Source organism: Bradyrhizobium sp. RDI18 (genome assembly GCF_043203335.1).
Classification (GTDB): domain Bacteria; phylum Pseudomonadota; class Alphaproteobacteria; order Rhizobiales; family Xanthobacteraceae; genus Bradyrhizobium; species Bradyrhizobium retamae.
In genome coordinates this window covers 1,364,881-1,480,223 of record NZ_JBICRN010000006.1, presented here as the reverse complement: position 1 = coordinate 1,480,223, position 115,343 = coordinate 1,364,881, and the positions used below count along the sequence as shown (strand labels likewise).

Below are 115,343 nucleotides of genomic sequence, written 5' to 3'. Positions count from 1 at the left end.
CCTGGCTTGCGAATGCTCGACGACAATTTTTACGGTGTGCCGCAAGCCGTGGCCGTGCCACTCGATCACCAGGACCGGCTTCAGCTGGTCAACGCGGCACTGAGCGAGATGCGCTTGAGCGGCTTTCTGACGGACTCCGTCGCCCGCAGCGGCATCGACGGGCTCACAGTTGCGCCGGCCGATACGCAGGAACAGTGACCGCGGGTGGCACGATGAGCTCGAGCTCTGCGGTCTGACGGTGCTACCGTGGGCCGCTCGCCTTCTGCATCAAGTGCCAACCCCGGAATAACCCCGACTACGTCAGGAACGAACGGATATAACCGGCGTCGAATGAAGCCAAAACTCTCGATTTTTCAGGACTATGCGGCGCGATAACTGGGTTCGGGACGCAGGGGTCGCAGGTTCGAATCCTGCCACTCCGACCAATTACTTATACCAACTATACTTGCCGTTCTTTTTTCAGGGCTTTTTCTGATTGCTGGCGGTTCCCGAGTCAACCGCCGATTCCCCTTCCAAAGCCGAACATAGATATGCGTTCCCGCGGCGCATGCCGTCCGGGGCTTGCCAGTCTCACCCTCGAAAAGGGAGGGTGCAGGGAATGCCGGGTGCCGGCTCGCACCCGCGGTCTCGTGTGCAATAAGCGCAAAGAGATGCGCACACGAGCATACAGGTACAGCCGGAGCATTCCGGCATTCCCTGCGCAATGGTTTTGACGGCTTATGAGTCGTTTGGAACATCTCGAAGGAGAGGTTGAATCAGATTGCGTACGATCGATGAATTTTTCAACGTCCGCCATATCGTCTCGATGGTCACGAACCCGGGATAGCTCATGTTCTTGCGCGAACAGGACCTCGCCGAATTGGTTGCCTGGCGCCGCGAACTGCATCGCAGGCCGGAATTGTCGGGGCAGGAGAAGGAGACGGCACAAACCGTACAAGCGTTTCTCAGAGCAGCCGGGGCTGACAAGGTTGTCACGGAATTGGGTGGGCACGGCGTGGCCGGGATCTATCACGGGAGTATGCCGGGCCCGACGATCATGCTTCGGGCCGAACTGGACGGACTGCCGATTCAAGAGACATCCGCGATTCCGCATCGGTCCGAGGTGCCGGGAAAAGCGCATCTCTGTGGCCATGACGGTCATATGACGATCCTCGCAGCCGTGGCGCGCGATCTCGGCCGAACGCGTCCGCGCTGCGGGCGGGCCGTGTTGCTGTTCCAACCCGCTGAAGAGGATGGATCGGGCGCAGCTTCCGTGCTTGCCGACGAAAAGTTTCAGCAGGTCCAGCCGGACTTCGTGTTTTCCTTGCACAATCTGCCGGGCCTTCCGCTGGGCGAAGTTGCCATCGCAGAAGGCTTGGTCAATTGCGCCTCGCGCGGCATGCAGATCGCATTGTTCGGCCGAACGGCGCACGCGTCGAATCCGGAACTCGGCGTTTCGCCGCAACGAGCCATGGTCCGGCTGCTGAACGAAATCCCTGCGCTGGGACAGGGCGGCGAGCTCACTAGCGAATTCTCGATGGTCACGATCACCCACGCGCGGCTGGGCGAGCCGGCGTTTGGCATCTCGCCGGGGCATGCCGAGCTCTGGTTGACGCTCAGAACGCTGACGGATGCAAAGATGGAAAACATCCACTTGCAGGCTGAGAGCCTGGTTCGGCGCGTTGCCGAAGACGAGCGGTTGAAGATGGAGATCGCCTATGGCGACGTATTCGCTCACTGCATGAACGCGCCGGAGGCCGTCATTCATCTGAAGAACGCGCTAGACGCTGAAGGCATCTCGCACTCCACGCGGGGCCTGCCGCTGCGCGGCTCTGAGGATTTCGGCCTGTTCAATCGGCAAGCGAAGTCTGCGATGTTTTTCCTGGGCGCAGGTGTTGATCATGCCGGCCTGCATGCGCCGGACTATGATTTTCCGGACGAGTTGATCGAAGTCGGCTCGCGGATCTTCATCCGCGCGTTGCGCAGTCTGTTGGGTTGATGTGGCGCAAATCAACTTTCAGATATCGCTGCACACAAAGCATCACAACTCGGCCGATCGCTTCATTCGCGTTCACTCACAAAATTAGAACGCTTAAAAACTTCATACGGTCTAGAACGATTCGAAAAGCGTGAGGTGTTGCCTCATCGCCACTAACGCAATCCGTTATGTGCACGCTTCGTTACCTTAGATGGCTTCTACTCGCCGTTTCCACCTCAGAAGTTAGAACGAGCCGGAACCTGCTTGTGGGCCTTTGGGGTGGAAGTATGACGCATCAAGTCGCTGCCAGAAATGTTTTGCGCGCGGTTTCGCTGGGAGCGGTGAGCTATCTTGCGCTCTCTCTGGATTTTGCCGGCGGCTCGAGCGCCTTCGCGCAGAATTTGCCGCCAGTCACCGTCGATGCTCCAAGCCAGCAACGCGCGCGCCCCGCCCCCGCACGGAGAACGCAAACATCAACGTCGCGCGTGCAGCGGCGCGTCGCCGCGCCAGCGCCTCGTCGGGTCGAGCCAGTTCCGTACGTGACGCCTTCGACTGGAGCTCTCGGCGCGCCGCCCGCGCCCTATGCTGGCGGACAGGTGGCGACTGGCGGGAGCCTCGGACTTCTCGGCAATCGCGGCGTGATGGATACGCCGTTCAACCAGACCAGTTACACGGCGGAGTTGATCGCGAATCAACAGGCTCGAACCATCCGTGACGTGCTTGCGAACGATCCTTCCGTGAGAGTGGTGCAGGCGGCGGGTGGCGGCGCCGACAGCCTGTTCATCCGCGGCTTCTATTACGACAGCGGCGATTTCGGGTTGAACGGCCTGTACGGAATCGCGCCATACTACTCCATCGGGGCAAATTTCATCGAGCGCGTCGAAGTATTGAAGGGCCCGAGCGCCGTGCTCAACGGCATGACCACTGGCGGTACCGGTGTTTCGAGCGGTGGTGCGGTCGGCGGCAGCATCAATCTCATCACCAAGCATGCTCTCGACGTCGACATCACGCGGCTGACGGGGACCTATGTTTCGAAATCGCAGTTCGGCGGGCATATGGACGTCAGCCGGCGCTACGGCGAGCGCAAGGAATGGGGCATTCGGCTGAACAGCACCTATTCAAACGGCAACACGCCCTGGAATCGTCAGACCGACGAATTTGGCAACGTTCACCTCGGTCTCGACTACCGCGGTGAGAACGCGCGCATGGAGGTTGATGTCGGCTACCAGGCCGACAATCTGAAGCCGCCCTTGCGTTTCTTTACAGTCGCTCCCACAACAACCATTATTCCTCCGCCGCCGAAAGCCGGACACAATTTCCAGGTTCCGTGGGCCTATTATGCGCCGACGGACTTCTTTTCGACTGTAAAAGGTGAGGTCGATGTCACCGACTCGCTAACCGCCTATGCGGCGTTTGGCTATCACGACAGCAATATCAACTATGCCTATCCTTCACCCAACATCTCCAATGCTGTGCCGGGTCGCCTATCGCCCGATCCAGCGATACCAGCGACGTTCCAATTGGGAGGCCTGTGGTCGCGACCGTTTGCCGGCAAGGAGACGTTCGAGACGCTCGCAGGTGAGGCGGGCCTTCGTGCAACGGTGGACACCGGCCCCATCAATCATGCGCTGAACGCCAACTACTCCATCAACGACCGAACCTATACGCAGCAGGTCCGGACGCGTTCGAATAATCCTGTCGCCGACATTATCTTCTGGAACCTCTACAACGAGCCGACCAATATTCCCAAGCCCAACTTCACGTTTCTGGCTGCCAATCAGATTACCGGTGTGAGGGTGTCGAGCATCGGCGTTACCGATACCATGTCGATGCTGAACGAGCGCGTCCAGTTCACGGTCGGCCTTCGTCGTCAGACGGCTGGAAGCGAGGTGTTAAACTTCTTTCCAACCCTCGCCAACCCGAGCCGGCCCTTTCAGGAAGAATCCGTGTGGAGCCCGGCCTATGCCATCTTGGTCAAGCCGGTCGAGAATATCTCGCTCTACGCAAATTATATCGAAGGGCTCCAGACACCGACTGTCGTCAGTGGCATCTATGCCAATCGCGGGACTGTGTTCCCGGTCGCGCAAACCCAACAGGCCGAGGCGGGCGTGAAGATCGACGCAGGCCGTATCACGACCACGCTGAGTGTGTTCGACATCAATCAGCCGAGCATCATCACGGTGGGCTCCGGTGTGACTGCGACCCAGGAACTCAACGGCAGACAGCGCAACCGCGGTGCGGAGATCAACGTATTCGGCGAAATCACGCCGGCGATTCGATTGCTTGGTGGCCTAGCCTTGATCGACGGCGTGCAGGAGCAGGCCCGAGACCCAAGCAACAACGGCAAAAAGGCGGTTGGCGTGCCAGCGCTCACCGCGAACATCGGAGTGGATTGGGACACGCCGTTCATGCGTGACCTGACCCTCACGGCAAGGGTCATTTATACCGGTCCGCAATATGTCAACGAGACCAACACCCTCACGCTGCCTGAGTGGACGCGGGTCGATATCGGAGCGCGATATACCTTTACGTCGCCCTGGAACGGAAAGCCGATTGTCGTACGCGCCAACATCGAGAACGTGTTCAACGAGGCCTATTGGGCGTCGGCCTACAGCGGCGTGATCACGCTTGCTGCCCCGCGCACTTATCTCTTGTCGACGACATTCAACTTCTAAACACTATGCCGTTCGCATCACCTGAAACGCCTGCTGCCGCGGCTCTCATCCGCGGCGGCATTTCTTTGATCTGATGGTGTCGCAAAACTGACTCATCGAAATTGATGACAATGCGATGAAAAATCGTCGGACGTTGGATGTGCGATTTCGAGAATCAAAAAGGTTCCCGCCTGGCGAGTTAGAATTGCAAGAAACTGCGCATCGCTTTGCCAATCAGTCACTTGTCATGCGCGCCGGCTCGCAAGCGCGGAGGTTGCATCGTGTCACGCTATCGCCAACTTGGAGCTATTAAAAACTTCGTCGTCGATATTGCTTTGACCATGATTTGCTTCTGACCTAGTCAACACGCCATTGCTTTCGTTTTCTGAAGAGGGACCGAACCATGATGGTGTTCGACAGAGACGACGTCACCTTCACCGTCGTTATCAATCACGAAGAGCAATACTCCATCTGGCCGACGTTCAAGGATATTCCGAACGGCTGGAAAGCAGTGGGCAAGACGGGCAGCAAGAAGGAATGCCTCGAACACATCGAGCAGGTGTGGACCGACACGCGCCCGCTAACGTTGCGCAAATTCATGGACGAGACGGCGCCGCAGAAGTCGGCTTAAGCCAACGGAGCCTTGTCTTCCGATGCGGCTTCTTTGTCTGCCTTACTCCGGCGGCAGCGCCATGTTCTATGCGCGGTGGCGCAGGCTTTTGCCGTCATGGATCGATGTCTACCCGGTGGAATGGCCCGGGCGCGGCGCGCGCATGGACGAGCCGCTGGCGACCGACCCCCACGCGCTTGCATGGCAGCTCGCTGCCGAACTTCGCACCCAGCTTGATGCGCCCTATGCGCTGTTTGGACAAAGCCTCGGCGCGCTGATTGCGTTCGAACTCGCGCATTTCCTGCGTGATCGTGGCGCGCCTGCTCCGGCCATTATCTTTGCCTCGGGCGCCGAGGCGCCGGCCGTTCGAGACGGCAGCAAATGGCGCCTGCCATTGAGCGACGAGGCGTTGCTGAAGGAACTCCGCGATCTGCAGGGCACGCCGGATGAGGCGTTGTCAAATGCGGAGCTGATGCGGTCCGCATTGCCGGTGCTCCGCGCCGATTTTTTGATGTGCGGCGCCTATGTCTATCGGCGGCGGCATCCGTTGTCGTGTCCCGTGCACGTCTTCGGCGGCGCCGACGACGAGACCAGCCACAGATCGTTGCAGGCCTGGCGGCAGGAAACGTCGGAGGAATTCACGCTCGACGTGCTGCCGGGCCATCACTTCTTCATTCACACGCAGCAAGCCGAACTGCTCGGCCTGATCGGATCGGCCCTGGCCCGACGGTCGGGGCGATCGATTGGTTCGCATCGGAGCGAGGATCATGAGCGTATTCTCCGTCCAGCCACTCATTGAAGGCAGAACGCTTCCGCTGTTGCTGAAGGCCGACAAGGCCGGGCAGCCGCTCGGCGCGGCGCTTCCCGTGCTGCGCGATACCATCGACCGGCATTTGACCGACTGCGGCGGCATCGTGTTTCGCGATTTCTCTCTCGACGGCCCTGACGCGTTCCGGGCGTTCGCGGCCGATTTCGGTCATCCGCTGCTCACCTACGAGTTTGGATCGACGCCGCGCTCGCAGGTCACCTCCGGCGTCTACACCTCCACGGAGTACCCGCCGCACCAGCACATCCCGCTGCACAACGAGCAAGCCTACACGCGCGATTGGCCGATGAAGATCTGGTTCTATTGCATGCAGCCGGCGCAGGAGGGCGGCGAAACGCCGATCGCCGACAGCCGCGCCATCTATCGCGACATGCCGCCGGCGATTCGGGAGCGTTTCGCCGAGAAGGGCGTGATGTATGTGCGGAACTACGGCAACGGGCTCGACGTCGACTGGCAGCAGGTGTTCGGCACGGAGTCCAAGGCGGATGTCGAGGCCTACTGCGCCGGGCACGACATTGAATGCGAATGGAAGGAAGACGGCGAGCTTCGCACGCGCCAGATCTGTCAGGGGACGGCACGGCATCCGGTGACGGGAGAGTGGGTCTGGTTCAACCAGGCCCATTTGTTTCACGTCTCCAATCTCGAGCCGGAAGTTCGCGAGAGTCTGCTCGACGTGGTCGGCGACGAGACTGAACTGCCGCGTAACGTCTTCTACGGCGACGGTTCGCCGATCGACGACGAGACGCTCGCCACCGTCCGCAACGTTCTCGAAACGCACAAGATCAGCTTTCCCTGGCAGGCCGGCGATGTGGTGATGCTCGACAACATGCTCACCGCGCATGCGCGCGCGCCGTTCAAGGGGCCGCGCAAGGTGATCGTCGCGATGGCGGAAGCGCATCGGCAGGGCTGATCGGCATTTCGGGCGGCGAGAATAGTCGTCGCGCGCGGACTGGATTCGAGAAGATGTACAGAGATAACCTCGTCGAACGACTACGGTGCCACGCCGCGTTACGCTCCGATCGGATCGCGTTGCGCTTCCTGGAGGGAGACAGCGTCGCCGAAGAGCTGACGTTTGCCGATCTCGACGCCCGGATTCGATCCGTCGCAGCCCGGCTGCAGCAGTTGGGCGGCGCAGGCGAGCGCGCGGTGATCCTGCTGCCCAGCGGCCTCGACTATGCCGTGGCGTTCTATGCGTGCCTGTATTCCGGTGTGATCGCCGTCCCGGCCTATCCGCCGGAGGGCGGCGCCGAACGCTATGCGGGGCGTCTCAACGGCATTCTGCGCGATGCGACGCCTCGCTTCATCCTGACGGAAGCCGCGCTGCTTTGCGGGGTGGAAGCGGCACTTCCCGAGCTGGCGAACGTAGAGATGATCGCGGTAGATGCGATACCGGCGGCGTTTGCTGCGGAGTGGCGCGAGACGAGGCCGGAGGCAGATGCGATTGCCTTCCTGCAGTACACGTCCGGATCGACCTCGCAGCCGAAAGGCGTTTGCGTCTCGCACGCTAACCTGACGGCCAACGAGAAGGCCATCGAGGCCGTGGCCCGAGGGGCGCTCGACGACGTCTTCGTGAGCTGGCTGCCGCTCTATCACGACATGGGACTGATCGGCGGGCTGTTGAATCCGCTGTTTACCGGCTTTACCGCCGTCCTGATGTCGCCGCGCAATTTTCTCGAGCGGCCGCGACGCTGGCTTGAGGCCATCGATCGTCACGGCGGCACGATCAGTGGTGGACCCGACTTTGCCTTCGCGCTGTGTGCCGACCGCATTTCCGACGAAACGATCGACCGGCTCGACCTCAGCCGCTGGAAGTTTGCATTCTCCGGCTCGGAGTTTGTTCGCAGCAGTACGCTCCGCAGATTCGGGAAACGATTCGAGCCGGCCGGGTTCGCTCGACGAGCGTTGAACGCCTGCTACGGCCTAGCCGAGGCGACGCTGCTGGTGACGGCAGGTGACCTCTCGATCAATACTGTGAGCTATACCCTCGATACGGCGGCGCTTGCGGCGGGCCGCGTCGCAACAGCCGACGAGGGCACCGATCTCGTGGCGTGCGGCCGGACGGTCGCGGACCACGTCACGCGCATCATGCGCATCGATGGATCGATGGCGGCACCGGCCGATGAAATCGGCGAGATCTGGGTCGCCGGCCCGAGTGTCGCGCTCGGATACTGGAACAATCCCGAAGCCACGCAAAAGGCCTTCGTCGAGCGCGATGGCATGCGCTGGCTGCGTACCGGAGATCTCGGTTTCGTCAAGGACGGCACGCTGATCGTGACGGGCCGGCTCAAGGACCTGCTGATCGTTCGCGGCCAGAATGTATATCCGACTGACGTCGAGCAGGCGGTCGAGGCCGAGGTCGAATCCGTCCGTAGCGGACGGGTTGCCGTGTTTGCGGTCGAGATCGATGGACGGGAAAGCATTGGCGTTGCGGCAGAGTTCAGCCGTACCGTTCTCAAGCGCGAGCGTCCCGAGGCGCTTGCGCAAGCGATCGGCGAGGCCGTGCTGCGGCAGGCACAGGAATATCCGGCCGTCATCGTCCTGTTGAACCCGCAAGCGATGCCGCTGACGACGAGCGGAAAACTGCAGCGCTCCGCCTGCGCCGCCGGCTGGGCCAACAACACGCTCGACAGCTTCATGGTGTTCGAGCGAGGGCGACGCCGCGATGGCACGACGCTGACGGCGCCCGTAACCGACACCGAGCGCGTGCTGGCATCGATCTGGTGCGAGGCGCTGGGCGTTCAGGCGGTACACCGCGAGGACGATTTCTTCGTGCTGGGCGGAAACTCGATCGCGGCGGGCCAGATCGCCGCGGCGCTTCGCGAACGCTTCGGCGTCGAGTTGGAATTGCGCAGCTTTTTCGACGCGCCGAGGCTTGCAGCATTCGCCGATCATATCGACGCCCAGTTGCGCGAGGGCGCGAAGAGGGCGCTTCCCCCGATCCAGCGGGCAGCACCGGCCGACCGCGTATCCTTGTCCCATGCACAGGAACGGCTGTGGTTTCTCTGGAATCTGGACCCCAGTGGTACGGCCTATACGGTCGCGAGCACGATCCGGCTCAAGGGAAAGCTCGACCATACCGCCCTGTCGCAGGCGATTGCGGAGATCGTTCAGCGTCACGAGGTGCTGCGCACCACATTCGTCGCAACGGATGGTCGCGCAAGGCAGGTTATTCACGACGCCCTCGGCGTCGATATCAGGCACCAGGATCTCCGTGGGCTTTCCGCCGAGCATGCGGCGGAAGCCAGACGGTCCGAACTCGGAAAACCGTTCGACCTTGTCAATGGGCCGCAATTGCGGGCGCTGTTGCTTCAGTTCGCAGATGATGCGCACGAATTGCTGCTGCTTGCTCATCACATCGTCGTCGATGGATGGTCGCTCGACGTGATGCTCGAAGAGCTGGCAGGACTCTACCGCAACGGCACCGGGCAGGACGCAGGCCGGCCGCCGGTGCCGATGATGCAGTATGCGGATTTCGCGGTCTGGCAACGAAACTGGCTCGCTTGTGGCGACGGAGACCGGCAGCTCGCCTATTGGCGCGCAAAGCTGGGTGACGCGCACCCCGTGCTGGCGCTGCCCCATGACCGGCCGCGTCTGGCAACGCAAAGTCATGCCGGCGATACGATCGGCCTTGCCATCGACGGCGCGCTGGCCGCCCGCTTGCGGGAGATCGCCGCAAAATATCGCGTAAGCGTCTTCATGCTGCTGCTCGCGGCATATCAGGCGCTGCTGTATCGCTATACGGGGCAGGGCGATTTGCGCGTCGGCGTGCCGGTCGCGGGACGCCGTCACGCGCAAATCGAGCGGCTGATTGGCTGTTTCGTCAACACGCTGGTGCTGCGCGCCGAGATTGCCGATGGCGCAACCTTCGCGAACCTGCTCCGAGAGGTCAAGGACGCGGTGATCGAAGCGCTGTCCTATCAGGATCTGCCGTTCGAAATGCTGGTCGACGGGCTGCGCCCTGAACGAAGCGGTGGGCACAATCCGCTGTTCCAGGCCAAGTTCAACTACATGACGGCGCCGCGCGGGTTCGACGGCGTCGAGGGGCTCACCGCCGAGATCGACATCATGGACCTCGCGGGTTCGCATTTCGATCTCGCGCTCGACATCGTCGATGGCGCCGGCGGCATGAAGGCGACGTTCAACTACGCCACCGATCTGTTCGATTCCCCCACGATTGCGCGACTGGCCGCACAATTCGGTTCATTGCTGCGCCAGATCGCGGAAGATGCGGAGCGGCGGATATCGGACTTCGTCATCGACGATGCGAACCGGCAGGTCGTGTCGAGCGAGGCAGCCGCGTTTGGATTTACCGATGTGGTCAATCTTCATCGCGCGTCCACGATCGATCGCCGGGCCGCGGTTGCCGTCCGGTGCGGCAGCGAAACGCTGACGTTCGCCGAGCTGGAGCGGAAATCGAACCGCATCGCTCACATGCTTGCCAGCAAGGGCGTGACGCGCGAGGTGCCGGTTGCGCTGTGGATCGAGCGCTCGCCTGCCTTTGTCGTTGCGCTGCTTGGTGTGCTGAAAGCGGGCGGCGCCTATGTGCCGCTCGATCCGGAATGGCCGCTGGAGCGCATCAGGCGCATCCTGAAGGACGCAGGCATCGATATCGTGCTGGCAGCCGCCGAGAAGCTGGCGGAAGCGCGTGCACTCGATTGCCTCGTGCTCGATGCCGAAGCGGCGCGCGGGGATACATCGAGCGTACCGCTCGACAATGTGATCCATCCGGCGCAGACCGCTTACGTCATCTATACCTCCGGATCGACCGGGACGCCGAAGGGCGTTGCCGTCTCGCACGGTGCGTTGGCCAATTACGTGCAGGCCCTGCTGCAACGTCTGCAGCCGCAGCACTTGGCGAGCATGGCGATGGTCTCGACGGTAGCGGCGGATCTCGGCCACACCGTCCTGTTCGGTGCGCTCGCCTCCGGCGCGACGCTGCATTTGTTGCCGCCTGAAGTTGTGTTCGATGCGGATGCGTTCGCGAAAGCCATGCGGGACGGCGACGTCGGCATACTCAAGATCGTGCCCAGCCATCTGCGAGGGCTGTTAAAGGCTTCGCGCTCGGCTGATCTCCTGCCGAGCGATGCGCTGATCCTGGGTGGGGAAGCCACTGATCCCGCGCTGTCGAACGAGATCCGGCAGTTGCGGCCGCAATGCCGAATTCTGAATCACTACGGGCCGACGGAAACGACAGTTGGCGCGGTCACGCATGAATGTGACTCTGCAGGCGAGACGGGTTCGGTTCCCATTGGCTTGCCGCTTGCCAATCTGCGCGCGCACGTTCTGGATGATGCGCTCAACGAGGTTCCGATCGGCGTAGCCGGCGAACTCTATGTTGGAGGCGCCGGCGTCGCGCGGGGCTATCGTGGCGAGGCCGGCTTGACCGCCGAGCGCTTCATTCCGGACCCGTTTGGATCGGCCGGGGAGCGGTTGTATCGCACCGGCGATCGCGTTCGCTGCGATCGGGCAGGCCGGCTGATATTCCTCGGCCGTGGCGATGAACAGATCAAGCTGCGCGGCTATCGCATCGAGCTTGGTGAAGTCGGGCGCGCGATCAAGGCGCTGCAGGGGATCGATGACGCGGTGGTTGTCGCACGCGCCATCGGCGATAGCGCCGAACGCCAGGAGCTCGTTGCTTACTGTGTGCCCGCCATAGGCGCCACACCGAAGCCGGATGTGATGAAGCAGCAATTGGCGGCGGCGGTGCCGGATTACATGGTGCCGTCGCACATCATTGTTCTGCAGCGGCTGCCGCTCACGCCAAACGGCAAGGTCAACCGCAAGGCGCTGCCGGAGCCGGTGGGAGATGTGGTGGCCGCGAACTATTCCGCGCCGCTGGGAGACACGGAGGAACAGATTGCCGCGGTGTGGCGTGAGGTGCTCGGTCGCGAACGTGTCGGCCGCACCGACAATTTTTTCGAGCTTGGCGGCGATTCCATTCTCAGCCTGCAGATCATCGCACGTCTGCGCAAGCGCGGCATTTGCCTGACGCCGAAGCAGGTCTTCGGCCAGCAGACCGTGGCCGGATTGGCAGCCGTTGCCGCCGTCGCGGCAGCACCTGTGGCAAGGAAGGAGAGTTCGACCGCAAAGGTTTCGACCGATGCGGCAACCGGCATGCGTCATTTGCTGCCAATTCAGGCACGTTTTCTCAGCGAAGACATCGGCAACCGGGATCACTGGAATCAGGCCGTGTTGCTGGTCCCGCAATCGCGGATGGACTGGGAGGCCCTGCGGCGTGCGCTGGCGACGATCGTCGATCATCACGATGCGTTGCGCCTGCGGTTCGCGCAGGCGGACGGCGCATGGCGCGCGGCGCAGGGTACGCCGCCATCGCCGTCGGAGTTGCTGTGGATCCATACCGATGTCGAAGACGCGACACAGCTCACCGCGCTTGCATCGGCCGCGCAGGGAAGCCTGTCGCTGTCCTCGGGTCGTTTGCTGCGTGCGGTGGCGATGGACCTTGCGGACGGCAGCCAGCGGCTGCTGATCGCGATCCATCATCTGGTTGTCGACGGCGTATCCTGGCGGGTCCTGCTCGAAGACCTCGCTTCAGCTTATGACCAGTTGAAGAGAGGCGCCGCCGTGATGCTGCCGTCGAAGAGCGAGTCCTATGCGTCCTGGGGCGAGCGGTTGCATTCGTATGCAGTGACCAGGGACCTTGCTGACGAACTGCCGTTCTGGCTCGATTGTGCGGCGGGTCCAAGCCTGCCGTGCGACGATGACCATGGCGGCGTCGATCGCGTCGGTGACGGCGAAGAGGTGTCGCTGGTGTTCGATACCGAAGTGACGTCGAGCCTGCTGCAGGATGCGCCGTCGGCCTATCGGACGCAGGTCAACGACCTCATGCTTGCGAGCCTGGCGCGTGCCGTGTCGCGCTGGAGCCAGCGCGACGATGTGACGGTCGAGATCGAGGGGCACGGCCGCGAAGACATTTTTCCCGGCGCGGATGTTTCCCGGACGGTCGGCTGGTTCACGACGGCCTTCCCGGTGCGGCTGCACGGCGGGTCGAACGACCACGCCTCCCTGATCAAGACGGTGAAGGAGAAGCTTCGCGCGATTCCGAACCGTGGGCTTGGCTACGGCGTGTTGCGCTATCTCGGCTCGGAGGATCAGCGCAACGCGCTGGCGCAACTGGTGGAGCCGCAGATCGTCTTCAACTATCTCGGCCGTTTCGACAGCAGCGTGGGCGCTTCCTCGCTGTTCGGATTCGCGCCCGAGAGCGCGGGTGCGTCGCGCAGCTCCGCTGCTCCCTTGCGGGGATGGCTCAACATCACCGGACTGGTGCGTGAGGGACGTCTGCATCTGTCGTTCGGATACGGACGCAAGCGCTATCGGCGAGAGACGGTCGAGCGGCTGGCGAAACTTTGCGAAATGGCACTGCGGGAGCTGGTGGCGCATTGCTGCAGCGGAGCATCTGGTCTCACGCCTTCGGACGTCGCCTTGTCCGGGCTCGACCAGGCCGATCTCGATCGGTTGGCGACTTTCGATCTCCGCAGCATCGAGGACATTTATCCGCTTTCGCCGATGCAGCAGGGCATGCTGTTCCACGCGGTCCGCGATGGCGACAAGGATGCTTATGTCAACCAGGTCGGGCTCGAGCTGTTCGGCTTCGAGGCCGACAAGCTTCGAGTCGCGTGGCAAGCGGTGTGTGACCGGCACGCCGCCTTGCGGACCGGCTTTGTCTGGCAGCACGTGTCAGGCGCGGCCCAGCAGGTTGTGCGCCGTCATGTGACAGTGCCGTTCGTCGAAGAGGATTGGCGCAACCGGAGGGCAGCGCTGGAACGCAATGGCGGACGCGCTGAACTGGATGCCGCGCTGGCGGAAGCATCGCGGCGGGAGCGCGAGAGCGGCTTTGACGTCTCTCAGCCGCCGCTGCAGCGGGTGCGGTTGATCCGGCTCGACGACAAGCGCCACTGGCTGATCTGGACCCACCACCACATCTTTGTCGACGGCTGGAGCTCGGCGCGGCTGGTTGCGGAGGTGTTTCGGCATGTGAGCGGCGGCGCGTTGCCGGCCGTGCAGGGCAGCTATCGCGACTACATCGCATGGCTGCAAAGTCGCGATCACGCAGGCGCCGAAAAAGTCTGGCGCGACGCTTTGGCAGGGCTCGAAGCGCCGACTTTGCTGGCGAATGCGCCGGCTACGAACAAGGCATCGGAGGCGGAAGGACACGCCAGCATTGCGCTTTCGGTGAATCCGGAGTTGACCGAACGGCTGAAGGCATCTGCGAAACGCGAGCGCGTGACGCTCAATACGCTCGTTCAGGCTGCGTGGGCGCAGTTGTTGCGGCGTCATTCGGGGCAGGCCGCGGTCTGTTTCGGGGTGACCGTGTCGGGCCGTCCGGCAGACCTGCCGGGCTCCGAGGAGATGGTGGGCCTCTTCATCAATACGTTGCCGATTGTCGATGCGCCGAGTCCGCAAGCGCTGGTAGGTGAGTGGCTGCGTCAGTTGCAGGAGCAGAACCTGGCGCTGCGCGAGCATGGCTGGACGCCGCTCTACGAAATCCAGCGCCTCGCCGGCCAGGCCGGGCAGGCGTTGTTCGACAGCATTCTGGTGTTCGAAAACTATCCGATCGATGAGGCGCTGCGGCGAACGGGGGAGAGCGGCCCGCGCCTGGGACGGGTGCAACATGTGACGCCGACAAATTATGCGCTGGCGGTTGCCGTGTTCGCCGGAAGCGAGCGGCTCGATCTCGAGTTCAACTACGACCGCGCCCGCTTTGATGAGGTTGCCGTCCGGCGCCTGCGGGACATGCTGCATGGATTGCTGGAGCGGATCGCCGTCAGTGCGGAGCGACCGATCGGCGATCTCGGATTATCCGCCGGTGATGAGGCCCGGCAAATTCTGGAATGGAGCGGCGCCGGCCGTTCGGCGGCAGGTGCTTCATATGTCGGCGTCGTTGCGCATATCGAGGCGCAAGCCGCGCGGGCGCCTTCTGCACTTGCGATTGTGTGGGGCGACCAGCGCCTAAGCTATGGCGAGTTGAATGCCCGGGCCAACCAGCTTGCGCGGCGGCTTCGCCTTTGGAACGCTGCTCCGGATCGCCTGACCGGCATCGCCTTGACGCGCAGCCCTGAAATGATGGTCGCGCTGCTGGCCGTCCTGAAAGCAGGCGGCGCCTATCTTCCGCTCGATCCGGATTATCCGGCCGAGCGGCTCGCCTACATGCTGCGCGACAGCGCGGCGACACTGGTATTGACGCAAAGCGCGCTGCTCGAACCTTTCGCGCCGGTGCTGCGCGAAACCGGCGTCGAGGCCTGGTGCATCGACGAGCCGCAGCGGCCCGTCGGCGAAGATACAGCCAATCTGAATGTCGGGATTCATCCGGATAGTCTGGCCTACGTGATTTACACGTCGGGTTCGACCGGCACGCCGAAGGGCGTGGCGGTAACGCATGGGCCGTTGGCGATGCATTGCGAAGCGATCGGCCGGCTGTACCGCATGACTTCCCGCGACCGGGAATTCCAGTCGGCTTCGATCAATTTCGACATCGCCCACGAGCGCTGGCTGGTGCCGCTGATGACAGGTGGCTCGCTCGTGCTGCCGTCCAGGCCAGGTCTATTGATCGACGACCTCGTCGATGAGATTGCGAGAAGCTCGGTAACGTCGATCTTTCTGCCGCCGGCCTATGCGGACCAATTGAGCGCAGCGTTGCGGCAGAGCGGGCGCCGGCTTGCGATCAGGGCCTGCATTGTCGGCGGCGAAGCCTGGTCGGATACCGGAATCAAAGCGCTCCGCCAGACCGCCGATGTCGACCTTCTGGTCAATGCTTACGGCCCGACCGAGACGGTGATCGCGCCGACAGCGTGGCTCGTCGACGACGCCGCGTTGACGCCGGGCCTGCCGGCCCCGATCGGACGGCCCGTTGGCATCAGGTCCGCCTACATTCTCGACGCCGATCTCAACATCGTGCCCGTTGGCGTTACCGGCGAGCTGTTCATCGGCGGTGTTGGGTTGGCGCGAGGCTATCTGAACCGGGGCGCGCTGACGGCGGAACGGTTTGTCCCGGATCCGTTCGGCGGTAGCGGCGCGCGCCTCTACCGTACCGGCGACCTTGCGCGGTGGCGGGCAGACGGCGTGATCGACTATGTCGGCCGCGCGGACCAGCAAGTGAAGATCCGCGGCTTCCGTATCGAACTGGGAGAGATCGAGGCGCGCCTGCTCGAGCAGCGCGGCGTGCGCGCCGTCGCCGCGGTGACGCAAGAGAGCAGGACCGGCCGTCAGGTGATCGCCTATGCGAGCGGCGAGCCGACCCTTGACGGCCGCGCCTTGCGTGATGCGCTGTCGGCCATTCTACCCGACTACATGGTGCCATCGGCGATCATGGTGCTCGAGCAATTGCCGCTGACCCCCAATGGCAAGACCGACCGTCGCGCATTGCCGTCGCCGCACGAGGATGGCCAGGCACGCCGCGGCTATGAGGCGCCCGAGGACGAAATCGAGATCGCGCTGGCGAAGATCTGGGCCGAACTGCTCGGCGTCGAGCAGATCGGACGCAACGATCACTTCTTCGAGCTCGGGGGACACTCATTGCTGGCGGTGCGGGTGCTTAGCCGGGTGTCGCAGGAGATCGGCGTGTCGATCCCGGTTTCGGATCTGTTCGTTCATCCCGACCTCGCGTCATTCGCGCGCGTCGTGTCGATCAGGCTGATCGAGCAGGAGTTCGATGCAGATGAACTGCAGGATCTGATCGCGGCGGGGCAGTGAACATGGCTGAACCATCAAAGCCAGGTTTGCCAAAGCCGAGTTTGCGTGATCTGGATTCCGCGCAGGTGAAAAAACTCCTGTCGTTGGCGAGAGAGCGCGGCCGAAATTCCAGCAAGAATGGAATCTCCTCGATTCCGGCGGTGCCGCGCGGCGGGCCGCTGGAATTGTCCTTTGCCCAGCAGCGGCTTTGGTTGCTGGCGCAGGTCGATGGCGCCAACGCCAACTATCACATTCGCGGCGCTTTGCGCCTCGCGGGTGATCTCGACGTCGATGCATGGCGTCGCAGCCTGGATCAGTTGTTTGCGCGTCACGAAGCGCTGCGCAGTGTCTTCCGCGTGGTTGAAGGAGAGCCTTGCGTTGAATTGCTGCCGGCCGATGCGTGCCTGCCGGTGCTCGAACATGATTTGCGGCAACACCTGGATGCCGAGCAAGAACTCGCGCGGTTGTGCCGCGAGGAGGCCGATACGCCGTTCGATCTCGCCGCGGGACCTTTGATCCGCGGACGCCTGATCCGGACAGCGGAGAAGAGGTATCTGTTCCTGCTCACCCAGCATCACATCATATCCGACGGCTGGTCGATGGGCGTGCTCGTACGTGAGCTTGGCGCGCTTTACCACGCCTTCACGGCGGGCCAGCACGATCCGTTGCCGCCGCTGGCAATTCAGTATCCGGACTACGCTGCCTGGCAACGGCAGTGGCTGGCGGGCGAGCGGTTGCAGCGGCAGGTCGACTATTGGCGGCAGGCGCTCGCGGGCGCTCCCGCGGTGCTCGAACTGCCGACAGATCGGCCCCGCCCGCCGGTCAGGTCTCTCGCCGGCGCGTCGTTGCCGATCGAGATCGACGCCGCTTTTGCGCATCGTATCAGGCTATTCAGCCAGTCGCACCGCGTGACGGCATTCATGACGGTGCTGGCGGCCTGGGCGGCGGTGTTGTCAAAACTTTCCGGGCAGACCGATCTTGTGATCGGCACGCCGACGGCAAATCGCAACAGGCGCGAAATCGAGGGCCTGGTCGGCTTCTTCGTCAACATGCTGGCGCTCCGCGTGGATTTATCGGGAGAGCCTGATGTGGCGGAGCTGCTCAGCCGCGTGCGCGCTGCGGCGCTCGAAGCTCAGGATCATCAGGATCTGCCGTTCGAGCAACTCGTCGAGATCATTCAGCCGCCGCGGCGGCTACAGCATACGCCGGTCTTTCAGGTCGTGTTCGCCTGGCAGAACAACGAGGCGGCAAGCGTTGAGCTACCAGGCCTCAAGGCCGAGATAGCCGATATTCCGCTGCAGCAGGTCAAGTTCGATCTCGAGCTCAATCTGAGCGAGGCGGACGGCCGCATCGTCGGCGCCTTGAACTATGCAACGGCACTGTTCGACGAAGCAACGATCAGGCGTCACCGGAACTATCTGCTGGCCTTGCTGCGCGCCATGGTCGCCGACGCGGATCAAATTGTCGACCGGATCGATATTGTCGGCCAAGAGGAACGCAAGCTCGTTCTGGATACATGGAACGAGACGGCTGCGCCGTTCCCGTCGGAGCGCTGCATCCACGAACTGTTCGCAGAGCAAGTCCGAACCGCGCCCGAGGCCACGGCGGTGGTTCACGAGGACGTTCGCCTGAGCTATGGCGAACTTGATGCGAAGGCCAATCAGCTCGCGCGGCACTTGATCGCTTTGGGCGTCGGCCCGGATCGACCGGTCGCGATCTGCCTGGAGCGCGGTATCGCCATGATCGTCAGCCTGCTGGCCGTGCTGAAGGCGGGCGGCGTTTATCTGCCGCTGGATCCGGCCTATCCGGCGGAGCGGCTGCGGCAGATCGTCGAGGACGCAAGCCCGGGATTGTTGATCGTTGACGATGCCGGACGCGCGATCTTCGCGGATGCGGCGTGCAAGGTTGTCGATCTGGAGGCGAGCGCAGCCACCGTCGCCAATCTGGCAGCATCGGATCCACGCGACCTTGTCACGGGACTTACATCGCGGCATCTCGCCTACATCATCTACACGTCCGGCTCCACCGGGCGGCCAAAGGGGGTGATGGTCGAGCATCGCGGCCTGGTAAATCTGGCGCTGGCCCAACGAGCGCTCTTTGACGTTTCCCCACGCAGCCGCGTCGTGCAGTTTGCTTCGTTCAGCTTCGACGCCAGCACTTGGGAAATTGTCATGGCGCTGTGCTCGGGGGCCGAGCTGTTTCTCGTCGGCCCGCGACACCGCAATACGTCGGAACTGCTCGATTTTCTCTTGGACAACGCCATTACGCACGCGACCTTGCCGCCGGCCATGCTGCAGGGGCGGGATGATCTCGACAGGCTGGCGTCGCTGCGGGTGCTCGTCCTCGCCGGCGAATTGCCCAAGGCGGAATTGATCAAGGATCTGCCGCCTAGCGTTGCCGTCTTCAATGGCTACGGACCGACGGAAACGACGGTCTGCGCTACCAGTTGGCTTCGGCCGGCGGGCTTTGATGGCGACATCGTCCCGATCGGTCGTCCGCTTCCCAACACACGGACCTATCTGCTTGATTGCTTCGGTGCGCCCGTTCCGCTCGGGGCGACCGGCGAAATCTATATCGGCGGGGCAGGGGTCGCTCGCGGCTATCTCAATCGCGCCGACCTGACGGCGGAGCGCTTTGTGCGCGATCCCTTCAGTAGCGATACTGGCGCGCGAATGTATCGCAGCGGCGATCTCGGCCGTTACCTGCCGGATGGCAACATCGCGTTCCTCGGCCGCAACGATCATCAGGTAAAAATCCGCGGCTTCCGCATTGAATTGGGCGAGATCGAGTTTCGCCTTAATGAGCACACCGGCGTGACCGATGCGGTGGTGCTGGCGTTGCGGGATCACAGCGGTGACGCGCGGCTGGTCGCCTATGTGGCCGCGAAGGACGACGGCGTGAAGCTCGATGCCGGTGAATTTGCGGCTGCGATGCGCAATCATCTCCGTGAGCGCTTGCCGGACTACATGGTGCCGTCGGCGTTCGTACGCCTGGATAGACTGCCGCTGACACCGAACGGCAAGGTCGATCGCAAGGCGCTGCCCGCGCCGGAGGATGATGCCTTTGCAAGGCGCAGTTTCGAGGCGCCGCAGGGCGGGATCGAGGAGATCGTCGCAAAGATCTGGACCGAGCTGCTCGGCATCGATCGGATCGGACGCAACGATCACTTCTTTGAACTAGGCGGCCATTCGCTGCTCGCGGTCCGCATGCTGGAACGCTTGCAGCGGCATTCGCTCCGCGCCGATGTGCGCACGCTGTTCGCCAATCCGGTGCTCGCCGATTTCGCCGCCAGCCTCAATGGCGGCGTCGGCGCGGCTGTTCCGGCCAATCTGATCACGCCGCAGACGACGGTAATTACGCCTGAGCTGCTGCCGTTGATCGCGTTGACGCAATCCGACATCGATAGCATCGTGGCCAAGGCTCCCGGGGGCGTTGCCAACATCCAGGACATCTACGGGCTATCGCCGCTTCAGGATGGCATCCTGTTTCACCATCTGCTGTCGGCACAGGGCGACCCATATCTGCTGGTCGGCCAGATGGCGTTCGCAAGCCGCGACCTGCTCGACCGCTATCTCGCCGCCGTTCAGCAGGTCATCGACCGGCACGATATTCTCCGCACCTCCATCGCATGGGAGGGGCTATCCGCTCCGGCGCAGGTGGTCTGGCGAAACGCTTCCGTGGTTGTTAGCGAGCTCGTTCTGGATGGCGAAGGTCCCGTTCATGAGCAGCTTGCGCGGCGTTTCGACCCGCGCCGCCATCGGATCGACCTTGGCCACGCGCCGCTGCTGCGGTTTGCAATCGCGCGCGATCCGGGCAAGGAGCGCTGGCTGCTTTTGGTGTTGCTGCATCATATGATCGGCGATCACTCCACGCTGGAAGTGATGCACGACGAAGTGCAGCAAATATTGTCCGGACGTGGTCATGAGCTTCCGGCTCCCTATCCATTCCGGAATCTGGTGGCGCAGTCGCGCGGATCGGCAGCTATTGCGGAGCACGAGCGCTTCTTCCGAAGCATGCTGTCCGATATCGATGAGCCGACCACGCCGTTTGGGCTGGATCGCGTGCATGGCGATGGTGGCGGCGTGGCGGAAGCGCGGCGAACGCTTCCGGAGCAGCTCAATGCACGGCTCCGCGCTCTGGCACGGCGGCTGGGGGTGAGCCTTGCCAGCCTCTGCCATCTCGCATGGGGTCAGGTAGTGGCGCGAAGCAGCGGGCATGAGCACGTCGTGTTCGGCACGGTTCTGTTCGGCCGCATGCATGCGGGCGCCGGTGGCGGTCGCACCATGGGATTGTTCATCAATACATTGCCGCTGCGGCTTGATCTCGATGACAGCGCGGTTGAGGACAGTGTTCGTCATGCCCACGCCCGGCTGGCCGAATTGATGGCGCATGAACATGCCTCGCTGGCGCTCGCGCAGCGATGCAGCGGTGTCGCCGCGCCCGCACCCCTGTTCAGTTCGATCTTGAACTACCGTCACAATGCGATGCCGGCGGCTTCGTCCATGGGGCGGGGCGGCGCAAGCCTGCACGGCGTCGAGTGGCTCGGCGGCGAAGAGCGTACGAACTATCCCTTGATGATGGCGGTCGAGGATTATGGTCAGGCGCTCGGCTTGACCGCTCAAGTCGTCCATCCGCTCTCGGCCGATCGCATCTGCGCCCTGATGCAGCAGGCGCTCGATCAATTGGCGGAGGTGTTGGAGCGCGCGCCTCGCTCTCCGGTGCGGCAACTGGATGTTCTGCCTGACGAAGAGCGCCAGCTTTTGCTGGAGACGTGGAATCGGACGCAGGCGCAATATCCACGGGACCGTTCATTCGTCGCGCAATTCGAGGCGCAGGTCGATCAATCTCCGGACACGATCGCGCTAGTGTTTGGCGATGAGGCATTGAGCTATGCCGCGTTGAACGTGCGCGCCAATCGGCTGGCGCGGCGATTGCGCGATCGCGGCGTCGGAACCGACGTGGTGGTGGGACTGGCGCTCGACCGTGGTGTCGAGATGATGGTCGCGCTGTTGGCGGTATTGAAGGCGGGCGGGGCTTATCTGCCGCTCGATCCGGATTACCCGGCGGAACGGCTGGCGCACATGCTGCGCGACAGCGGCGCGGCGCTGGTGCTGACGCAGCGGATGCTGTTGGAACAGTTTGCGCCCGTGCTGAAGGAAACCGGCGCCGAGGCTTGGCTGCTCGATGGGAATGACAGCGGCGAGGGCGATGACGGCGGCAATCTTGATGTCGTCGTCCATCCCGAAAGCCTCGCCTATGTGATCTACACTTCCGGCTCGACCGGCCTGCCCAAGGGCGTGATGGTCCGCCATGACGCGGTGACGAACTTTTTGGCGACCATGGCGGAGCAGCCGGGCATGACGGCCCAGGACCGCGTGCTCGGCCTGACCTCGCTGTCGTTCGACATTGCGGTGCTCGAGCTGTGGCTGCCGCTCACGCGCGGGGCATGCGTGGTGCTGGCCGATCGCGCGGCCGCGCATGATCCCTCGCGGCTCAAGTCGATAGTGGCGAAGCACGGCGTCACCATGATCCAGGCGACGCCGTCGACCTGGCGGATGCTGCTCGATCACGACGGCCCATTTCTGCCCCCAAGCTGCCGCGTGCTGTGCGGCGGCGAGGCCTTGCCGCCGGACCTTGCGCGGCGGCTGGTGGTGCAGGCCGGCGAAGTCTGGAACCTGTACGGCCCGACCGAGACCACGGTGTGGTCGGCCCGCCACCGCCTCGATGCCACGGACGACCGTCCAGTGTTGGGCGGCCCGATCGGCAACACCACGCTGCATATCCTCGACAACGACCTCAATCTCGCGCCGGTCGGCGTTGCGGGCGAGCTCTATATCGGCGGCGCAGGACTTGCGCGCGGCTACTGGCGACGCGGCGCGCTGACCGCGGAGCGGCTTCATCCCCGATCCGTTTGGTACTCCCGGCGCGCGGCTGTACCGCACGGGCGACGTGGCGCGGTGGCGGTCCGACGGGGTGATCGAATATATCGGCCGCGCCGACCACCAGGTGAAGATCCGCGGCTTTCGGATCGAGCTTGGCGAGATCGAGGCGCGGCTGCTCGAACAGGCTGGCGTGCGCTCGGCAGTCGTGGTGGCACGCGAGCTTGGCGCTGCCCGTCAGCTCGTCGGCTATGTCAGCGGCGAAACGTCGCTGGACGGGATAGCTCTCAAGACCGCGCTGTCGTCGCTGCTGCCGGACTACATGGTGCCGCCGCGGATCGTGGTGCTGGACCGGCTGCCGCTGACGCCGAACGGCAAGATCGACCACAAGGCGCTGCCGGCGCCGGACCAGCTTGCAGCCTTGGCCGAGCATGTGGCACCGCGCACGTCGGTGGAAGCGGCGCTCGGCGCGATCTGGGCCGATCTGCTCAAACAGCCTGACGTCGGCGTCACCGACAACTTCTTTGAGCTCGGCGGGGACTCTCTCACCGCCGTCCAGCTCGTCAGCCGCATCAAGCGCGATCTCGGCCATGACCTGCCGCTGAACCGCCTGTTTGAAATGACGACCATCGAGACGATGGCCGCTGCTCTTGCCCCGGAGATTCAGGTCGACAAGCGCAGCGACGACATCGCCGCGATGCTCGACATGTTGAAGGAAGTCGAACTTTCCGATGAATGAGATCGCCACCACGCAGAAGCAGCAGCTTCGTGACATCTCACGACGCTTGATGCGCCTTGATGCCAGCAAGCAACTTACGTTCCTGACGCAGCTCGCGGCGAAGGGCGTCAATCTCGCCATGCTGCCGATTGCGCGCCAGGAGAAAACGCGGGCACCGCTTTCCTTTGCGCAATCGCGCCTCTGGTTCTTGTGGCGGATGGATCCGGACAGCGCCGCCTACAACATCTCGGCGACGGTACGGGTGCGAGGGCAGCTTCAACGGCACGCCCTGCAGCAGGCCTTCGATGCGCTGGTCGCCCGTCACAGCGCGCTTCGTACGGTGTTCCGGCAGCAGGGCAAGGAAGCCGAGCAGGTCGTGCTCGACCCGCAACCGTTCACGTTGCGGCATGTAGCGCTCGATGGCGATGACCGCGAGCAGCAGGCATATCTGCTGGCGCGGCAGGAAGGATCGCTGCCGTTCGATCTCGAAGCCGGCCCGCTCATGCGCGCCGCGTTGCTGAGGCTGCAAGAAGACGACCATCTCCTTGTCGTCAGCCTGCATCACATCGTGGCCGACGGCTGGTCGATGGGCGTGCTGGTCGATGAGTTCTGGCGCTTGTACGCGGCATTCGCGAGCGGCGAGGCGCCGGCTTTGCCGGAGCCCGATATTGAATATGCCGACTATGCTTGTTGGCAGCGACTCTGGATGAGCGCTGTCGATGGCGAGCGCCAGGTCAACTACTGGACGGCGCGCTTAAAGGATCCGGCGGTGCTGCAGCTTCCAATCGATCGGGCGCGGCCGGCGGTTCCTGATCTCGCCGGCGCCGCGCTCCGCATGGCGCTCGATCCGGCGCTCGCCGAGGGCTTGCGCGCGCTGGCGCGCCGGCATCAGACCACGCTGTTCGTCGTCCTGCTGGCGAGCTTCAAACTGCTGCTCTATCGCTACACCGGCCAGTCCGACATCAGCGTCGGCGTGCCGGTCGCCAATCGCCACCGCGACGAGACGCACGGTGTGATCGGGCTGTTCGTCAACACCCAGGTGCTCCGCACGCAGCTCGATGGTCGCGCGACGATCACGGACTTCATCGCATCCGTTCATTCGGCCACGATCGAAGCCCAGGAGAACCAGGACCTTCCGTTCGAGCGATTGCTGGAAATCCTGCAGCCCAAGCGCAGCCTGAGCCAGAATCCGCTCTTTCAGGTTCTCTATAATCATCAGCGCCGGCGCGTGTCGGGCAATCCGCCCGACCGGACCGGCCTGCAGATCGAGAAGCTCGACGCCGAAGTCGATACGGTGAAGTTCGACCTGGCGCTCGATAGCGAAGAGGGACCGGCAGGGGAGATCCGCGCGATCTTTGCCTATGCGACCGCGCTGTTCGAGCCGGCGACGATCGAACGCCTGGCGTCGCATTGGATCACGATCCTGAACACGATGGTTGAGGACGGCACGCAGTCGGTTGCCGGCATGGCACTGCTTTCCCCGCAGGAATTGGCCACGCTGCGCGAGTGGAACGGCGCGGGAGCCGGGATGGACGCGCCGTTTACGCCGGTGCACCAAACGGTCGCGCGGCTGGCCGCGGATACGCCTGACGCGCCGGCGCTCATCTTTGGCGACGACGTGATCTCTTATGCCGAACTTGACCGTCGCGCCAATCGGCTGGCACATCGTCTGATCCGTTTGGGCGTCAGTCCTGCCGATCTGGTCGGCATCTCGGCCCGGCGGTCGCCATCGCTCGTTGCAGCCCTGCTGGCCATCTTGAAAACCGGCGCGGCCTATCTGCCACTCGATCCCGAGCATCCGGCAAAACGACAGGTCGTAACCATATGCGACGCCGGCGTGCGTTTCGTGCTGGTTGATTTGGAAGGCTCCGCACTCACTGCGCTTCCGTCAGGGATCGCGGCTGTCCCGCTCGACGCAAGCGATCTCGACCGGGAGCCGGAGAGCGATCCCGGCATTGCCGTCGAAGCGACAAGCCTTGCCTATGTGATCTACACCTCCGGCTCCACCGGCATCCCGAAGGGAGTCGCAGTGGAGCATGGACCCTTTGCAATGCATTGCGAGGTGACCGCCGGACTCTATGACATGGACCGGCACTCGCGCGAACTGCACTTCCTGTCCTTTACGTTCGACGGCGCCCATGAGCGGCTCTGGACGGCGTTGACCTGCGGCGCGGCGCTCGTGATGCGCGACGAGAACCTCTGGTCGGCCGAACAGACGCTCGACGTTCTGCGCAAGCAGCGCGTCACCAACGCCGGCTTTCCGCCGGCCTATTTGCAGCAGCTCGCCGACTTTGCGGCGTGGCGCGGCGATCCGCCGCCGGTCGGGCTTTACTCGTTCGGCGGCGAGGCGATGCCGAAGGCAGGCTTCGACAAGGTCAAGCGCGCGCTTCGGCCGCGGACGTTGATCAACGGTTACGGCCCGACCGAAACCGTCGTGACGCCGCTGGTCTGGAAGGTCGATGCCAGCGAGGAGATCGAGGGCAACTATGCGCCCATCGGCCGTCCCGTGGGACGCCGCTCGGCTTATATTCTGGATGGGGACCTGAACATCGTGCCGGTTGGCGTAACCGGCGAATTGTTCATTGGCGGCGAGGGACTGGCGCGCGGCTATTGGCGCCGCGCCGGACTGACGGCCGAGAGATTCATTGCCGATCCCTTTGGTGCGCCCGGCGCGCGGCTTTATCGCACCGGCGACCTGGCGCGATGGCGCGCCGATGGCGTGATTGAGTATGTCGGGCGCTCCGATCACCAGGTGAAAATCCGCGGCTTCCGGATCGAGCTCGGCGAGATCGAGGCGTGGCTGATGCGCCAGCCGGGCGTGCGATCGGCGGTGGTCGTTGCGCGCGAAGCTGGCGTAACCAGCCAACTGGTCGGCTATGTCGCCGGCGAGGGCGCGTTCGACGAAGCGGCAATGCGCGCGGCTCTTTCGGATGAACTGCCCGATTACATGGTACCGGCCCGTATCGTGAAGCTTAAGCGGCTGCCGCTCACCGCGCACGGCAAGGTGGACCGCGAAGCCCTGCCGGCGCCCGATGTGCAAGCTACTGCGGCCGGACGTGTCGCGCCGCGCACCGCGACCGAGGCGAGGCTTGCCGCGATCTGGGCCGAGTTGCTTGGCCAGCCACTCATTGGCGTTGACGACAATTTCTTCGAACTCGGCGGCGATTCCATCATCTCGCTGCAACTGGTCGGTCGCGCCCGGCAGGCGGGCCTCGTGATCGAACCGCGTGACGTTTTCCGGCACCAGACCTTGCAGGAGCTCTCGCGGGCCGCGCGCATCGAACGGACCGATGAAGCTGTCGCTCCCGAGGAAGAGCTAGAGGGTAACGAACATCCGCTGTTGCCGATCCAGGCGCGGTTCTTCAGCGAGGATGCCGGGGAGCGTCATCACTGGAATCAGGCCGTCCTGTTGATGCCGAAGGCGCGGCTGGATTGGGCGAGCGTTGAGCGCGCGGTCGCCGCCGTCGTCGCGCATCACGACGCTTTGCGTCTAGGTTTCGCGGAGATCGACGGTGTCTGGCGCGCAACCTATGGCGCCGCGCCGGCAGTGTCGGAGTTGTTGTGGATCCGGAGCGGCATCCGCGATGCAGCCGAGGTGACGGCCGTCGCTTCTGCCGCCCAGGCCAGCCTGTCGCTGGCAGGACCGCTGCTGCGCGTGGTCGGCATGGATCTCGCCGACGGCAGCCAGCGGCTTCTCATCGTGGTGCACCATCTCGTCATCGACGGCGTGTCATGGCGCGTGCTGTTCGAAGACTTTGCTGCGGCTTACGGGCAGGTTCAGCAAGGTGTAGCGTCGATCGCGCTGGCGAGGAGCCAATCCTATGCATCCTGGGGCGCGCGGTTGCAGGCATATAGCGGCACCGAAGAGCTGTCTGCCGAGTTGCCCTATTGGCTCGAACGAGGCTCGCGCGCCGATCTGCCCTGCGACGACGATCATGATGGTGTCGACCGGGTTGCCGAGGGCGAGGAAATCCTGCTGGCATTCGATGCCGGGCTGACGACGCGGCTGCTCAAGGAAGCGCCGCCTGCCTACCGGACTCAGGTCAACGATCTGCTGCTGGCGGCACTGGCGCGGGCGGTATCGCGCTGGAGTGGAGTTGAGGACGTTGTCGTCGAGCTCGAAGGGCACGGGCGCGAGGACATCTTCTCTGGGGTGGATATTTCCCGCACGGTCGGTTGGTTCACGACCGCTTTCCCGGTGCGCTTGCCGGGCGGCTCCGGCGATGATGCGTCCCTGATCAAATCCGTTAAAGAGGAGCTTCGGGCGATTCCCGCCCGCGGGTTAGGCTTCGGCGTATTGCGCCATCTCGGCACCGAGGCGCAGCGCCATGCGCTCGCCGCGCTGCCCGAGCCGCGCATCGTTTTCAACTATCTCGGCCAGTTCGATTCCAGCGTAGGTGAGGGCACGCCGTTCCGGCTTGCGCCTGAGAGCGCCGGGCCCTCGCGCAGCGACAGCGCGCCGCTTGGCCGCTGGCTGAGCATCAACGGCCAGGTGCGCGAGGGCCAGCTACGGCTGTCGTTCAGCTACGGCCGAAGGCGTTACCGGCGAGCCACGATCGAACGCCTCGCAGAGCATTATGCCGCGGCGCTGAGAGAACTCGTCGACCATTGCACAAGCGGCGCGCGCGGCATCACGCCATCGGACTTCGCATTGTCGAATTTGAGCCAAGCCGATCTCGATCTCCTGGGCGCGACGATCGATTGCCGCGACATCGAAGACATCTATCCGCTGTCGCCGATGCAGCAGGGCATGCTTTTCCATGCGCTGCGCGACGGAGAAAGCGGCAATTACGTCAACCAGGTCGGTCTCGAAGTGCGAGGCCTCGATGCCGGCCGGTTGCGCGCAGCCTGGCACGAGGTGGGCGCGCGTCATGCTGTGCTGCGGACCGGCTTTGCCTGGCGCGAACTGTCAGGCGCGGCACAGCAAGTGGTATATCGCCATGTGACGCTGCCATTCGTGGAAGAAGACTGGCGCAAGCAGGCCGCAGCCATGGACCGCGGCGAACTCGAGGCGGCGCTGGCGAAGGCGTCGCAGGCCGAGCGCGCTAGGGGATTCGACCTGTCGCAGGCGCCGTTGCAGCGCGTGCGGCTGATCCGGCTTGACGAAAGCTGCCACTGGCTGATCTGGACGCATCATCATATCCTGCTGGACGGCTGGAGTTCGGCGCGGCTGATGGCCGAGATACTGCAACACGAACGCGGCCATCGTTTACCTGCCGTGCAGGGCCGCTACCGCGACTACATCGCCTGGCTGCAACGGCAGGACCGCGACGCGTCCGGGACGTTCTGGCGCACGGCATTGGCGGAACTGGATGAACCGGGTTTCCTGGCGGATACGCTGGGGGGACCTGCGGCCACCCGCGCGTCCGGACATGGTTCGCTCGACCTGTTTCTCACTGCCGATCTGACTGCAAAGCTGCAAGCATTTACAAAGCGCGAGCGCGTTACGCTGAACACCCTGTTGCAGGGCGCATGGGCGCAATTGTTGCGCCGTCACACCGGACGGCGCGTGGTCTGCTTCGGCGCGACCGTATCGGGCAGGCCGCCAGAGATCGGCGGGTCCGAGGACATGGTGGGCCTGTTCATCAACACCCTGCCGGTTGTGGATCGGGCAAACCCGCAAACTGATGTTGGTGCATGGCTGCGGGATCTGCAGGAACGCAACATCGATTTGCGCGATCACGGCTGGATGCCGCTCTACGAGATCCAGCGCCTCGCCGGACGATCGGGCCGGCCGTTGTTCGATAATATCCTGGTGTTCGAGAACTATCCGATCGATCAGGCGTTGCGCAGCGAGAACGAAAGCGGTCGCCGCTTCGCTCGGGTCGAGCAGGTCTCGATTACCAACTATGCGCTCACGGTAGCGGTATTCGCCAAGACCGACGGCATCAATCTCGGCTTCCGCTACGACCGCGCCCGGTTCGATGAAGACCAGATCAGATATCTGCAGCTCACGCTGTCGCGGCTCCTTGCCGAGATCGTCGCCGATGCCTCTAGACCGCTGGGTGAGCTCAGCGGGCTCGATGTCGATGAGACGCGGAAGGTGCTCGGCTGGAGCGGTGGCTTTGCCAAGGCGCCGAATGCTGGCAATGGTATCGTCGCTCAGATCGAGGCTCGTGCGGCTGCTTCACCATCCGCGATTGCGTTGGTATTTGGCGACCAGCAGGTCAGCTATGAGGAGCTGAACGCTCGCGCCAATCGTCTGGCGCGACGGTTGCAGGCCCACGGCATCGGCCGCGACCGGTTGGTCGGGCTCGCACTGGAGCGCAGCGTCGAGCTGATCGTCGGTGTTCTCGCCGTGCTGAAAGCCGGCGGAGCCTATCTGCCGCTCGATCCCGATTATCCGCCGGGCCGTCTTCTGCACATGCTGCGCGATAGCAGCACAGCGCTGGTGCTGACACAAGGCCGGTTACAGGAACGCCTTGCGCCTGTGATCGCGGAAGCTGCCGTCGAGGCCTGGCCCATCGATGAAGAGACTAGGGCACCGACCGGAGAGCCGGTCCGCAATCTCGACGTGGCGCTCCACGCCGACAGCCTGGCCTATGTGATGTACACGTCGGGATCGACGGGCAAGCCCAAGGGCGTGGCGTGCACGCATGGCGCGCTCGCCGCGCGGCTTGGCTGGATGCAAGCGGAATATCGCCTCGATGCCGGCGAGACCTTCCTGCAGAAGACGCCGTTCAGCTTCGACGTCTCGGTCTGGGAGATCCTGTGGCCGCTCGCGACCGGCGCACGGCTTGCGATCGCAGCGCCGGGCGCACATCGGGAGCCGCGGCTGCTGGTGGATGCCATCATCGCCCACGACGTGACGACGTTGCATTTCGTGCCCCAGATGCTCGAGCACTTTGTTGCCGAGCCCGAAGCGAAACGCTGCGTCACCCTCAAACGCCTGTTTGCCGGCGGCGAAGCCTTGTCGTCAGAGTTGAAGGCGCGTGTGCTCGCAGCCTTCCCCGACGTGCGTTTCGACAATCGCTACGGTCCGACCGAAGCCTTGATCAATGCCACGTTCTGGAACTGTCGTGACGATGGCGCGGCGCGGGTGCCGATCGGGCGGCCGATCCCGGTACGGTCATTCGGATCCTCGATACCGACCTGAACATGGTCCCGGCCGGCGTGACGAGTGAATTGTTCATTGGTGGAGCAGGGCTGGCGCGCGGCTACTGGCGACGTCAGGCGCTGACGGCGGAACGCTTCCTTCCCGATCCCTTCGGCGGCCCTGGCGCGCGGCTATATCGAACGGGTGACTTGGCGCGGTGGCGCGCCGACGGTGCGATCGAATATGTCGGGCGGTCCGATCACCAGATCAAGATCCGCGGATTCCGCATCGAGCTTGGAGAGATCGAGGCACGGCTGCTCGAGCAGCCCGGTGTCCGCGCTGCGGTCGTGGTGGCGCGCGAGGCTGGACTAGGCCGCCAGCTCATCGGATACGTCAGTGGCGCGAGTGAACTGGAGGAACAAGTCCTGCGGACGGCGCTGTCGGCCGTTCTGCCTGATTACATGGTGCCGTCGCGGATCGCAGTGCTGGAGCGGCTGCCGTTGGCACCCAACGGCAAGATCGATCGCCAGGCGCTTCCGGCGCCCGACGCTGCGTCCACAGGAGCACAGTACGAGGCGCCGCGCACGCCGGCCGAACTGGCGCTCGCGGCGATCTGGGCCGAACTGCTCGGCCGTCCTGCTGTCGGCCTTGCCGACAATTTCTTCGAGCTCGGCGGCGATTCGATCATCTCGCTGCAGATGGTGAGCCGGGCCCGCCGCGCCGGTTACCTGATCGAGCCGCGCGATGTGTTTCAGCATCAGACGCTCGAAGCGCTGGCGCTGGCCGCACGTGCCGAGCAGGGCAGCGAAGCGCTCGCCGATCAGGGGCAGGTCACCGGCCCGCACGCATTGCTGCCGATCCAGGCGCGGTTCTTTGCGGAGGACGCAGGAAAGCGCGATCACTGGAACCAGGCGGTGCTGTTGCGGCCGAGGGATCGTCTCGATTGGGAAATGATGCGGCGGGCGATAGCGGCCGTGGTCGATCATCACGACGCGCTGCGGCTTCGCTTCGAGAAAGCCGAAGGAAGGTGGCGCGCGGAGCATGGCGCCGCACCCGCCGCCGGCGATTTGCTTTGGATACGAAGCGCGGTTGACGGCGAAGCCGTGACGGCGTTGGCATCCTCAGCGCAGGCGAGCCTTTCGATGTCGAGGGGACGGCTGCTGCGGGCGGTCGGCATCGACGTCGCCGATGGCACCCAGCGTTTACTGATCGTGATCCATCATCTGGTGGTCGACGGCGTGTCGTGGCGGATTCTGCTGGAAGACGTCGCCGCCGCCTATGCACAGCTAGTGAACGGTGACGCCGCGGTTGCGCTTCCGCCGAAGAGCCACGCCTATGCCGTGTGGGGCAAGCGGCTGCAAGATTATGCAGGGTCGCCCGAACTGGCGACTGAATTGTCCTATTGGATCGATCGCCGTGCGGATGCGGATATTCCCTGCGATGACGACCATGGCGGCACCGACTATGTCGCCGATGCCGATGAAGTCTTGCTCACGTTCGAGCCGGAATTGACGCAGCGCCTGCTGACGGATGCGCCGTCCGCCTATCGTACGCAGATCAACGATCTTCTTCTCGCCGGCCTTGCACGCGCTGTCTGGCAATGGAGCGGACAGGACGATGTACTGGTCGAGCTGGAAGGCCACGGCCGCGAGGACCTGTTCGGCGATCTCGATATCTCGCGCACCGTCGGCTGGTTCACCACCGCCTTTCCCGTGCGGCTGGCTGGTGGGTCACAGGACCCCTCGTCACTCATCAAGACCGTGAAGGAGGAACTTCGCGGCATTCCCGGCCGGGGACTCGGTTATGGCGTATTGCGCTATCTCGGCTCCGAAGACCAGCGCGCGGCGCTGTCTGACGTTGGCGAGCCGAAGCTTGTCTTCAACTATCTCGGCCAGATCGACAGCGGCGTCGACGACGCGGCATTGTTCGCCATGGCATCGGAAAGCGCGGGTCCCTCGCGTGACGCATCGAGCCCGTTGCGGCGCTGGCTCAGCGTGAACGGCACCGTGCGCGAAGGCCAGTTGCGGCTCTCGTTCGGCTTCGGCCGCAAGCGCTATCGGCGGGAAACAGTCGAGCGATTAGCTGGGCTGTACGAAGCGGCGCTGCGCGAGTTGGTCGATCACTGCACCAGCGGCGCCTGCGGCGTGACGCCGTCGGATGTGGCATTGTCCGGCCTTGGCCAGGCCGATCTCGACAGGCTGGAGTTGGACTGGCGAGAGATCGAGGATATCTATCCGTTGTCGCCGATGCAGCAGGGCATGCTGTTCCATGCCATGCACGACGGCGAGAGTGGGCTTTACGTCAACCAGGTTGCTGCGGAAGTGCGCGGCCTCGATGGCGGAAAGCTCCATCGCGCCTGGCAGGCGGTCAGCGATCGCCATGCGGTGCTGAGAACGGGCTTCGTCTGGCGCGATCTTTCCGGCTCGCCGCAACAGATCGTCTATCGTCGTGCTGAAGTGCCGTTCGTCGAGGAAGACTGGCGCACGCGGGCCGGGGCTTCCGAGCCGTCCCAGTTGGAGGCAGCGCTGGGCGAAGTTTCGCTGCGCGAACGGGTCGAAGGGTTCGACCTGTCGAAGCCGCCCCTGCAGCGGGTGCGGCTGATCCGGCTCGGAGAAGATCGTCATTGGCTGATCTGGACGCACCATCACATTCTTCTCGACGGATGGAGCTCGGCGCGGTTGATCGCCGAGGTGATGCAGCACAATGGCGACGGCCGGTTGCCTGCATTGCAGCGCCGCTATCGCGACTACATCGGTTGGCTGCAGAGCCGGGACAGCGATGCATCGGCGGCGTTCTGGCGCAGCGCCATAGCCAAGCTGGAAGAGCCGAGCTTCCTGGCAGGCGGTTCGACCGAACATGCAGATGCGGAGGCGCCCGGTCACGGCACGCTCGCGCTGGAGCTGGATGTTGCCGTGACTGAACGCCTGCAGCAATTTGCTGCACGCGAGCGTGTGACGCTGAACACGCTGGTGCAGGCGGCTTGGGCGCAACTGCTACGGCAATATACCGGGCAGGGAACGGTTTGCTTCGGCGTCACCGTATCAGGCAGGCCGCCGGAACTGGCCGGCGCCGAGGATATGGTGGGCCTGTTCATCAACACCTTGCCTGTTATCGACGACGTCGGTCCGCAGCAGAAAGTCGGCGCATGGCTGCGTCACTTACAGGATCGCAATCTGACCTTGCGCGAATACGGCTGGACGCCGCTCTACGAGATCCAGCGCCTGGCGGGACGTCCCGGGCGGCCGCTGTTCGACAGCATCCTGGTGTTTGAGAATTATCCGGTCGACCACGCGCTGATGGGGAAAGATGGACAGATCCGTGTCGGCGAGACCAGGATCGTCGAGACCAGCAACTATCCGCTGTTCGCCAGTGTCGGCCTCGATGACCGGTTGCGGCTGGTCTTCAACTATCAGCGCAGGCATTTTGATGAGGCGCAGATCGCCCGGCTGCAGCGCGCCTTTGTGCGGCTGATGGAAGCGTTGAGCGTCGATGCCGATCGGCCTGTCGGGATGATCGCAGCCAGCGATCCCGCTGATGATGCGCTGCTCTCCAGGGCGAACGATACGCGCTGCGATGCGCCGCGCCGGGGAATTGTCGAGCAGTTCGAGGCGCAGGTCGGTCATTCTCCTGACGCTGTTGCACTGGTGTTTGGCGACGAGAAGCTGAGCTACGCCGCGTTGAATGCGCGGGCCAATCGGCTGGCGCGGCGGCTGCGCGATAGCGGCGTCGGAACCGACGTGGTGGTGGGACTGGCGCTGGAGCGCGGCGTCGAGATGATGGTCGCGCTGCTCGCGGTACTGAAGGCGGGCGGGGCCTATCTGCCGCTCGATCCGGATTATCCGGCGGAGCGGCTGGCGCACATGCTGCTGCGCGACAGCGGCGCGGCGCTGGTGCTGACGCAATGGATGCTGCTGGAGCAGTTTGCTCCGGTGCTGGAGGAGACTGGCGCCGAGGCTTGGCTGCTCGATGGGAATGACAGCGGCGAGGGCGGTGACGGCGGCAATCTTGATGTCGTCGGCCATCCCGAAAGCCTGGCCTACGTGATCTACACTTCCGGCTCGACCGGCCTGCCCAAGGGCGTGATGGTCCGCCATGATGCGGTGACGAACTTTTTGGCGACCATGGCGGAGCAGCCGGGCCTTACGCGCGAGGATCGCGTGCTCGGCCTGACCTCGCTGTCGTTCGACATCGCGGTGCTGGAACTGTGGCTGCCGCTCACGCTCGGGGCATGCGTAGTGCTGGCCGATCGCGCCGCCGCGCATGATCCGTCGCACCTCAAGGCGATGGTGGTGAAGCACGGCGTCACCATGATCCAGGCGACGCCCTCGACCTGGCGGATGCTGCTCGATCATGATGGCCCGTCGCTACCCGCAAGTTGCCGCGTGCTGTGCGGCGGCGAGGCGCTGGCGCCTGATTTGGCGCGGCGGCTGGTGGCGCAGACCGGCGAGGTCTGGAACGTGTACGGCCCGACCGAGACCACGGTGTGGTCGGCCCGGCACCGCCTGGATGCGGAAGACGATCGTCCGCTTCTGGGCGGCCCGATCGGCAATACCACGCTGCATATTCTCGACAACGACCTCAATCTCGCGCCGGTAGGCGTTGCGGGCGAGCTCTATATCGGCGGTGCGGGACTCGCGCGCGGCTACTGGCGGCGCGGTGGGTTGACGGCGGAACGCTTCATCCCCGATCCGTTCGGCCCGCCCGGCGCGCGGCTCTACCGCACCGGCGACGTAGCGCGATGGCGCGCTGACGGGGTGATCGAATATATCGGCCGCGCCGACCACCAGGTGAAGATCCGCGGTTTTCGGATCGAGCTCGGCGAGATCGAGGCGCGGCTCTTGGCGCAGGCTGGCGTGCGCTCGGCAGTCGTGGTGGCGCGCGAGCTTGGCGCTGCCCGCCAACTCGTCGGCTATGTCAGCGGCGCGGCGTCGCTGGACGGGACAGCTCTCAAGACCGCGCTGTTGTCGCTGCTGCCGGACTACATGGTGCCGGCACGGATCGTGGTGCTGGACCGGCTGCCGCTGACACCGAACGGCAAGATCGACCGCAAGGCGCTGCCCGCCCCGGACCAGCTTGCGACAGCAACCGAGCGCGTCGCACCGCGAACGCCGGCCGAAGTGATGCTCGCCGCGATCTGGGCCGATCTGCTGCGCCAGCCCAATATCGGTGTCATCGACAATTTCTTTGAGCTCGGCGGCGACTCGATCATCTCGCTGCAGATGGTGAGCCGCGCGCGCCGCGAAGGCGTATCGATCGAGCCGCGCGATGTCTTCCGGCACCAGACGATCGAAGCATTGGCCGCGTTGTCCCGCGACGTCAGCCCGAACAATGACACTCCGGCATCGGCGCGCGGCTCACTTTCGGGTTTGACCAGCGAACAGCTCGATCGGCTCGATCTCGACTGGAGCCGCATCGAGGACATCTACCCGCTGTCGCCGATGCAGCAGGGCATGCTGTTCCACAGCCTGCGCGATGCCGGCAGCGGCGTTTACGTCAACCAAGTCAGCGTTGAAATCCGCGGACTTGATGCGGAGCGCTTCGGGAGAGCATGGCGCGAGGTGACCGCACGCCATCAGATGCTTCGGACCGGATTCCTATGGCGCGAGCTTGCCGGGTCTCCGTTGCAAGCCGTCTATCGTGACGCCGTCGCGCCGTTCGAACAGGAGGACTGGCGCGGGCAAACCATCAATGAGGACCGGATTGCGGCGGCGCTTGCCGGCGAACGCGCCGCCGAGTTCGATTTATCGATGCCGCCGCTGCAGCGCGTGCGGCTGCTGCGCCTCGAGGACGATCTCTATCGACTGATCTGGACCTATCATCACATCCTGATGGACGGATGGAGTTCGGCAAGGTTCGTCGGGGAAGTGCTGGAATGCTATTATGGCGGCGCGCCCGCGGCGAACCCGACGCGTTACCGCGACTATATCGCCTGGCTGCTGGCGCAGGACGCCAAGGCTGCCGAACGTTTCTGGCGCGAACAGCTCAAGAGCTTCGAAGAGCCGACGCAACTGGCGGACGCTTTCGGTGCTCGCCGCCATGATGCGTCCGGCCACGAGCGCTGCTACACGCGGCTCGGAGAGACGGCGACCGCCGAGCTGAAGGCATTCGCGCGCCGTGAGCGGATCACGCTCAATACCATCGTTCAGGGCATCTGGGCCCTGCTGCTGCAGCGCTATACCGGCCAGCAGACGGTGACGTTCGGCGTTACGGTTGCCGGCCGCCCGGCTAGCCTCGACGGATCACAGCAGATGCTCGGGTTGTTCATCAACACGCTGCCCGTGATCGAAACGCCGCCGTCCGCGAGCACAGTCGGAGAATGGTTGCGTATGCTCCAGGATCGCAATTCGGCGATCCGGGATTACGAGCATACGCCGCTCTACGACATTCAGAGCTGGGCCGGCCGCGCCGGTCAGGCGATGTTCGACAGCATCATCGTGTTCGAAAACTATCCGATCGAACGCAGCATGCACCGGGGTGACGGCTCGCTGCAGTTCGGCGGCCTCAGGAATGTCGACGTGACGAACTATCCGATGGACCTGTCGGTACTCGTTGAGGACACGCTTCAGGTCGAATACACCTATATGCCGAGCCATTTCACCGCGGCACAGGCGGGGCAGATCAAGGCGCAGTTCGAGCGTCTGCTTGAAGTGCTGACGCGGCACGCGTCGGCGTTGCTCGGCAGTATCGATCCGGTCACGGCGATCGACGACGCTTTCGCCGAAAACTGCAATCGCCATGCGACGTCAGCGGTCGCATTGCCGCTGGTTCACGAGTCGATCAGCATCCACGCGCGGCGTCATCCGGAACGGACGGCGCTTACCATCGGCGGCAAAACGCTCTCGTTCGGTGCGCTCGACGCCAGGGCCAATCGTCTTGCCCATCACCTGATCGGCCGCGGGCTGAAGCCTGAGCAGCGCGTCGGCGTCGTGGTCGAGCGAACCGAAGCCACGATGGTCGCGCTGCTGGCCGTCCTGAAGGCGGGCGGGGCCTACGTTCCAATCGATCCGGAGATTCCGGCCGAGCGGCGCGCCTTTGTCATGCGCGATGCCGGGATCTCATTCTTGCTAACCGGACAACTCGATGTCCGGGAAAGCATCGAGGGTGTCGAGAGGGTCTCCCTTGCGATGTTCGATTTCGATGCCGGGCCGGAGCATGCGCCGCAACCGGAGCTGCACCCCGAGAACCTCGCTTATCTGATCTACACGTCCGGCTCGACAGGAACGCCAAAGGGCGTGGCCGTCGCCCATGGGCCGCTCGCGATGCACTGTCATGTCACGGGCAGCATCTACGAGATCGACGAGAGCTCGTGCGAGCTGCACTTCCTGTCGCTGGCCTTCGATGGCGCCCATGAACGCTGGCTGACGGTCTTGTCGCATGGCGCGCGTCTCTTGATGCGGGATGCCGATTTGTGGACGCCGGAGCAGACGGTCGAGAACCTGCACGCGCACCGTGTCAGCCATATCGGATTGCCGCCGGCCTATCTGCAGCAGGTCGCGGAGGCGGTCGAGCAGGTGGGCAATCCGCCACCGGTCAAGCTCTACTCGTTCGGTGGCGAGGCGATGCCCAAGGCTGGCTTCGACAAGGTCAGGCGCGTTCTGAAGCCGCGCATCCTGATCAACGGTTACGGTCCGACCGAAACCGTCGTCTCGCCGCTGGTCTGGAAGGTCGATGGCGCATCCGAATGCGAGACACCTTATGCGCCGATCGGTCTTCCGGTTGGTGACCGTCGCGCCTACATTCTCGATAGTTCGCTCAATATCATTGCCGCCGGTGTCGCCGGCGAGCTCTATCTAGGCGGTTTCGGGCTGGCGCGCGGTTATCACGGCAAGGCCGGCATGACCGCCGAGCGTTTCGTGCCCGATCCATTCGCTGCGGCGCCGGGGGCGCGGCTATACCGGACCGGCGACCTCGCGCGCTGGCGCGAGGACGGTACCGTCGAGTATCTCGGCCGCAGCGACGACCAGGTCAAGGTCAACGGCTTCCGGATCGAGCTTGGAGAGATCCAGACCTCCCTGCTTCGTCACGAGGAGATCGAACAGGCCGCCGTAGTGGCGCTAGCGGGCGCAGCCGGAAACCAACTCATTGCCTATGTCGCGCCGAAGGCGGCAAGGAATGCAGCGGGAGATGCTGCCGAGGATCTGGTCGACGGATTGACCTCCTTCCTGAAGCAGACCTTGCCTGTTTATATGGTGCCGGCGCGGATCATGGTGCTTGAGCGGCTGCCGGTGTTGTCGAGCGGCAAGATTGACCGGCGTGCGCTGCCGGCCCCCGACTCGGCCGGGCGACGCTTCGTGGCTCCGCAAGGGCCGGCCGAAACCGCGATGGCGCGGCTGTGGGCCGACATCCTCAAGCTGCCGCAGGTCGGCGTCACCGATAATTTCTTCGAGCTCGGCGGCAATTCGATTCTCAGCCTCAAGGTCGTGGCCCGGCTGCGGCAGGACAAGACGTTTGGCATCGAGATCAAGTTGCGCGATCTCCTGCAGAAGCCCACGATTCGCGCGCTGCTCGCGGATAACGCTTCCTCCGTGCCCGCCGCTGCGCCGCCGCCGACAGCGCTGCTGCCGCTGAATGCCGCGGTTCGTGGCGTGCATCCGGTGTTTTGCGTGCATGGCGGCTTCGGCACCGTCTTCGATTATGGGCCGCTGGCGCGCCGCCTCGAAGGACGCCGCCAAGTCATTGGGCTGCAGTCCAGGATGCTGGTCGACAGTTCGTGGAGCGACCGGTCGCTCGAAGCGATGGCGGCGGACTATGCGAGCGAAATCAGGCAGGTTCAGCCAGACGGTCCCTACAGTTTGATCGGCTGGTCGCTCGGAGGCCTACTCGTCACGCTTGTTGCCGCCGAGCTCGAACGGTGCGGTGAACGCGTCGATTGTCTCCTGATGGTCGACAGCTTTGTGCTGCGGCAGCACGGCGGATCGGAGCAGCAGGAAACGGCCGCCCACTGGATCGATGATCTCGCGGGATTGCTGTCGGCCGTTCTTCCGCACGCCGCAGCCGTTCGTATCAGCTCGCATGTGGAGGAAGCGAAGGCCGCAGGCATACCGGAGACATCCGAGAGCGTCCGGCGTCTGGTCGCACAGATATTGTGGGAGGGAGCATCGGCGGACGACACGCTGCTTGGTGTCGACGACCTTTCCGGCGCCTTCGCAGTCGGCCGGCACCTCAAGTCCCTGACGCAGACTGCCGCGCCGCCGCGCCGTCTTGCGGCCAGGCCATTGTGCTGGTGGACGTCGGGCCGCCTGACGCAGCGCGATCGGCTGGAGACGCAACTGCCTGATGCCATTGACCGCGGCGTCATCGGAGACAATCACTTCACGATCCTGAGGGATGCCGGCTTGCTCCATGAGATCTGCAGGCTTCTCGTGCCGGAGACGGCATCGGCTGCTTCGCAGGACACGGTGCCGGAACCGGCGGAATGAACATTGGCATGAGCCTTGATCCCGATATCGCCGCACTGCTCGAGATGGTGCAGGCTGGCACCGAAAGCGGATCGCGCATTCCGTTTCCGCAATTGACGGCCGTACAGGCACGCGCTGATTTCGATGCATCCTCGCCGTTGCTCGATGTCGATCCGCCGGCGCTCGCGTATGAGCGTCAACTCTTGCTGCCGACGCGCGATGGCGCCACGATCGACGCGCGACTCTACGCCAAGGAGGAGCCGAGCCGTCGCAATCCGGCGCCGGTCCTTCTTTATATGCACGGCGGCGGCTTTGTCGTCGGAAGCCTGGACTCACATCAGCCATTGTGCCGCGGTCTCGCCGAAGACAGCGGCGCGGCTGTGCTGTCGGTCGGCTATCGGCTTGCGCCGGAGCACAAGTTTCCGACCGCGTTCGAGGATGCGGTCGATGCGCTGGCCTGGATCGGCCGCGAGGGACCGGCTGCGGGGTTGGATGCCGATCGCGTCGCCGTTGGCGGCGATAGCGCTGGCGGAACGCTTGCCGCGGCGCTCGCCATCGAAGCAAGGGCGAACCGAAACCTGCCGCAGCCTGTCCTCCAGGTGCTCGCCTATCCAGGTCTGAGCTCCCGGCAAACGTCTAATTCCTACGAACGATACGGTTCCGGTTATCTCCTGGAGCGCAGCACCGTCGACTGGTTCTTCCGGAAGTATCTCCGCGACGATTCAGACCGTGACGACTGGCGGTTTGCGCCGCTGGCAGCGGAAGATCTCTCGAGGCTGCCCGCGGCGCTCATCGTGCTTGCCGAATACGATCCCCTGGTGGACGAAGGGCGCGACTACGCGGCAAGACTCCGCGCCGCCGGCGTTCCCGTCGACCTGCAGATCTATCCGGGCATGATCCACGAGTTCCTGCGCATGGGCAATGTCGTGGCCGATGCCCTGCAGGCACGGGCGGCGATCGGGCAGGCGCTGGCCGACGCGTTTCGCGCCGCAGGCGAAAGGCAGCGGCCGGGCATGGAAAGACAGAGCACATGAAGGTATGGCATATGAAGCTATGTCACAACTCCCGTCTCTCGCAGCCTCGCCGCAAGCCGTTCCCGAGCCGCACCCCATGAGCAAGAATTCACTCTCCGACTACAAGCTGTCTCGCCGCGCGCTTCTCACAGCGGGCGCGGGCCTCGGCGGCGGGGTGGTTGCAGGTGGCTGGCCGATGGCGCTTGCTCAAGCCGCCGCACCGCAAGGAGGCCCCCGCATCGCCGCGCTCGGCTGGGCCTGCGCGCAGACTATACTGGCGCTCGGCGTCGTGCCGCTGGTTGTGCCGGAGATCGAGCGTTACAGCCGGCTCGTCGTCGAGCCGGCTGTCCCGTCAAGCGTTCAGGAAATCGGCCTGCGTTCGGAGCCAAATCTCGAACTGCTGCAGAGTTTTGCGCCTGATATTATCATCATCGATCCCAGTATCACTGCCGCAATACCCCGGCTCAAGCTGATTGCCCCGGTCGAGGTCTTCACGATTTTCAAGCCCGGCCGGCATCCGCTTGAAACAGCGCGCAGTTCGACGATGGAGCTGGCGCAGCGTCTCGGCGTGCAGGCCGCATGCGAGGCCTATCTGGCGCGCTTCGATGCCGCCATGATCCATTACCGCGATCAGCTTCGCGGTCGCAGCGACAAGCCGCTGTACCTCGTCAGCGAAATCGCGCGCAACCGTGCGCTCGTGTTCGGGCCGAACAGCCTTTACCAGGAAGTCCTCAGTCAATTCGGCTTGAAGAATGCCTGGACCGGCCAGAGCGGTCCGTGGGGGCATACCAGCGTTGGCCTTGAAGTGCTCGCTGCGGTTCCGGATGCGCGGCTGGTTCTGATGAGTTCGCGGGTTGCCGATATTGAAGCCTTGCTCAACGCAAGCCCGGTGCTGCGGACCTTGCAGTTCCTCCGCTCGGGGCGGCTGACGGTGCTGGGAAATCAATTCTTCTATGGCGGCGTGCCGGCGGCCGAACGCTTCGCACGCCTTCTCGCCGAACGTTTGCCGCAGGAAAACAATGAGCAAGGTTGACGCGCTGCCCGCCCGGTCCGGGATCGAGATGCATCCTGCGATACTGATCGGCTTATTATTTGCGGCGGCGGCTGCGCTGACCTTTCGGCATCTGTCGGGATATCTGCCTGTTAACGCGTGGTTGCCGGTGCTGTGGCGTCCCGAAATCGACGATCCGCAGCAGATGCTCGTGCATTATACCGTCTTTCCGCGAATTGCGGTGGCGCTATTGGCCGGCGCAGCATTGGGCCTTGCCGGAGCCGTCTGTCAGCAGGTGCTGCGCAATCCGCTGGCCGAACCGACCACGCTCGGTGTCTCGAACGGCGCCTATCTCGCGCTGGCCATGACGACCTTGTGGGCGCCGTCGCTGCTTGCTTTGGGCCGCGAATGGATTGCGCTGGTCGGCGGGTTCGCTGCGTTCCTGTGCGTGTTCGGCCTCACCTGGAAACGTGCGCTATCGCCGGTCGTGCTGGTGCTGGCCGGGTTGATCGTGGGCTACTACTGCGCCGTGACGACCCAGGCCCTGGTGTTGCTCAACCATGACTACCTGATCGGCCTGTTCATCTGGGGCGCGGGCTATCTTAATCAGCAGGACTGGAGCAATGCGGCGTTCCTGGCGCCGCGGTTTCTGATTTCGTTCGCGCTGATCGCGGCGATGGTCCGCCCGCTGACTTTGCTCGGCTTCGACGACGAGACCGCGCGCAATCTCGGCCTCGGATTGACAGGCGCGCGGGTCTGCGCGCTTGGCATTGCGATCGCTCTCAGCGCTTCGGTGGTCAGCGTCGTCGGCGTGTTGGGCTTTGTCGGTCTGACCGGGCCTGCTCTCGCCATCCTTGCAGGCGCGCGGCGTTTCCGCGATCGGCTGATTTGGGCGCCGCTCTGCGGCGCCGGCTTGCTGTGGCTGGCAGACGAGCTTGTGCTGCTGATTCCGCCGGGCTATCGCGAGATGCCAGCCGGCGCAGCCACGGCATTGATCGGCGCGCCCATGTTGCTGGTGCTGTTGCCGCGGCTACGGTCCGCAGCTCCAGTCGGAAACCTCACACCATCTGTTCCGCCACGTCTTGATCATCCCTGGCGGGTGATCCTGTTTGGTCTGGCCTTGCTGTTGTTCGTTGTCTGGATCGCGCTCGCAGTCGGGGTCGGCGCCGAAGGCTGGAGCTGGAGTGGTCTCGCCGGCATCCAGGAATTCCTGCCGTGGCGCTGGCCGCGCGTGGTGTCGGCGTTGGCCGCGGGGGCCACGCTGGCGGTGGCGGGCACGCTGCTGCAGCGCATGACCGGAAATCCAATGGCGGCTCCGGAGGTGATGGGGATCAGCTACGGCGCCGCGATGGGTGTGATCGTTCTTCTCTATCTCCTTCCTCCCACACCCGCGTGGCGCAGATTGCAGGCGGCGGGATCGGGGCCTTCATCGTGCTCGGGCTGGTTCTGCTGTTCAGTCGGCGGTCCGAATTCAGTCCGGAGCGTGTGCTGCTGGCTGGTGTCGCCATGAGCGCGGCATTCGGCGCGATCATCGCCATGGCCTTGGCGACCGGCGATCCGCGCATCGGCATGCTGCTGTCGTTGCTGACCGGATCGCTCTATCAGATCAGTCCGGCCGAGGCCTCGGTGCTTGCCGCCGCGGCGCTCCTTCTGCTGATCATGGTGCCGATGCTGTCACGCTGGCTCGACATTCTCCCGCTCGGCTCGGCGGCCTCGCGTTCGGTCGGCGTATCGATGGCGAGAAGCCGCATCATCATCATGCTGCTGACCGCACTATTGACGGCGACCGCGACGCTGATGGTCGGGCTATTGAGCCTGGTCGGTTTCATTGCGCCGCATATGGCGCGAATGATGGGGCGCAGCGCGCGCTTCATCAGACGGCGCTGGCCGCGCTGATTGGAGCCATCCTGATGGTATCAGCCGATTGGGCCGGGCGAATGGTGATATTTCCGTTCCAGATGCCGGCCGGCATTTTCGCGATGATGCTCGCCGGGCCCTATCTTCTCTGGCTGTTGCGCCCGCAGCGCGGATGAGACGGTGAAGCGCCGAATGATTACGAACTCACCGTGCGAAGCTGATGAGATGGCTGTGATCCGGAGACGGCATCACCGCCATCGGAATGCCGTAGATGGTTTCGAGTTCGGCAGGCGTCATGATCTTGTCCGGCGCGCCGCGCGAAATCAGCTTGCCCGAATGCAGGGCGATGATCTCGTTGCAGAAGCGTGCTGCCATGTTGACGTCATGGAGCACGACGACCACGCCGAGATTGCGCTCCCGCGCGAGCCGTTTCACCAGCGACAGCACTTCGATCTGATGGGCAATGTCGAGCGCCGAAGTCGGCTCGTCGAGCAGCAGGCATTCGGCATCCTGCGCAACCAGCATGGCGATCCAGACCCGCTGGCGCTCGCCGCCTGACAATGTATCGACCAGCCGGTCCGCAAACGGCTCGATGTGTGTCAGCGCCATGGCTTCCGCCACCTTGTCGCGGTCGGTGTCGCCGAACCGGCCCAGCGCGCCATGCCAGGGATAGCGCCCGAGCGCGACCAACTCCTTCACCAGCATGCCGGCGGCTGGCGGCGTCTGCTGCGGCAGATAGGCGACCTTGCGGGCGTACTCCCGATCGCTCCATTCGCGTAAAGCGCGGCCTTCGAACCGGATCGTGCCGGATGAGCTTGGCTGCTGCCTCGCCAGCAACTTCAGCAAGGTCGATTTGCCGGAGCCGTTGTGCCCGATCAGGCCGACGACGCTGCGCGCGGGAAGCGACAGGGTGAGCGGTTCGAGCAGCGCGCGCCCCGCCACAGCGAACTCCACCTGGTCCAGTTCGAACAAGGGCGCGGCCGCATCGGGCGCGGCTTGCGCGATTTCGGTTGGCCGAACTACATGCATGAGAAAGTGCCTGCGCGGGGAATGCGGTACGAGGTGAATGTCGTCCCGTCGGCCTGCGGATGCGGGGACATCATGGCTGCCGCAGGCTCCAATACGCGACCGCAAGATGCTGCTCGCGGGCGAGCTTCCGCTCGTCGCGCAGATGGTTTCGCAGCGCCTTCAGCGCCTGCGCTTCGCACGCGACCCATGCAAAGACCTCGCGATGATCCGGCCATCGCACGGCCTTGACGGCATCGACCAATAGTTGCGTCGTCCCGGCCGGACGGTCGTCGCGATGTAGCCATTCGATCGATACGCCGGCTGGCGCGATCAACGGAACCTGCTCAAGCCGGTCGGCGACTTCGATGAAGACTTCACCGGTTGCCGTCGCCGGCAGCATCTCAAGAATTCGCGCAATGGCGGGAAGGGCGGTCTCGTCGCCCGCCAGCAGCAACCAGCGCGCCGGACGAATGCCTCGTCCGAGCGGACCGGCCATGCCGCAAATGGCGCCGGTTTGCGCATTGAGAGCAAAGGCCGACCCCGGTCCGGTGTGATCGTGGACGACGAAATCGATGTCGATCTCGCAAGCCTGCAGATCGATGCGGCGGATCGTGTAGTAGCGGGTGACGGGTCTGCGCTCCGGTTCTGGCCACAGGATGCGCCCATCGGGGGCGGGCCACGGCCATTCCGGCTTGGCGAGGCCTTCCGGCGGAAAATACAGGCGGACGTGCAGGTCATCGTCGTTCACGAAGCGGGCGATGTCGTCGCCGGTGAAGGTCAGCCGGCGCATGCGGGGTGTCAGGTCGATCGCTGCCTTCAGCCGCACCTCGCGGAAATTGGCCAGCGTGCCGCCGTTGGATTCATGGCCGGACCAGACGATGATCGGCGGCTCATCGCCGGCGAACTCGATGACGTGGGAAGCGACGACCGAGCGCAGCATTTCCAGATTGCCCTTGTCATTGGCCTCGACGCGGATCTTGAGCGCCTCGGCCTCGACGGCGAGCGAACTGGTTCCAAACGGCAGCTTTGCCACCATCAGGCCGCCCTGGTCCTCGAAGGCGATATCATGCTCGGCAAGATGATCGATCATTCGGGCAGCAAGGCCGGCGGCATCAGCAATCGGGATGCGGGTTTCGGAAACAAGCGATTCCAAAGTCATCTCTCCAGTCGGGCCTGCCCGATGCTGGCCTGCGCACGCTTCGATTTTCGGATATCGCAGCCCGACACCGGATCCATGTCCCTAGTGGATCCATGTCGCTAGTTGATCCATGTCCTACTCGCTCGCCGGCTGCGACGCAAAGGCTCTACTACTCGCATTTTATTAAACGCGTTGCCGATCACAAATTAGAATCAATCGAAAGAGGCTGAAAAATAAGCTCTGGAAGAGCGATGCTGCCATCATCTATTCGCATCACTCCCGCAAGGCTATTCGTACTACGACGGGCCGTGTAGGTTCGCTTCAGCTCTACTCCAGCGCGGCACTCATGATGAATCCACGAAGCGGCCTGACGGCGCAGATTCTGCATCTCCTGCGGCCCTACTGGTCGATCGTGCTGGGCGGCACTGTTCTCGGCGTTGTCGGTGGCGCCAGCGTTGCGGGACTGCTCGCGGTCGTCAATCGCGGACTTTACGCGTCGCAAGACGACGTCGCAACGCTGCTGTTCGCGTTTGCGGGCCTGTGTCTCTTGATCCTGATCGGCTCGATCGGCGCCGATATCAGCGCCAACTATGTTGGACAGCGGATCATCGCCGAGCTGCGTAAGTCGCTCGCCGCGAAAATTCTGGTGGCCCCGATCGACCAGCTCGAAATCTACCGGACGCATCGATTGATTCCGGTCCTTACCCATGACGTCGACACCATCAGCGATTTCGCGTTCTTCTTCTCCTCCTTCTTCGTGTCCGTCGTCATCACGCTCGGCTGCATGGTCTACCTTGCGGTACTGTCGTGGCCGCTGTTTCTGATCACGGGGCTGGTCATCGTTGTCGGCTCGCTCGCGCATGCCTATGCGCGAACGCGCGGCGTTCAAGGCTTCAACGTCGCCCGCGATTCCGAAGACCAGTTGCAGAAGCACTACCGCGCGATCGCCGAGGGCGCGAAGGAGCTGCGGCTGAACCGCGCCCGCCGTCAGCGCGTCTATGTCGACCAGCTTCAGCGCACCGTCGACCGGATCAGCGCCGTGCAGATCAAATCGATTAACCTCTTCGTGACCGCGCGGGCGTTGGGCACGATGTTGTTCTTCGTCGTGATCGGCGTCGCGCTGACGTTGCGTCCGTTCCTCTGGTCTGACAGCCCGGCCGCCGTCTCCAGCGGCTTCGTCCTGGTGCTGCTCTATATGCGGGGGCCCATCGATCAAGTGATCGGCATCCTGCCGGCATTGGGTCGCGCGCAGGTGGCGATGAAGCGAATCGCCGAGCTTTCGGAGCAGTTCGCGACGCCCGAGCAGGGCTTGCTGGCCGCGCCCTCGGCCGCGCCGGATGGATCAGGCAGGATCGAATCGATCGAGCTCCGTGACGTATCGTACGGCTTCCGCGCGGTGCCCGGCAGCAACCCCTTCGTGCTCGGACCGATTGACCTGCACGTCCGGCAGGGCGACATCGTTTTCATTGTCGGTGAAAACGGAAGCGGAAAAACCACGCTGATCAAGTTGCTGCTGGGTCTCTACGCGCCACAGAGCGGTACGCTGCTTCGCGACGGTCTGCCCGTCGTGACGGAAACGCGGGATGATTACCGGCAGCTCTTCACGACGATCTTTTCCGACTACTACCTGTTCGAAGATCTTCTGCAGGGAGCGGGAATGGTGCCTGACGTCGCGGAGCGCTATCTGAAGCGGTTGGAGGTCGCGCATAAGGTCTCGGTCGAGAACGGCGTATTTACGACGACAGACCTGTCGACCGGTCAACGCAAGCGGCTGGCCCTGATGAATGCCTGGCTCGAGGAGAGGCCGGTACTCGTGTTCGACGAGTGGGCCGCGGATCAGGACCCTGCCTTTCGGCATATCTTCTACACGGAACTACTGCCGGACCTGAAGCGCATGGGCAAGACGATCATCGTGATCTCACATGATGACCGTTATTTCGGCGTGGCTGATCATCTGGTGCGACTGCGGCACGGCAAGATTGTCGCGGGCGATACGAAAACCCATGACATCATCAAGTCGTCATCGGTTCCAACCAATGCATCTCTTTAGAGCTATTTTATTCTTCCGGAAAATTTGCGTCGAAGTTCAAACTCTTTCGAGATGCGCGCTGAGGAACGCGTGCGATGTCTTTGGCGACGCCGTTTTGTCAGATTTGTAAGAAATCTAAACTGCGTGTGCCTGCATTTCTTGTCATCCTATACGCGAGTGCTTTACATCGCAGGCGCGCGTCAAGATCGCGTGCTGTTTCAAGCAACCACGTTTGCGATGCGAGGGCCGGATGAACAAAGCTTCGAGCTCCGCGACAGGGCCTCGCGCATTCCCGATTGGGCCGGATTTTTCCATGACCGTCGTTCAGGACGGCAGTGGAGATCTCCGCATCGCCGTAGGCATCGCGACGGTGATGCGCCTGCGTCTCGATGAACGGCTCGATCACCTGAAAATATTGACCACTCCCGACGATCCGCAACTGGCGATCTCGGCGGTTTCGGCGGCGGCTGAAGCCATTTTTGGATGGCGGCCGAGTCTCGGCCAGCTTGTGCTGGAGTTAGCCAGCGTGGAGCTTGCGCGCGAACTGATGAACCACGGTCTCGCTCTCATGGCGGGGGCGGACCTCGTGCTGCTTCCCGAACTGATCATGCAGCGGCGGGACAATTGGCTGGTCAATGCCGGACGGCCGCCATTGCCGCAACTCCACGTCATGACGGACGGCAAGCGCCATCCGCGACGCTCGCCGAAGCCGGTGGGGAAGGTCTATGCCCGCTTCATACCCTGGCTCGCCGAAGTGATCTCCTTCCGCGTCGCCAACGTGGACGGTGACCTGCATCTGCTGCACCGCTGGATGAACGATCCCCGCGTCGACGCGTTCTGGAACGAAGCGGGCGATCTCGAAAAGCATCGGCGTTATCTCTCCGGCATCCTGGCCGATCCGCACATGCTGCCCCTCATCGGCTGCTTCGACGACGAGCCGTTTGGCTATTTCGAGCTCTACTGGGCCAAGGAGAATCGTATCGCGCCGTTCTACGATGCCGACGATTACGATCGCGGCTGGCATGTCGTCGTCGGCGAGGACGCCTATCGCGGGCGCCGCTATATCAGCGCCTGGCTGCCGTCGCTGATGCACTACATGTTCCTGGACGACTGTCGAACACAACGGATCGTCGGCGAGCCGGCGGCGGCGCATGCGCAGCAACTCCGCAATCTGGAAGTCTCGGGATTCGCAAAGGTCAAGAACTTCGATTTTCCGCACAAGCGGGCCACGCTGGTGATGCTGTTGCGCGAACGCTTCTTTGGTGACCGGCTGTGGCTGCCGGCAGCTACCAGCCCGGCGATCACGTCCTAACGCCCGAACGGAGCGCAGCTCATGTCTCACCAGTTTGCGATCGAGCACGACGTTATCGGCGTCGGATTCGGGCCGTCCAATCTTGCGCTTGCGATCGCATTGGATGAATCCGCCAGAAGATCACGTCTGAAATGCGCCGCTCTGTTCGTGGAGAAGCAGCCGCAATTCACCTGGCACGGCGGCATGCTGCTTCCAGGCAGCGACATGCAGATCTCGTTTCTCAAGGACCTCGTTTCGTTGCGTGATCCGACCAGTCCGTTCACCTTCGTGAACTATCTGCACAAGCGCGGCCGTTTGCAGGATTTCATCAACTGCCGAACGTTCTATCCGAGCCGGATTGAATTCAACGACTATCTGCGGTGGGTAGCAGCGCAGTTCAAGTCTCAGGCGGCCTACGGCGAGACCATCGTCGCCATCGAGCCGGTGACGGTCGGCCAGTCGGTGACGTCCTTGCGCGTTCGTTCGCGGACACTCGCCGGCGGGGAAACGGTGCGGCTTGCAAGGAACCTGGTGGTCGCGGTGGGAGGGCGACCGTATATCCCGCAAGTATTTGCAGAGATCGCCGATGATCCGAGATTATTGCATTCCAGCCGCTATCTCGACACGGTGGAGGACATCGGCCTCGGTGGAAAGGCCGCGCGCGTGGCCGTGGTCGGAGGAGGGCAGAGCGCGACCGAGGTAACGGTCGACCTTCGCGGGCGATTTCCGGACGCGAGCATTGATCTGATCTTTCGCGGCCATGCCTTGAAGCCGTCCGACAGCAGCCCGTTCGTCAACGAGATTTTCAATCCTGGTTACACCGATTTCATCTATGCGCAGCCCGCCGAGCGGCGAGACGCGATCGTTCGCAACTTCCGGAACACGAACTATGCGGTGGTCGATGCCGACCTCCTGGACCAGTTGTATCGATTGCTCTACCAGCAGCGCGTCAGCGGCACGACAGGGATCGCGTTGCACCCGCGTAGCGAAATAACGAGTATAGATGCCGCACCTGAAGGCATCGAGATCGGCACGGTTGACAAGTTCGGCGGTGCAAAGCGCCGATCCACTTACGATGCCGTTATTCTGGCGACGGGCTATGACAGGGAGACGCCGCACGCGTTCCTTGAGCCGATCCAGCGCTACATTCGCGACACCGTGTTGGACCGCAACTACAAGCTCGTCACCACCCCGGCATTTCGGCCGCAAATCCATCTCCAGGGATATTCGGAGGCCTCTCACGGCCTGAGCGACACGCTGCTCTCCGTTCTTGCCACGCGATCGCAGGAAATCGCAGAATCGCTGCTTTCGACGATTTCACGCCGCGAGCTCATCGCGTAGGGCGTCAGATGGCGGGCGCGATGAGTCGCCACTGCGCGGCTGATCCAAGCGCGGCCGGCACCGACAGCACGGCGGGCGACGGACCTGCGTCGATGATCACGGTCTTCGGAGCTATCGTGAATCCGAGGGCGGCCGCCTTCAGCAAGGCTTCCTTGAGGGTCCAGTAGCGAAGAAAGAGCCGGGACCGAAGCGGCGCGGGAGCGTTCCGTAGAACCTCCCGCTCTTCGGCCGCCAGGACGATTTCGGCGACCGAATCCATATCGGCGATTTCCCGCAGCGGTTCGATATCGACGCCGATCGGCATGCGGGCCGCTGCAACGGCTACGGCGCCTCCGCGTGACTCAGGCTGAAATCGATCTCCACTGGGCCAGCAACGAGCATGGGCTTGCCATGTTCCGATGGTTGAAACCGCAGGGCTTCGGCCGGTTGACCGACAAGCCCGCCAAGCATGAGGCGAACGCCCGTATGCGCAGCCAGATAGCTCATTCGGTCTTCGATGTGCAGAAATCGCCCGATGCGATCGGTCTCATCGGCATCGAGCACCTTCGCAGCTCGCTCGACGCTGAGCATGCCGGGTTCGCCGGCAGCGATCTCCCGCGATGGAGGTATCGCTGCCAGCCAGAGAAGGATCTCTTCCGGTTCCAACTGTCCGACCGGCCTCGTGATATCAGCATCGCCCAAGCATCGCACCCGCAATTGATCCTGCGGAGCCGTGCATTTCACGGCGATCGACCACGCGAGGGAGAGGCTTGCGCGCGCCATTGAAAGCGATGCGGCAAATGGTTCCTGTCGAGCCTTCAGGGAGTTGGCCATGTCCACGGGCTTATCGACCAACGCGCAACCGCTTGCAACCCCCGGGTGTACAAAGGCCCGCGTCGAGATGATCTGACTTAGAATCCATCTAACTGAGACAAGCCGAGATCGTACACGCTTGCGGTGCTGATAGATTCATTCTCAATCGCATCGGCAGATATTCAACGTGGAACCGGTCATGATAAAATCCGTCCCTCTCGAGCAGCATATCGATAGCTATCTGCCGGAGCGAATTGCAACCATACTGGTTCGCAGTCATCACGCGGGGCTCGTCAGCAAGGAGCCATCCACGCGCATCAACTACCTTCTCGAGATTGCGTCGCTCCATACCAGGGGCGAACTCCTTGGGCAGCCAGGTCTTGGGCGCCTGAGCTTGCAACGGATCGAGAAGTGGATGGATTTTCATGGCCGCCGCCTTCGGCGCAACGATGAGAGTCTGGATAGCGTGATCTGCCGATTTGGCTTTCGGCACGCTTTGCTCGAGAAAAAGGCCAGCCGGTTCGCGCCCAGATCGGTCATCTCATCCGAGGACAGAGACAAGATCTTGCGCGAGTTCGGTTCATACCGCGAGCGTGAAGATATCCGGCGGCCGGAACGGCGGATTGCGGTGAGCCAAGATACTTGATGTGAGGGTGCCGCGCGTTCGTTCTACGAGCGCGCCTTGAGTGAAACCAAACAGTGAAACTCAACGGGCATATTCTGCGCCTGCCTTCATCGCAGTCTTCTTCGCGGCGGGCTTCTTGGGCGCTTGCTGGCCGGATGCACTGTTTAGCCAGGCGACGAAAGCCGTCAGCGCGGGATCGTCAGCCATGCGCTGCTCGTATTCGAGCACGAACTGCCGGCGCGTCGGGCGAACGGTTGGATGGGCCTTGACGAGATTGCCGCGTGCGAGGTCGGGCGCTAGAAGGCCGTCGATGGCGATGGCGACGCCCATGCCGGCGGCGGCGGCTTCAATGGTCAGGCCGAGGCTTTCGAAGCTGCTGCCGCCCTGCACGGGCACGTCGGCGAATTGGGCGTGATCGAGCCACCGCCGCCAATCGTCCGGGCGCGGCCGCGCATGCAGGAGAGGAACCGTTGCGAAATCCACGGCGCCGTTCGTCATGAATTGCGGCGCGCAGACCGGCACGGTCGCAATCGGCATCAACGAATGGGTGACGAGCCCGGCGCGAGGCTGCCCGTCCGAGACGGCGATCACCGCATCGTAACGGCTGGCGAGAAGGTCGAGCGGATTGGAGCTCGTGTGCAGGTCGACTTCCAGATCGGGATAGGCCGCATTGAGCGTGGGCCAGATCGGCAGCAGGAAACGCGAGACGAAGAAGCCATAGACCCCGATCGAAAGCCGCCTGAAACGCCGCAACCGCAGCCCGTCGGCGGCATCTGCGATCCGGTCCAGTGCCTCGCGGGCGGAATCGGCGAAGGTCTTGCCTGCGGAGGTGAGAACCAGACCGCGCGAGCCGCGCAGAAAGAGCGCGGTCCCCATTCGCGCTTCCAGGGCGCGGACGTGCCGGCTCACGGCGCCGACGGTCACGTTCAGTTCGTCGGCCGCCCGGGTGATCGACAAGTGCCGTGCGGCGGCCTCGAACGCCCGCACCGCATGCAAGGGAGGAAGTCGTCGTGATGCCATCGCGGAGCTTAGTTCAAAAGGACCGGCCGGCAAACGGGGGGGACCGCAGCGTTGAGTCTGGCTCAAGCCCCCGACCCAAGAAGTCGTTTGCACGGGAGCTCCCCGGCTCATACGCCGATATTTTCCGCAAGTTTCGTCCAGGCCGGTGCGGCCCGGGCGGGCGGAGCCGAGGGAGATGCCCATGACCATTCATGTCGATCTGACCGGCCGCGAGGCGGCAGCCCGGCGCTCCAGAGCACTGGCGCCCACCTGTCGCGGGCTGAACTATTATTCGCTCGACCAAAGCCTGCGCGATCTCTTGCCCCAATACATGGAGGCTCCACTGCTGGCGCATCTCGCGCCGCACCTTTCGAACTCGGCGAACTCGCCGGAGGCCGGCTGCATGACCTGTCAGACCAGGCCGAGCGCCATCAACCGGTGCTGCACCCGCGCGACGGCTACGGCCGCGACGAGGAGTGGGTCGAGTATCACCCCGCGTACCGCGAGATGGAAAGCATCGCGTTCGGACAATTCGGCATGCACGCGATGTGCAATCGCGCCGGCGTGCTGGACTGGCCTTCGCCGATGCCGCCGATCGCAAAATACGTCTTTCACTATCTGTTCGCGCAAGCCGAGTTCGGCCTGCTTTGCCCCGTCAACCTCACCGACAGCTCTTCGGAGCTGGTGCGCCGTTTCGGCACGGACGAGCTGCGCCAGCGATATCTCGAAAGGATGTGGAGTCAGGATCCTGCCGCGCTGCTCAAGTGCGCGCAGTTCATGACCGAGAAAGCCGGCGGCTCCGATGTGGGCGCCGGCGAACTCGTTGCTGTCAGCGATGGCCAGGATTGGAAGCTGTGGGGCGAAAAGTGGTTCTGCTCGAACGTCGACGCCGAACTGGCGGTGCTGCTCGCCCGGCCCGACGGCGCGGTGGCGGGCGGTCGCGGGCTCGGCCTGTTCCTGATGCCAAAAGTGCTTCCCGATGGACGGCGGAATTCGTACCGGATCCTGCGGTTGAAGGACAAGCTCGGCAGCCGCACCATGGCAAGCGGCGAGATCGTTTTCGAGGGCGCCACAGCCTACCAGCTCGGCGAGCTCGATCAGGGCCTCAAGCACATGCTGGTCATGGTGAATTCGAGCCGGGTGTCGCACCTCGCCCGCGCGGCGGGCATGATGCGGCGATGCCTCAATGAAGCGATGATCGCCGCGCGGCATCGCAGCGCGTTCGGCCGCGCCGTGATCGATCATCCGCTGATGCGCCGGCAGTTGCTCAAGCTGATGGTCCCGACCGAGCAGGCGCTGTCGGCGCTACTGTACGCGGCAACCGCGCCCGACAAGGTGCTGCGGCTGCTGACGCCGATCGCAAAATACCGGGCGTGCCGGGACAACGTCACGGTCGCCACGGGTGCGATGGAGGCTCGCGGCGGCAATGGCTACATCGAGGACTGGCCGAACGCGCGGCTGGTTCGCGATGCCCATCTCGGCCTGTTGTGGGAGGGCACCAGCAACATCAACGCGCTCGACGCGGTCCAGCGCGCGGTCGGAAAGGCGCGGGGCCACGAAGCGTTGCGCGACGATCTCGGCCGCCGGTTGGAGGACACGGCCGGGATGCCGGGTCAGTTCCGGACGCGCCTTTCCGGCGCGCTGACGGATGCGATGCGGTTTGCGGAAGCGGTTGCGGCAGATCCGGCGAACGAGCGTTTTTGCAGGATCGCCGCCGGAAAGCTCTACCACGCCACGACGGCTGCGCTATTGGCGTCCGAAGGTACGCGCCTCGGCAACGACGGCGGCGACGCCCGCCGCCTGCTGCTTTCGCGTTTTGTGCTCGAGCATCGCTTGGCCGAACATTCGTCGACCAATCTGCAGGCGCAGCATTGGGAGAACGCAGCGATCGATTTGCTGCTCGGCGATGCGCCGGTCTCGCTGCGCGAGGCTGCCGCGCTGGTGCAGGGGTAAGTCATGGACATCGCTCACCAACGTGAACTCGCCCGCCTGCTCGCGACGCTGCGCCGTGAACGACGCCCGCAAAGTGGCCTCGATCGACGGCTGGTGCCGCCTGACAAGGCGACAGCCTATCGCGTCGCCGGCATGGTCGCGGAAGAACTGGGCTGGGAGATCGTCGGCTGGAAGATCGCCGGCATGAAGGAGGGGGCTGCAGCGTCAGCTTCGCACGGACTCGCCGATCTATGGCCGGGTATTCGCTCCGATCATGGAGTCGCCGGCCAGCGTCGAGCATGCCAAACTCTGCAGCCCGATTCCCGAAGTCGAGTATCAGGCGCGCTTGGGCGTCGATCTGCCGCCGCGCGAAAAGTCCTACACGCTGGCTGAGGTCACCGAGGCGGTAGTGTCGCTGCATACGGGAATCGAACTCGCCGAATGCCGCTTCGTCCACGACGCCGCGTTTCCGCCGCTGCCCGCGATCCTCGCCGATGGCGCGGGAAGCGGCATCATCGTCTGCGGCGCCGCGATCCCCGATTGGAAGACGCGCGATATCGCCGGGCAGGAAGTATCGTTGACCTGCAACGGCATGCTGCGCCGAAAGGGCACGGCGGGGGAGGCGCTCGACCATCCCATGGTGCCGCTCACCTGGCTCGCCAACGAGCTCTCGCGCACCGGCATCGGAATGAAGGCGGGACAGACCGTCAGCACGGGGACCCTGACCGGCATGTTGCGGCCGAAGCCCGGTGAGACCTATGTCGCGGATTTCGGCCCGTTCGGGAGCGTTACGGCGGCCTACGCGTGACCAGCGGCGGCAAAGCCGATCTCACTTGCCTTGTTCGGGAAGGTCGCCAAGAAGGTTCGACAGCCTGACCGCAAGCTTTCGCAGCCGGACATTCTCCTCGAGCAGCAGCCCGAGATTGCCGTTTTCCTGCTGCCGCGCGCCATCTCTGCGAAGTCCGTCGGCTTCGTCGAGTAGGGGCGATAACGCGGCAAGGAGGGCGTCGCCTCGAAGCGGCGCGTTGCGCGCTTGAAGCTCGTACTTGCCCTGACGCAGCGGCACGACGTTGTCGCGATGTCCGGCGTCCCGAAATGCATCGACGCCGGCCTGTCTGGCACGCGGTGAGTGTTCGGTACTCATGACAATTTCCTGATCACAAGGTGGCACAGTCGCCTTTTCAGCGACGAACTTTCCATTGAGTCCGGGGCAAATTTGCGTCGGAAAGGCAACGGCGAAAAGGCTCGCCAGATAGTTCATGCGTCGTTCGAGTCACACGGCAGATCGGATTAGGCCTAATTTTTGACGTACCGCCGGCCTTTCTGGCGTCTCGGGGCGGGCTGGGGAGCAAACCACCTTAGGGGCGTACCGATGACGGATTTCCTGACCAATGCGGAGCACTGGCGCAAGCGCGCGGAACGGACGAGGGAGCTAGCTGCTGTTGCCGTCAAGGATCAGGGGCGCCTGCTCAAGGTGGCGGAAGAATACGATCGCCTGGCGGCGCTCGCCGAACGGCGGCGAAGCGCGCCGGTTCCGTCCGGTCCCTACGTTTCGGCAAGCCGGCCCGAATAAACCCTTCAATCGAGAAGCCGTCGTAAGAGGCGGGCATTTCCGCTTCCGCAGGCGCATGGCTGCGTCGTCGCGGCGGAGAAATGCGCCGCCATACCCAGATGTGTGACCTCTAAAACACAACCGCCAAGCAACGTTCAAGCCATTGTGATCGCGCGATTGCGGTCGAATCAACGAATCGCCTAGACCGTTAGCGGGGCTGGGAAGCGGAGAGTTAGTATGAGAGTCGCTTCCTTAGAAAGTGTACTGACGGCGGCTACGCTGGTATTGGCCATCGTCATCGTGCTGTGGGGAATCAAGATTTTCCACGGTGTGTGAACAGGCGAGCTGGCGTCGAACTAGAGACCTCCGGTCAAGAAGGGGCTCGCGACAAAGGCAAGAGGCAAAGGCGTCACTTCCGCGGCGGCGGAGGCCTTTTTGTTCCTGGTTGCCCGACGCATGGTTCGCCGGAGGCTTATCCCTTCCGACGCGTATCGAGTTTGATTTACGGCCCGACGCGATTCCGCACGGGCCGCGAGAGGCATTGGTTTCAAATTCCGCATGCATTTTGGTTATTATCTGATGATCGCAGCTCTCGTTCTCATGGGGCTAGAGGTTCTTTACGCGCTCTATCAATTGTCGACGTTTCTCTAGATCGCACGCGCAGGCTGCAGGTTTGCCCGGCGCGGGCCTTACGGTTTGCCGCAATCACGCCGCTTTAGCGCCGGGGTCGTCTCCGCACGATTCCAATTTTAGTCGCAAATTTGCCTGCCGACTCACCTCATTCTCCGCGCGCGAGACAGGGTGACTGGGGGCACGTTCCGCTTTTTAAAATTGGAGTATCAATCATGCGAGTAGACCATCCGCAGCTTAATAAGCGAGACCGCCGCGCTGAACCTTCATTTTGGGTTGAGGAACCGACCGACGACGCTCTTTCACTGCTTGAGAATGCCCTGCGCGGGGACGAGCCCGCCCTTCGTCGAAACGAACAGGCCGACGAAGCCCACGCGCTGATCGAGGAGAATGCCAGGCTTCGGGAGCTTTTGTCCCAGCTTTCGGACCTGATCCGCAAAAACGGCATCCAAACGCGCTAGACTAGCGCCCACGATCTGATTTCGGCCCCGCCCCGGCACGAGTGGTTCGACCGCTGCCGGGGCGGGGCCGTATTGTTTTGAGGGATTTGATTCTTTGCCGCCGCCGCATGAGACGCGGCGGATAGCCAGGCGGAATAAGCCGCCGCTGTCAGGCCAGATGACACGCCACGAAATGCCCGTCGCTGCCTTGCTTCAGTTCGGGCGCGCTTTCCCGGCAGCGCGGCTCGGCGATCGGGCAGCGGGTGTGGAAATGACAACCCCGCGGCGGGTTCATCGGGCTGGGTACGTCGCCCTGCAACCGGATCCGCTTGCGCTTCACCTTCGGGTCCGGCACCGGCACGGCGGAAAGCAGCGCCTGCGTGTAGGGATGTCGGGGATTGCGGTAGAGGTCGCTCGCGTCAGCCAGCTCGACGATGCGCCCCAGATACATCACCGCGACGCGGTCGGAAATATGCTCGACCACGGAGAGATCGTGGGCGACGAACAGATAGGTGAGCTTGAGCTCGGCCTGCAGGTCTTCCAACAGATTGATCACCTGCGCCTGAATGGAGACGTCGAGCGCGGAAACCGGTTCGTCGCAGACGATGAACTTCGGCTCTACCGCAAGTGCGCGCGCAATCACGATGCGCTGGCGCTGGCCGCCGGAAAATTCGTGCGGGTAGCGGCGCATGTGCTCGGCCTTCAGCCCGACCTTGACGAGCAGGCTCGCCACGCGGTCATCCCGCTCGCTTGCCGAGGAAGCGAGCGCGTGGATGGTAAAGGCTTCGCCGAGAATCGCGCCGACCGTCATGCGCGGATTGAGTGAGGCAAAGGGGTCCTGGAACACGATCTGCATGTTGCGCCGCATGGCGCGGAGGTCGCCGCCGGAAAGGCCCCGCACGTCGCGCCCATCGAAGACGATCTCGCCTTCGCTGGGTTCGACCAGGCGCAGCACGCAGCGCGCGGTGGTGGACTTGCCGCAGCCGGACTCGCCGACCAGCCCGAGCGTTTCGCCGCGATTGACTGCAAACGACACGCCGTCCACCGCATGCACGCGCCCGACCTCGCGCGAAAGGAGTCCGCCCTTGACGGGAAAATGCTTTTTCAGAGCGGTGACGCGCAGCAGGGGCTCGCTCATGACGTCACTCCCTGCGTGTCGCCAAGGTGGCAGGCCATGCGATGGCCCGGTGCGACCTCGCGCAGCACCGGTTCCTGTTCGGCGCAACGACCAGAGGCGAAGCGGCAGCGCGGCGCGAAGCGGCAGCCGGGCGCCGGATTGATCAGGATCGGCACCGAGCCGCCGATCGCTTCCAGCCGGGTCTTGTGCGCGGCAGCAAGGTCGATGCGCGGGATCGAGCGGATCAGGCCCTGCGTGTAGGGATGGCGCGGGCTTTCGAACAGGCTGTCGACATCGGCCTCTTCGACCACCTTGCCGGCATACATGACGACGACCCGCTGCGCGGTTTCGGCCACCACGCCCATGGCGTGGGTGATCAGCATCACCGCCATGCCGAAGCGTTCCTTCATGTCCTGCAACAAGTCGAGAATCTGCGCCTGGATGGTCACGTCGAGCGCGGTGGTCGGCTCGTCGGCGATGACGAGCTTTGGCTTGCAGGCCAGCGCCATCGCGATCATGACGCGCTGGCGCATGCCGCCCGAGAACTGATGCGGGTAATCATGGACCCGGGCTTCCGCGTTGGGGATCTGCACCAGCTTGAACATCTCGACCGTGCGGGCGAGTGCGTCCTTGTTAGAGAGGCCTTCGTGGCGGCGCAGGCTCTCGGCAACCTGTTCGCCGACTGATAGCACCGGGTTGAGCGAGGTCATCGGCTCCTGGAAGATGAAGCCGATATCCTTGGCGCGGATGTTATCCAGTTCGCTGCTGGTGAGCGGCACGAGGTCGCGGCCCTCGAACAGGATCTGGCCCTGGACGATGCGGCCGGGCGGCATTGCGATCAGTTTCAGGATCGACATCGCGGTGACGGTCTTGCCGCAGCCGGACTCGCCGACCACGCAGAGCGTCTCGCCCTTGTTGAGCGTGATGTCGACGCCGTCGACCGCCCTCAGCATGCCGTCGTCGGTGGCGAAGTGGGTTTTCAGGCCCTTGATTTCGAGCAATGGGGCCATCAGATCACCCGCCGCGCGTCGAGCGCATCGCGCAGGCCGTCGCCGATGAAATTGATCGCGACGACCGCGATGAAGATGGCGCCGCCCGGAAACATCGCCCAATGCGCAGCGATGTCGAGATAGTCCTTGGCGTCGAACAATAGCCGTCCCCAGGTCGGGGTATCCGGCGGAAAGCCGAGGCCGAGAAACGACAGCGTCGATTCGGCGATGATCGCGGCGGCGACGTCGATGGTGCCGGCAATGATCACGGGGCCGACTGCGTTAGGCAGGATGTGCCGCACCACCTGCCGCAACGGGCTGGCGCCGAGCGCGCGCGGGCTTCGACAAATTCCTTCTCGCGCAAGGAGAGGAACTGAGCGCGCACCAGCCGCGCGACCGGCATCCAGCGTAGGCCGCCGATGACGAGCACGATCAGGATGAAGATGCCGCCCTCGGGCCCGAACACGGATTTGAGCCCGTCGCGGAACAGGTAGATCAGCAGCAGCAGCAGCGGCAGTTGCGGTAGCGAGAGGAACAGGTCGGTCAGCCACATCAGCGCGTGCCCGAGCGCCCCGCGCGACATGCCGGCGAGCGCACCGATCAGCGTACCGACGAGGACGGCGACCGCCATGGCGGCAAGCCCAACCGCGAGCGAGATACGTCCACCATAGATCATGCGGGCGAGGATATCCTGCCCGAGATCATCGGTGCCGAACGGGTGGGCGAGCGAGGGGCCCTCAAGGCGCGCAGTGAAATCGATGTCGTTGATGCTGACGCGCCAGACGAATGGGCCGAATACCACCGCTGCGATCAGGACCAGCAGCAGGAACGCGCTGACCACGGCGAGCTTATGGCGGCGATAGCGCCGCCAAGTCTCGCGCCAGGGCGACCAGGCCGGCCGCCGCTCAGCGGAAGGAGATGCGAGGATCAAGCCAGCCATAGAGGATATCCGCGATCAGGTTGAAGAGCACCACAAGACAGGCGAAGACGAAGGTCACGGCCATCACAACCGGCGTGTCGTTGGAGAGGATGGAGGAAATCAGCAGTGAACCGATTCCCGGAATCCGGAAGATCTGCTCGGTGACAATGGCGCCGCCGAACACCGCGGGCATCTGCAACGCGACCAGGGTGACGACCGGAATCATCGCGTTGCGCATCGCGTGCTTGACGATGACCCTCGATTGCCCGAGGCCCTTGGCGCGGGCGGTGGTGACGTAGTCAAGGCGGATCACGTCGAGCATGGCCGAGCGCACGAAGCGCGTCATGGAGGCCGCCTGGAACAGGCCGAGCACCATCACCGGCATGATGGCCTGCCGGACCTGTTCGACCACCCAGTGGATGCCGGTCGCCTTGATGTCGGTCGTATAGACAAACGGCAGCCAGTCCAGCTTGATCGAAAACACCAGGATGAACAAAAGCCCGGTAAAGAAGGTCGGCAGCGAAAAGCCGATAAAGGCGAGCGTGTTGGCGATCTGGTCGAAGATCGAATAGGGCCGGGTGGCGGCGAAGACGCCGACCGGTATAGCGATCAGCAGCGCCAGCACCTGCGCCGAGCCGATCACGTAGAGCGTGGTCGGCAGGCGCTGCAGGATCAGCGTATCCACGTTCATCCGGCTGACAAAGGAAAAGCCCCAGTCGCCCTGCGCCATCGCCGCGAGCCAGCGCAGGTAGCGGACAGAGACCGGATCGTCGAGGCCGAACTTGGCCCGAAGCGCCGCTGCCACTTCGGGCGGCACGTTTGGATTGGTCACGAGCTCTGCGAACGGATCGCCGGGCGCCAGCGCAAGCACCGTGAACAGGACGAGCGAAATGCCGAGCAGGCTCGGCACTGCGATCAGCAGGCGACGCAGGATATACTGCCGCATGAGGACGATCCCCTATGCCGGCTTTCAGGCCTCTCGATACCAGTCCTGGATATTGTCCGTGTCGTTGGTCCAGCCGCTGAGCACCGGCCGCAGCGAGTTAACTGCCGCGCCGACCTTCAGGCGGTGCTGCACGGCGATGGTCACCGTGTCCTGCCACATGATGTCGTTGGCCTTGATATAGAGTGCCGCACGCTTGACCGGATCGGTTTCAGCCTCGGCCGCATCGATCGCCGCGTCGAATTCCTTGTTGACCCAGCGCGGGAAATTTCGGCCCTGCCACTTGTTTTCCTTGGTGGCCACGAAGCGCGAATGAAAGCGCCGCATGTGCTGAGCGGGGTCGGGCTGGGTCATCGGAATCTGGAACATCTGGATGTCAGCGTAGAACTTGGAATAGGTGTCGGGATTGGCGACATCGGAGGAGAAGAATACCGAGGCCACCACCGATTTCAGTTCGATGTCGATGCCGGCCTTCCGGCAGGCCTGCTTGACGATCGCCTGGGTTTTCTGCCGCGGGCCGTTGATCGAGGTCTGGTACAGGATTTTCAGCTTCTTGCCGTCCTTCTCACGGATCCCGTCGGCCCCGGCCTTCCATCCAGCCTCCTCCAACACCTGGATCGCTTTCTCGACGCTGAACTCCCATTTCGTGTTCTTGGAGACGAATTGTTCGGGACCGTTGAGGAAGCTGGCCGTGGTGCGGCCGGCGCGACCGTAGATGTGCTTCTGAACGGCTTCGCGGTCGATCAGGAGCGCCAGCGCCTTGCGTACGGCTGGATCGGAGAACAGCGGATGCTTGGTCTTCATCGACGAGCGTTCGCCGTCGATCTCGGTGTTGGGATCGGTGAAGTTCAGCGCGATGAATTCGATGTCGCCGCCGGTCGTGTAGACGGTCTTGCCCTTGCCGCCCTTCTCCAGGCGCAGCAGGACCTCGTCTTCCACCTGCATGTTCCAGGCATAGTCATACTCGCCGGTCTGGATCACTGCGCGTGCCGCCGAGACGGCATCGCCGCCGCCCTTGATCTCGATCGTATCGAAGTGGGGGCGGTTCGGCATGTGGTAGTCGGGATTGATTTCCCCGCGCACAAGATCGCCCGGCTTGAACTCGACGAACTTGTAGGGACCGGTGCCGACCGGCTTCAGATTGTTCGGAGCCTCGCGGGATTTGGCGCCCTTGTATTCCGCAAACAGATGTTTGGGCAGGATGCATCCGACCACGGCGACGAAGGCGTCGGCCCAGAACGGGGTGGGATTCTTGAACAGGACGCGGACGGTGAGGTCATCGATTTTTTCGACGGTGATGTCCTGGTAGACGCCGATCGTCAGCGCCGCGGTAGCGGGGTCGCGGGCGTATTCCCAGTTGAACACGACGTCGTCGGCGGTGAAAGGTTTGCCGTCGTGCCATTTGACGCCGGGCTTGAGCTTCCAGGTCACCGACTTGCCGTCGGCAGCGAGACCGCCGTTTTGAGTCGACGGGATTTCCGCAGCGAGAATCGGACAAAGGTTGCCGTTGGCGTCCCAACTCGCGAGCGGCTCGTAGAACAGGCGCGAACCGTCCTGGTCCTTGGTGCCGGTGGCAAAATGAGGATTGAGCAAGGTCGCTCCCTGCCACCACAGCAGCTTCAGCGGGCCACCGCCGCCGCGCTTGGTCGGCTTGTAGGGCGCGGGGCTCTGCGCCATGGCCACGCCGCCGATCGCGAGGATCTGCGTCGCCATCGGCGCGGTGAGACCGAAGGCAAGCATCCGCTGAACGAAGGCGCGGCGATCCATGCGGCCGTCCTTCACCTCGTCGATCATGGTCCGCAGTTCGGTGTCCAGCATCGTTGTCCCCCGTCTGGTTTTGGAGTTGTGCGGCGCGCCGCCGGGCGGCGGCGTCAGATGTCCCAGGACAAGATGGCACATCAAATGCCCCGGAGGTCAATGTCCGCCTGTCAACAATTGGCAGTATGGAAGCGGCCAATGATTTCTGCTTGGGCAGAAACCCCGTTGCGGCGCACATCGCGTTGGCATTCCGGCGGTCTCGGCGCGCCAAAGCGCGCGAAATTGCGCTTTGCGCTGCAAAAATTTGTTCGCCGGCTCGGCCAAGCCAAGCCAAGCCAAGTCAGGACAGGGACGGATCAGGATCAGACCAGCGACATGCCCAGCGGCGGGGCCGCGCTGTCCGGCAGCGGGCTGACATAGGGGGTGCGGGCGGTGCGCTTGTTCAGGTCGGCCTTGGCGGCGGCGATCAAGTCCGGTTCCGTCAGCGCCCTGACACCCAAGCCTGCCATGGCCTTGGCGGCCTGCACCATGGCCTTGTGGGCGTGCGGGCTCTTGCCCTGCGCCACCACCTGCCATGTGTGCAAGGGGGTGCCGATGGCAATGGTCGGAGCGTGAACCTGGACGGTCGGTACGACCCAGCTCACGTCGCCAACATCGGTGGAGCCGATCAGCGGGTTGCGCTTGGCGTCCAGCGGCACGATGAAATCGGCCAGCGGCCGCTCGCTCGGCTCCATGCCGATCGCATGATAGACGGTGGCGATATCCTTCTCGGTCAGCGTCGAGCGGATCTTTTGCGCGAAATCCTTGTCGGCCTCGTCGAAATGCGGCGGGCCGAGTTCCTCCATGATGCCGTGAAGGGCCTGTTCGAGCGGGGTGTTGGGCAGCAAATTGGAGACGGCGGAAATGATCCGCATCTCCACACTCGTTTCGGTCATCAGCGCCGCGCCTTGGGCGACCTTGTGGACGCGCTCCACCAGTTCGTTCATGCCGGGCAGATCGCGGGCGCGGATCGAATAGCGCACGCGGGCATGGGCCTGCACCACGTTGGGGGCGATGCCGCCGGTGTCGAGCAGGGCATAGTGTACACGCGCATCGCTCGGCATATGTTCGCGCATGTAGTTGACGCCGACATTCATCAGTTCGACCGCATCCAGCGCGCTGCGGCCGAGATGCGGCGAGGCCGCGGCATGCGAGGTCCGCCCGGTGAAAATGAAATCGGCGCGGGTGTTGGCGAGCGAGGGCATCACCGCCACTTCCCAGAAACTGTGGGGGTGCCAGGTGATCGCGATATCGGCGTCGTCGAAGGCGCCTGATCGCACCATGAAGGTTTTCGCTGCGCCACCTTCCTCCGCGGGGCAGCCATAATAGCGCACGCGTCCCGGCACCTTGTGCTCGGCGAGCCAATCCTTCACGGCCGTGGCCGCGAGCAGGGCGGCGGAGCCGAGCAGATTGTGGCCGCAACCATGGCCGTGGCCGCCGGCCTGCAGCGGCCGAGGTTCCGCGACGCCAGCCTCCTGGCTGAGACCGGGCAGGGCGTCATATTCGCCAAGGAAGGCGATCACGGGTCCGCCTTCGCCCCATTCGCCCATCAGGGCGGTGGGAATGCCTGCGACCTGCTCCGTGATGCGGAAACCCTGATGACGCAGCTCGGCGAGATGTTCGGCGCAAGAACGCGCCTCGGTGTAGCAGATCTCGGGCATCGCCCAGACCCGGTTGCTCAAGTCTATGAAGCGCGGCTTGATGGTGTCGACGCCACGCCAGATGCTACTGCGGTTATCCATCTTCCAATTCCTGACTTAAAGGCGATGAGAGCAATTGTTATCAGCTTCGCGAGATAACGCCCAGCGCAGGGCAGGTATCCGCCATGCTCGTCACACCTTCAAGACGTGCGGCCTGAACAACCGGCCCTTCTCCACCACCAGCACCACCGCGAGCGCCGCCAGCGTGCAGAGCAGGAAGCCGGTCGCGAACGGCACCAGCGTGCCGTCGTAACCCTGGCCGATGGTGGCGCCGATGCCGATGCCGAGCAGGGTGGTGATCGAGCCGTACAGCGACGCGGCGGTGCCGGCGATATGGCCCTGCGGCTCCATGGCGAGCGCGGTGAAATTGGCGATCATCAACCCGAACGCAAACATCATGGATATCGAGAGCACCATGAACAGCGGCAACGGCAGCATCTGTATTTTCGCCGCGACCAGCATGGTTGCAGCGATGACCACGAAGCCTAGCAGAGCAGCGTGGGAGATCACGCGCATGCCGAGGCGGCCGACGAGGCGGGAATTGACGAAGCCGGCGATGGCGGTTCCGACCGCGACGCCGGCAAACGCAAGCGGAAAATAATATCCGAGCTTGTAGATCTCGGTGAACACCTGCTGCGAAATGAACACGAACGCGAACAGCGAACCCAATATGCCGCCGGCGACCAGCGCATAACCCAGCGTCTGGCGATTGGTCAGCGTCTGGCGGAACGCGTCAAACACCTCGCCGACGGCGAGCGACCTGCGCTTTTCGACCGGCAGCGTCTCCGGCATGCGAAGCGCGCTCCAGATCAACGCCACCACGCCATACAGCATCAGCACGATGAAGATGCCGCGCCATTGCGTCAGCAGCAGCACGGCCTGGCCGAAGGCCGGGGCGACCACGGGCACCGCGATGAACATCATCATCGCCAGCGACATCACGCTGGCCATGCGCCGGCCAGCATAGCAGTCGCGCACGATCGATGTCGCGATCACGCGGGTTGCCGAGGTGCAGAGGCCCTGCAGTGCGCGAGCCAGCAGCAGCGTTTCGAAAGAGGGGGCGGCAATCGCGAGCAGGCTGGCGATGCAATAGACGGCCATGCCCCCAAGCAGGACCGGCCGCCGACCGAACCGGTCGGATAACGGGCCCATGACGAACTGCCCGACGCCGAAGCCAACCAGGAAGATCGACAGCACCATCTGCGGCCGGTTGGCCGAGGTGATGTGGAAGGCGGACGCGATGTCCGGCAGCGCCGGCAGCATCATGTCCATCGCAAGCGGATTCAGCGCCATGATCGACGCGATCACGATCACGAATTCGGGGAAGCCCATCGGGCGGTGGCCGGAAGCGGCCAAGGCGTCGGCACTGGTATCGGACAACGAAAAACCCTCTTGCGGAGCCACTCTATTGATTCTGTTGCGATGCACAATCGGCCATTTTCGAATGGCAGACCATCGCCGAGCGGGCGAAACATCGATCGGGCAGAGGGTGTCGCCGGGCTGACCTACTCGCCCGCGAGGGCCTCATTGCACCGCTTGGCAAAGGCCAGGAGATAGGCGCCCATCTCGGCGGACAGCCGTGCGGTGGGTTGCACATTCTGCGTGCTCATGTTCAGGGCGTAGACCGGCATCCCCCTTACGATGATCGGTGTCGCAACAGCGAGCACGCCGCGCTGCCACGAGACGGCGCAATAGCCGTCGCGCTTGACGGACCGGATCGATCGCTGCACCTCGGCCAGCAAGCTTTGCGTCGCCCCGGCGCTGCGCCGCTTGAAGGTTGCGAGCAGCCTGGCCCTTTCCTGTTTTGATATGCCGGCCAGATAGGCACGCCCGAGCGAGGTCAATTCCATCGGCACCTGCTGCCCTGCAACGACATTGCGCAGCGCCACGCGCGGGTTGAAGCGGACCGATTCCAGATAGACCATCATCGAGCGGTCCGCGGTGGCCAATCCGACATTCATCTTCCGCCGCATCGATCTCGATGCGCATCATCGGGCCGAGCGCGTTGAGGACCGGCGAGCTGACGCGCATTGCATGGCCGAAGCTGATTACCGCTGCGGCCAGCCGGTAGGCGCGCTCGCTGCGAACGTCGTCCAGCATGCCCGATTGCACAAGCGTACGCGTAAGCCGGCTGACGGTGGCGCGCGGAATTCCGGTTCGTTCCGCGATCTCTCCATTTCCGAGAACATCGATGCCCTGACGGAACGCGCGCAGGATTTCGATCCCTCTTTGCAAAGAACGATTGCCGCCCGCAGAGCTCATGGCGTCGCCTCCCTCGGCCCTTCCAAGGGATAGGCGAGACAGCCCAAGAGATGCAAGCGGGTGGGGCAAATGTCGGCGAACGCAGCCGCGACCCAATTCCACTAGGTGGAAATGGGGTCAGGAGCGGTCGAGTTGCCTGTGCTAGCTCCACAGACGGCCCGGACAGAGAAGCCGCCACGCCAGAACGCATTTTCAAGATGCCCGAACAACAGCCCCAAGGGAGCACGCATGCAAGAGAGCAAGGTCACGTATCCTTCAGGAGCGCGCCGGCGCCTGCAGGTCATTGTTGTCGCCATGTCGGTGCTAGCTGCGCTAGCCGTTACGCCGGTCCGAGCAGAATATCCGGCCAAGACCATCAAGATCGTCGTTCCCTTCTCCTCCGGCGGCGGCACCGACATCATCGCACGAACGCTGGCGCAGGAGATCACGACGGATCTCGGCAAGCCGGTCATCATCGAAAACAAGCCGGGCGCGGGCACCGTCATCGGGACGCAGGTGGTCGCGACCAGCGAGCCCGATGGCTACACGCTGTTGCTGGCAAGCTTCGCCCACGCGGTCAATCCGAGCTTGAACAGTAAGCTTCCGTTCGATCCGCGCAAGGATTTCGCCGCGGTCTCGCTGATCGCGCGATCCCTCAACATCGTCGTCGTCAATCCGGCCTCGAAGATCAAATCGATCGCCGACCTGATCGCGGAAGCCAAGGCCAACCCCGCAAAGCTCAACTACGGCACGTTCGGCACGGGAACGTCGGCTCATCTGGCGGGCGAACTGTTCAAATCGATGGCGAATGTGAACCTGACGACGGTGTCCTATCGCGGCGCCGCGCCGGCGATCACCGATCTCCTTGGCGGCCAGATCGATGTCATCTTCACCACGGTGGCAAGCGCCGCCTCGCTGATCGGCGGCGGGCAACTCCGGGCCTTGGCCGTCACGACCGCGGAACGCTCGCGTGCGTTCCCCGATTTGCCGACGGTCGCCGAAAGCGGGGTGCCGGGCTACGCCGCAGAAAGTTGGTACGGCCTATACGCCCCGGCCAAGACGCCTGCGCCGATCATCGAGCGTCTGAACAAGGCCGTTGCAAAAGCCGTGCAGTCTCCAGCTTTCAAGCGGCTCGAAAGCAACGAGGGCCTGATCATGGTCGGCGGCGCGCCCGAACAACTCGACCGCTATGTTCGGGACGAGGAAGAGCGATGGCGCAAGGTGATCAAGGACGCGAACATCAAGGTGGAATAGCGCTTTCGCACCATCGCTCACGACATCCACGAAATCCATCACCGGTTTGAGAGGTAATGATGACCTGCCTGGTCGAATTGTCAGTCGAAGAATCCGTCGCGGTCGTGCGGTTGAACCGGCCGGATGTGCGCAACGCCATCAACGATGAGATGCGCGCCCAGTTCGTCGCCGCGCTCGACCGCGCCGGTAACGACGAAGCCGTGCGGGCCGTGGTTCTGACCGGAAACGGCAAGTCGTTCTGTTCGGGCGGCGACATTTCCGGCATGCGGGACCGGCTGCAGGGGCCCTCCGGAAAGGTGGCGTTCAACGGCTGGCGCAGACAGCAGCAGACTCACAGGAGTGTTGCCGCGCTCCACGGCATGGGAAAGGTGACGATCGCAGCCGTGAACGGCGCCGCGGCGGGTCTGGGATGCGATCTCGCGCTCGCGTGCGATTTCATCGTGGCCTCGGAAGATGCTGTGTTCAGCATGAGCTTTGTTCGTCGTGGACTGGTTTCCGACGGTGGAGGAATGTACTTCCTGCCGCGGCGGATAGGTTTGTCGCGCGCGAAAGAGATGATCTTCACCGGCCGCCCCGTAGGCTCAGCCGAAGCGCTTGCGATCGGACTGGCGGATCGCGTGGGTCCGGCTGCGACGCTCCTGCATGACGCTTCCGCATGGGCACGCGATCTCAGTCGCGGGTCTGTTGCGGCCATCGCTCTGACCAAGGGGATCATCGACCGCACGTTTGAAACGGCGGAAGAGCAGGTCTTTGCGCTCGGCCGGGAAGCCCAGGCCATTTGCTACACGACTTTCGAACACCGGGAATCCGTCGCGGCATTCCTCGACAAATCCGCGCGCTAGGAGGATCGATATGGATGCGCTGGAACGTCTGATCCGACCGAAGAGCGTGGCGATTATCGGCGCCTCAGCCGACGCCGGCAAATTGACCGGCCGTCCGCTCGCCTTTCTGCAGAAATATGGTTACGGCCATGACGTCTTCCCGGTTAACCCGCGCTATCAATCGATCGGAGGCTATCCATGCTTTCCGGATATCCGGTCGCTACCGCACGCACCCGACGTCGCCATCGTCCTTGTCGGCTCTGCCCGCGTTCCGGACGCGGTCAAGGATCTCGGAGCTATCGGAACGGGCGCAGCAATCGTTCTCGCCGGCGGATTTGGCGAAAGCGGCGCCGACGGAATGGCCCGGCAGCAAGAGCTGAAGAGCGCCGCCGGCACCATGCGGCTGCTCGGCCCGAACACGATCGGCCTCGTCAATGTCACCGATGGTATCGCACTATCGGCGAGTGCGGCGCTCCAGATCAGCCAACTCGTGCCCGCCGGCTCCATCGCGCTCGTTTCCCAAAGCGGGGGAATCCTTGGATCGCTGCTGTCGAGAGCGGAGGCCCAGGGTGTCGGCTTTTCCAAGCTGGTCGCGACGGGCAACGAAGCCGATATCGACGTCTCTGACCTTGTCGATTACCTGGTTGACGATCCTGCCACGCAGGTGATTGCGCTGTACTTGGAAGGCCTGCGCAAGCCGGCGCAATTTCGCCAGGCGGCACTGCGGGCGGCGCGAGCCGGCAAGCCAATCGTCGCTTTCAAGGTCGGGCGATCCGAGTCCGGCGCCCAATCGGCAAGTTCGCACACCGGGGCGTTGGCAGGGTCGGATGTCGTTTACGACGCATTGTTCAGGCAACTCGGCATCATCAGAACACTGCAATTCTCCGATCTGCTCGATATTCCGCTCGCGCTAAGTTCCGCCCGCCGATTGCAGGGCCGTCGCGTTGCCGTCGTAACATCAACTGGCGGCTCGGCGAGTCTGGTCGCTGATGCGGCCGGCCTGGCGGGCTTTGAAACTCCGGCGCCAGACCCGATGACCGCTGAACGCTTGAAGGCTCTGAACATCCCCGACGCAGTGCTGGATCGAAACCCCATCGACGTTACCCTCGCGGGTGTAAAATCCGAATACTTTCGAAATGTGCTCGCCAGCGTGCTCGAAAGTCCTTCCTACGATGCGGTTGCCGTCATTCTAGGATCGTCTTCGATCACGGAGCCGGAGATTGTCGGCGCGCCGTTGCGCGATTGCTTCGCTCGGACCGAGAAGCCCGTTGTGGTGTTTGCCAGCCCGCACGCGCCGCACGCAGTCAGGCATCTTAATCTCTCGGGCATACCGACCTTCGCCGCACCGGAGGCCTGCGCCACGGCATTTTCGGCAATGTGGCACATTCGCCGTAAGATTTCCCCGCAGACCGGTGAGCCGGCTATACCCGTGGCGGTTGGAGCCGACGTCCGGCGCATGCTGCGTCCGGGTCCGCTCAACGAATATGAGAGCAAGGCGCTGTTTGCGAAGTTCGGCGTTCCCATCACCCATGAGGTCTGTGTCGCGACGCCTGAGGAAAGCTGCGCCTGCCGCGTTGAATTTCGGCGGCAACGTCGTGATCAAGATTCTCTCGCGCGAGGTGCTTCACAAATCCGATATCGGGGGAGTTGCCGTCAATGTCTCGCCGCGCGATTCCGCGGCGACGTGCCGGCGGATGGCGGAGGCATTTTCGACGGCGACGAACCGGAGGCCGGAGGGATTTCTGGTCCAGGAACTGGTGACCGGCGCCGTCGAACTGATCCTCGGCTTCAAGGACGACAAGCAGCTTGGACCGTCGGTCCTACTCGGCACGGGCGGCATCGCCGCCGAACTCTACAAGGACACCGCCGTAAGACTGGCACCGCTTTCACGACAGGATGCGGAGGAAATGATCGGCGAGTTGAAGTCCGCTCCGCTGCTGCGCGGCTTTCGCGGCCGCCCCGTTGCGGATGTCGATGCCCTCGTCGACACCATGCTCGCTTTCTCCAACATGGTGACTTCGATCGGGAAGAACCTGCTGGAGGCGGAGATCAATCCGTTGTTTGTCTTGCCCAGAGGGAACGGCGTTAAAGCGGCAGACGGCGTCGTCGTGGTGGCAGATGCGGAGGCCGGAAGCTGAATCACGCTGGCGGGAAATTGCTTTGCCGCACAAGGGGTTGCTCCGAGACGGCAGCACGTTTGCCAGTTCGGTCATCGAGTCACTGTTTTCCGTCAGCCAAAGACGTTGTTCTGATGCGCCGCTTGCTCTATCCCCTACGCTGGAAGCAATCGGTGTGACCGAACGGAGACCTTGTGTCAGGACAGACCTTGAAGATTGGCACGCGGAAGAGTGCGATGGCGCTGGCGCAGACGGAAGGAATTGCGCGGCTGCTGCGCGCGGCCGATCCGGCGCTCGATGTCGAGATCGTCAAGTTCGAAACCCGCGGCGATCAGGACCAGACCAGCAAGCTGCTGCGTCATGGCGGCAAGGGGGCGCGTTCGTCGCCGAAATTCGCGAGGCGATGCGCGGCGGAGAATTGCAGGCGGCGATGCATTCGCTCAAGGACGTTCCCGGCAACGAGGAGACCCCCGGCCTGATCATCGCGGCGACCCTGCCGCGCGATCCGGCCAACGACGCGCTGGTGTTGCGTCCGGGTCTTTCGCTGGATGCGTTTCGCGCATCGAAGGGTAAGGGTTTCAAGATCGGCACCAATGCGGTGCGCCGCGCCGCCTATCTGCGCCGGCTGTTCCCCGAGGCCACCGTAATCCATTTCCGCGGCGCCGCCGATACCCGCGTCGCAAAGCTCGATCGCGGCGATAAGCAGCGGCTTCCCGATGGCGGCGAGGTGGGACCGGCGGATGCGCTGGTGATGGCAAGGTCAGGGCTCGAACGCATCGGAATGGCCTCGCGCATCGTCCATGACTTTTCGGTCCGGGAAATGCTGCCCGCGGTAGGGCAGGGCATCGTCGCGGTGGAATGCGTCGAGAAGGACTGGATCACGCGCGGCCGGCTCGCCAAGATCGAGGACGCCTCGTCGCGCCTCTGCGCCGAGGCCGAGCGCGAAGTGCTGTGGGTTTTGAACGGCCACTGCAACTCGCCGATCGCCGGCCATGCGACGTTGGCGGATCGTGAGATGACGTTGACCGCTGCCGTGCTGGATGAAGCCGGCGACCTCTTTATCGAGGTGTCGCGGACCGGCGCGGCAGATCGGCCCCGCGAGCTCGGCCGTGCCGTCGGCCTCGATCTGCTCGACAAGGGCGCGGCGGAGATTATCGCGCGCACGTGGCCGCACGAAGATTCCCTGCTTTCGTGAGCGCGCGTTGCCGCAATCAGCGCGCCACGTCATTCCATTCAGGGCAGGTCCGCTGGTCGACCGGCACCAGCCAAGCCTTGTAGTTGGTCTTGTCGATCACTTCCGCCGGCAGCATCACCTTCTCCGGTAGCGGCTCCTTCTTGAGGTGACGCACCGCCGCCCGCGTCGCCGTGCAGCCGATCTTGAACATGTTGAAATCGACGGTGGCTAACATCCCGCCGGCTTCGATCTGCTTCACGGCTGGAAGAATACCGTTGATGCCGATCACGATCGCCGTCCGGTTGGCGGCCTTGAGCGCTTCCAGCACGCCCAGCGCCATGCTGTCATTGGCTGAGAGCACCGCGTCGATCTCCTTGTGCTCAGAAAGAAACTTCTCCATCACGCGCCTTGCATCAGGTTGCTGGTAATTGCCGATCCCCGATCCCAAGACTTGGATGCCAGGAAATTCAGTGAAGGCACGCTGGTAGCCCCGCACGCGTTCGCGATTGGTCGGCGCCGCCGGCGTTCCCTCGATGACGACGATTTTCCCTTTGCCGCCGAGCTTTTCGAAGAGATAGCGCGCTTCGCGATATCCGATCTCGAAGTCGTCGGCGCCGACATAGGTGACGAAGCTGCCGGGCAGTGGATTGGAAACCAGTACGATAGGGATCTTGGCATCATTGAGCTTCTTCACCGAATCAATCATGGCGATGTCGTCGACGGGGATGAAGATGACGGCGTCCGGCCTGTCCTTCAGTACCTGATCGACCATGGCCTTTTGTTCGTCGACGTTGTCAGGCTGGTTCGGCACCAGGTGGGTCACCTTCACGCCTGTCGTGCGGGCGATCTGGTCCGAGGCGATACGAAAGGCCTCATAGGCCGGGTTGGTGCGGTTCTTGGTGAATACCGCGATGGTCATCGGATCGTCGGCGGCGCTGGCGCTGATCGCATAGAGCGCCATGACACCTGACAACATAGCCTTCACCAGATATCGCATTGTCGCCTCCGTAGAGTTTAGGGCCGTCATTGCGAGCCGTTGGCTCCCTCGCAATGGCGGGCGTTGCAGTCATAGCCACAAGATCGTCTTGCGGTATTCGAGGTCGGTCAGCAGCGGTTGCGCCGGGCCCTGATGGAACACCGCGCCGCGTTCCAGCGCGAAGACGCGGTCGGCGAGCGCCAGCACCAGGTCGAGATTGTGCTCGACGATCACGATGGAGATGTGTTGCCGCAGCCGGTCGAACACCTTGAACAGTTCGAGGATCACGGCCGGTGCCAGACCCTCGAAGGGCTCGTCGAGCAGCAGGAGTTTGACATTGCCCGACATCGCGCGCGCCACCGCCACCATCTGCTGCTCGCCGCCGGAAAGATAATCCGCCGCGACGTCCATGCGCTCGCGCAAACGCGGGAAATAGTTGAGGATCTGCGCTTCGTCCCACACCACGCCGTTGCTGCCGTCGGTCTTGCGCGCGAGACGCCCGAGCGAGAGATTTTCCCGCACCGTCATCCCGGCGAACAGGCCGCGGCCCTGCGGCACATAGCCGATGCCGGCGCGCGCGATCTCGGGCGCAGGCAGGCGGGAGATCTCCATGCCGGCATACTCAATCGTGCCCGATGACAGCGGCACCAGGCCCGCGAGCGTCTTTAGGAGCGTCGACTTGCCGGCGCCGTTGCGGCCGAGCAGCGCAACGATTTCACCTTCGCGCACGTCGAGGGTGGCGTCGTGCAGGATATGGCTCTTGCCGTAGAACGTGTTGACGCGTTCGAAGCGCAGAATGGGGGCTGTGCTGTCGCGGGCCTGCTCGCTCGTGATATGCTCGACCTCAGGCACGCCGGTGCCGGTATAGATCTCCTGCACCTTGCGGTCGGCGCGCACGGCCTCGGGCGTGCCGGTCATCAGCACCTCGCCCTGGTTCATCACGGTGACGGTGCGGGAAAAGCCGAGCACGCGATCGATGTCGTGCTCGACGATCAGGACCGGAATGTTGGCGGCGATGTTTTTCACGAGGTTCGAGACGCGCTCGCGCTCGGCGGCGGCAAGCCCGGCGAGCGGTTCATCCAGCAGCAGCACCTGCGGCTTGGAGCCGAGCGCGATGCCGAGATCGACCAGCCGCTGCCCGCCATAGGACAGTTCGCCGCCTTCGATTGTCTCGATGCCTTCGAGGCCGAGGAATTTGATCAGCTCCGCAGTCTCGGCGTGGATGTCCCTGTAGTGGTCGATGTCGCGCCACAGGTCGAAACGGCCGGGACTCTGCGCCTGCAACGACAGGCGGAGGTTTTCGTAGATCGACAGCCCCTTGAACAGGTTGGTGATCTGGAACGAGCGCGCCAGCCCTTGATGGCAGATCGCCTCCGACGGCACGCCCTGGATCTCGCGGCCGTTCAGCCTGATGGTGCCGCTGTCGGTCGGATAGAGGCCGGAGACCAGATTGAACAGCGTGGTTTTTCCCGCGCCATTCGGCCCGATCAAAGCGTGAATTTCGCCCGCGCCGACCGTGAGGCTCGCATCGGTCACCGCGCGGATGCCGCCAAAGCTCTTTGAGACGCCTTGCACGTCGAGCACGATACCCTCGAGCGCTTTTGGCCGCAGAAAAGCCGGCAAAGTCAGGCCTTGGTAGATTTTGCGCCTGCTCATGGCGGCGGCTTCTTCCGGCGGCGGCCACCAGCGCTTTGCGAGTGTCGCCCAGATGCCGACGAGGCCGCCTGGCGAATACAGCACGAAGGCGACGAAGACGAGGCCGAACCAGAGCAGCCAGTTCGGCGTCCAGATCGAAAACAACTCGCGGAACAGGATGAAGAACAGCGCGCCGATCGCCGGCCCCAGCATGCTGCGCATGCCGCCGATCACGACGATGGCGAGCAGTTCGCCGGAGAACGGCACGGAGACGGCCTCGGCGGAGACCAGATAGTTCTGGAATCCGATCAGCCCGCCGGCAAAGCCGGTCACGACCGCCGAGATCACGAAGACGCCGAGCTTGTAGCGCTCGACCGGATAGCCCTGGAATGTGGCGCGCAACTGGTTCTCGCGGATCGCCATCAGCACATGGCCGAACGGCGAGCGCACCAGCCGCAGCAGGAGATAAAGCACACCGAGGCAGAGCACGGAGACGACGACGTAATAGTTGAGTGCGTTATCGAGGCTGAACGGGCCGATGCTGCCCCGCTTCAGGCCGCCGAGACCGTCCTCGCCGCCGGTTACCGCGGTCCAGCGAAAAGCGATGGTGTAGGTCAGCGCCGACAGCGCCAGCGTCAGCAGCGAGAAATAGACGCCGCGCCGGCGCAGAATGACGAAGCCGACAAAGGTCGCGATGACGGTGACGACGATCGCCGCGAGCAGCAGCGGCAGGAAGATGTCGCCACCGAACCAGTTGCGCTGGATCAGTCCCGCCGCATAGGCGCCGATGCCGAACCAGGCGCCGTGGCCGAACGAGACGAGCCCGGTGTAGCCGATGCAGAGGTTGAGCCCCATCGCGGCAATGGCGAGCGCCACCACCATGGTGCCGGTGTTGAGCGAGAGCCCGAGCAGATAGAGGCCGAACGGCAGCACGATGACGGCAAGCGCGGCCAGCAGCAGCGGACGAAATTTGGCGGCAGGCGTGATCATTCGAACTTCTCGATACGTTCGCCGAGCAGCCCGCGCGGCCGCACCATGAGCACCAGGAACATCAGCACATAGATCGAGGCTTCACCGGCAGCCGGCGCGAAGTGGATGGTGATGCCCCTGACGACACCGACCAGGAGAGCTGATATCACCACGCCCCAAAAGCTGCCGAGGCCGCCGATCACGACGACGACAAAGGCAACGGTGATGATCTCGGCGCCCATCGCCGGATGCACGATCGTGATCGGTGCAAAGAAGGCGCCGCCGAGCGCGGCCATGCCGACGCCGAGCATGACGATCGCGGTCATGTAGGGCTGCAGGCGAATGCCGAGTGCGGCGACCATGTCCGGCCGCTGGATGCCGGCGCGCACCACACGACCGAACGACGTCTTGTGCAGCAAGAGCCAAACACCGAGCAGAACTGCAGCGACGACGGCGAGGATGAGCAAGCGATAGCGCGAGAACAGGAAATCGCCGAGAAACACCGAGCCGCGAAGCGCCTGCGGGATCGCGGCCGATATCGGCGGCGCGCCCCAGATGATGCGGATCGCCTGTTCGGTCACCATGGCGAGGGCGAACGTCACCAAAAGGCTCAGGATCGGATCGGCGTCGTAGAACCTTCGCAGGATGAAGCGCTCGAAGAGAATGCCGAGCAGCGCCACGGCGACCGGCGACAGCACCACCGCGGAGCCGAAGCCGAGATATTTCGTGATCTCGACGGAAATGTAGGCACCGAGCGCATAGAACGCGCCATGCGCGAGATTGACGATGCCGCCGACGCTGAAGATCAGCGACAGCCCAAGCGCAATCAGGAGGTAATAGCCTCCGAGCACCAGGCCATTCACCACCTGTTCAAGCAGGAATCCAAACTGCATCTGCGATCCGCGATCTCAACATGCGCCTTCAAAAAGAGCCGGCGCCGGCGCTTGTCTGCCGGCGCCGCAACGCCAGTGTGCCCGACGCCCGGATTCGGGCTTCTATGCCTTCATGTTGCAGGGATTTTGCGTCTTCGTCGGGTAGATCGATTCCAGCTCCGCGCCAGCCGCCGGCACGGCTTCGCCGAGCACCAGCATGTCCCACTTGTCCTTCATCTCGTTCTTCGCCTTCACCGTGAACGGATAGGCCTCCTGCACGAGCTGATGGTCCCAGGACCGGAAATACGCCTTGCGCGACTTCATGATGTCGAACTGCGTCTGCTTCTCGAAATAGCCGATCAGCGCGTCGCTCTCGGTCGACTTGGTCTCGGTGATCGCCTGTGCGATCATTTTCAGCGTGATGTATTCGATCCAGGCATGGTTCTCCGGCGGCTTGCCGTATTTCTTGCTGAAGGCCTCGACGAAGGCCTTGGACGCCGGATTGTCGAGCGTGTGGTACCAGACCGTTGGCCAGGTGCCGGAAAGATTGCCTTCGCCCATCGCCCAGGCGTCGCCGGTGTTGAGGTTGAAGCCGACCAGCGGGTAGGGGAAGCCGAACTCAGCATATTGCTTGACGAGATTGGTGACCTGGTTGCCGGCGAGGTTGCAGCACACGACATCGGGCTTGGCCTGCCGCACCTTCAGGAGATACGGGCTGAAGTCGGTAACGTCTGTCGCGATCAGCTCGTCGCCGATCAAGGTAGCGTCGTTGGCGCTGAAGAAGGCCTTCGCCGCCTTCAAGAGGTCGTGGCCGAAAATGTAGTCCGCCGTCAGCGTGACGAACTTCTTGCCCTTCACCATGCCCTTCTGCTTGAGCGCGGTGCCGACGGCATTGACCATCACCGTGTTGGGAATGTCGCAATGGAAGGAGTAGCGGTTGCAATCCTTGCCGCGCAGCGCGTCGGATCGCGCGCCGGTCGAGAAGAACACCTTCTTGTTGCGTTCGGCGACCTGCATGATGGTCAGCGACGAGGCGGATGAGATTTCGCCGAACAAGAGCACGGCGCCGTCCTGCTCGATCATGCGCTGCGCCTTGGTCGAGGCGGTGGCGGGATTGACCGAGTCTTCCGACATCAGGTCGATCTGCTTGCCCATGATGCCGCCGGACGCGTTGATCTCTTCCGCCGCCATCTTCACCCCTAGCTGGGCGTAGCTGCCGATCGCACCGAGAAAGCCGGTCAGCGGCACCAGATGGCCGATTTTGATCCGCGCGGCCTGTGCGCGGACGATGGCGGGAGATCCGATAGCGGATACGCCGGCAAAAGCGGCGCCGGCCTTCAACAGAGTGCGTCGGCTAAAGCGGGTCATGACTGATCTCCTCCCGAGAGTTCGCCTTGACGTTCTCCCCTCCGATTCCCGCTTATGCGACAATGTGAGAGACGTTCTTTTATTATTGTATGATATTTTCGGACGCGGCGTCGGCTGTCAACGCCAAATGCGTCGTGGCCGCGCAACACCGCGCACTGAGGCAATTCAGAAAGAGTGAGATCAGGAAATCAGGAGGGTTTCGCCAGACCCCGTGCGCCGAATTCGATCGACAGCCGGCTGGCGGCCGATTGCACCAGCTTGGCGCGGCTCTGCACCACCTGGTCAGTCATGCGCCAGATCGGGCCGGAGATGCCGAGTGCGCCGATCACTTCGCCGGTGAAATGATACACCGGCACCGCAACGCAGCGGACTTCTGCGTTGTATTCGCCGTCGTCGAAGGCGATCGCGCTGCGGCGGATTTCCGCGATCTCGCGCATCAGCACGGCGGGATCGGTGATCGATTTTTTCGTCGAAGGCTTCAGTTCGACGCGTTCGAGAAAGCGCTTCAACTGATCGGGGCGGAGCGAGGCCAGCATGATCTTGCCGAGCGCGGTGCAGTGCGCCGGCCGCACCACGCCGACGCGGTCGGCCAGTTGGAACGCGCCAGCCCCGCTGGTGCGGGCGATTACGACAACCGCGTCGCCCATGCGCACGGCAAAATGACCGCTCTCGCCGGTCTCTCGCGACAGCTCTTCCAGGATCGGCGTCGCCAGATTGACCATCTCGATTTCGTCGAGCGCGCTGGCCGCCAGCGCAAACAGCGGCCGGCCGACGCGGTAACGCTTGGAATCGCGCTCCTGCCTGAGATAGCCGAGCGACACCAGTGTCTTGGCGAGATGAAAGGTGGTGGAATTGTGCAGGCCGACCAGCTTGCTGAGATCAGCCAATCCAATGCCTTCGCGGTGGCGCGCGACTTCTTCCAGGATCGAAAACGCGCGCCCGAGCGACTGCACGCCGCCGCGCGCGCTCCTCGGCTTCGTCGTCGATGTTGGGCTCGCTCGATGGCATCAGCCTTGCGATCGAAACCTTGCGTGGGCCTGCAGGCTTGTCGGTCGTCTTCGGCTTGGTGCGCGGCTTCACGGAATCAGTTCTCCAGATGGGCGAGGCGAACTCTATCAGGACGCCCTTGCCCTTCAACGGCATCCCCCGGTCGGAGGCGCGATTCGCAGCATACCACAATAGCAATTGACGTACAGTATTATGAGAAATAGGTTCGCGAGGCAGCCGACCGTGCGCGGTAAAGACGCGGAGGCGAATTCGTTGGGCTTAGGGAGAGAGTGGTCGATGTCGCGTAACATGCTCAACGGCGCCCAGGTCATCGTCGACTATCTGATCCAGGAAAAGGTGCCGCAGGTGTTCGGCCTGTGTGGCCACGGCAACATCCAGTTCATCGACGCGCTGTATGAACGTTCCCACGACATCAAGACGATCTCGGTGCATCACGAGAGCGTCGCCGGCTTCATGGCCGACGTTTACTACCGCGTCTCGGGTCGGCCGACGGCGACGTTTACCTCCTGCGGGCCCGGCTCGGCGAACCTGCCGATCTCGCTTGCGAATGCCTTTCTCGATTCCGTGCCGTTCCTGGCGGTGACCGGCAACGTGCCGACCAGCCAGTTCAACCGCGGCGCCTTCCAGGAGATGTACCGGCATCATCAGGCCGATTTTCCTTCCACCGTGCGCACGATCTGCAAGAAAGTGTTCCAGCCGACGCGCGGCGAAATGGTGCCGCTGGCGGTCCGGCAGGCCTGGAAGACCATGACGACCGGCCGGCCCGGTCCCGTGGTGCTCGACGTGCCGTTCGACGTGTTCATGGAATCGGCGGCCGAGGAGGCGCCGAATGCGATCGAATGGAATGCCAACATATCGAGCCGCTGCGGCGCCGATCCGGAGGGCGTGGTGAAAGCCGTCGACATGCTGCTCGGCGCCGAGCGGCCGACGATCATTGTCGGGCAGGGCGTGCGCTATGGCGGCGCAGCGGAGGAACTGCTGCGGCTCGCCGAGCGGCTGCAGATACCGGTCGCGGCTTCCGCCAGCGGCCTCGGCGCGATCGACTGCAACCATCCGCTGGCGCTGGGCCTCGTCGCGCGCGCCGGGCACTATCAGGCCAACCACGCGACGCGTCAGGCTGACGTGCTGCTGGCAATGGGAATACGGTTCGACGATCGCACCTCGAGCTCATGGATCCCGGGCTATTCCTTCACCATTCCGCCGACGCGGCTGATCCATGTCGACATCGATCCCGAGGAGATCGGCCGCAACTATCCGGTCGCGCTCGGCCTTATGGCCGACGTGCGCACCTTCCTGCGGCAGGTTCACGCCGAACTCGATCGCCGCGGCGATCTCGCGAAGAAGCTGGACGCGCGCAAGAAGTGGCTTTCGCAGATCGATGGCTATCGGAAAGAGTGGGACAAGTTCGTCGCCCCCGGATTTTCCGACGACACCACGCCGATCAATCCGCAGCGCGCCGCGCTCGAAATCGACAGGGCGCTGCCGGAGGATGCGATCCTCGTCAGCGACATTGGCGTGCACCACAACTGGCTGCTCGGCTTCTGCAAACCGAAGCGGCCGGATTCGCTGATCGGTTCGATGGGATTTGGCCCGATGGGCTTTGGCGTTGCAGGCGTGATGGGCGCGAAGTTCGCGGCACCCGATCGTCCCTGCGTGTCGGTGTGCGGCGACGGCGCTTTCTTCATGCACGCCAATGTGCTGGGCACGGCAGTGGAATATAATCTGCCGGTGGTCTGGGTGGTCTGGAACAACTACGCCTACGCCTCGATCCGCGGGCTGCAGCGCGGCTATCTCGGTGGCCGCGAGCTCGCGACCGATTTCCACCATCCCAACACCGGCGAGCGCTACAATCCGGATTTCGCCGCGATGGCGCGTTCCTGCGGCGTCGAGGGTGTGCGCGTCGATCGCGCCGGCGATCTCGGCGAGGCCATCCGCAAAGGCATCGCGGCGAACAAACCCTATCTGATCGACGTCGATATCGCCGCCGACATCAATCCAGTCGGTGCCGGCGTCTGGGAATTGCCCGGGCTCGGGCAGAGCAAGGCCGGCATCGGCACGCGCTACCAGCCCGCCTGATCTCACTTCGAGGAAATCACATGCTGCTTGCAGGCAAGAAGGTGGTCGTCGTCGGTGGTTCCTCCGGCATCGGTCTGGCGACGGCGGAGATGGCGAAGCGCGAGGGCGCCGATGTCATCATTGCGTCCCGCAATGTCGAAAAGCTCGACCAGGTGGCGGAGAAGCTGAACGCCATCGCGATTCCCGCCGACGTTACCAGCGATGACAGCGTGGCAAAGCTGTTCCGCCGTTGCGGCCCCGTCGATCACGTCGTGGTCACGGCGGCGCAGCTTCGCACCGGCCCGTTCAAGACCGTGGCGATGGAAGATGTGCGCGTCACCATGGAAGGCAAGTTCTGGGGCGCGTGGCGGGTCGCGCGCGAAGCCGAAATCCGCGCCGGCGGCTCGCTGACCCTGGTCTCGGGTTTTCTCAGCGTTCGCCCGCGGCCGAACTCGGCGATCGTCGGCGCCGCCAACGGCGCGCTGGAATCGCTGGCGAGGGCGCTCGCGCTGGAGCTGGCACCGGTGCGCGTCAACGCCGTCTCGCCCGGCATCATCGACACCCCGATCCGCGCTGCAATGCCGGAAGAGGCGCGGCGCGACATGCTGGCGAAGACGGCGGCGGCGCTGCCGGTCGGGCGCGTCGGTGCGGCTGAGGATATCGCGCGGCAAATCCTGAGCTTCATGGCGAACGGTTTTGCGACCGGATCGATCGTTTATATCGATGGCGGGGCGCTGGTGATCTGACCGGCAAAGGAGGCAATCATGGCTCCAGAAAACAACGGCGCCTTCATCCGCAATATCGCCGAGGTACCTTGGCGCGAATTCCCCAATCACTTTGGCGGCGCCCTATCAAAACCGCTGGTGATGCCGGAGACCGCGGGCTCCCGCCACATCGACTATCGCATTTCGATGTACCAGCCGATGGCCCATGTCGCGCGCCACAAGCACCTTGTGCAGGAGCAGATCTATCACGTGCTCGAAGGCGAGGGGCTGATGGAGATCGCGGGAAAAAATCACGTGGTGCGCAAGCACGACGTCATCTTCCTGCCGCCCGGCGTCGAACACGCGATCTCGAATTCGGGGCTGGCCGATCTGGTGTTCCTGGTGATCACCTCACCGGTAACGGATGAGGAAAAGCCGGTGTGAAGTCGTCAAGCGAAGAGTGTGCGCTGCTGCGTTCCCCGGGCGCAGCGCAGCGCGTTAGCGGTGCGCTGCAGAACCGGGGTCCATATGCTGCGGCGATGGATCCCGGCTCTGCGGAGCAGCGTTGCACGCTGGACCGCGTCCGGAACAGGAAAGCGTGTGCCGTCAATCCAGAATTTGTGCTGCAGGCGCGTGAATGGCCGGCAATCACGCAGCCAAGTCCTGCAACAGCAGCGACGAGCCGCGAATCAGCACCTTGCGTCCCTTCGCGGTGATGGCTGGCGCATCGCCGTTCATGGTGGCGAGTTCGAGCGCGATCAGGCCGTCGATCGTATAGCGGCTCATGCGCGGCAGCCGCGACTCCGGCGTCCGCAATGCCTTCAGCGTTTCCCACTGGGCCGGTGTCAGCTCGTAGTCGAATTCTTCGTTCATGGTGCCTCGGCTTCCCACAATTCTTGTGGCGCCTCATAGCGAGCGCACATGAAATTCGTGCGACCGCAACGAGACGGGATTTCGACAAGCGACGATGCGCTGTCACATCATCGTGTCATTGGAATTGGTCGATGTTGTCGAATCACGCGCGTGGGCCAAAAACAAATGACGCCGGCGCAGGTCGCGTGAGCACGGGCGTCAAAAAGACCGCCCAATCGCCAGAAGCCTTAGGAGAAGGTTATTAACGAAAAGTAAACGGCGGGCCTGGTGCAAATACGGTGATTCAACTCACAGCGCCGCTTTATCCCCGCCGCACGCTGGCGCCGCCGTCGACCGGCAATGTCACGCCGGTGATAAAACTCGCTTCGTCTGAGGCGAGGAACAGAGCGGCGTTGGCGACGTCCCAGCCGGTGCCCATCTTCTGGCGCAGCGGCACCTTGCTGTCGCGTTCGGCCTCGACTTCGGCGCGGCTCTTCTTGAATTCGCGGGCGCGGGTGTCGACCGCCATCGGCGTGTTCATCAGTCCGGGCAGGATGACGTTGGCGCGGATGCCGTATTGCGCGTTCTGGTAGGCGAGCTGCTCGGTGAAGGCGATCATCGCCGATTTGGTCGCCTTGTAGGCGACGTAAGGATAAGTCGTGATCGCGGCCATCGAGGAGATGTTGATGATGGCGCCGCTTCGTTGTGCCCGCATGATCGGAATGACGTGCCTGGCGGCCCACACGCAGCTCTTCAGGTTGATCGCGACGCAGCGGTCGAACGCTTCCTCTGATATCTCGAGCAGCTCGGCATCGCCGCCGGCCAGGCTGACGCCGACATTGTTGTGCAGCACGTCAATGCGGGCCCAGCGCGCCTGCGCATCCACCACCATCGCCTTGAGCTCGGCATTTTTGGTGACGTCGGCCCTGAACGGCACTGCGGTGCCGCCGCTTGCGGCGATCATGTCGACGGTCTCCTGGGCAGACGCGAGATTATGATCGACGCACAGCACCTTGGCGCCCTCGCGTGCAAAGGTCAGCGCGGTGGCGCGGCCGTTGCCGATGCCTTCGCCGGGGCTCTGGCCGGCGCCGACGACGATGGCGACACGATCTTTCAGGCGCATCTCATTCCACTCCCGGGATTGGGTACTGTTTCCGGATCATGCTCTAGCCGTAGAGCGCTTGGTGCTCCCGCTCGTAGTTGGCGTAGGAATCCTTGATGCTCGCCATGTTCAACAGCATGGTGGCGACCGGTGTGTCGTCGGCTGCGAACACGGTCGTGCGCTTTCGGTGCGGCGGCTGCCGCTGAGCGCGACGACCTCGCGTTCGGTTGCATAGTTCTCGCCGACGAATAGCGGCCCGCGCAGCAGGCGAATCTCCTGATCCGCGAACAGCCCGACCGCGGGTCCGCGGACCGGCAGCCGGTCTTCGCGGGCGCGGTACTGAAACAGCACGCTCAGCATTTCGAACGGGATGATCGCGCAGCCCCAGGGATTGAGCTCCTGGGAATAATACGGCGATGGTTCGGTGATAACCTTCAGCTTCTGCTCAAGCGAAAACGGATAGAGATCGCCCATGTGCTGATCGAAATCCATTTTCACGGTCTGACGCGGCGTCTTCATGCCGACCTTGAGATCGGCAAGGATGACGGGATCGGCGAGCGGCTTCAATTCGCCGAGCCGCCGGGAAAGCGCCGTTTCCATTACGTCGCCGACGGAAGCGGTGCCGCGCAAAATCTCAGTGCCGTCGCGCTTGGTCATGCCGATCGCACAAGTCGTTTGCCCCGGCTTCGGTTTCTCGATGTTGGCCTGCACTTCTTCGCCTTCGAAGGCGGGATTGCGGTAGTGCGCGGACAGGCAGCCGGTCTCGAACCAGGCCTGGCCCCAGATCCGTTCGCACAGCGGCGCGAACTGGCTGAAATGGGTCGGGCCCTCGATGGTGCCGCCCTGAAAGCCGAGCTTCTGCGCGGTCGCATCGTCGTGGATCGAAGCGTGCGAATCATAGACCTGCGCGTGGAGCATCTGCCTCGGGCTCCGCCAAGGCCCGACGAGCAGATTACCGCTCTCCAATATCTCGGTCCTGAAGGCCGGTTCTGTCATCGCTGGCGTCTCCCTTTAATTCCCAAGCGTTTCAAAGAAGGCCGCCTCCCGCAAGAGGCCCGGCCGATCCACATGACGGGCGAGATATGCCCTGCGGCCATGAATTCACGCTGGGCACGCATAGCAAAATCGGTGCATGCTGTTCGCAATTAGACCGGTTCAAATTGCCGGCGGAACGTGCGACGGGGAGCGGACGAATGGCGTTGATGGAAGTGGGACTGGACGACAAGTACCGTCTGGATGCGAAACGGATTTTTCTGTCCGGTACGCAGGCGCTGGTCCGCCTTCCCATGTTGCAGCGCGAACGCGATCGCGCACAGGGGCTCATTACCGCAGGCTTCATCTCCGGCTACCGCGGCTCGCCGCTCGGCATGTACGATCACGCGCTGTGGCGCGCCAAAACTTTCCTCAAGCAGCATGACATCGAGTTCTCACCGGGTCTCAACGAGGACCTGGCGGCTACCGCTGTATGGGGGAGCCAGCAGGTCGGCATGTTCCCGGGCGCCAAGGTCGATGGCGTATTCGGCATCTGGTATGGCAAGGGCCCCGGCGTCGACCGTTCCGTCGATGCGTTGAAGCATGCCAACTCCGCCGGCACCTCGCCGAATGGCGGCGTGATTGCGCTGGCCGGCGACGACCATGGCTGCCAGTCCTCGACGCTCGCCCACCAGAGCGAGCAGGTTTTCGCGGCAGCCTTGATGCCGGTGGTCAACCCGGCCACGCTGCAGGATTATCTCGATCTCGGCATTTTGGGCTTTGCGCTGTCGCGCTATTCCGGCTGCTGGGTCGGGTTCAAGGCGATTTCCGAGACGGTCGAAAGCTCGGCCTCGATCGTCAGCGATCCCGACCGCATCAAGATCATCACGCCCGACGATTTCGAGATGCCGCCGGGCGGGCTTTCGATCCGCTGGCCCGATGCGCCGATGGAGCAGGAGCGGCGGCTGCACGGTCCGAAGATGCAGGCGGTCGCCGCATTCGCGCGCGTCAATCGCTTCGACCGTGTCGTGCTGGATTCAAAGCCGGCGCGGCTCGGCATCATGGCGACCGGCAAGGCCTATCTGGATCTGCGGCAGGCGCTGGCCGATCTCGGCATTACCGATGCGGAAGCGCAGGCACTGGGATTGCGCATCTACAAGGTGGCGCTGACCTGGCCGCTGGAGGAATCCGGCGCGCGGGCCTTTGCCGAAGGCCTGCAGGACGTGCTCGTGGTCGAGGAGAAGCGCGGCTTTATCGAGGACCAGCTCGTCCGCATTCTCTACAACATGGACGCCGCGAAGCGCCCTTCGGTGGTCGGCAAGCGCGACGAGAGCGGCGCCATGCTGTTGCCGAGCGAAGGCGAAATAACGCCGACCATGGTGGCGGCGGCTATCGTGGCGCGGTTGCGAAAACTCGGTCATCGCAGCCCGGCGCTGGAGCAGCGCCTGGCAAAACTCGAGGCGTTCGACCGTCCCGCGGACGGTGTCGGCGCCGCAAAGCTGCAGCGGACACCGTATTTCTGCTCGGGCTGTCCGCACAACACCTCGACCAGGATCCCCGAGGGCAGCCGCGCGATGGCCGGCATCGGCTGTCACGGCATGGCGCTGTCGGTGCCGAACCGCCGGACGCAAACGATCTCGCATATGGGCGCGGAGGGTGTCACCTGGATCGGGCAGGCGCCGTTCACCAGCGAGCCGCATGTGTTCCAGAATTTGGGCGATGGCACCTACACCCATTCCGGCCTGCTCGCGATCCGCGCGGCGGCCGCTGCCGGCGTCAATATCACTTACAAGATCCTCTATAATGATGCGGTGGCGATGACCGGCGGCCAGCCGGCCGAAGGCGGGCTTTCGGTATCGCAGATCGCGCATCAGGTTTCGGCGGAGGGCGCCAAGCGCCTCGTCATCGTCTCCGACGATCCCGAGAAATATCCCAGCAACTATTTTCCTGCAGGCGCGACCGTTCATCACCGCCGTGAACTCGACGCGGTGCAGAAGGAGCTGCGCGAGGTCAGGGGTCTCACGGTCCTGATCTATGATCAAACCTGCGCGGCGGAAAAGCGCCGGCGCCGCAAGCGCGGGCTCTATCCGGATCCGCCGAAGCGCGTCTTCATCAACGAACGCGTCTGCGAAGGCTGCGGTGACTGCTCTTCCGTTTCGAACTGTGTCTCGGTGCAGCCGCTGGAGACCGAGTTCGGCCGCAAGCGGCGGATCGACCAGTCGAACTGCAACAAGGACTTTTCCTGCATCGAGGGCTTTTGCCCGAGCTTTGTCACGGTGCATGGCGGACGCTTGCGGAAAGCCGACCGCGCCACGGCTGACCCCTCGGCGCTGTTTGCCGATCTGCCGACGCCGGCAGGCCCCGCGCTCGATGGCGCCTACAACATCCTCGTCACCGGCATCGGCGGCACCGGCGTCATCACCATCGGCGCGCTGCTCGGCATGGCCGCGCATGTCGAGGGCAGGGCGTGCTCGACGCTCGACTTCACAGGGCTATCGCAGAAGAACGGCGCGGTGATGAGCCATGTCCGCATCGCGCCACAGGCTGACGATCTCTCGACCGTCCGCATCGCCCCCGGTGGCGCCAATCTCATCCTCGGCTGCGACATCGTGGTCGCCACCAGCATCCCCGCGCTGAGCCGGGCCGAGCGCGGCGTGACGCGGGCGATCGTCAATGCCGACCTGCTGCCGACCGCCAGCTTCGTCATCAATCCCGACATCGATTTCGAGGCGGGAACGATGCGGGAGGCGCTCAACGAGGCGGTCAGCGCCTCCGACCTCGACATTCTCGATGCCACCGGGCTTGCCACCGCGCTGATGGGCGACAGCATCGCCACCAACGCCTTCATGCTCGGCTTTGCGTTCCAGCGCGGGGCAATCCCGCTGTCGCTGGAAGCGATCATGAAGGCGATCGACCTCAATGGTGCGGCGATCGAGATGAACAAGCTCGCGTTCTCATGGGGCCGGCTCGCGGCGCACGATCTGCCGCGCGTCGTCAGCGCCGCACGCTTCAAGAGTTCGGGCGCGGCGCCGGTCCGGCGCACGCTCGACGAAAGCATCGCATTCCGCGCCAAGTTCCTGACGGACTATCAGAATGAGGCCTACTCGAAGCGCTACCTCGCCGAGGTCGAGCGCGTCCGCGCCGCGGAAGCCAAGGCCGCGCCGGACTCGCATGAACTGACCGAGGCTTTCGCCAAGGGCCTGTTCAAGCTGATGGCCTACAAGGACGAATACGAGGTCGCTCGGCTTTATTCCGACGGCGAGTTTGCAAAAGCGCTGAAAGAGCAGTTCGACGGTGACCCCGGCGTCAAGGTCAGCCTCGCGCCGCCGCTGCTGGCATCCCGCGATAGACTGACCGGGCTTTTGCGCAAGCGCGAATTCGGCTCCTGGATATTCCGCGCCTTCGACATCCTGACCCGCTTCAAGTTCCTCCGCGGGACCGCGTTCGATCCGTTCGGCTATTCAGCCGAGCGGCGGATGGAGCGGGCCTTGCCGGGCGAATATTCCGCGATGATCTTCCGCCATCTCGAAAGGGCCAAGCCGTATGACTGGCCGCGTCTGGTGGCGCTGGCGAAAGCAGCGGAACTCGTTCGCGGCTATGGCCACGTCAAGGAAGCCAATGTCGCGAAATACCGTGCGGAGTGCACGCGGCTGGAAGCGGCGATCGGCCTGCCGGTGGCGCAGGCCGCCGAATAGGGACTGTTCATCCGGCACGTGAAGTTTTCTCACAGGCTGGCTCAGTCACCGGAACCGTGGAGCGCAGGAACGGCTGGAATTGCCCGGCCGGCGCCCTACATGCCGACTGTTCTTAATTCTTTGGGTTGATTTCAGGAGGCCTGCGATGGTCCTGAAAAACGCTATTGCCGCGGCACTTTGCACGGGGCTCCTGATGTCGGGCAGCGCCGCGCTGGCAGACGAGTATCGCGCGGGCGAACTCCTCGAGCTCGATCCTTCCCAAGCCATGCTCTCACCGAAGCGACTCGGCCCGGAGACGCGATTCGCCCCGGTCCGGATCGAGGCCAGAACCGATCGCAAGCAGGTGAAGACGGAGCGCGTGGTCGTGCCAAAGGCCGCCGCCGCATCCAAAACGGCTGCGCCCAAAACGGCTGCGAAGACTGCTGCGCCCAAAACTGCTGCCGCCAAGACTGTCGCGCCCAAGACTGTCGCACCCAAGACTCACGTGGCGCATGAGCGTGTGCAGAAACCGCGCGGCGCTGCCCGCACCAAGTTGGCGCGACCCCACAGCAACCCGCTCGACGCGCAGGCCCGCGACACGCGGATCCAGACCTGGCCGTGCAAGTCCGGCGGCATCTGCGACTGGCAGCGGTAGTTGCTACAACTCTTCACCTTCATCCACCTGTCGTAAAACCTTCGGCCAGCATTCAAATTGCTCGGGCACACCTTCGTCGTGATTCGACGAGGGGTGTTCGATGCCGATTGCGATTCGCGCCAAGCCCGCCGTGACGCGGCGCCAATGGCTGGTCCGCTCCGCCGCAACATTCGCCGTCGCTGGTTTCGGCGGCCTCGCCAGACCCTACCTCAGCCGCGCCGCGGATCGGCCGCTCATCACCACGGGCATTCAATCGGGCGACGTCTCGGCCAATTCCGCGGTGGTCTGGGCACGCGCCGACCGGGCGGCGCGGATGCAGGTCGAATGTTCGGCCAGCGAAGATTTCAAGACCATCATTGGCACGGCTTCTGCCGATGCGTTGCCGGATGCCGATTTCACTTCGAAGGTTCTGCTCGACGGATTGCCGCCGGGACAGGATATTTTCTATCGCGTGCGGTTTGAAAGCGAGCCGGGGATCGCCGGCGAGACGCAGGTCGGGCATTTCCGCACTGCGCCCACGGCGCGCAGCTCGGTGTCGTTCGCCTGGTCGGGCGATACGACGGGGCAGGGCTGGGGCATCGACGAAAGCCACGGCGGCATGCGGACTTACCGGACCATGCTCGACAACCGCCCGGACTTCTTCATCCATTGCGGCGACCACATCTATGCGGACTGCCCGGTGGAGCGGGAGCTGAAGCTGCCCGACGGCGGGGTCTGGCGAAACCTGGTTACCGAGGAAAAGTCTGTCGTCGCCCAAACCCTCGCCCAGTTCCGCGGCAACTACAAATACAACTGGCTGGATCCAAATTTTCGCGCCTTCCATGCCGCCGTGCCCTTGTTCGCGCAATGGGACGATCACGAGGTCACGAACGACTGGGCGCCGGTCGGCACGGCCGACGCGAGCGGCTATGCCGAGGACGGCACCTCGCATCTGGTGGCGCGGGCGCGCCGCGCGTTCCACGAATTCATGCCGATCCGCGCGACGTCCGCGCAGGACGGCCGCATCTATCGCAAGATCGCCTACGGCCCGCTGCTCGATGTCTTCATGATCGACATGCGCAGCTACCGCGATTCCACTTTGAACCGGCGTGACGACCACAGCGACAACTGCATCCTCGGCGCGGCGCAACTGGCCTGGCTGAAACGCGAGCTGGTGGCGTCCGACGCGACCTGGAAGGTGATCGCGGCCGACATGCCGATCGGCCTGTTCAGCGAGGACGCGATTGCGCTCGGCGACGGCCCGCCGGAGCGGCGCGAGCATGAGATCGCCGATTTGCTGTCGTTCATGAAGCGCGCCGGCATCCGCAACATTGTGTGGCTGACCGCCGACATGCATTACACGGCCGCGCATCACTACGATCCTAACCGCGCGATCTATCAGGATTTCGAGCCGTTCTGGGAATTCGTCTCCGGCCCGCTGCATGCGGGCACCTGGGCGCCGGCCCCGCTCGACAATACGTTCGGGCCGAAAGCGATGTTCCAGAAGGGCTGCAGCGGCGAAAATCTCGCCCCCTGTTACGGCATGCAGTTCTTTGGCCGCGTCGACATCGACGGCAAGACCGGGGTGATGACCGTGACATTGAAGGACGTCGACAACCGCGACCTGTGGTCGGTCGATATCGAGCCCCGCCCGGATGCTCGGCCCGGCCGGATCATGGCGCAGCACATCTGAGGCGTTCGGCCGCCAGGCCGTCGGCACAGAATTCCTGACGACCTTCCATGTTCGCGCCTCATAGTCTGGCTAGGCTTCATCGCACGGGGAGTGTGCTGAAGGATAGGCAGCCGGAGGTTGCACGTCGTTTCTCGATGGGGCACAATTCGCCTGTCCCTCCCGACCGGAGCGCTGCCATGTTTGTTGCCGAGAGCAAACGCCTGACGCATCAGGGCGCGAAAAGGATCATGGCGACGGCGCTGGAATTGGCCGGCCAGGCCAACATCGCGATCTCCTGTGCCGTCGTGGATGCCGGTGGCCATGTGATCCTGATCGAACGAATGGACGGCGGCCGCTTCCATACCGTGCACTCCTGCACCACCAAGGCGGTCTGCGCCGCGTCGAACCGGCGTCCGACCACGGCGAAAGGCGCGGCCGGCCAGGACCTCGACGTCAGCCATGCGATCGGGCTCGCGCTCGCCGCCGGACCGGAGCGGTGGACGGCGATGGAAGGGGGCGTGCCGGTGCTGGTCGACCGCGAATGCATCGGCGGTGTCGGCGTCAGCGGCGGCGATTGGGAGACCGATTTGCGGATCGCCAGGTCGGCCGTCGAGTCGATCGGTGCGAAGTGGGAATGAAGTAGCAGGGACCGAAGCCGGCCGGACGAACGCGGCCTTTCGGAAGGGCACGGCCTTTGAGAGCAAGGTCCTTGGGAGGGCGAAGTGATGAGGGCCGATCCGCTCCGCGTGGCCTGTATCGGGATGGGATGGTGGTCCGACGTGCTGGCGGATGCCATCCAGCGCTCGGGCAAGCTCGAGATCCGCGGCTGCTACACAAGGTCGGATGAGAAACGCAAAAATTTCGCGGCAAAATACCGCTGCCGGCCGGCCGCGAGCTACGAGGCGCTACTGGTCGATGCCGAGATCGAGGCGATCATCAATACGACGCCGAACGATGTGCATCTCGCGACGACCTGCGCTGCCGCGGCCGCCGGCAAGCACGTCTTTCTGGACAAGCCGATCGCCAACACAATCGCGGATGGCCGCGCCATCACCGAGGCCTGCCGCAAGGCCGGGGTCGTGCTGGCGCTCGGCTATCAGCGGCGGCGCGAGAGCCATTTCCGCTACATCAGGCGAGAGATCGACGCCGGCCGGTTCGGCAGGCTCGTCAATGCCGAGGCGAATATCAGCCGCGACCGCCTTGGCAAGATCGATCTCACCTCCTGGCGCTACCAGGCTGCAGGCATGCCGGGCGGCGTGATGCTGCAGATCGGCATCCACTATGTCGACGTGCTCACCTACCTGATCGGTCCGATCCAGGCGGTACGCGCACAGTCGGCGCAACTGGTGCTGCCCGGTGACAATCCGGATGTCGCGAGCCTGATCCTGCAGCATGAGAACGGCGCGCTCTCGACGCTGAATGCAAGCTACGCCTCGGCGTCCGAGTACTACCTGATGAACGTCTACGGCAAGGAGATGACGGCGTTCTACGACTTGCACAACGGGCTCCGGTTGCTCAAGCGCGGTGAAGGCCAGCCGGTCGCGGTACCATGCACCAACAACGATACCCTGGTCGAAGAGCTCGAGGAATTTGCCGCGGCGGCGCGCGGGCAGCGCCAGCACGAAGTCGGCGGCGAGGAGGCGACGCGATCGCTCGCGGTCGTGCGCGCCGGCATTCTTTCGGCGCGTGAGGGGCGTTCGGTCGAGGTCGCGGAGATATTGAACGACGGAAACGTGTGACCGCGCAGCAGCAAGGGACAGGAGAGCGTTATGAAACCTTGCACGTGTCTCTGGAAGGCCTGCCTGGTTGCGATGCTGTTCGCTGGCATCGCAGGATCGGTGCGTGCGCAGGATTACCCCTCCAGGGCGATTACGGTGATCGTGCCGTTCCCTCCCGGAGGCGCCAGCGACGTGGTGGCGCGGATCGTCACCAACCAGATGTCGAAGATCCTCGGGCAATCCATCGTCATCGAGAATGTCAGCGGCGCCGGCGGCACGGTCGGTAGCGGCCGCGTCGCGGCTGCCGCACCCGACGGCTATACCCTGCTTGCCGCTGCCATGGGCTCGCATGTCGCAGCGCCAGTGCTGACGCCGAACCTCAAATACGATCCCGTTGCCGACTTCGTGCCGATCGGCATCACCGCGCATTCCCCGGCAGTCGTGATCGCGCGGAAGGATTTCCCGGCAAACGACCTGAAGGAGTTCGTCGCAGCGCTGCGGCAACGGGGCGACGCGGTGAAGCAGGCTCATGGCGGCGTCGGTGCCTCCTCGCATATGGCGTGCATGCTGTTCACCGCGGAGCTCGGCGCGAAGCCAGCGCTCGTTGCCTATCGCGGATCAGGCCCGGCCTTGAATGACCTGGTCGGCGGTCACGTCGACTTCATGTGCGAGCAATCGGTCAGCGTGGCGGAGTCGGTTTTGGCCGGTTCGGTCAAGGCTTTCGCGGTCTCGGCTGCGAAACGCCTCGAAACGCTGCCGAATGTTCCGACCGCGGGGGAGGCTGGCATCAACTACAAGATGAGCGTCTGGGCGGGACTGTTTGCGCCGAAGGGCGTTTCGCCCGAAATCATCGCGAGGCTTTCCGATGCGCTCGACCGGGCGCTCGATGAGCCCGTCGTGCGCGAGCGGATCGCCCAGCTCGGCGGCTCGATCCCGGCAAAGGACGAGCGCAATCCGGCGGCCTTCGACCGTTTCGTTCGATCCGAGATCGCACGCTGGGCACCCATTCTCGCCGCGGCCGGAACAGGGAAGTGAGGCGTCTCGTGTGTCACATGAAATGGGCTTAGAGCGTCACCGTGAGATGGCCGCTACGGCCAGCGGCACGGAAAGCGCAATGTCCTTACTATCGCACCCCTGACCTGTCTATCGCACCCCTGACCTGTCTCGGATCGCTGTTTGCGGGCGATCTCAATAGCGGCCAATTTCGCTGAGTGAAACAGCCGGCGCATGCGGCCTTTGTCGCGCATCGGCCGCAGAAGACAGAACGCGTTAGCGTGGCCTTGCCCAAGAACGGGCGTTGTGCAAATCCCGGCCTTGAGCCGGCCTGCGATTCATTTTGTTCCGTCCGCCGGAATTCGGGTTTTCGCTACACACCACCGCGGCTCCAGTCCATACTGGATCGCATCAAAGGGAGGTCTTTCAAATGCGTGAAGCTGTCATCGTTTCCTATGCACGTACGGGGCTGGCGAAGTCCGGCCGCGGCGGGTTCAACATCACCCCGCCGATGTCGATGGCGGCTCACGCCATCAAGCACGCCGTCGAGCGCGCCGGCGTCGACAAGGAATATGTCGAGGACTGCTATCTCGGCAATTGCGCGCATGGCGCGCCGAATATCGGCCGCCAGGCCGCGCTGCTCGCGGGATTGCCGAAGTCGACCGCCGGCGTCTCGGTGAACCGCTTCTGCTCGTCGGGCCTGCAGACCATCGCGATGGCCGCCAACTCGATCCGCTCTGACGGTGCCGACTGCATCGTGGCCGGCGGCGTCGAGAGCATCTCGATCCCCGGCGGCGGCTCGCCCAAGGAATCGATCGATCCGGACCTGCTCAAGGTCGCGCCCGATATCTTCATGGCGATGATCGATACCGCCGATATCGTCGCCGAGCGCTACAAGCTCAGCCGTGAATATCAGGACGAGTACTCGCTGGAATCGCAGCGCCGCATGGCCGCCGCCCAGCAGGCCAACAAGTTCAAGGACGAAATCGTCCCGATGAAGACCAAGATGAAGGTGGTCGACAAGCAGACCAAGGCGGAAAGCATCGTCGACTACACCGTCGACCGCGACGAGTGCAATCGTCCCGACACGACGATGGAAGGCCTTGGCAAGCTCGAGCCGGTCAAGGGTCCGGGCAAGTACGTCACCGCCGGCAACGCCAGCCAGCTTTCGGATGGCGCGGCAGCGGTCGTTCTGATGGAAGCCAAGGATGCCGAGAAGCGCGGTCTCAACCCGATGGGCCGCTTCGTCGCCTGGGCGGCGGCGGGCTGCGAGCCGGACGAGATGGGTATCGGCCCGATCTACGCCGTGCCCAAACTTCTGAAGCGCCATGGCCTGAAGATCGACGACATCGATCTCTGGGAGCTCAACGAAGCCTTCGCCAGCCAGTGCCTCTATTCCCGCGACAAGCTCGGCATCGATCCGGAGAAGTACAACGTCAACGGCGGCTCGATCGCGATCGGCCACCCCTTCGGCATGACCGGTGCGCGTCTCACCGGCCACATCCTGCAGGAAGGCCGCCGGCGCAAGGCCAAGTGGGGCGTCGTCACGATGTGCATCGGCGGTGGCCAGGGCGGCGCCGGCCTGTTCGAGATCTATAGCTGAGATTTTTCGAACGCAGCGACACACAAAACAAAGAGAATGGCCCCGCGAGGGGCCATTTTTCGTTTGGGGGCATCCGGACCGAACGCGCGATGCGATGCGATCCGAGGCGTCAGTAACGATACTTCTTCTTGATGACCACGGTCCTGTGGCCATGATGGTGTCCGCGATGCCAGCCGCGATCTCGCCTGAATTCGGCACGCGCGCCGTGATGGTGGTGATGGTGTCCTACATGGTAGCCGCGCTTCTTGATCACGACGGTCTCGGCGCCCGCAATCGACGGCGCCGCAATGACGAGCGCGCCGAGTGCGGCAATGACGTATCCAAGCTTCTTCATCCAATCCTCCTCAATTGAGCGAGGATAGAACATCAACTTTTGCAGAACGTTCCCGCGGAACGTGAAGAGAATTCTGAACGCTTGTTCAGACGCGTGTGCGATGCAGCCCGAATCGATCATCGTCCGATCGCTTCTTCTGTTATGGCCGCGTCGCGCATGCGTGCCCCCGCGAGAGGCAAAGCTGCGAACGTCGATACAGTAAGCGCCCACTGGAAACCGGCAGCGCGGCGCTTCAATCCAGCGTGGGACGAGGATGGGCAGGTTTTACTCTTGCTTGCGGAAGGCTGGGAGCGGGCGCATCATCGCACCATAACAATCAAATTGGGGAGGCTGCCATGAGCGGGGTTTCACGTCGTCATTTCCTGAGCCTGACCGGATCGGCCGCGGTCGCCGCGATGTCCGGAAGCGCCCATGCCGCGATGGGGCCGAATGACAAGTTCGACCTCGTGATCAAGGGCGGCGACGTGCTCGATCCGAGTCAGTCGCTCAAGGGTAAGCGCGACATCGGTATCCGCTGGGGCATGATCGAGGCCGTCGAGAACGAGATTCCGGCCGCGCGCGCCGCCAAGACCATCGATGCCTCAGGCAAGCTGGTGACGCCCGGCCTGATCGATCTACATTCGCACGTCTACCCCTATGGTTCGGCGATCGGCATTCCCGCCGACGAACTGGTGCAGGCCCAGGCCACCACCACGGTGGTGTCGGCGGGCGATGCCGGCGTCAACAATCTCGCGGCGCTGCGGCGTTACATCGTGGCGCAATCGCGGGCGCGAATTTATGCCTTCGTGCATATCGCCAACAACGGATTGTCCGGTTTCCCGGTCGCCGAGCTCTACAACATCGACTATGCGCAAATGGAGGCCTGCGCGATGGCGCTGGCGGAAAATCCGGATTTCCTGCTCGGTGTGAAGGTCAGGATGTCGGAGAATGTCATCGCCAAGCACGGGCTGGAGCCGCTGAAGCGCGGCATCAAGGCCTGCGAAATGTGCGGCTGGCCGGCCAAGATGATGGTCCATATCGGCGGCGTCGAGACCAAGGAGCTGATGTCGGCGATTCTTGACCTGATGCGGCCGGGCGACGTGCTGACGCACGCCTATTCCGGCGCGCCGAACATCGGCGGCGTCTTCACCAACATCGTTCAGGACGGCAAGCTGCTGCCGGCTGCGCTCGCCGCCAAGCAGCGCGGCGTGATGTTCGACGTCGGCCATGGCGGCGGCAGCTTCGATTTCACGGTGGCGGAGGTCGCGCTTCCCGGCGGCTGCACGCCGGATACGATTTCCTCCGACATCCACGTCTTCTCCGGCAACTCGCCGGGCATGCCGTATTTGCCGAATGTGATGAGCAAATTCATCACGCTCGGCCTTACATTGGAGCAGGTGGTGGCGGCGGCGACTTCGACGCCGGCGAAAATCATCAACCGAGCGCCCAAGATCGGCACGCTGCAGATCGGCGCACCCGGCGACGTCGCCATCCTGGATCTGGTGGAGGCGCAGACCTCGTTCGTCGACACCCGCAACAACAAGCGCGAGGGCAAGCTGTTGCTCAAACCCGTGCAGACCGTGATCAACGGCGTGCCGTTCGGCCGGCCCTATCAGGCGCCGTTCGCGGTGCGGTGAGGGGTCGTCTCAGGCTGAAGCGAAGGCGGGCCCATCGGTTCGGCCGATCAGCGTGTTGACGAGCGGCGCGGGATCGTCAGGGATCGCGTTGCCTCGCCAGGAGACGTGTTGGTCGGTGCGCGCAAGGATGAGCTTGTGGCCGCTGGGCGGCGGCGCTTGGTCGCCGGGTACATCGACGATTTCAAACGGGACACCATTGGCGCGCATCGCATCGGTCAAGGGCGCAACCACAACACCCGGATTGTAGCGCAAAAGCGTGTAGCCCGGACCCAACGCATCATAGACCGGCCGTCCGTCCGGCAATTTCGCGAACGGAAGCCGGCAGCCCGGCGTCGAGGACGGCGTGAAGTCCGCCATCGTAAAGCCCGGATGCTCGGCGCCGTCATAGGCGATGATCGGAGAGCGATCGTAGAAGTACCCAAAGTTGAGGCCGGCACAGCAATATTGCTGCACGTTCAGGTCATAAGCCGCTTGCCCGACCTGCTTGCGGACGGCATCGCCTTCCGGCCCCGGCTGCTCGATTGCATCAGGAACGGTGCGGCGCTGGCTCAAGACCTTGCCCGCCATCTCCATCGCAAAGCGCGACACTTGTTCGGTGATGGGCAGGCGCTCGGCCTCATAGGCATCGAGGATCGCGATGTCGGCCCAACCCTGCAGATAGGCGGCGAGCAGCCATGCGAGGTTGGTTGCGTCTGCGATCCCGGCGTTCATGCCGTAGCCGGCGTAGGGCATCCATAAATGCGCGGCATCGCCGCAGATGAACGCGCGTCCCCTGCGAAACCGGTCGGCGACGAGGCGGCGGCCGACCCAGTCTTCCTTGCTCAGAATCTCGTATTCGAAGTCGGGGCCGACGCCGAGGATGGCGCGGATCGAGGCGTCGCGATCGACGGATTCGAAGGTCTCATCCTCGCGATTGAGGTGATTGTGGATCAGCCACTTCTCGCGGCCGTCGATCGCGACAACCGTGCCACAGCGCCGCGGATTGAGCGACAGCGTCATCCAGGCGGGCCGGTCCATCAGGCCGAGCAGGGCGGGCGCGCGGATGTAGGTCGACTGCACGCGCTGGATGATCGGCGTACCCTGCAGATTGGCGTCGATCGCCTTGCGAACCAGCGACCGCGCCCCGTCGCAGCCAACGATGAAATCGGCGTGAATCTGAAAGGCGGCCCCGGTATCGAGGTTGCGGACGGTTGCAACGATGCCCTCATCTACTTCGCTGAAATCCTCGAATGCGGTGCGGTTCAGAATCCGCAGCCCGTCGATGGCGGCGGCGTGCGCGAACAGCACGGGTTCCATATAGATCTGGTTGATGCGGTGCGGCGGCTCGGCCGTCGGCCAACCGGTGTCTGGCCCGCCGGTGGCGGTATAGCGATCGCGCCGGCAGGGAATGAGGATACGCGAGAGCTCGATGCCCGTTGCTGTGGTGCGGTAAGAGCAATCGTTCGGATAGTCGGCCGGCAATCCGGCGTCGCGCAGCTTCTGCGCCAGGCCGAGCCTGCGAAAAATCTCCATCGAGCGCGACGAGACGTGGTTGCATTTCACGCTCGGCGGCTCGCCGGCGGCGCGTGTTTCCACGACAGTGACGGATATTCCCCGCGATGCGAGGTCCATTGCCAGAGTGAGACCAACCGGACCGCCGCCGACCACGAGAACGCTGGTCTTCACCATGTCACTTGCCACCTTGTCGCTTGCTGCGTTGGGACGATCATGCATTACTGAGCGCCACAGAGATCATCGGGGGACCCTCAATGTTTCCGTCGATCCGGCAAGGCATGATCCGCGCCCTTGTTGTTGCTTTGTCGCTGTCGTTGTCGGCGATTGAAGCAGCAAACGCATATCCCGATCAACCCATCAAGATCATCGTGACGTTTCCGCCCGGCGGCAGTGCCGATATCGTAATCCGCGCCCTGCAGCCGCTGCTTTCGGAAACGCTGCGTCAGCCCGTTGTCATCGAGAACAGGGCGGGCGCGGGCGGCAATATCGGGATCGGCGCGGTGGCGCAGGCCGCGCCTGATGGCTACACGCTCGGCGTGGCCGCAGCCGGCGTGCTGACCGTCAATCCCCATCTCAACCGCGCGGCGATGGCGTTCGATCCGATCAAGGATCTGGCGCCGGTCACTTTGCTGGCGGAAATCCCGTTCGTGCTGGTGTCTTCGCAACAATCGGCCATTGCCTCGGTTGCCGATGTCATTGCCAAGGCCAAGGCTCAAGCGGCGGGTCTGTCGATCGGCCATGGCGGCAACGGCACGGCGATGCACCTGACCTCGGCCTTGTTCAACCAGAAGGCCGGTGTCGGAATTCAATTGATCGCCTACCGCGGCACCGCGCCAGCGACGACGGACGTTCTTGCCGGCCACGTCCCGCTGGCCGTGCTGGATATCCCTGCATCCAAGCAGTTGATCGGCGACGGCAAGTTGAAGGCGCTCGGGGTCTCTGCCGCGAAACGCGTGGCCTTCCTGCCCGATGTTCCGACGCTGGCGGAGCAGGGCCTCTCCGGATCTCGAATCCGTCGGCTGGTTCGGCATCGTCGCACGCGCCGGCACGCCGCCCGACATCGTCAAAACGCTGAATGCCGCCTTCGTGAAGGCGTTGAGCGATCCCGCGGCGATCGAGAAAATCCGCGTTCTCGGCGCCGAACCCGCGCCCACCTCGCCCGAGGCTTTTGCAAAATTCATCCAGAGCGAAAGCGTGAAATGGGGCAAGCTGATTGCCGAGGCCGGGATCAAGGCTGAATAGGACACCGGCCACGGCTTGCAGGCTCAGCTCCGCGCCCGCTTCTCCACATTCGCGATCCGCGCCGGCACGCCGAACTCCTTGCGGCAGACTTCGGCGAGCACGGCGACGCCCTCGCGGATCTGTTCATGCGAGGGACTTGCGAAGCACAGCCGCAGCCGGCTGCCGGCATAGGCCTTGTCGGTCGACCATTCGGGCCCCGGATTGATGGCGACGCCTGCGGCAAGCGCGGCCTGATAGAGTTTTAGCGTGTCGACATTGTCGGGCAGCTTCACCCACAGGAAGATGCCGCCCTCGGGCTCCTCGAACTCGGCCGAGGTGCCGAACTGCTCGCTGAGCGCTTCGATCAGCGTGTCGAGCTTGGCGCGCAGGCCGCGCGTCAGCTTCGGCACATGGGTCGAAAAATGCGGCGCGCAATACTCGGCCAGCACCATCTGCTCCAGCGCGCCGCTTCCGGCGTCGGTCTTCAGCGCCAGCATCCGCGACATCATCTCCCAGGGTGCCGCGATGAAGCCGACCCGCAGCGCCGGCGCGATCGACTTCGAGAACGAGCCGATGTGGATGACGCCGCCATGCTTGCTCATGGCGTAGATCGCGGGCGGCCGCTCGCCGCTCCAGATCAGATCGGCGTAGCAATCGTCCTCAAAAATAGGCACGCCATATTGCTGCGACAGTTTCAGCATCTCGGCACGGCGCGTTTCCGGCAGGATGCTGCCGGTCGGATTCTGCACGGTCGGGATGGTGTAGATATATTTGGGCGTGATGCCGCGGCTTTTATGGTCGGCAAGGGCTGCCGCCAGCGCATCCATCCGCATGCCCTGCTCGTCGAGAGGGATGCCGATCGCCTTGACACCAAGCCGCGTCAGCCGGGTCAGCGCGCCCTGATAGGTCTCCTGCTCGACCAGCACGGTGTCGCCGCGCGCGAGCAGCGTCTGGTTGACGAGATCGAGCGCCTGCAGCGAACCGGAGACGATCATGATGTCGTCGGCAATGCAGGCGATGCCGGCGTCGCGCTTGAGTTTCGCGCTGAGGAATTCGCGCAAGGGGCGATAGCCCTGCGGGCCGCTGGCGAGGCCGTAGGTCGCGAGCGTCTTGCCCTCGCGCCGGAGTACGGTATTGACGGCGTCGATCAGGCCATCGACCGGAACCTGCTCGGGATCATTGTTGCCGCCGACAAAGCTGTATCTGGCAAGGCCGGTCCACCGCGCTGCCGGCGCCGGCAATCCGGCGGGCAGCAAGGACGCAAAATCAAAGGAAGCGGTAGACATGAATGTTCACTCCATCTTGTTTCTTGTTGAGAGGGCCGACCGGGCGGCTCTCAGTCTCGTCGTCGGCGATGAAGACCTCGACGGTCGCGAGCGGTTTTAACGCAATCGGGGACTTGAGGTAGCTCCCCGCCATCTTGCCTGATGTGTCGAAATAGGCGATCCGCTCGGGGATCGGGCGGGAGTTTGCGAAATTCTGTTCGATTCCGCCTGCGGTCCGGGCGCTGGCGGTGGAGGCGTAAGGGATCGACAACGCGGCCAGAATCGAGAGAAAAGCCCCATTCTATGGCTGTGACACATTGCTTGTTTGACCCTTGCGCCGGGACCTCTAGGTTGCAAAAGGGGGAAGTCCGGAACCATGCACGAGCTTATTCGCGATATCACCTTATGCATCCTGTTCGCCTGGGGGCTCGGCCTGCTGGCGCATTTTTCTCGGCAGCCGTTGATTTTGGCCTACCTTATCGCCGGGTTCGTCATTGGTCCATTCGGCATGAAGTGGGTCGAGTCGCAGGATTCGATCACCGTCATCTCCGAACTCGGCCTGATCTTCATGCTGTTCATGATCGGGCTGGAAATCGACCTGAAGAAGATCGTGCGCGCCGGCAAGGTGATTCTGTTTGCCGCGGGCGGGCAATTGGTCGGCGGCGTCCTGCTCGGAATATTGTTCTTTGTTGGGATCGGCCTGTCGATGGGGAGCGGGCATTTCGACGCGCTCTATCTCTGCATCGCCTGCGCGCTGTCGAGCACGGTCATCATCGTCAAGGTGCTGTACGAGAAGCGCGAGCTCGACACGCTGCCCGGGCGGATTACGCTCGGCGTACTGGTACTGCAGGACATCTTCGCGATCCTGTTCCTGGCGGTGCAGCCGAGCCTCGACAATCTGCAGGTGAGCGTGATCCTCTTGTCGATCGTCCGGGTCGGCGTGCTGGTGGCGACCGCGCTGGTGCTCAGCCGCTATGTGCTACCGTGGCTGTTCCACCAGATCGCGCGCCGGCCCGAGCTGATCCTGCTCGGCGCACTGGCCTGGTGCTTCCTGATCGGCGAGATCGCGGAGAGGCTGCACCTGTCGCGCGAGATGGGCTCGCTGGTGGCTGGCGTATCGCTGTCGACATTCCCCTATGCGCTCGACGTCACCGCCAAGGTGACGACGCTGCGCGACTTCTTCATCACGCTGTTCTTCGTCTCGCTCGGCATGACCATCCCGATCCCCGGTGCGTCGGTGATCGGGCTGGCGCTCGCGATCGCGGCGTTCACCGTCGTTAGCCGCATGGTGACGACGTTCACGCCGCTTTATCTGATGAAGCAGGGACTGCGCGCGAGCCTCCTGCCGGCGATCAACCTGGCACAGATTTCGGAATTTTCGCTGGTCGTGATCCAGACCGGCGTGCTGGCACACCATATCAGCCCGGAAACGTCGAGCGCGGCGTCGTTCGCCTTCGTGGTGCTGGCGGTCCTGAGCACCTTCGTCATGGGCCGCAGCGACCAGGTCACGCGCGGCCTGATCGGTCCGCTGAAGCGGATCGGCTTGCGCGATCTCGATCACAAGCATGAGGCCGACGGAGGGCACGAGGGCGGGCACGGGGAGGCGCGCCGGATTGTCATTCTCGGGTTCTTCCGCGCCGCCAGCGCCCTGGTTGCCGAGATCGAGCGCCTCACTCCGGCGGTGCTGGAGCAGATCACCGTGATCGACTTCAATCCGCTGGTATTCAGGACCTTGACGGACCGCGGCATGCACGTGGTCTATGGCGACATCAGCAACGTCGATACGCTGGTGCATGCCGGCGTCGGCAAGGCCGAGCTGATCATCCTCAGCATCCCGGATTCGTTGCTGAAGGGCGCCGACAACGAAAAGCTGGTCCGGCACGTCCGCTCGCTCAACCCGACCGCCAAGATCGTCGCCACCGCGGAGATCCTGGCCAACGTCAACGACCTCTACGAGGCCGGCGCCGACTACGTGACGGTGACGCGGCTCAGCGACGCCCACGAACTCTACAAGGTGATCGAAGCCGCCCAGGCCGGGCTCCTGGAGGACAAGCGCGCCGAGACCGACGCGCTGCTCAGCGAGCGCCGCGAGGTGCTGCCGTAGCAAATATGTGCTGCCGTAGCGAATATAGAGGGTGACCCAGACTGGCTTCCGCAGCAGCTTGGCATATCTATTGCTGATCGGGACGGCCAATGCCATTGGGGCGGAGATCGTCAACGATTTCCCCCATCCCCGAACCCGTAGCATGGCCATCCGCTGCGCCCGCCGGCTGAGGTTCTGCCCTGCGTATTGACGCTGGCGCCGGCCATGGAGTCCGGCTAATGCACTGGCTGAAGCTAGCTAGATTTGACGAGATTTTGAGAAATGGCCGATAGTATCCAGGAAGTTCTGCAAGCCTTTGCCAAAGGCGAACTCGTTGTCGTCACCGACGATGACGATCGCGAGGGCGAGGGCGATCTGATCGTTGCGGCTTCGCTCTGCACCGCGGAGAAGATGGCATTCATTATCCGCCACACCTCCGGCATCGTTTGCGCGCCGATCACCACCGACGACGCCAGGCGGCTGCGGCTCGATCCGATGGTGGCGCATAACGAGTCCAATCACACCACCGCCTTTACCGTCTCGATCGACTACAAGCCCGATGGCGGCACCGGCATTTCGGCGGAGGAGCGCGCCTCCTGCTGCCGCGCGCTCGCCAATCCCAACGCCGGCGCCAATGATTTTGCCCGGCCTGGTCATATCTTTCCGCTGATCGCCCGCGACGGTGGCGTGCTGCTGCGCTCCGGCCATACCGAAGCGGCCGTCGATCTCTGCAAGCTTTCCGGCCTGCCGCCGGTCGGCGTCATCTCTGAATTGATGAACGACGACGGCACGGTGATGAAGGGCGAGCAGGTGACGAAATTCGCCGCCACTCACAGGCTCAAGCACGTCACAATCGCTGACATGATCGCTTACCGCCAGGCGCGCGAAAAGTTGATCGAGCGGGTCGCGACCTTTACCACCGACAGCCCGATCGGTCCGCTGCAGGGCTATGCCTATCGCTCGCCGTTCGACGAGATCGCGCATGCTGCCTTCGTCTACAACGGCATCGGCGACGGCAAGAACGTGCTGACGCGCTTGCACAAGCCCAATATCGTCAAGGATCTCTTCACCGGCCAGGCGCGGATGCAGGTCGTGCTGGACCATTTCAAGAAGGCCGGCCGCGGCGTGCTGGTTTACTTGCGCGACGGCGCGGCCGGAGTTCCCGTCGAGCCGGTCGGCGAACAGAAGACGGCAGAGGCGGATAGGCACCGGCAATGGCGTGAGGTCGGCGTTGGTGCCCAGATCCTGCGCGATCTCGGCATCACCTCGATCGTCAATCTCACCTCGTCGGTGCACGACTACAAGGGATTGTCCGGTTTCGGCATCGAGATCGTTTCCAACGAAAAGTTGGAGTAGTTGTCATTTCGGGGCGATGCGCAGCATCGAACTATGGGCCGCCCCTTGCGCCCCTGAGAATCTCGAGATTCCGGGTCTGCGCTTCGCGCATCCCGGAATGACAGGTGAGAGACGTCACCCAATCCATTTGCGCTTCTGCCGATAGCGCATTAATTTGTCTATAATTTCCATGAGGACAGTGATGCGAAAGGGATTTTCATGAGCGTGCGCCCTCAAGCCAAGGACAAGCCGGCGGCGGCTTCCTTCCAGTGGGACGATCCGTTCCTGCTCGACGACCAGCTCACCGAAGACGAGCGCATGATCCGCGACACCGCGCGTGCCTATGCGCAGGACAAGCTGTTGCCGCGCGTCATCAATGCGTATCTGGAAGAGAAGACCGACCGCGAGATCTTCAACGAGATGGGCGAGCTCGGCCTGATCGGCGTCACGCTGCCGGAAGAGTATGGCTGCGCGAACGCGAGCTACGTCGCCTATGGCCTGGTGGCGCGCGAGATCGAGCGGGTCGATTCGGGCTACCGCTCGATGAACTCGGTGCAGTCGTCGCTGGTGATGTACCCGATCTACGCCTATGGTGACGAGAACCAGCGCAAGAAATACCTGCCGAAGCTTGCCACCGGCGAGTGGGTCGGCTGCTTCGGCCTGACCGAGCCGGATGCCGGCTCCGATCCCGGCGGCATGAAGACCCGTGTCGAGAAGGTGTCGGACGGCTATCGCATCAGCGGCAGCAAGATGTGGATTTCCAACGCCCCGATCGCCGACGTCTTCGTCGTCTGGGCCAAGTCGGCCGCGCATGACAACCAGATCCGCGGCTTCATTCTCGAGAAGGGCATGAAGGGCCTGTCGGCGCCGAAGATCGGCGGCAAGCTTTCCTTGCGCGCCTCGATCACCGGCGAGATCGTGATGGACGGCGTGGTGGTGCCGGAGAGCGCGCTGCTGCCCAACGTATCAGGCCTGAAGGGACCGTTCGGCTGCCTCAACCGCGCCCGCTATGGCATCTCATGGGGTGCAATGGGTGCGGCGGAAGACTGCATGCACCGCGCGCGCCAATACACGCTCGACCGCAAGCAGTTCAACCGGCCGCTAGCGGCAACGCAGCTCGTGCAGAAAAAGCTCGCCGACATGGAAACCGAGATTGCGCTCGGCCTTCAGGCCTCATTGCGGGTCGGCCGCCTGATGGACGAGGGCAAGATGGCGCCGGAAATGATCTCGATCGTCAAGCGCAACAATTGCGGCAAGGCGCTCGACATCGCCCGAGTCTCGCGTGACATGCACGGCGGCAACGGCATCCAGATCGAGTACCACGTGATGCGCCATACCGCGAACCTGGAGACCGTGAACACCTATGAAGGCACCCACGACGTCCACGCCCTGATCCTGGGCCGGGCAATCACGGGGATTCAGGCGTTTTCGTAAGCCACACGTCGACAGCGTAGGATGGGTAGAGCGAAGCGAAACCCATCTTATCGCCCATCATGCGTTGGGTGATGGGTTTCGCTGCGCTCTACCCATCCTACGAGACCGCATCCCGGACATCCGACAATGGCCGACAATGACGACATCCCGTTCAATCGCGGCTTTCCGCTTCGAGCCGGCGTCGTCGATGAGCCTCGGCCTGGCGTGCGGCGTATCCTGTGCAACAATCCGAGCCCGTTCACCTTCACCGGCACGGTGAGCTACATCGTAGGCAAGGGCAATGTCGCGATCATCGATCCCGGTCCCGATGACGAAGCGCATGCCAAGGCGTTGCTCGACGCCGTACGCGGCGAGACGGTGACGCATATTCTCGTCACCCACACCCACCGCGACCATTCGCCGAACACCGCGCGGATCAAAGCGGCCACCGGCGCGCCTGTTTATGCCGAGGGGCCGCACCGCGCCTCGCGGCCACGCTTCGAGAGTGAAAAGCACAACCCGGAATCCGGCGCCGACCGCGATTTCAGGCCCGACATCGAGGTCAAGAACGGCGAGGTCGTCGAAGGGCGGGGCTGGGCGCTGGAGACGGTCGCAACCCCCGGCCACACCGCCAATCACCTGGCGTTCGCGTGGCCCGAGCGAAAGATCAATTTCGTCGGCGACCACGTGATGGGCTGGTCGACCTCGATCGTCGCGCCCCCGGACGGATCGATGATCGACTACATGGCCTCGCTGGCACGGCTGGAAGCGCGCCAGGAGGATCTGTATTTTTCAGGCCACGGGCCGGAAATTCCGGAAGGGCCGCGTTACGTCCGTTTCCTGACCCGGCACCGCCAGGCCCGCGAAGCCTCGATCCTGCATCGGCTTGCCAAGGGCGAGGCCGACATTCCGACCATGGTCCGCGCGATCTATATCGGCATCGACCCGCGGCTGACGAATGCCGCCGGCTATTCCGTGCTGGCGCATCTGGAAGATCTGGTCGCCCGGGGCATCGTGGCGACCGATGGCGATCCGGTGATCGGCGGGACGTACAGGTTGGCGAATGGTTAGGTCGTCATTCCGGAATGGTCCGTAGGACCAGACCTCAGGGGTGCAATTGCACCCTGGGGAATCTCGAGATTCTCCGATGCGCAATCGCGCATCGTAGTTCGCGCTAAGACGCGGCCCGGAATGACGCGCTTTAGCGCGTCACTTTTTCACATTCTTTGCCTGGGCCTTGGCCGGCGTCTGCGGCTTCTTCGGCGCCGCCGGCTTGGCGTTATCGACGGCAGCGTTGATGTCCTCGATCAGCTTTGAGACGCGGGCGGCGTTGCTGCCGAGGTCGCTTTCAAAATAGCGCGAGGAGGAGCGGATATCGACGCGTGAGTCGTCGCCGTCGGGCGTGATGCGGATCGAGATGTCCTCGCGGAATCCCATGATCGGCGTTCGCGCCACCGCCTCGATGCGGCCGATGCGGCGCGGCGGCTGCGGCGGCCGTTCGTCGATCACGAGCCATTTGCGCTTGTTGACCAGCCCGAGCGTCACCTCATAGGCCCGCTGCGGGGGCACTTCGAGTTCCACGGTCTCGATGTCGGGGTAGGCGATCCGCTGCTGCTCGGCCGAATAGAGCCCGGCATAGACCGCGGAGTTGGCGCCTTCGCCGCTGCGCAGCCGCGCCAGCGCCTCGAAGCGCGGCGGATCGATCGGATCGGTGGTGATGTCGTGGATCGGTGGCAGCTTGCGGTATTGCAGGGCGAGGTAGGCCGGGTAGGCGAGCAGAAGGGCGCTGATCAGGAACGCCAGCACGATCCGGCCCATGCCGCGCGAGCCGTTTTGCCAGATCGCGGCAAAGGCGGCGAGGCCCACCAGGATGGAAAGCACGGCCAGACCGAGCGCGCCGAAGAACGTCGCCAGCGCGGGTTTTACCTCCAGGAAGCCGAAGCGGACGATGATGATCGACACCACCACCGCGACCACGGCGAAGATGGCGAGGTTGCGCGACCAGGTGGCGAGGCTGGACACGGGCTCCGACTGGTAAGGAGAGGAAAACCTTCGGGCCATCGGTGAATCTGCCGGGTTTCTGAAATCTGTGTGGCCAGCGGGCCGGCTGCAAACTCGCAAGCTTGAGACCACGGCGTGGCGCGAATTTCAAGTTTGCAGGCAATACTAGAGCATGATCCGGAAAAGTGGGTACCGGTTTTCCGAAAAGATCATGCTCAAATCAAAGAGGTAGAGCGGCCTGACGATTCGAAGAAAGTCATCCCGCTCTAATCGGGCAAATGCGCTGCGTGCAGCAACCTTATGGGTAACCATCCCTGTAAATTGATTATTAGTTGTACATTGAAGTTGGTCCAATTTTCGTCTACCTCTCGCCGCTGGGTTGTCGTATTTGCCGCAACACGGGACTGTCCTGCACGGGACACCGGCGAACGCCAGCCAAAGGGGGAACGGCGGGCGTCAGCCGGAAGCGCTGCAGGATGATCTCAACTCTTGGTTCTTGTTGCGGGCGGAGTCGCAAAAAAATTGCGGTTGCGTCCCCGGAGTTCTAGGATCGCATAGGGTGCAATCGGCATACGTCCGCGGGGCTGGCGGAAGGCCCCATGAGGGCGAGTGTTCAGTATGAGTGATGCAAAGCACGAACGATATGTCGGCCCGAACGATCCGGCATATTATGCGCCGCGCGAGCAGAGGGAACGAACGAGCAGCGATCAACCGGGCACGATGCTGATGCAGAACGACGATGGCTGGCGTCCGCGAATGCCAACAGAAGGACCGCCCTTGCAGCCCTTCAGCAAGCCCGCACGCCGCCAAGATTCCGAAATGTTCACCAAAGCCGTGGCCCAGGCCATGCAGGAGGCGAGGAGACCGCGCCGGTCGAAGCGCCATCCGTGCTCCGCGACCTGTCGGGACGTCGCGCGCTATTCCAGCAGGTCATCCGTTTCTCGATCGCGGTAGCGATCGCGGCCAGCATCGCGATGCTGCTCGTCATGGCCATTCCGTCGTCGCAGCGCCCGGCCAACCAGGATAATGCGTCGCTTTCGGCCACCTGGCAGTCGGTGAAATCGTCGGTGCTTCCCGCGCCGCAGCCGCAGCCAGCGAGGCGTACGGCGACCTTGGCCGTACAGGACGGCAGCGGGTTCACCAACGATCCCGTGCCGCTCGGCATCCACGTCGGCTCTCCGCCGCCCGACGCCTACGTATCCATCAATGGACTTACTGCCGCCGCACGGCTCACATCCGGCAAGCGTGTCGGTCCGAGCGAATGGCGCGTGTCGGCGACGGAGATTTCCGGCGTTTCGGTCATTCCGCCGGATGGCTTCACCGGCCAGATGCTGGTGACGGCGGAACTGCGTGACGGTAATGGCGTGGCGCTCACCGGCACCTCCACGCGGCTGACCTGGGCGCCTGTGCCAAAGGCCGTCGCGGCGCCGCCGGTTGCCGCGCCCGCCCCGATCGCTGCAGCCCCGGTTGCTGCGGCCCCGGTCATCGCACCGCCGCCGGTCGCCATGGCCGCGGCCGCGCCGCCGATGCCGGCCGTGCGGCAACAGGCGGAGGTCGTGCGCAGCCTCGATCCGAAGGAGATCGCTGCCCTGATCAAACGCGGGCAGGACCTGCTCGCCGCCGGCGATGTGCAGTCGGCGCGGCTGGTGCTGATGCGTGGAGCTGAGGCGCAGGACGCCCGCGCCGCGCTGCTCGTCGGCACCACCTACGATCCCGCGCGGCTCAGGCAGATGGGTGCCGATGGCCCGCTGGCGGACGTCGCGCAGGCCCGCATCTGGTATCAGCGGGCAAAGGAATGGGGCGAGCCCGACGCGCAGCGGCGGCTCGATGCGCTGGCGCTCTCGCGCTGATCTTGGGCGGGCGCGGTGCACGCCGCTTGAGTAAGATTTCTTAGGACGAGGCCGCCTCCCGCTTTGCCGGAAGGCGGCCTCTTTGAATCGAGCCAAGGCTTCGCGTCACGCCGCGGCATTCGAATGGCGGCAGAGCCTGGAGCGTTGCCGATGCTTAAGGGGCGTACACGCAGCGAAACCCGATATAGACAGCGTAGAAATCGGCTGATTTCCACTGCACGGCAGTCGATTGCGTGTGGTCCGCACCGTACCACCACGAGCCGCCGGCCGTCAGTGCGTCGTTGCCCCGGCGATCCGCAAGCCACTCCCAGACATTGCCACCCATATCGTAGAGTCCGTTCACGCCCTGCTTGGTGGTACCGACCGCCGCATGGCGCGGCCAGCGATCCCTGCCGGATGTATTCATACCGTCCGGCCGGTCACCGACCGGATAAAGATAGGTGCGTCCCCTGACGAAGCCATCGGCAGGATTGGCGCGCGTTTCAGTGTAGGCGGCGCCCTCCCACTCCTCCAGTGTGGGCAGGCGCCCGCCAACAGCAGCGCAATAGTCGCGCGCTTCGCTCCACGACACATGTACGGCGGGCTCATCCTCGGCGCCCGGTTGTCCAAACGGCGCCGACCACGTCCAGCCGGTGCGACGGGTCCAGCCATCCGCGAATTCGTGTCCGCCCCCGGCCTGTTCGGCCGCGGTCGTTAGAGCCCTGTCGGCGGTGAATTTGCGAAACTGGCCGATCGTGACTTCGGTCCGGTCGATGGCAAATTTGCCGAGATTCGCCCGACCGCCGGACTCGGCGAGTGCAATGCTGGCCACAGCCATCAATCCACATCGAAAAGCAATCCAATGCCATTTCATGTGCGAACTCGCTCCTGGCTTTCCGCATCAAGTGACGAATGGCAGGCGCACCCCGTCTGCCGCTCGGTCGGTTAACTCGTCCGCTGGCGCAATGCCGCCTGCGAACGACGAATGACGCCCTGATACATGCCCTGCTTGTCCGGATACCATTGCATCGCCGCAAGATTGGTGAAGCCGCCAATGCTTTCCATGTGCCGCGCCATCCGCTGCCGCATGGATTGATCCGGTTGAGGCCCGCGCAGCGCGCCGACATTCTCGGCCGCGTGATCCGGGTTCGACGTCGCGGCAAGTACCGTCGTCACCGCTGGATGGCCCATCACCCATTTGATAAAGAACTGGGCCCAGTTCTCCGCAGCTATGTCGCGGGCAAAATCGGGCAGCGGTCGGCCATCGACGATCTTGTGCAAGCGGCCTTTTTCCAGCGGCATATTTGTCAACACGCCGACACCCTTGTCCATCGCGGCGCGAAGGATGCGCTCCTCGGCGTTGCGGTTGAAGATCGAGTAGTTGACCTGGATAAAATCGACCAGATCCTTGTCGATCAAGCCCGCAAGCATGGGATGATAGTCATTCTCGTGAACCGAGGCGCCGACGTAGCGAATCCTGCCCTCTTTCTTCCACGCGCGCAGCAGCGGCACGATCGCGTCGACGTTGACCAGGCTGTGGCAGTGGAATACGTCGATCTTGTCGCGCCACAGCCGAAGCCTCGATTGCTCCATGCTGGCCAGCGCGTGGCTTTCGTCGGCGAGGTAGTCGCCGGTCGACCAGATCTTGTTACTGATGAACATCCGGTCGGCCATGCCCATTGCGTTGAGAAATGCGCCGACGCTGACCTCGCTCGTACCGTATAGCGGCGACGTGTCGATCACCCGAACCCCCGCATCGACATACGTTCTGGTGACTTCGCGCAGCGCGTCGCGATTGCGGCCCGGCAGCAGGTCGAACGTCAGAAACGTTCCCAGCCCGAGCGCAGGAAGGCTTTCGTTGGTGCGGCCAATCGTTCGCGTCAACACCGGCCCGGTTGCGGTGGTACGCGCCGCGCTGCCTGCGGACGTCTGGGCGTTGGCGACTGAAACGCCAATGGCCGTTCCATGCCCGGCCGTTGCAGCGATAGCTCCCATCGCTGTGGCCGCGCCAAGAAAATGGCGGCGGTCGGTCATGAGCGCGGAATCCCGAGGTGTCTTATCCATAGGCCATCTCCGTTGATGCGCCCTGCGGCAATCGGCAGGGTCGCTTGCCGATAGAAATGACTGTCTTCTTGATTTGTCGCGCGGGTTCCTGACCCAATCTGCCCGATCCTGACGCGATCGCCAGTTCCAACGCCGCGACCGGCTTGTAACAAATCCCGGGTTCCGGGATTTCTGTGGTGTAGTCAGGAAGTCATCAGGAAATCACATGCAAAGTCACGCTGTAGAAGACGCATCAACGATCGAGAGATTGAGCTCCCGGCCGGTGGGCTGGCGGCGCGCACAGTGGGCGAGCGGCGCATTTGAAACGGCGCATCGGCCGATGACGTCCATAGTAGAAGGCCGCATCCTGTCGCCCAATCATCTCATCATGGCGACACTGTCAGGTGGCGCCGACCGGCATGAGATTTCGGCCGATGGCGGCCATCGCTATGACGGTCCTGATCTTCCGTCGACCATTTCATTTCTACCGGCGGGTTGCGAGCGGCGGCTTCGGCTGCACAATGTGGAATGGCGATGGGCAGCCATCGCACTCGATCCGGCAAAGCTTTCGGCGACGGTGCGCGCATCGATCGAGGCGCTGGGCCCGCTGTCGGGTTCTGAAGACAGCTTCGTCTGGAACATGTTGGCGGAGTTCGAGCGGCTTGACGCGCTGGAAGGCGGCCTCGACGCAACCTACTGCGACACGATGACTTTGGCTCTTCTTCTCTACCTTGCCCGACGCTACGCCGGCGCGAGGGTGAAAGATCCGTCGATCAGGCTGCCTGCGTGGCGGCTGCGGCGGGTCACGGAGTTCATCGACGCGCATTTAGGCGCGCCAATACGGGTCGCCGAGCTCGCCGATCTTGCACAGCTCTCCGAAGGCCATTTCCATCGGGCGTTTCGCGAAACGACAGGACGGACGCCGCTGGAATTCGTCAATGCAAGGCGCCTCGCGATGGCCAAGCAACTGCTCGCGAGGACGGAGCTTTCGGTCGCGCAGATCGCGCTACGCGCTGGCTTTCTCAGTCCCGCCCATTTTGCGCGCATCTTTCGTTCCATGACCGGCCAAAGCCCGTCCCAATATCGACGCTCGTTCCATCTCTGATTTCTCGAGGGTCGGCCAGGTCCGACGGCGAGCATTTTGGCTTGGCTGGACCGTCCCTCCCGAATGGGAGGGACGGAATTTCCTTTTACGCCGCCGCGTTCGGGAAGCGGTAGCTCTTGAACTGCTCGCGCAGCGCGGTCTTCAGGATCTTGCCGGTTGCGGTGTGCGGGATGCCGTCGACAAAGACGACGTCGTCGGGCATCCACCATTTCGCGATCTTGCCATCCATGAATTTCAGGATGTCCTCGCGGCTTGCCTGCTGGCCGGCCTTGAGTTGCACGATCAGCAGCGGACGTTCGTCCCATTTGGGATGATAGACGCCGATCACGGCCGCCTCCGCGACCGCCGGGTGGCCGACCGCGAGGTTCTCGAGGTCGATCGACGAGATCCATTCGCCGCCGGACTTGATGACGTCCTTGGAGCGGTCGGTGATCCGCATGTAGCCATGCTGGTCGATGGTGGCGACGTCGCCGGTGTCGAAATAGCCATCCTCGTCGAGGATGTCGGTATCGACCTTGAAATAGGCCTTGGCGACCGCGGGCCCGCTCACCTTGAGGCGGCCGAAGGTCTTGCCATCCCACGGCAGTTCCTTGCCGGCGTCGTCGGTGATCTTCATCTCGACGCCGAACGGCGGGTAGCCCTGGGTCTGCAGGATGTCGAGCCGCTCCTCGCCGGTGAGTTCGGCAAACGGCGGCTTCAGCGCGGCCACGGTGCCGATCGGGCTCATCTCGGTCATGCCCCAGGCGTGGCGCACACGCACGCCCATGTCGACGAACGCCTTGATCATCGAGCGCGGCATCGCAGAACCGCCGCACACCACGCTCTTCAGGTGGGGCAGTTTCAGATTGTTGGCCGACATGTGGTTCAGCAGCATCAGCCACACCGTCGGCACGCCGGCGGTATGGGTGACTTTCTCGGTGTCCAGCAGTTCATAGACCGAAGCACCGTCGAGCTTGGCGCCGGGCATCACGAGCTTGGTGCCCATCGAAGGCGCGGAGAATGCGATGCCCCAGCTATTGGCATGGAACAACGGCACTACCGGCAGCATGGTCTCGGCGGCGCTGGTGCCGAGCGCGTCGACGTTGTTGGCCATCAGCCCGTGCAGCACGTTGGAGCGATGCGAATACAACACGCCTTTGGGGTCGCCCGTGGTGCCCGAGGTGTAGCACATCGCGGCCGCGGTATTCTCGTCAAAATCCTTCCACGTGAACTTGCCGTCCGCTTCCGCGATCCAATCCTCATAGGCGACCGCGTTCTTCAGCGTGGTCTGCGGCATATGCGCCTTGTCGGTCAGCACGATGTAGCGCTCGACGCTCGGCAGGTTGGCCGCGATCTTTTCCAGGATCGGCACGAAGGTGGTATCGGTGATCACCACGCGGTCCTGCGCGTGGTTGATGATCCAGGCGATCTGGTCGGGGAACAGCCGCGGATTGACGGTGTGACAAATCGCGCCGATTCCCATGATGCCGTACCAGCATTCGAGATGGCGCCAGGTGTTCCAGGCGATGGTGGCGACGCGGTCACCGAGCTTGATGCCGTCGCGGTCGAGCCGCTGCGATACTTTCAGGGCGCGCGCATGAATTTCGGCGTAATTGGTGCGATGAATGGGGCCTTCGACCGACCGCGTGACGACTTCTTGCGTGCCGTGATACTTCGCCGCGTGTTCGATAATCCGATGGCAAAGCAAAGGCCAGTCTTGCATCAATCCGAGCATACGCACTTCCCTCCGATGGTTGTTTTATTGCCGCACGATCCGCGAACATTGCTGGCGGATCGGGGTTAAGTTCATGGAATTGAAATGAACTTTACCGCGCAGAAAGCAAGCCGAAAATGGGCTAATGGCGCCTTTGGCCGCATTGCAGCGGCAATGGTTACCGCTGCCGCGGCCGCGCTGTTGATTGGCATGCCAGCCGAGCCGGCCTGGGCGGCAAAGGCTTCGCACGCCGCGCCGTGGGACAACCTGTTCAGGCATTTACAACCACGTCCGCGAGCAAAGGCGCGCCGCGCGGCTGTGCCGCTGCCAAAGCCGCGCCCTGCCGAGGCGCCGTCTGCCAAGCCTGAGCAGCCTCCCGAGAAACAGCAGGCGTCGCCGGACAAAGACAAGGCCAAGGAGCAGGCCGTGCCCGCACCGCAGCCCTCCGCGTGCCGGCTGGCGCTGACGGACGAAGTCGCCATCGCTCCCAGCATCCCGGATATTCGTGGCGCCAACGGCTGCGGCGGCGAGGATCTGGTGCGGCTGGAGGCGATCGTGTTGCCGGACAAGCGGCGGGTGTCGGTGAAGCCGGCGGCGATCCTGCGTTGTCCCATGGCGTCTGCGCTGGCA

Annotated in this window: 72 protein-coding genes and 7 pseudogenes (2 of these 79 only partly in view); 48 read left to right on the top strand and 31 right to left on the bottom strand. The window is 63.7% G+C overall.

Going from position 1 to position 115,343, the window contains the following annotated elements:
- The 15 genes and pseudogenes from ACFXS9_RS07885 to ACFXS9_RS07815 all read left to right on the top strand — a co-directional run.
- A protein-coding gene (locus ACFXS9_RS07885; protein WP_392686966.1) for a transporter substrate-binding domain-containing protein crosses the window boundary here: on the top strand, nt 1-198 show its 3' end. 681 nt of this gene lie to the left of the window's left edge; 198 of the gene's 879 nt are visible here — the last part of the coding sequence; its start codon lies beyond the left edge, outside the window; its stop codon occupies nt 196-198.
- Nucleotides 199-829: 631 nt separating this feature from the next.
- Complete coding sequence (locus ACFXS9_RS07880) at nt 830-1,978, top strand: amidohydrolase (RefSeq protein WP_392686963.1); 1,149 nt, start codon at nt 830-832, stop codon at nt 1,976-1,978.
- Nucleotides 1,979-2,244: 266 nt separating this feature from the next.
- Nucleotides 2,245-4,632: a TonB-dependent receptor gene (locus ACFXS9_RS07875; protein WP_392686960.1), complete on the top strand. Its 2,388-nt coding sequence runs from the start codon at nt 2,245-2,247 to the stop codon at nt 4,630-4,632.
- 382 nt (nt 4,633-5,014) lie between these two features.
- Complete coding sequence (locus ACFXS9_RS07870) at nt 5,015-5,242, top strand: MbtH family protein (RefSeq protein WP_392686957.1); 228 nt, start codon at nt 5,015-5,017, stop codon at nt 5,240-5,242.
- A gap of 22 nt (nt 5,243-5,264) precedes the next feature.
- On the top strand, nt 5,265-6,020 hold the full coding sequence (locus ACFXS9_RS07865; RefSeq protein ID WP_392686954.1) for a thioesterase II family protein: 756 nt from the start codon (nt 5,265-5,267) through the stop codon (nt 6,018-6,020).
- Nucleotides 5,989-6,957: a TauD/TfdA family dioxygenase gene (locus ACFXS9_RS07860; protein ID WP_392686951.1), complete on the top strand. Its 969-nt coding sequence runs from the start codon at nt 5,989-5,991 to the stop codon at nt 6,955-6,957. The genes ACFXS9_RS07865 and ACFXS9_RS07860 overlap by 32 nt, the downstream gene beginning before the upstream one ends.
- 53 nt (nt 6,958-7,010) lie before the next feature.
- The gene (locus tag ACFXS9_RS07855) at nt 7,011-16,754 is read left to right on the top strand and encodes an amino acid adenylation domain-containing protein (protein WP_392686948.1); all 9,744 of its coding nucleotides are present in this window, start codon (nt 7,011-7,013) and stop codon (nt 16,752-16,754) included.
- A 2-nt stretch (nt 16,755-16,756) separates the two neighbouring features.
- A pseudogene (locus tag ACFXS9_RS07850) lies at nt 16,757-23,351 on the top strand (amino acid adenylation domain-containing protein).
- A complete protein-coding gene (locus ACFXS9_RS07845; protein ID WP_392686945.1) occupies nt 23,344-30,426 on the top strand; it encodes an amino acid adenylation domain-containing protein in 7,083 nt (2,360 codons plus the stop codon). Before ACFXS9_RS07850 ends, ACFXS9_RS07845 begins: the two are co-directional and overlap by 8 nt.
- 2 nt (nt 30,427-30,428) lie before the next feature.
- Nucleotides 30,429-39,785: an amino acid adenylation domain-containing protein gene (locus ACFXS9_RS07840; protein ID WP_392686942.1), complete on the top strand. Its 9,357-nt coding sequence runs from the start codon at nt 30,429-30,431 to the stop codon at nt 39,783-39,785.
- A complete protein-coding gene (locus ACFXS9_RS07835; RefSeq protein WP_392686940.1) occupies nt 39,782-40,798 on the top strand; it encodes an alpha/beta hydrolase in 1,017 nt (338 codons plus the stop codon). The genes ACFXS9_RS07840 and ACFXS9_RS07835 overlap by 4 nt, the downstream gene beginning before the upstream one ends.
- A gap of 76 nt (nt 40,799-40,874) precedes the next feature.
- The gene (locus tag ACFXS9_RS07830) at nt 40,875-41,810 is read left to right on the top strand and encodes an ABC transporter substrate-binding protein (protein WP_392686937.1); all 936 of its coding nucleotides are present in this window, start codon (nt 40,875-40,877) and stop codon (nt 41,808-41,810) included.
- Complete coding sequence (locus ACFXS9_RS07825; protein ID WP_392686934.1) at nt 41,797-43,278, top strand: iron ABC transporter permease; 1,482 nt, start codon at nt 41,797-41,799, stop codon at nt 43,276-43,278. Before ACFXS9_RS07830 ends, ACFXS9_RS07825 begins: the two co-directional genes overlap by 14 nt.
- A complete protein-coding gene (locus tag ACFXS9_RS07820) occupies nt 43,161-43,664 on the top strand; it encodes an iron chelate uptake ABC transporter family permease subunit (RefSeq protein WP_392686931.1) in 504 nt (167 codons plus the stop codon). The genes ACFXS9_RS07825 and ACFXS9_RS07820 overlap by 118 nt, the downstream gene beginning before the upstream one ends.
- 14 nt (nt 43,665-43,678) lie before the next feature.
- Nucleotides 43,679-43,801: an iron chelate uptake ABC transporter family permease subunit gene (locus ACFXS9_RS07815; RefSeq protein ID WP_392686928.1), complete on the top strand. Its 123-nt coding sequence runs from the start codon at nt 43,679-43,681 to the stop codon at nt 43,799-43,801.
- 28 nt (nt 43,802-43,829) lie between these two features.
- On the opposite strand, the gene ACFXS9_RS07810 is transcribed toward ACFXS9_RS07815, so the two are convergent.
- Both ACFXS9_RS07810 and ACFXS9_RS07805 read right to left on the bottom strand, forming a co-directional pair.
- On the bottom strand, nt 43,830-44,654 hold the full coding sequence (locus ACFXS9_RS07810; protein ID WP_392686925.1) for an ATP-binding cassette domain-containing protein: 825 nt from the start codon (nt 44,652-44,654) through the stop codon (nt 43,830-43,832).
- A 70-nt stretch (nt 44,655-44,724) separates the two neighbouring features.
- A complete protein-coding gene (locus ACFXS9_RS07805) occupies nt 44,725-45,786 on the bottom strand; it encodes a DUF2218 domain-containing protein (protein ID WP_392686922.1) in 1,062 nt (353 codons plus the stop codon).
- Nucleotides 45,787-46,117: 331 nt separating this feature from the next.
- Here ACFXS9_RS07805 and ACFXS9_RS07800 point away from each other — a divergent pair, with 331 nt between their 5' ends.
- The 3 genes from ACFXS9_RS07800 (at nt 46,118) to ACFXS9_RS07790 (ending at nt 50,432) form a co-directional block, all read left to right on the top strand.
- Nucleotides 46,118-47,821 carry a cyclic peptide export ABC transporter gene (locus tag ACFXS9_RS07800; protein WP_392686919.1) on the top strand — a complete coding sequence of 568 codons (1,704 nt, stop codon included), beginning with the start codon at nt 46,118-46,120 and terminating at the stop codon, nt 47,819-47,821.
- Nucleotides 47,822-48,113: 292 nt separating this feature from the next.
- Complete coding sequence (locus tag ACFXS9_RS07795; protein WP_392686916.1) at nt 48,114-49,112, top strand: GNAT family N-acetyltransferase; 999 nt, start codon at nt 48,114-48,116, stop codon at nt 49,110-49,112.
- Between the two features lie 21 nt (nt 49,113-49,133).
- Complete coding sequence (locus tag ACFXS9_RS07790) at nt 49,134-50,432, top strand: lysine N(6)-hydroxylase/L-ornithine N(5)-oxygenase family protein (protein WP_392686913.1); 1,299 nt, start codon at nt 49,134-49,136, stop codon at nt 50,430-50,432.
- Between the two features lie 4 nt (nt 50,433-50,436).
- Here ACFXS9_RS07790 and ACFXS9_RS07785 read toward each other — a convergent pair whose 3' ends face one another.
- Both ACFXS9_RS07785 and ACFXS9_RS07780 read right to left on the bottom strand, forming a co-directional pair.
- The gene (locus ACFXS9_RS07785) at nt 50,437-50,736 is read right to left on the bottom strand and encodes a 4'-phosphopantetheinyl transferase family protein (protein ID WP_392686910.1); all 300 of its coding nucleotides are present in this window, start codon (nt 50,734-50,736) and stop codon (nt 50,437-50,439) included.
- A gap of 17 nt (nt 50,737-50,753) precedes the next feature.
- Nucleotides 50,754-51,266, bottom strand: a complete 513-nt coding sequence (locus ACFXS9_RS07780; RefSeq protein WP_392686908.1) for a 4'-phosphopantetheinyl transferase family protein — start codon at nt 51,264-51,266, stop codon at nt 50,754-50,756.
- 145 nt (nt 51,267-51,411) lie between these two features.
- On the opposite strand from ACFXS9_RS07780, the gene ACFXS9_RS07775 reads away from it, so the two are divergent.
- Nucleotides 51,412-51,870 (top strand): hypothetical protein, encoded by a 459-nt coding sequence (locus tag ACFXS9_RS07775; protein ID WP_392686905.1) that lies wholly within the window; start codon nt 51,412-51,414, stop codon nt 51,868-51,870.
- 60 nt (nt 51,871-51,930) lie between these two features.
- Here ACFXS9_RS07775 and ACFXS9_RS07770 read toward each other — a convergent pair whose 3' ends face one another.
- Nucleotides 51,931-52,869 (bottom strand): LysR substrate-binding domain-containing protein, encoded by a 939-nt coding sequence (locus ACFXS9_RS07770; RefSeq protein ID WP_392686902.1) that lies wholly within the window; start codon nt 52,867-52,869, stop codon nt 51,931-51,933.
- Nucleotides 52,870-52,920: 51 nt separating this feature from the next.
- Between ACFXS9_RS07770 and ACFXS9_RS07765 the strand changes: the two genes are divergently transcribed.
- Both ACFXS9_RS07765 and ACFXS9_RS07760 read left to right on the top strand, forming a co-directional pair.
- Nucleotides 52,921-54,801 (top strand): acyl-CoA dehydrogenase family protein, encoded by a 1,881-nt coding sequence (locus ACFXS9_RS07765; protein ID WP_392686899.1) that lies wholly within the window; start codon nt 52,921-52,923, stop codon nt 54,799-54,801.
- Between the two features lie 253 nt (nt 54,802-55,054).
- Entirely contained in the window at nt 55,055-55,588 is a 534-nt protein-coding gene (locus tag ACFXS9_RS07760; RefSeq protein ID WP_392686896.1) for a 2-keto-4-pentenoate hydratase, read from the top strand.
- Nucleotides 55,589-55,609: 21 nt separating this feature from the next.
- Here the strand turns inward: ACFXS9_RS07760 and ACFXS9_RS07755 are convergent, their stop codons facing one another.
- Nucleotides 55,610-56,041 (bottom strand): hypothetical protein, encoded by a 432-nt coding sequence (locus tag ACFXS9_RS07755; protein ID WP_392686893.1) that lies wholly within the window; start codon nt 56,039-56,041, stop codon nt 55,610-55,612.
- A 111-nt stretch (nt 56,042-56,152) separates the two neighbouring features.
- On the opposite strand from ACFXS9_RS07755, the gene ACFXS9_RS07750 reads away from it, so the two are divergent.
- Together ACFXS9_RS07750 and ACFXS9_RS07745 are read left to right on the top strand one after the other, a co-directional pair.
- Entirely contained in the window at nt 56,153-56,353 is a 201-nt protein-coding gene (locus ACFXS9_RS07750) for a hypothetical protein (protein WP_392686890.1), read from the top strand.
- 824 nt (nt 56,354-57,177) lie between these two features.
- Nucleotides 57,178-57,423: a hypothetical protein gene (locus ACFXS9_RS07745; protein ID WP_028346859.1), complete on the top strand. Its 246-nt coding sequence runs from the start codon at nt 57,178-57,180 to the stop codon at nt 57,421-57,423.
- Nucleotides 57,424-57,571: 148 nt separating this feature from the next.
- Here ACFXS9_RS07745 and ACFXS9_RS07740 read toward each other — a convergent pair whose 3' ends face one another.
- From ACFXS9_RS07740 to ACFXS9_RS07700, 9 genes and pseudogenes are all read right to left on the bottom strand, one after another.
- A complete protein-coding gene (locus ACFXS9_RS07740; RefSeq protein WP_392686887.1) occupies nt 57,572-58,540 on the bottom strand; it encodes an ABC transporter ATP-binding protein in 969 nt (322 codons plus the stop codon).
- Nucleotides 58,537-59,529 (bottom strand): ABC transporter ATP-binding protein, encoded by a 993-nt coding sequence (locus tag ACFXS9_RS07735; RefSeq protein WP_392686884.1) that lies wholly within the window; start codon nt 59,527-59,529, stop codon nt 58,537-58,539. Before ACFXS9_RS07735 ends, ACFXS9_RS07740 begins: the two co-directional genes overlap by 4 nt.
- Nucleotides 59,529-60,448, bottom strand: a pseudogene (locus ACFXS9_RS07730) (ABC transporter permease). The gene ACFXS9_RS07735 and the pseudogene ACFXS9_RS07730 overlap by 1 nt, the downstream one beginning before the upstream one ends.
- Complete coding sequence (locus ACFXS9_RS07725) at nt 60,414-61,373, bottom strand: ABC transporter permease (RefSeq protein WP_392686881.1); 960 nt, start codon at nt 61,371-61,373, stop codon at nt 60,414-60,416. Before ACFXS9_RS07725 ends, ACFXS9_RS07730 begins: the two are co-directional and overlap by 35 nt.
- Nucleotides 61,374-61,397: 24 nt before the next feature.
- Nucleotides 61,398-63,188 carry a peptide ABC transporter substrate-binding protein gene (locus ACFXS9_RS07720; protein WP_392686878.1) on the bottom strand — a complete coding sequence of 597 codons (1,791 nt, stop codon included), beginning with the start codon at nt 63,186-63,188 and terminating at the stop codon, nt 61,398-61,400.
- Nucleotides 63,189-63,490: 302 nt separating this feature from the next.
- Nucleotides 63,491-64,909, bottom strand: coding sequence for a M20 family metallopeptidase (locus ACFXS9_RS07715; protein WP_392686874.1), 1,419 nt, complete (start codon nt 64,907-64,909; stop codon nt 63,491-63,493).
- A 90-nt stretch (nt 64,910-64,999) separates the two neighbouring features.
- Entirely contained in the window at nt 65,000-66,247 is a 1,248-nt protein-coding gene (locus tag ACFXS9_RS07710) for a multidrug effflux MFS transporter (RefSeq protein ID WP_392686871.1), read from the bottom strand.
- Nucleotides 66,248-66,372: 125 nt separating this feature from the next.
- Nucleotides 66,373-66,795 carry an IclR family transcriptional regulator C-terminal domain-containing protein gene (locus ACFXS9_RS07705; protein ID WP_392686868.1) on the bottom strand — a complete coding sequence of 141 codons (423 nt, stop codon included), beginning with the start codon at nt 66,793-66,795 and terminating at the stop codon, nt 66,373-66,375.
- Nucleotides 66,796-67,021: 226 nt separating this feature from the next.
- A pseudogene (locus tag ACFXS9_RS07700) lies at nt 67,022-67,129 on the bottom strand (helix-turn-helix domain-containing protein); the annotation flags it as partial.
- 228 nt (nt 67,130-67,357) lie between these two features.
- On the opposite strand from ACFXS9_RS07700, the gene ACFXS9_RS07695 reads away from it, so the two are divergent.
- From ACFXS9_RS07695 to hemC, 5 genes and pseudogenes are all read left to right on the top strand, one after another.
- Nucleotides 67,358-68,362: a tripartite tricarboxylate transporter substrate binding protein gene (locus ACFXS9_RS07695; protein ID WP_392686865.1), complete on the top strand. Its 1,005-nt coding sequence runs from the start codon at nt 67,358-67,360 to the stop codon at nt 68,360-68,362.
- 56 nt (nt 68,363-68,418) lie between these two features.
- On the top strand, nt 68,419-69,204 hold the full coding sequence (locus ACFXS9_RS07690) for an enoyl-CoA hydratase/isomerase family protein (protein ID WP_392686862.1): 786 nt from the start codon (nt 68,419-68,421) through the stop codon (nt 69,202-69,204).
- Nucleotides 69,205-69,214: 10 nt separating this feature from the next.
- Nucleotides 69,215-70,027 (top strand): annotated as a pseudogene (locus ACFXS9_RS07685) (CoA-binding protein); the annotation flags it as partial.
- A gap of 640 nt (nt 70,028-70,667) precedes the next feature.
- Complete coding sequence (locus tag ACFXS9_RS07680; protein WP_392686860.1) at nt 70,668-71,321, top strand: acetate--CoA ligase family protein; 654 nt, start codon at nt 70,668-70,670, stop codon at nt 71,319-71,321.
- 215 nt (nt 71,322-71,536) lie between these two features.
- Nucleotides 71,537-72,495 (top strand): annotated as a pseudogene (hemC, locus tag ACFXS9_RS07675) (hydroxymethylbilane synthase).
- A 16-nt stretch (nt 72,496-72,511) separates the two neighbouring features.
- Here the strand turns inward: hemC and ACFXS9_RS07670 are convergent.
- The 5 genes from ACFXS9_RS07670 to ACFXS9_RS07650 all read right to left on the bottom strand — a co-directional run bounded on the left by ACFXS9_RS07670 (nt 72,512) and on the right by ACFXS9_RS07650 (nt 79,247).
- Nucleotides 72,512-73,471, bottom strand: a complete 960-nt coding sequence (locus ACFXS9_RS07670; RefSeq protein WP_392686857.1) for a sugar ABC transporter substrate-binding protein — start codon at nt 73,469-73,471, stop codon at nt 72,512-72,514.
- Between the two features lie 69 nt (nt 73,472-73,540).
- Nucleotides 73,541-76,075, bottom strand: coding sequence for an ATP-binding cassette domain-containing protein (locus tag ACFXS9_RS07665; RefSeq protein ID WP_392686854.1), 2,535 nt, complete (start codon nt 76,073-76,075; stop codon nt 73,541-73,543).
- Nucleotides 76,072-76,947 (bottom strand): branched-chain amino acid ABC transporter permease, encoded by an 876-nt coding sequence (locus tag ACFXS9_RS07660; RefSeq protein WP_057843407.1) that lies wholly within the window; start codon nt 76,945-76,947, stop codon nt 76,072-76,074. Before ACFXS9_RS07660 ends, ACFXS9_RS07665 begins: the two co-directional genes overlap by 4 nt.
- 102 nt (nt 76,948-77,049) lie before the next feature.
- Nucleotides 77,050-78,294, bottom strand: coding sequence for an ABC transporter substrate-binding protein (locus ACFXS9_RS07655; protein WP_392686850.1), 1,245 nt, complete (start codon nt 78,292-78,294; stop codon nt 77,050-77,052).
- Between the two features lie 188 nt (nt 78,295-78,482).
- Nucleotides 78,483-79,247 (bottom strand): IclR family transcriptional regulator, encoded by a 765-nt coding sequence (locus ACFXS9_RS07650; protein WP_392686847.1) that lies wholly within the window; start codon nt 79,245-79,247, stop codon nt 78,483-78,485.
- A gap of 331 nt (nt 79,248-79,578) precedes the next feature.
- Between ACFXS9_RS07650 and ACFXS9_RS07645 the strand changes: the two genes are divergently transcribed.
- The 3 genes from ACFXS9_RS07645 to ACFXS9_RS07635 are packed head-to-tail and all read left to right on the top strand — an operon-like array spanning nt 79,579 to nt 82,505.
- On the top strand, nt 79,579-81,378 hold the full coding sequence (locus ACFXS9_RS07645) for a thiamine pyrophosphate-binding protein (RefSeq protein WP_392686846.1): 1,800 nt from the start codon (nt 79,579-79,581) through the stop codon (nt 81,376-81,378).
- 20 nt (nt 81,379-81,398) lie between these two features.
- Nucleotides 81,399-82,103, top strand: coding sequence for an SDR family oxidoreductase (locus ACFXS9_RS07640; RefSeq protein WP_392686844.1), 705 nt, complete (start codon nt 81,399-81,401; stop codon nt 82,101-82,103).
- An 18-nt stretch (nt 82,104-82,121) separates the two neighbouring features.
- Nucleotides 82,122-82,505 carry a cupin domain-containing protein gene (locus ACFXS9_RS07635; RefSeq protein ID WP_392686841.1) on the top strand — a complete coding sequence of 128 codons (384 nt, stop codon included), beginning with the start codon at nt 82,122-82,124 and terminating at the stop codon, nt 82,503-82,505.
- A 204-nt stretch (nt 82,506-82,709) separates the two neighbouring features.
- On the opposite strand, the gene ACFXS9_RS07630 is transcribed toward ACFXS9_RS07635, so the two are convergent.
- The 3 genes and pseudogenes from ACFXS9_RS07630 to ACFXS9_RS07620 form a co-directional block, all read right to left on the bottom strand.
- Entirely contained in the window at nt 82,710-82,934 is a 225-nt protein-coding gene (locus ACFXS9_RS07630) for a hypothetical protein (RefSeq protein WP_392686839.1), read from the bottom strand.
- A gap of 301 nt (nt 82,935-83,235) precedes the next feature.
- On the bottom strand, nt 83,236-84,036 hold the full coding sequence (locus ACFXS9_RS07625) for an SDR family NAD(P)-dependent oxidoreductase (RefSeq protein ID WP_392686836.1): 801 nt from the start codon (nt 84,034-84,036) through the stop codon (nt 83,236-83,238).
- Between the two features lie 43 nt (nt 84,037-84,079).
- Nucleotides 84,080-85,011: pseudogene (locus ACFXS9_RS07620) on the bottom strand (hypothetical protein).
- 197 nt (nt 85,012-85,208) lie between these two features.
- On the opposite strand from ACFXS9_RS07620, the gene ACFXS9_RS07615 reads away from it, so the two are divergent.
- The 7 genes from ACFXS9_RS07615 (at nt 85,209) to ACFXS9_RS07585 (ending at nt 95,281) form a co-directional block, all read left to right on the top strand.
- Nucleotides 85,209-88,682 (top strand): indolepyruvate ferredoxin oxidoreductase family protein, encoded by a 3,474-nt coding sequence (locus ACFXS9_RS07615; protein ID WP_392686833.1) that lies wholly within the window; start codon nt 85,209-85,211, stop codon nt 88,680-88,682.
- A 145-nt stretch (nt 88,683-88,827) separates the two neighbouring features.
- On the top strand, nt 88,828-89,316 hold the full coding sequence (locus tag ACFXS9_RS07610) for a hypothetical protein (RefSeq protein WP_392686830.1): 489 nt from the start codon (nt 88,828-88,830) through the stop codon (nt 89,314-89,316).
- Between the two features lie 100 nt (nt 89,317-89,416).
- Nucleotides 89,417-90,988 carry an alkaline phosphatase D family protein gene (locus tag ACFXS9_RS07605; RefSeq protein ID WP_392686827.1) on the top strand — a complete coding sequence of 524 codons (1,572 nt, stop codon included), beginning with the start codon at nt 89,417-89,419 and terminating at the stop codon, nt 90,986-90,988.
- Between the two features lie 176 nt (nt 90,989-91,164).
- Nucleotides 91,165-91,605: a heme-binding protein gene (locus ACFXS9_RS07600; RefSeq protein ID WP_334364227.1), complete on the top strand. Its 441-nt coding sequence runs from the start codon at nt 91,165-91,167 to the stop codon at nt 91,603-91,605.
- Nucleotides 91,606-91,692: 87 nt separating this feature from the next.
- Nucleotides 91,693-92,706 carry a Gfo/Idh/MocA family protein gene (locus ACFXS9_RS07595; RefSeq protein ID WP_392687336.1) on the top strand — a complete coding sequence of 338 codons (1,014 nt, stop codon included), beginning with the start codon at nt 91,693-91,695 and terminating at the stop codon, nt 92,704-92,706.
- Nucleotides 92,707-92,736: 30 nt separating this feature from the next.
- A complete protein-coding gene (locus tag ACFXS9_RS07590) occupies nt 92,737-93,720 on the top strand; it encodes a Bug family tripartite tricarboxylate transporter substrate binding protein (RefSeq protein WP_392686824.1) in 984 nt (327 codons plus the stop codon).
- Nucleotides 93,721-94,108: 388 nt separating this feature from the next.
- Nucleotides 94,109-95,281 carry an acetyl-CoA C-acyltransferase gene (locus tag ACFXS9_RS07585; RefSeq protein ID WP_028346836.1) on the top strand — a complete coding sequence of 391 codons (1,173 nt, stop codon included), beginning with the start codon at nt 94,109-94,111 and terminating at the stop codon, nt 95,279-95,281.
- A 109-nt stretch (nt 95,282-95,390) separates the two neighbouring features.
- On the opposite strand, the gene ACFXS9_RS07580 is transcribed toward ACFXS9_RS07585, so the two are convergent.
- Nucleotides 95,391-95,615, bottom strand: coding sequence for a hypothetical protein (locus ACFXS9_RS07580; protein ID WP_392686820.1), 225 nt, complete (start codon nt 95,613-95,615; stop codon nt 95,391-95,393).
- A 335-nt stretch (nt 95,616-95,950) separates the two neighbouring features.
- Here ACFXS9_RS07580 and ACFXS9_RS07575 point away from each other — a divergent pair, with 335 nt between their 5' ends.
- Nucleotides 95,951-97,231 (top strand): amidohydrolase family protein, encoded by a 1,281-nt coding sequence (locus tag ACFXS9_RS07575; RefSeq protein ID WP_392686817.1) that lies wholly within the window; start codon nt 95,951-95,953, stop codon nt 97,229-97,231.
- Nucleotides 97,232-97,240: 9 nt separating this feature from the next.
- Here the strand turns inward: ACFXS9_RS07575 and ACFXS9_RS07570 are convergent, their stop codons facing one another.
- Complete coding sequence (locus ACFXS9_RS07570; RefSeq protein ID WP_392686814.1) at nt 97,241-98,944, bottom strand: FAD-dependent oxidoreductase; 1,704 nt, start codon at nt 98,942-98,944, stop codon at nt 97,241-97,243.
- 35 nt (nt 98,945-98,979) lie between these two features.
- Between ACFXS9_RS07570 and ACFXS9_RS07565 the strand changes: the two are divergent.
- Together ACFXS9_RS07565 and ACFXS9_RS07560 are read left to right on the top strand one after the other, a co-directional pair.
- Nucleotides 98,980-99,675, top strand: a pseudogene (locus ACFXS9_RS07565) (Bug family tripartite tricarboxylate transporter substrate binding protein); the annotation flags it as partial.
- Nucleotides 99,676-99,694: 19 nt separating this feature from the next.
- A complete protein-coding gene (locus tag ACFXS9_RS07560; protein WP_392687333.1) occupies nt 99,695-99,967 on the top strand; it encodes a Bug family tripartite tricarboxylate transporter substrate binding protein in 273 nt (90 codons plus the stop codon).
- 23 nt (nt 99,968-99,990) lie between these two features.
- Here ACFXS9_RS07560 and ACFXS9_RS07555 read toward each other — a convergent pair whose 3' ends face one another.
- Both ACFXS9_RS07555 and ACFXS9_RS07550 read right to left on the bottom strand, forming a co-directional pair.
- The gene (locus ACFXS9_RS07555; RefSeq protein ID WP_392686811.1) at nt 99,991-101,232 is read right to left on the bottom strand and encodes a PLP-dependent aminotransferase family protein; all 1,242 of its coding nucleotides are present in this window, start codon (nt 101,230-101,232) and stop codon (nt 99,991-99,993) included.
- The gene (locus tag ACFXS9_RS07550) at nt 101,213-101,482 is read right to left on the bottom strand and encodes a DUF3124 domain-containing protein (protein WP_392686810.1); all 270 of its coding nucleotides are present in this window, start codon (nt 101,480-101,482) and stop codon (nt 101,213-101,215) included. Before ACFXS9_RS07550 ends, ACFXS9_RS07555 begins: the two co-directional genes overlap by 20 nt.
- Before the next feature lie 105 nt (nt 101,483-101,587).
- On the opposite strand from ACFXS9_RS07550, the gene ACFXS9_RS07545 reads away from it, so the two are divergent.
- The 4 genes from ACFXS9_RS07545 (at nt 101,588) to ACFXS9_RS07530 (ending at nt 107,113) form a co-directional block, all read left to right on the top strand.
- Entirely contained in the window at nt 101,588-103,315 is a 1,728-nt protein-coding gene (locus ACFXS9_RS07545) for a cation:proton antiporter (protein WP_392686808.1), read from the top strand.
- A gap of 261 nt (nt 103,316-103,576) precedes the next feature.
- A complete protein-coding gene (gene ribB, locus ACFXS9_RS07540; protein ID WP_392686805.1) occupies nt 103,577-104,650 on the top strand; it encodes a 3,4-dihydroxy-2-butanone-4-phosphate synthase in 1,074 nt (357 codons plus the stop codon).
- Between the two features lie 198 nt (nt 104,651-104,848).
- Nucleotides 104,849-106,063: an acyl-CoA dehydrogenase gene (locus tag ACFXS9_RS07535; RefSeq protein ID WP_392686802.1), complete on the top strand. Its 1,215-nt coding sequence runs from the start codon at nt 104,849-104,851 to the stop codon at nt 106,061-106,063.
- Between the two features lie 126 nt (nt 106,064-106,189).
- Nucleotides 106,190-107,113 (top strand): MBL fold metallo-hydrolase, encoded by a 924-nt coding sequence (locus ACFXS9_RS07530; RefSeq protein WP_392686799.1) that lies wholly within the window; start codon nt 106,190-106,192, stop codon nt 107,111-107,113.
- 138 nt (nt 107,114-107,251) lie between these two features.
- Here the strand turns inward: ACFXS9_RS07530 and ACFXS9_RS07525 are convergent, their stop codons facing one another.
- Nucleotides 107,252-108,103, bottom strand: a complete 852-nt coding sequence (locus ACFXS9_RS07525) for a DUF1499 domain-containing protein (RefSeq protein ID WP_392686796.1) — start codon at nt 108,101-108,103, stop codon at nt 107,252-107,254.
- Nucleotides 108,104-108,930: 827 nt separating this feature from the next.
- Between ACFXS9_RS07525 and ACFXS9_RS07520 the strand changes: the two genes are divergently transcribed.
- Nucleotides 108,931-109,893 carry a hypothetical protein gene (locus tag ACFXS9_RS07520; protein ID WP_392686794.1) on the top strand — a complete coding sequence of 321 codons (963 nt, stop codon included), beginning with the start codon at nt 108,931-108,933 and terminating at the stop codon, nt 109,891-109,893.
- 154 nt (nt 109,894-110,047) lie between these two features.
- Here the strand turns inward: ACFXS9_RS07520 and ACFXS9_RS07515 are convergent, their stop codons facing one another.
- Entirely contained in the window at nt 110,048-110,710 is a 663-nt protein-coding gene (locus ACFXS9_RS07515) for a formylglycine-generating enzyme family protein (protein ID WP_392686791.1), read from the bottom strand.
- A gap of 107 nt (nt 110,711-110,817) precedes the next feature.
- Nucleotides 110,818-111,936, bottom strand: a complete 1,119-nt coding sequence (locus ACFXS9_RS07510; protein ID WP_392686788.1) for an aldo/keto reductase — start codon at nt 111,934-111,936, stop codon at nt 110,818-110,820.
- A gap of 319 nt (nt 111,937-112,255) precedes the next feature.
- Between ACFXS9_RS07510 and ACFXS9_RS07505 the strand changes: the two genes are divergently transcribed.
- The gene (locus ACFXS9_RS07505; RefSeq protein WP_392686785.1) at nt 112,256-113,020 is read left to right on the top strand and encodes a helix-turn-helix domain-containing protein; all 765 of its coding nucleotides are present in this window, start codon (nt 112,256-112,258) and stop codon (nt 113,018-113,020) included.
- A gap of 85 nt (nt 113,021-113,105) precedes the next feature.
- On the opposite strand, the gene ACFXS9_RS07500 is transcribed toward ACFXS9_RS07505, so the two are convergent.
- Nucleotides 113,106-114,734 carry a fatty-acid--CoA ligase gene (locus tag ACFXS9_RS07500; protein WP_392686782.1) on the bottom strand — a complete coding sequence of 543 codons (1,629 nt, stop codon included), beginning with the start codon at nt 114,732-114,734 and terminating at the stop codon, nt 113,106-113,108.
- A gap of 84 nt (nt 114,735-114,818) precedes the next feature.
- Here ACFXS9_RS07500 and ACFXS9_RS07495 point away from each other — a divergent pair, with 84 nt between their 5' ends.
- Nucleotides 114,819-115,343: the beginning of an extensin family protein gene (locus tag ACFXS9_RS07495; protein WP_392686781.1), read on the top strand. 618 nt of this gene lie beyond the right edge of the window; the window shows 525 of its 1,143 coding nt (coding positions 1-525); its start codon is at nt 114,819-114,821; its stop codon lies beyond the right edge, outside the window.

Excerpts from the sequence above, each read along its gene's own strand:
- ACFXS9_RS07880 (WP_392686963.1), top strand. The coding sequence starts at position 830 with ATGTTCTTGCGCGAACAGGACCTCGCCGAATTGGTTGCCTGGCGCCGC.
- ACFXS9_RS07875 (WP_392686960.1), top strand. The coding sequence starts at position 2,245 with ATGACGCATCAAGTCGCTGCCAGAAATGTTTTGCGCGCGGTTTCGCTG.
- ACFXS9_RS07870 (WP_392686957.1), top strand. The coding sequence starts at position 5,015 with ATGATGGTGTTCGACAGAGACGACGTCACCTTCACCGTCGTTATCAAT.
- ACFXS9_RS07865 (WP_392686954.1), top strand. The coding sequence starts at position 5,265 with ATGCGGCTTCTTTGTCTGCCTTACTCCGGCGGCAGCGCCATGTTCTAT.
- ACFXS9_RS07860 (WP_392686951.1), top strand. The coding sequence starts at position 5,989 with ATGAGCGTATTCTCCGTCCAGCCACTCATTGAAGGCAGAACGCTTCCG.
- ACFXS9_RS07855 (WP_392686948.1), top strand. The coding sequence starts at position 7,011 with ATGTACAGAGATAACCTCGTCGAACGACTACGGTGCCACGCCGCGTTA.
- ACFXS9_RS07845 (WP_392686945.1), top strand. The coding sequence starts at position 23,344 with ATGAATGAGATCGCCACCACGCAGAAGCAGCAGCTTCGTGACATCTCA.
- ACFXS9_RS07840 (WP_392686942.1), top strand. The coding sequence starts at position 30,429 with ATGGTCCCGGCCGGCGTGACGAGTGAATTGTTCATTGGTGGAGCAGGG.
- ACFXS9_RS07835 (WP_392686940.1), top strand. The coding sequence starts at position 39,782 with ATGAACATTGGCATGAGCCTTGATCCCGATATCGCCGCACTGCTCGAG.
- ACFXS9_RS07830 (WP_392686937.1), top strand. The coding sequence starts at position 40,875 with ATGAGCAAGAATTCACTCTCCGACTACAAGCTGTCTCGCCGCGCGCTT.
- ACFXS9_RS07825 (WP_392686934.1), top strand. The coding sequence starts at position 41,797 with ATGAGCAAGGTTGACGCGCTGCCCGCCCGGTCCGGGATCGAGATGCAT.
- ACFXS9_RS07815 (WP_392686928.1), top strand. The coding sequence starts at position 43,679 with ATGGTATCAGCCGATTGGGCCGGGCGAATGGTGATATTTCCGTTCCAG.
- ACFXS9_RS07810 (WP_392686925.1), bottom strand. The coding sequence starts at position 44,654 with ATGCATGTAGTTCGGCCAACCGAAATCGCGCAAGCCGCGCCCGATGCG.
- ACFXS9_RS07800 (WP_392686919.1), top strand. The coding sequence starts at position 46,118 with ATGATGAATCCACGAAGCGGCCTGACGGCGCAGATTCTGCATCTCCTG.
- ACFXS9_RS07795 (WP_392686916.1), top strand. The coding sequence starts at position 48,114 with ATGACCGTCGTTCAGGACGGCAGTGGAGATCTCCGCATCGCCGTAGGC.
- ACFXS9_RS07790 (WP_392686913.1), top strand. The coding sequence starts at position 49,134 with ATGTCTCACCAGTTTGCGATCGAGCACGACGTTATCGGCGTCGGATTC.
- ACFXS9_RS07785 (WP_392686910.1), bottom strand. The coding sequence starts at position 50,736 with ATGCCGATCGGCGTCGATATCGAACCGCTGCGGGAAATCGCCGATATG.
- ACFXS9_RS07770 (WP_392686902.1), bottom strand. The coding sequence starts at position 52,869 with ATGGCATCACGACGACTTCCTCCCTTGCATGCGGTGCGGGCGTTCGAG.
- ACFXS9_RS07760 (WP_392686896.1), top strand. The coding sequence starts at position 55,055 with ATGGAGTCGCCGGCCAGCGTCGAGCATGCCAAACTCTGCAGCCCGATT.
- ACFXS9_RS07755 (WP_392686893.1), bottom strand. The coding sequence starts at position 56,041 with ATGAACTATCTGGCGAGCCTTTTCGCCGTTGCCTTTCCGACGCAAATT.
- ACFXS9_RS07750 (WP_392686890.1), top strand. The coding sequence starts at position 56,153 with ATGACGGATTTCCTGACCAATGCGGAGCACTGGCGCAAGCGCGCGGAA.
- ACFXS9_RS07745 (WP_028346859.1), top strand. The coding sequence starts at position 57,178 with ATGCGAGTAGACCATCCGCAGCTTAATAAGCGAGACCGCCGCGCTGAA.
- ACFXS9_RS07740 (WP_392686887.1), bottom strand. The coding sequence starts at position 58,540 with ATGAGCGAGCCCCTGCTGCGCGTCACCGCTCTGAAAAAGCATTTTCCC.
- ACFXS9_RS07735 (WP_392686884.1), bottom strand. The coding sequence starts at position 59,529 with ATGGCCCCATTGCTCGAAATCAAGGGCCTGAAAACCCACTTCGCCACC.
- ACFXS9_RS07725 (WP_392686881.1), bottom strand. The coding sequence starts at position 61,373 with ATGCGGCAGTATATCCTGCGTCGCCTGCTGATCGCAGTGCCGAGCCTG.
- ACFXS9_RS07720 (WP_392686878.1), bottom strand. The coding sequence starts at position 63,188 with ATGCTGGACACCGAACTGCGGACCATGATCGACGAGGTGAAGGACGGC.
- ACFXS9_RS07715 (WP_392686874.1), bottom strand. The coding sequence starts at position 64,909 with ATGGATAACCGCAGTAGCATCTGGCGTGGCGTCGACACCATCAAGCCG.
- ACFXS9_RS07705 (WP_392686868.1), bottom strand. The coding sequence starts at position 66,795 with ATGATGGTCTATCTGGAATCGGTCCGCTTCAACCCGCGCGTGGCGCTG.
- ACFXS9_RS07695 (WP_392686865.1), top strand. The coding sequence starts at position 67,358 with ATGCAAGAGAGCAAGGTCACGTATCCTTCAGGAGCGCGCCGGCGCCTG.
- ACFXS9_RS07690 (WP_392686862.1), top strand. The coding sequence starts at position 68,419 with ATGATGACCTGCCTGGTCGAATTGTCAGTCGAAGAATCCGTCGCGGTC.
- ACFXS9_RS07680 (WP_392686860.1), top strand. The coding sequence starts at position 70,668 with ATGAGAGCAAGGCGCTGTTTGCGAAGTTCGGCGTTCCCATCACCCATG.
- ACFXS9_RS07670 (WP_392686857.1), bottom strand. The coding sequence starts at position 73,471 with ATGCGATATCTGGTGAAGGCTATGTTGTCAGGTGTCATGGCGCTCTAT.
- ACFXS9_RS07665 (WP_392686854.1), bottom strand. The coding sequence starts at position 76,075 with ATGATCACGCCTGCCGCCAAATTTCGTCCGCTGCTGCTGGCCGCGCTT.
- ACFXS9_RS07660 (WP_057843407.1), bottom strand. The coding sequence starts at position 76,947 with ATGCAGTTTGGATTCCTGCTTGAACAGGTGGTGAATGGCCTGGTGCTC.
- ACFXS9_RS07655 (WP_392686850.1), bottom strand. The coding sequence starts at position 78,294 with ATGACCCGCTTTAGCCGACGCACTCTGTTGAAGGCCGGCGCCGCTTTT.
- ACFXS9_RS07645 (WP_392686846.1), top strand. The coding sequence starts at position 79,579 with ATGTCGCGTAACATGCTCAACGGCGCCCAGGTCATCGTCGACTATCTG.
- ACFXS9_RS07640 (WP_392686844.1), top strand. The coding sequence starts at position 81,399 with ATGCTGCTTGCAGGCAAGAAGGTGGTCGTCGTCGGTGGTTCCTCCGGC.
- ACFXS9_RS07635 (WP_392686841.1), top strand. The coding sequence starts at position 82,122 with ATGGCTCCAGAAAACAACGGCGCCTTCATCCGCAATATCGCCGAGGTA.
- ACFXS9_RS07630 (WP_392686839.1), bottom strand. The coding sequence starts at position 82,934 with ATGAACGAAGAATTCGACTACGAGCTGACACCGGCCCAGTGGGAAACG.
- ACFXS9_RS07625 (WP_392686836.1), bottom strand. The coding sequence starts at position 84,036 with ATGCGCCTGAAAGATCGTGTCGCCATCGTCGTCGGCGCCGGCCAGAGC.
- ACFXS9_RS07615 (WP_392686833.1), top strand. The coding sequence starts at position 85,209 with ATGGCGTTGATGGAAGTGGGACTGGACGACAAGTACCGTCTGGATGCG.
- ACFXS9_RS07610 (WP_392686830.1), top strand. The coding sequence starts at position 88,828 with ATGGTCCTGAAAAACGCTATTGCCGCGGCACTTTGCACGGGGCTCCTG.
- ACFXS9_RS07605 (WP_392686827.1), top strand. The coding sequence starts at position 89,417 with ATGCCGATTGCGATTCGCGCCAAGCCCGCCGTGACGCGGCGCCAATGG.
- ACFXS9_RS07600 (WP_334364227.1), top strand. The coding sequence starts at position 91,165 with ATGTTTGTTGCCGAGAGCAAACGCCTGACGCATCAGGGCGCGAAAAGG.
- ACFXS9_RS07595 (WP_392687336.1), top strand. The coding sequence starts at position 91,693 with ATGAGGGCCGATCCGCTCCGCGTGGCCTGTATCGGGATGGGATGGTGG.
- ACFXS9_RS07590 (WP_392686824.1), top strand. The coding sequence starts at position 92,737 with ATGAAACCTTGCACGTGTCTCTGGAAGGCCTGCCTGGTTGCGATGCTG.
- ACFXS9_RS07585 (WP_028346836.1), top strand. The coding sequence starts at position 94,109 with ATGCGTGAAGCTGTCATCGTTTCCTATGCACGTACGGGGCTGGCGAAG.
- ACFXS9_RS07580 (WP_392686820.1), bottom strand. The coding sequence starts at position 95,615 with ATGAAGAAGCTTGGATACGTCATTGCCGCACTCGGCGCGCTCGTCATT.
- ACFXS9_RS07575 (WP_392686817.1), top strand. The coding sequence starts at position 95,951 with ATGAGCGGGGTTTCACGTCGTCATTTCCTGAGCCTGACCGGATCGGCC.
- ACFXS9_RS07570 (WP_392686814.1), bottom strand. The coding sequence starts at position 98,944 with ATGCATGATCGTCCCAACGCAGCAAGCGACAAGGTGGCAAGTGACATG.
- ACFXS9_RS07560 (WP_392687333.1), top strand. The coding sequence starts at position 99,695 with ATGTTCCGACGCTGGCGGAGCAGGGCCTCTCCGGATCTCGAATCCGTC.
- ACFXS9_RS07555 (WP_392686811.1), bottom strand. The coding sequence starts at position 101,232 with ATGTCTACCGCTTCCTTTGATTTTGCGTCCTTGCTGCCCGCCGGATTG.
- ACFXS9_RS07545 (WP_392686808.1), top strand. The coding sequence starts at position 101,588 with ATGCACGAGCTTATTCGCGATATCACCTTATGCATCCTGTTCGCCTGG.
- ribB (WP_392686805.1), top strand. The coding sequence starts at position 103,577 with ATGGCCGATAGTATCCAGGAAGTTCTGCAAGCCTTTGCCAAAGGCGAA.
- ACFXS9_RS07535 (WP_392686802.1), top strand. The coding sequence starts at position 104,849 with ATGAGCGTGCGCCCTCAAGCCAAGGACAAGCCGGCGGCGGCTTCCTTC.
- ACFXS9_RS07530 (WP_392686799.1), top strand. The coding sequence starts at position 106,190 with ATGGCCGACAATGACGACATCCCGTTCAATCGCGGCTTTCCGCTTCGA.
- ACFXS9_RS07525 (WP_392686796.1), bottom strand. The coding sequence starts at position 108,103 with ATGGCCCGAAGGTTTTCCTCTCCTTACCAGTCGGAGCCCGTGTCCAGC.
- ACFXS9_RS07515 (WP_392686791.1), bottom strand. The coding sequence starts at position 110,710 with ATGGCTGTGGCCAGCATTGCACTCGCCGAGTCCGGCGGTCGGGCGAAT.
- ACFXS9_RS07510 (WP_392686788.1), bottom strand. The coding sequence starts at position 111,936 with ATGGATAAGACACCTCGGGATTCCGCGCTCATGACCGACCGCCGCCAT.
- ACFXS9_RS07505 (WP_392686785.1), top strand. The coding sequence starts at position 112,256 with ATGACGTCCATAGTAGAAGGCCGCATCCTGTCGCCCAATCATCTCATC.
- ACFXS9_RS07500 (WP_392686782.1), bottom strand. The coding sequence starts at position 114,734 with ATGCTCGGATTGATGCAAGACTGGCCTTTGCTTTGCCATCGGATTATC.